The organism is Paenibacillus sp. B2(2019) (assembly GCF_008370385.1).
Taxonomy (GTDB): domain Bacteria; phylum Bacillota; class Bacilli; order Paenibacillales; family Paenibacillaceae; genus Paenibacillus_AQ.
This window is the reverse complement of record NZ_VTZR01000024.1, coordinates 692,058-807,400: the sequence shown is the minus strand read 5'-3', so window position 1 is coordinate 807,400 and position 115,343 is coordinate 692,058. Positions and strand designations below refer to the sequence as shown.

Here is a 115,343-nt window from a genome sequence, read left to right as displayed (position 1 = left end):
GGGCGATCACACCGGCATACCCGATCTTTTTCAGGCTTCCCAAGAATCCTGTGAGATCAATAGAACCTTCTCCTGGATACAATCGATCGAAATCTAACAATTCCTCTATCGGTAGAGGTTTAGCATCATTAATATGGACATATGCAATTTGATACGGTTGTAATTTCAGCAGATCCTCACTCGTTAATCCATTCGTATGCCAATGGTAAGAATCCAATAACAATCCGATGTTCCTTACTTGAATCGTCTCCATCCAGCTCAACGTATCTTGCATCGTCCAGATCAGTGGATTTGCCCATTGTGTACGTAAGTGATGAGGGCCAACGAACTCTAATGCTAATGTAATTCCATAAGCGCCTAATATTTCCGCGCATAGTCTTAAACGTCTTGTGGCTGCAATCATAAAAGCTGCGACCGGAAGATCTGTCGAAGGTAAAATATATGTACAACATGTCGTACAATTTAATGCAGCAGCGGCTTCAGCCATTTGGGTAAGCGATTTCAACCCTTCTCTAAAGCTTTCCTCTGTTGTGCGCCAATCTACCACTAAACCAAATGATCCTAGCATGATTCCATGACTTTCTAGCAATTGAACAGCCCCATCCTTACCATACTGCTGCACTAACTCCAATGGATTTGCGTCTATCGACTGAAAGCCGAATTGGCTCGCAAGTCTGATATATTCTTCATTAGAACTGAGTTCACCCAAGCCTGCTGTTGTTAATCCTCTTATCATCGTCGTTCTCCCCCTTATAACCAATCTAAACAGTTCGTCATATCTAGTCTAGCGCATCGTGCACTCGAATAAAACCATCTCTAGTCCCCTTTAACAAATTCTACGATCCAATTGCAATAATATTTTTTGTCAAAAATTAAGATGGGGTGGGAGGCTTATGGGGAGACGACATGCCCTTCCTTTCATTTTCGTTCAAAGATCCTTATACTTGCTTGGAGAAGCATTTCAAGGGAGATTGAACAGTATGGACATAAAAAAATTGCAATACTTTATCGCAGTAGCAGAGGAACTGCATTTTAACCGCGCAGCAGAGAAGCTAAATATGACGCAGCCTCCCTTAAGCCAGCAAATTCAAGCTCTGGAGAATGAGATTGGTGTAAAACTATTAGAACGGAACAAAAGACAAGTTCGTCTAACGCCAGCGGGGGCGGTATTTCTAGAGGAGGCTAAATCCATTTTATCTCAACTGGAACGCTCTATTAAAACAACACAATTAGTCGATCAAGGAATTATCGGACATTTGAATATTGGATTTATAGATTCTGCAGCTGGTGGAGTATTGGTTGATATGTTAAAAATGTTTCGGAAACGTTATCCACAAGTACAACTCACATTACATGAGATGACGTCTGCTCAGCAGTGGCAGGCTTTACATGAAGGAACGATTCGCATTGGATTTGTACGTTATACAGAGTCGGGCAAGCATATCGACCATCGTCCCTTAGTCAATGAATCGCTTGTTGCCGTTTTGCCAGAGAAGCATCACCTAGCTCATTTACCGGTGTTATCCATTCGCTCTTTAGCTTTAGAGCCGTTTATATCGTTCCCACGTCATTTAGGAGCTCCTTTTCATGACCTCATTATGAGCTTCTGCGCCCAACACGACATGTATCCGAATGTTGTACAGGAAGCCATTCAGATGTACACCATTGTAAACTTGGTAGCTGCTAATCTTGGAGTTTCCATTGTGCCCTCTTCAGTTGCTATTTTTCAGCGCGAAGGTGTCGTATTTCGTCCCTTTGAAGAAAGCACACCATCGATTCCCCTTTATGCCGCTTGGAGAACCGATTCCGATCGTGCCTCCTTATCCGCGTTACTAGAGATCATAGGACAAATGAGTTCAGAGGCTATTAATGGTGAATAATATAATATTCAGCCCGTTTTTCTAGGATCACGTTCAACGAGTCCTTCTAGCACCCTATCGATTTGCATCATAACTTCCCTATCCAGACGAACTCCCGCAGCTTTGGCATTTTCTATTACTTGCTCAGGCTTGGATGCCCCAATAATTGCAGATGAGACTTGTGGATTTTGCAACACCCATGCTATAGCCAACTGCGGAAGCGTCAACCCAACTTCGCTGGCGATGGTAGAGAGATTCGAGATCGCCTCAAGCACCTCAGTCCGAAGCCATTGACCCGCCAATTTATTCATAAAAGGTGAGCCCGCAGCTGTTGAAGCACGAGAACCCTCTGGCAATGGTTGCCCTGGCATATATTTACCTGAAAGAATCCCTTGAGCAAGCGGTGACCAGACCACCTGTCCAATCCCTTCCCGCTCACAAGCTTGAACTACCTCCGTCTCCATTACGCGCCATAACATCGAATATTGAGGTTGACTAGCCACCAATGGCACCTTCAATTCCCTCGCCAAAATAGCACCTTCTGATATCTGATCCGCCGTCCACTCACTTATCCCGACATAGAGAACCTTACCTTGACGCACCAGATCCGAAAAAGCCAAGAAGGTCTCTTCAAGGGATACTGTTGCGTCAAAGCGATGCGCATAATAGATATCAATATAATCGGTCTGTAATCTGTTCAGTGAAGCAAGGCACGCCTCCATAATATGCTTGCGAGACAGACCTCTTGCGTTACGTCCCGTCCCTGTGGGATGGCACACCTTGGTACACAATTCGATATCAGCTCTGTGCACTCCTTTTAATGCTTGGCCCAGCACCATCTCAGCTTTCGTATCGGAATATACATCTGCAGTATCAAATGTTGTGATCCCTACATCCAATGCAGCGTGAACACAAGCATGGGCAGTATCATTGTCCACTTGAGCACCATGTGTAATCCAATTACCATAAGCAATCTCACTTAGATGTAAGCCACTCGTTCCTAATTTGCGATAGTTCATTTTATACCCTCCTTTAGATAACAATCTGATTGTAACAAAGAGATATTAATACGAGAAATACTCTTTAATATGCGATTTAATTCAAAAAAGATATTACTGAGATACTTAAAGATAATAAAAAACGCCCTTTAGGCGTTTTTTTCGGTAAATATTCTGTTTCGAAACTCTAACTTCGCCAATACTCCGGTGAGTATTAACCTCCAAGCCTTGTTACCGCACCACAACTAACAGTACAATAATTCCGAGCCAAAACAGCCAGCTTACTGGGTGACCGAAATTTAATCCCCAGCCGACTCCGAGCCTTTTCTTGACGATTAGGTTTGGATCTTTGCGATTGAAATAAATCATACCTAATAGCCATTTATCATCATCATGGACAGGTCTGACATTGGAGCTATCGGCAGATCGCTCCAAGCGGCTTTCGCCCTGACCAGCCCAGAAAGTTAAGGCCAAGGCGTATAGGATGATAAGGGCTATTATGATTAGGATAATAGGGATAGCGAAACTCATGTTAAGCAGAGATATCATGTTTAGTTGCACGACGGAAAACAGGATAACTATTAAGAAGCTTGCTGTAAGCATAAAATATGACCAAGTACGGCGGTAAGTTGCGTCTTGTCTGATGGAACGGTTAGGATCATTGGGTTGAACCTGCTGCTTTACTCTGCGAATACTCCAATTCTCAAATATGAACAAAAGTGTTATGAACACTTGCATTATCGTAGGCATAAACACAGAACTATAAGATTTAGCTGCATAGCCGTCTACGTTCCAACTGCTGTTGTAATGGATCGGAATCTGATCAGGAATCAGATCGTAGTTACGTAGCACAGTTACAATAGTAACAACAATAATTAAAACATGAATGAGGAACCAATTACTAGACAAGCCAATGTTTCTTTTCCGAAATCCAGTGTCCACTGCCATGATCGATGGTTCCAGAGCAATAGGCAGCATAGGTAGTAAACTTTTCATTTTGAAATGATAGCTAATGTTTATGACTAGGGAGATTACGACCATGGCGAGTGAATAAGTGACAATGATCCAACTTTGTTGCTTGGAATGTTCATCACCGTATATTAGACAGATGATACAAACAATGAATAGGATGGTATGCAAGGTAGCACTAATCCTAGCATATGACTTCCGCATCTGGCGCAGAGGCTCACTATGGAATTGTACAGGGCTGACGGTGACCCCAAAACTAATCGTCTCTCTTGTTAAATAAGGCATGCTTACCATGAGTACAATGGCAGGTACAAATACAAAGATCATTACTATAACAGGCATTATCGTCATATCATTCGCCTCCTCTTATATATAAGTGCGTATTCAAAACTCTATAACCCTTATAGCATAGGCGATTCATCACTATGCCTTTTTGCGTATGATTATCCTATTAACTTAGGATAGGTAATCGACTTGAACATAAATTTTATTATAATCGATTTTAGTGACTATTGGGGTGAAATTAACAATTTATCCAGTTTTTTTGCTACGCAGAGCTACTCATCTGACAACTGAATTATGGCAAGTACATCTGTTTGAAATTCTATGTAGGTAAAGGACTCGCCTCGTATCTGCAATGGTGCGGATTACTGCGTCAGAGTATAAATAAGTCCGTCCATGCTTAATATAGTACTTGCTCAGGTTTGTTCCATTAAGATATTTCTCTACAATCGCTCGATATATCGGACGCTTCATTTCATCCACCAGTACCGACCTTGTGTTCTTATCATAATGGTATGGAAACAGTTGCTTTCCGTTTGTCCAAATGCCTTTCTTCGCTCCAGCCTCTTTGTCCTGCTTCATTCTTCGCTTAATCGTTTTGTATTCTATTCTGGCAAAAATGGACATGAAGTCAAAGGATACATTGAGTTAATTCTTGCCTTATCTCTTCATGAATTTGAATTTCTTCTACCTGATGCTCAATGCTTGACTGCTCATTTTCACTTTAAAGCTATTCTGGGATCGTTTGTTCACCTTCCAGTCTAACCTGATTGCTTCCACGGATATTTCTGCTTGAAATCCTATTCTTATATGCCATGAAATAAACCCCAAAAAAACCGAAGCGTATTTACACCCCGGTTCCTTTACTGACTTATTATATGCCATCTTAAATAGAATCTTTATCACCACTAAATAGAGCTTGAGTCACTCTGTAAATCGAATAGCTTTTCGACTTGATCAAAATCTTCTTCGGATAACCTCTCTTTGAGCATCTCCAAAAAATTAATGATTTTCTTATTAATCTTCTGCAATTCCGGATCACTTGGCTTAATTAACTCATTCGGATACTCCCGCTACGAGAATGGAAATTTGGATGTTCCGAGCGCCGTTTTAATTACGCTAGCTAATTTCCATAAAGTAAGCATCGACTATATTTTAGGTCAGACAGATAACCCTAAGCGCAATCCCAGCAAAAAATAATAATCCGCAACACAAACAAGCTTCTGTGATATTCACAGGAGCTTGTTCACGTCTAGGGTAAAGCATAAATAATTACTTCAATGCTACAAACAAATCAATCTCATTCTCTAGACTTTCTGGTTTATATCTTTCATCCCAAATTTCAAAATCATAATCCTTTGGTTCATTTCCAGTTTCTCTAATCCATTGTCCATATACATAGTCATATGAACGACTAAGTTCCGATTCAAGTCCCTGATGTGTGTAAGTAACATACTTACTCTCACCGACAGCATGACCTATCATATCTAACGGAACATCACCTTGTTTACTTACTTCATAACAAAGAATATGTGTAAACATATCCAGCTGAGGATTAAAATCGGGATTCATAGGATAAACCTGCATTAAAATCACATTCTCATTTTTCTTGTTTTGAATTTCGTCTTTTCTTTCAAATAACGAATGATAAATACTCTTACCAAGACCAGACTCAAATTCTTTAATATCTGCTTCAATTTTGTAGCCTACAACATGAAAAGGAGGTAATGTTATTACTTTAGCTTCCAGAAAATCTCCTCCATTCAATGAGTAGGCTTATCACAACATTAATCATACAAGACTTCAATCATTTTTCTTGTCTTCGCTAGCTGCTCCACAGTAAAATCATGCTGAGCAGAAGCATAAGCGCTAAAAACAATATCGAGCACAAACAATTGAGCAAATCTGGAGCTTGTTGCCGAACTACGAAGCTTAGCTTCCGGCGCACGGGATGTGAATAAAGATACATCAGCGAGCTGAGACAGCTTGTTACTTCAAGGCCGAGTGAGGCTAATTGTTTTTATACACTTGTCCTTAGCTCCTTTTATTAATTGAATAACCTCTCTCGTTCCACCGCTATACAAAATGCCCCAGAAGACGGCGTTTTCTGATTTCGTAGCCATCGCTGCGGCTAATAAATGACGATCTGAAATCGCATATACATTCTTGCCTAGCCGGAGCCATTTCTGTGCTGCATCCTGTGCAATAATAAAGGAGGCCCTTACCCCATAAACATAAATAACCTCTGCCTGCTCAATAGACTGCGCGTCGAGTTAACTGGCCGTATTCTGAAAGGTCAGTATGGTGTTCGACAGCAATTTATCAATGATGGAATCAACGTTTCATTCGATTCAACATCAAAGTATCTAACATGCGGCGTGTTCTCCACCTCCGCGGATAAACGGATTTTCAGCGCTGGAAAGCCCTCTATTCCAAGCGACCGACAAAAAACGAACAACCGCCGCACTGCTTGCCTCCGCTTTTGTCGCTAACTCATGTATGGTCATATGCAGCACTTCTTTAGCATTTGCAAGAATGTACTCCGCTACTTTTTTCTCTGATTCTGGCAATTCATTTAAGTCTAGCTCAATTTGCGAAATCATACTTCCCCGCAATTAAACCCGCTCCAACAAATGCAGGAATCATTGGTATGAAAATATTTCCGATTTTTCGCAAAAAGTTCTTGAACGGTTTATCATTCTTCTTTTTAAGCTGCGCCTTCATTTGTGCGCTTTGTGCTTGTAATTGCTCAGCCGAAGTCGCTATTTTCCTAATACTCATTTAGACTATATTGAGCAATCTAATTTTTTATCACTTCTATGATACCACACGTTCCATTATTGACGAATTTTTTTTTCAACATTAAACTATAAGTTAAGAAATTAAATTTCAAAAAAACCGTTTTTTTCATTTATTAAATTTATCCCAACATTACGGCGCAGGAGGAAATGAAAGATGACGACGACACCAAACATCATCGTAATGAACCATCCAACTAGAGAGCAGCTTGAAAAGATTTACGATATTTTAGATGAATGCTTTTCCGTAGGCCGAGCTTTTTTCCAAGAAAGATTAGACCTAGACACCACATATGATCCAGATACAACATGGTTTGCGATGGTTGACGATAAGATTGCATCTAATGTACAAATTTTTCCGTTTCATATTAGAGTCGGTCAAGCGATCTTGAAAACGGGTGCAATGGGGAGTGTCGGTACAGATCTAAATTACCGCGGGCTGGGGCTTGCACACAAAATTCTTCATGCGCAGACCAACTATATGAAAGAAACCGATTATGATATAAGCTTGCTTTTGGCTAGCAAGCATGCGTTTTATGAAAAGGCTGGCTGGAGACTTATTCCGGAGACTGCTTTCGCAATTGAAAAACCAGCAAGTTTGGAGCAGCAGCAAAACAGTGATGAAATCATTCCTTTTGAAGCATGTTATCTCGATGATATCCGTTTCATCTATGAACAATTCAATAAGAATCGTACCTACACCGTGATCCGAAGTAGAACGTATTGGAATGATTTATTGACCTGGCCGGAATGGAAGAAAGTTGACTGCTTGCTCCTTCGCAGAAATGAAAAAATCGTTGCTTATGGCATCATTGAAAAGAAAGATACTGAACAAGTATTTATTAATGAATTATTGTATTTGAACGAAGCCGAAAACGGCGTTGAAGCTTTGTTTCATGCCTTATGTCAGCTGCGCCAAAATGCAAAGCAAATATTAGCGATGCTCCCAGAGGACCATAAGCTATATTCCTATTACCAACAGCATCAAGCAAATTCAATTCAAATCAATATGGCGATGTGGAAAATGATCAATCTCAGTTCAACTTTCCATAAGCTTCAGCCTGAATTAGAAGATCGCCTAAACCGTAGCAACATAATTGCAGACCAGGAGCTGCATATTGCACTTCGCAGCAATGAGGATTGTATCTACTTGGATTATAAGCAAAAGCAGCTTTCTGTTTCCGATGCTAGTAATCATACCAATCCCTATACTTCAATAGAAGTAGATGAACGCGAGCTAATGACTTATATCATGTTCGGCTATAATGAAGCAGGCGCAGCAAAGGACAGTACTGAGCACGCTAACATCCTTCAAGCTCTATTTCCGAAACAACAAGCCGTGTTTTATTTGACCGATAAATTTTAAGCCATTTTTGATTCCTACCATTTTAAAATAAGGGTGTGTCGCAAGTCCAACTGCTCGGACTTATGACACACCCTTATTTTTCCATAGCGACAAAAACTAGTCGTTGTTCATTTTTGATCTTCCTAACAGGACAGCACCGTAGGCTGCATCCTTAATCGGCAAAATCAGCTTTGTTTGCGTGTAGCTCTGTGCGAGCTTTCGCTCCAAGGCTTCTTTCACAAAGCGAGACTTTTGCAGCACACTTCCTGCAATCGCAATCGGACTTTCATATAGCTTAAGCCGTTCAATAACAGGCACAACAAGCTCATATAGATTGGCTGCACATTTCTCCGCTAACGCTATTGCATGTGCATCGCCCTTCTCGCATGCGGTCGTCATAATCGGTGCGAGCTGCGCAATATCTTTTTTCGTCGTATTTTTATCATAAACAAAGCCAATAATCTCTTTCACAGTGCTTAATCCAAGCTGCTCATATACCATCGCTGGGATGACCGTATCGGTTATTCTTCCGTCCTCCACTTGAACTAATACGGATAATAGATCGCGCCCAATGCTATAACCGCTTCCCTCGTCATCAATCAGATGACCAAAGCCTCCTGTGCGATGCTGCTCTCCTTTTTCATTGACCCCGAAGCAAATCGATCCTGTACCGGCTATGAGAATGATGCCTTGCAACGCGTTTTGTGCTCCATATAAGGCGGTTTCTTGATCGCCAGTAATCGTTAATAGCCCGAGATAACCGTTATTTCTCACATGTTTCTCCAACAAATGGATGACTAGTGGATTACTTATTCCTGCCGCACCTATACATATATGAGCAACTTCTTGTAAATTACTGCAGTAGAGCTTCGTTTGACTAAAAATTTCCTCAAAGGAGGCAGCAATCGCATCAGCATCACCACCGTTATAATTAATAGGCCCTACAGTAAAGGTTAATAAAGCGTCTTCCTGGTCATGGGTAATTGTGACAGCTGTTTTCGTGCCGCCCCCATCAATTCCAATGATAAATGCCATACCTATGTCCCCTTGTTGTACTTTTTTCTCTACATCTGTATCGTAATCTTGGCAGTTGGTACAACCTCACCATTTAGGATTGGAAGGAGTGATTTGAATGCATCAAGTGTATACTCAAATGCCGCAATTCCGCAGAACTCGCCTTCGATTAACGGTAAATCATACGGGCGACCTAATGTAATGGCCGTTACTTTGCAGCCTGCTGCCAGCAGCTTCTGAACAAGCGCAAGCTGACCTTTGTTTTCACGCGCATTGAACAAGCCGATAACAATATGCTTGTAGCCTTGTACCTTTGGCAGCGCAGCGTTGATTTGCTCCTCGCTCGGGTCAATGTCGATAATCTCATAAGCTGTATTAAAATGCTCCCCCATATATTGCGGAAAGCTAAGAGCTTGATTCAAGCTGCTGGACGCAAGATCGGTGCGGTATGAATAGGAACCCATAAATAACACTTGCTCGTCACCGGTATGAATGGGCTGGAGCTCACCTTTAATGAGGCAGATCGTTTCCGTACGCATTAGCTCATTTGCTCGGCGATGTACATCGCAGCCAACTAGTTCATAATCTAGCTCCTCAATCGTCGCATATTGTGCTTTATAAGCTAAAATTTTTGTAACAGCTGCATCAATCAGCGCTTCATCCAAATCACCGGTGGCTACAGCTTCTTCGATCAAATGAATCGCTTCCTTCACTGTCTCAGGAGTATGACTAATGAATACCAAATCAATACCTGCTTTAACAGCTCCTAACGCTCCTTTTGCCGTACCATAGTATCGTTTGATCGCGTCCATTTCTAAACAATCCGATACAACTAACCCTTTATATCCTAATTTTCCTTTTAATATCTCTGTAATAATGGTATGAGACATAGTTCCGGGCACACCGGATTTTTCAATTTTCGGAAATAAAATATGTGCACTCATAATCGCTTGAGCGCCTTGCTCAATTGCGGCCTTAAACGGCAGCAGCTCAAGCTGCTCTAATTCCTCAAGTGTTTTTTCAATGGTAGGCAAGCCAATATGTGAATCGACATTTGTATCACCATGACCTGGAAAATGCTTAAGTGAGGACATGACGCCTCCATCGAGCAATCCCTTCATCATTTGAATTCCATACTGGGATACTGTTGCAACAGAATCACCATATGAACGAACATTTATGACTGGATTCAATGCATTATTGTTAACGTCCATAACTGGAGCTAGATTAAAATTAATACCTAATGCTTTCAATTCTCTGGCAGTCATTCTGCCTGCTGCATACGCATTTTCAGGTCGTCCTGAAGAAGCAATTGCCATGGCTCCAGCAACATTGGTCGCGTCTTTAGGCATACGAGTGACTCGACCGCCTTCTTGGTCGATCGTAATAAAACCCGGGATACCAGTATGTGTCGTGTACCATTGCTGCAGCTCAGTAACAAGCTCGCCTAATTGATATTTATTGTAGATATTATGTGAGAATAAAATAATATTGCCGACTTTATAATGCTCAATAACTTCCTTCAGCTCAGGAGTGATCTCGGTTGAAGGGAAGCCTGTTACGAACATTTGTCCAATCTTTTCGCGCAAGCTCATATGTTCTATTGTTCTCATCAATTATTCACCTTCCTCTAGCGATATAAATGATACTGCTGTGTTATTTCTGCAAATTGCTTGCTTTCCGCTGCAAACTGTTCAAGCAGCTGCTTGGCTTGCATATTTTCCGTACGATACATGTTGTCTCCCCCCAGCAAATCGATAAATGGACGAGAGCCCTCCTTCACAGGAGGCAGGAATGAAAATTGCTCGTACAAATCTCTTATCGTAAATAATAAGGTTACCCCAACTTCTAAAGGCCTCAGCACTTGGAGATCTGTAATGTAAATTTGTACCCCGCCGCATAGCTCGCCACAATGTTTAGATGACGTTGGCTTGAAATGAACTGGACGAAAAAGCACACCCGGGATACCTTTTGCATTCATCTCATCTGCCAATTGCTGCGCTTGAATGAACGGAGCACCAATCATTTCAAACGGGAACGTTGTGCCTCGTCCTTCCGAGCAGTTCGTGCCTTCAAATAAACATGTTCCTGTATATAATAAAGCTGTTTCATATCGTGGCATTCCAAGTGAAGGATGAACCCAAGTTAATCCTGTATCCGGGAAGGACATGCTCCGTTCCCAGCCTTCCAAACGAACGACATGCAGCGATGCATTCCAATTCATTTGATCATTTGCCATCGTTGCTACCTCACCTGCTGTTAATCCGTATCGCACGGCTAGCTCGTAATTTCCAACAAATGATTTGAAGCCGGGCTTCAAGACATTCCCTTCTACCGTTACCCCGTTAAGCGGATTAACACGATCAAGAACAACAAATTCTACACCTGCATTTGCACAATCTTCAAGTGCATACAGCATCGTATAAATAAATGTGTAATAGCGTACACCAACATCTTGAATATCGTATACAATGATGTCTACTTCATTCAGCATTTCTTTTGTTAAACGCTTGGAGTCTTTACGGTACAAGCTATAGACTGGAACATTCGTAAAAGGATCCATGTAAGTGTCTACTACTGCCCCTGCATCCAAATCTCCGCGAACGCCATGCTCAGGTGAAAACATCGCAGCAAGATTAAAATTTTCATGTAATATAGTAATCGTTGATGCAAAATCCTTCGTAAGACCTGTCGGCGCTGTAATCAATCCTACGCGCTTACCTTCGAACAAATAACGATAATTCGTTATAGAATCAATCCCATTTAACACCATATGAAGCTGCCTCCTAGCTGCTTTTTCGCATAAATGGATAGAACAAGGGAATGTTTCCTGCTATACATAGAAACACTCCCTCTTAGCTAGTTGAATAGTTACCAAAGACTAGACTGCCTAACCTTCACCGTTTCAGCAGGCACCATAAATGCTTCTGCATATGTCTTTCTTGCTTCACAGCCGCGAACAACTGCTAGTGCTTTATAGTAATCCATGTATTTGAAAGATTTGCTATTCGTCACAAACCAATGCTTGCTTAAAGCATCTATCCATAGATCAAATGCCGCTTGATCGAAATCCACATATACGTAAGGGACATAATCAACCGCATCCTCCCAGTTTTCGGAGTAATATAATCTTGCTGCAAAGTGCGCGGGGAGCGCTCGTTCAAAGGATGATAGACTTGCGAAGAAACGGGCATCATTTACGATATGATGCGTTAGCGCATGGTCCTTATGCATACTGTTTTTCCAGTGTGTAATAATAATGTTAGGCTTCACGCGACGAATTACATCACAAACCTCCATACGAATTTCTTGATTGTCAGGCAACTCTCCGTCACAATAATCATCGAATACAATGGCTTCACCGCCTAGCATATCCGCAAAAACCTGTGCCTCTTTCACTTTTTGCTGACGATATTCCTTCATATCCTGTCCTGCCGGGACCCCTCGTTCACCCGCAGTTAACGCTAGTGTCACAATGCGATCTCCCTTTAAACTATGACTAGCGAGCACACCACCAGAAGCTAGCTCCACATCACCAACATGCGCTCCAATTGCTAATACTGTGAATTTTTCGCTCATTTTTAAAGTTCCTTCCGCAATATAGAAAATTGTTTTTCAATAGTAAAGCCCGCTTTTTGATAGATTCGAAGTGCAGGATTATTACTTCCAGTGAATAAAGAGATATATTGACAGCCCACATTTTGAAAAGCTTCAACCATTCGGAAAAATAATACACTGCCAAGGCCATGCCCCTCATGCTCTGGGTGCACTCCGATACCGCAAAAAAATGCTCTTCCATCAGGCTGCGAAATAATTGGACCTGCAAAGCCCACAACCTCGTTGACGTACACAGCTACTACAAGTGGTGCGCCAACCTTCACATAAGTAACAACATCCTTCTTCCACTGCGGATTTTGCAGGGCAGCAAGTGTTGCTTCAAGCCCTGTATGTAAATCAGGGACATAGGGCCCAATGTAATAGTCCTTGCTATTTGCTTTGGTTTCCTTATCTAAAATATCTTCGGGAACAATAAAGCTTCCGAGGTTTAAATACATGCCGCATTGCGTCGCTCGATCTTCGTAGCCTTTAGCAATTAAAGCTTCATATAATGGCTGGTCCTTACTGATGCCCGGGGCATTATTATGCTCATGCTGAGGTGCACTTGGTATACTCCACTTCAGCTTAACAGGGTTGAAAAACAATACATCCGCTTGTCTTTTCCCAAGTTCTTGGAATCTTTTTTCTAAACGCAATAGAAAAGCATCGTAAAGCTCCAGAGAAGCCACATGGGTATCTATAATAACACTCGTAATATAACCGGCCACATCTCCAAGAGGGAGATCGTCACCGCAGCAGCCAGCTGCAAAACCAACAATCCCTTTTTCGTCACAGCCTACCCATATACAGTCAGCGTCAAAATAAGGATGGTTGATGAATGTATCTTGAAACTCTCGCTCTGTAAATGGCTTATAATCATATTTTGTAGCCTCACGATTCCAAAGCTCTACAACTGCAGAGTGATCTTCAATTGAAAAGGGTCTGATTTGCAACATTTAAGCCTCCTGTGAACGTCCAATATAGGGCCAGGAAATTTTGCCCATTACTACTGGCTGTGAAGCTCCAGTTACTAGCGGGATATTGTTTGGTAAGCGCTCCATCGTGTAATACGCTAGCAGAGCAAAAGCAATTGCTTCCTTAGCATCACTATTACCACCGATATCCTCCTGCGTCAGCACCTGCACGTTATGCGGTGCAAATAAGTGCTGTAAATCACGCAAAAGCGTCTTGTTATAGCTTCCACCGCCGCCAATTAACAATTGCTCAGCCTGGTGCTGCGGTGCAATATACCGTTCATAGCTATCGACGATGCTCCAGGCAGTTAAGTACGTAGCTGTTGCAACAACATCTTCTGCTTTCCAGTTATTAACCTTCATCATTTCAATAATTTGTGCCACGTATTGTTGGCCAAACCGTTCTCTGCCTGTCGATTTTGGTAACGGCATCGTATAATATTTATCCTGCTGCATCCATTTCAATAGCTCATCAATCACTTGACCGCCCGCACCAATTTCGCCATTAACATCCATTGTCATTGGTGCAAATAATTGCGATACAAGGCCATCGATAATCATATTTCCAGGACCCGTATCAAAAGCAAATACCTCATCCGGTGAGGCATTTACAGGCAAAACAGTCACATTGCCTATTCCGCCAATATTTTGCATCAGAAGTGTTTTCTTTGGATTGTTAAACAATAAGTATTCGGTAAATGGTACTAACGGAGCTCCTTGTCCACCCATTGCCATGTCAGCAACTCGAAAGTCTGATACGCAAGGAATTCCTGTGCGATTGGCGATAACTGCACCATCCCCAATCTGAACGGTACAATGCAGATTATAACCGCCCATAACATTCTCATCTGGAGCATGATAGATTGTTTGACCATGCGATCCTACTGCGAATATTTGCGCAGGCGAAAGGCCGCATTTCCCTATAACGGATAATGTGGCTTGGGCGTATAATTCGCCAAGCCACATATTCATTGCGCCAACCTTATCAATTGTAGCGCTAGCGGGATCAAAAAGCTCAAATATGGAGTTTCTAACTTGCATCTCAAAAGGTGTGTTTTCAAAAGCCAGTAATTCAATCTCTACTCCATGCTCTTTTTCGGCTGATGGGAAAAGCTTAACTACTGCTGCATCAATACCATCTACTGATGTACCGGACATCAAGCCAACTAAGTATGTTGCATCAACTTTTGATTGTTTGTCCATTAACCTTTCACCGCTCCAACTGTTACCCCTTCAAGGAAGTATTTTTGTAAACTGAAGAACAAAATAAACATTGGAACTGCTGAAATGGTTGCCCCCGCCATCATCGGTGCAAAGTAAGTTGTATTCGCAAAGCGAAAGTTTTTCAAGCCGACCTGAATGGTTTGCATATCCATCGTATTCGTTACTAGGAACGGCCAGAAAAAGTCATTCCATGCCGCCATGAACGTTAGGATTGCTAGTACTGCCATAATTGTTTTAGATAGAGGCATAATGATGTACCAGAAGATTTTAGGCTGGGAACAACCTTCGATTTTAGCAGATTCAATAATTTCACCTGGAATGGAGGACATGAACTGCTTAACCAAGAAGATATTGTATACCGTTACTATGCTCGGCATAATCAACGCTGTGTACGTATTTTGTAATTCAAAAATGTTTACGATCAAAATATATAGTGGAACCTGAGTGACTTGAACAGGAATCATCATAGATCCCAGCAAAATAGCGAACAAAATGTTTTTCCCTTTAAATTTCATTTTTGCAAAAGCATATCCAGCAAGTGTAGCAAAAAATACGTTAGATACCGTGATACACGCTGCCACTATAAAGGAGTTCAATAACCAGTCCCATGTATGTGGGCTGAAGTTAAAGAAGAATTTATAAGATTCAAATGAAATCTTCGATGGTAGGATAGAATAGCTCATTGCACCAGCTTCTACCGGATCACCGAACGAGGAGATGACCATAAAGTATATCGGGAATATGGTAGCTGCGGCAAATAGGATAAGGAACGTAATGTTTGCACCATTACGTATAAACAGATACCCTTTGCTTCTTAAGCTATTGTTGTACAAACCCATAGTATTCTGCTCCTTTTCCTAGTATTCTACATCTTTACCTATAAACTTGAATTGAAGGAATGATATAAATCCGATAATCGCTGCTAGAACTAATGATTGTGCCGCTGCCTCACCAAACTCAAAATATGTGAACGCATTGTTAAAGATTAACAAACCTACCATTGTTGTTGCATGGTCTGGTCCACCGCCTGTCATAAGATAAGCGTTTTGGAATACTTGGAAGGAACCGATAACACCAGTAACAAGTAGGAATAGCGTTGTTGGCTTAAGGAAAGGGACAACGATAAACCAAAGCTTTTGCAGGAAAGACGCGCCGTCAATTTCAGCTGCTTCATAATAGCTGTTATCAATAGCGAGTAATGCGGCTATATAAATAATAATTGCTGTACCATGACTTGATAACCATGACATTAACACAAGTGAGAACATTGCAGTTGCACTGGAACCAAGCCAGTTTTGATTTTCAATACCTAAAAAACTCACGAGCTTATTGGCAATACCTGATTTTAACGGATCGAAGATCCACAGCCACACAACAGAAAGCGCTACACCAGATGCTACGGCTGGCAAGTAATATAGTGCTTTAAAGATCGTTTGTGTTTTTTTCTTGAAAGGAATAATCAAAATTGAAATTAAAAATGATAGAAGAATATTAAACGGAACAGTTAATAGCGTATATACTAACGTGTTTTTCAGCGCTTTCCAGAAAAGTTCATCTGAAAACGAGTTAACGAAGTTATCCATGCCGACAAAAGTGGATCCTAATGGACCATATTTTTGTAAGCTGATAATAAAAGCATTGATGACTGGATATGCGGTAAATAAAGAAAACGCAATAAGTGCTACTGCGATAAACGCGTATCCCCAACCTGAGTCACTTTCGAGTTTCAATTTTTTTCTTTTTGTCAACGTTTGATTCATTGGGTCGCACCTCTCTTCTAAAAACAGTACAAGCTCTAGCTAATTTAGAAGGAAAGCTGTACGTTCTAGCTACGCACAGCTTTCACATGTCAGCCTAAGACAGACTAGTCAACTACAATACCATCTTTACCGAAAGATTTAATTGCAGCTGCTTTAACTGCATCATACATTTCTTGTGGAGCAATCTCATTTGCAAGTAAGGCTTGTAGTTTAGGAATAATAACTTCTGTTTCAATTTTTAATGCTTCAGCAGCCAGATCAGTAGGAATATCTGTACGAGCCGGAAGCGCTTTTGCCATCATAGCTTTACCTGCAGCAACGTTATCTTCGTTACGAGGGAATTTTTCAAGTACTTCTGCATTACGTGCAGATTCAGTAATTGGTGATAAGAACAGCTCATTACTGTAGTTAGCAGCAATTGAACCAGAAGACAAGAAATTCGTTGCTAGGGCAATATTTTTGATGTGCTCTTCAGATGGAGCTTTTTTACCACGAAGTGCGATATAACCATCAACGATTGAAGTAGGGACATAATCGGCACCGTTGAATGTTGGGACTGGAAGTGAAATATAATCAACTTCAATAGAATCTGCAACAGCTGAACCATCGTTCGCTTTAATCTTCTCATTGTTTAGACGAGCAGAGTTTTCAAATGCAGATAAACCTTTACCTGTGATCATCGTTTGACCCGTTAGGAACATGTTCCACCGTTTACCAGCATCGATAGAGCTTAGCTCTTTAGGCATAGAACCATCGTTGATCATTTCGCGAATAGATGTAAGTAGACCCAAGAAGTTTTTGCTTGTATACGTATATTTAAGATCTTTATCGAAGTAATCTGGTAAACCTGCAGTTTTAGCAAGAATAGCTAGATAGTCTTTAGATGCTACACCAGATGTTGCGAACACGAAACCATAACGAGTAGTTTCACCTTTATCATTTTTCACTACGCCTTTAGAAATTGCATTACGGAACTCTTCATAAGTCCAACCGTTTTGTTGAATGCTTTTCCAATCAATTCCGGCTTCTTCAAGGAATTGTTTGTTACCACCGATAGTGTGGATTTCCATATACGCTGGTAGGCCGTATTGAGCGTCACCTAGTTGGAAATATTTCAATGGAACTTCGTCATAATCTGCCTTGGCTTCATCAGAAAGGGCACCGTTAAGGTCGATTAGTACATTAAGTGCTGCATATTTCGAAATTCCTGAAGCACCGATAAAAGCAATATCTGGAGGAGAACCTGCATTTACTTGAGTATCAAGTTTTTGCGTCATATCTTCCCAGCTCGCTGGCTCGATTTTCAAAGTCAAGTTAGGATGTAGTGTATTAAATTCTTTTTCCATATCAGCAAAACGTGTTTGATAGTTCGCTGATATCGGAGGTAAAAGTGCTGTAATCGTATCCTTTTTAGGCTCAGAACCACCGTTACTAGTTCCTGTGTTACCGGAATCTGTAGAAGCTGGAGCGTTATTTCCGTTTCCTCCGCAAGCCGATAATAGTGATACCATCATGATTCCTGACAAAAACAGAGTTAATCCACGTGATCTTTTTTTCATCGAAAACAGCCTCCTCAATTATTAATAGCATCCATCCTGTTATTCCACTTTTCACACCTAAACCAATGATGCGATTGCCTGTTTCAAGCGTCCTCCGTTTGCGTTAAGTACTTGTTCTGCTTCTTTTGCATCTAACCCCGATTTAATCATCATAATTGCCAGCTTACAGTTCATAGATGCTTTTTCAAGTGTTTCTGCGGCGGTTGATGTATCTACACCAGTCGTGTTCATGATGATACGAATCGAGCGATCTACGAGCTTAAAATTACTAGCCTTCAGATCAACCATCAAGTTGTTGTACGTTTTTCCTAACTTGACCATTGTGCATGTTGTCAGCATATTAAGCACCAACTTCTGAGCAGTTCCTGCCTTTAATCGAGTCGAACCGCTAATGACCTCCGGTCCTACAACAGGTGTTATACAAACATCTACAATGGGTTCGAACTTTGAGCCTCTGTTGTTACAAACACCGATAGTGGCTGCTCCAAGTTCCTTTGCTTTCGCTAAAGCTGCAATAACGTAGTTTGCACTACCGCTTGCCGAAATCCCAATAAGTACATCTTTGTTTGTTACACCAATGCTTTCGATTAATGCGATCCCTTCATCCATATCGTCTTCACAGCCTTCAACCGCAGTACGCAAAGCAATATCACCACCAGCAATATAGCCCTGCACCAAGGAAGGATCTGTACCAAAGGTAGGAGGACATTCGGAAGCATCCAGAACACCTAATCTTCCTGATGAGCCAGCTCCTATGTAAAACATTCTTCCACCATTAGACAACCTATGATGTAGAATATCTACCGCCTTTGCAATCTGCGGAATCTCCTCAGCTATAGCTCTGGGGACCAGTGCATCTTGTTGATTCATTAACTGGATCATTTCTTCCGTAGTACATTCATCAATCATTAATGTGTCTGGATTCACAGCCTCTGTTGTCAATCCCGCAAGGTAGTCATTCATAGCCATCCTCCTTCTTCCCAGCCTTAATCTGTCATGTAATTAACAAAACGCGTTAGATTAACTTACAATTATTATGTTCTTATACTAATACAACACCATCGCTTCGTCAATAGATTTTGAAATATAATTTCATAAAGAAAATAAATTCTGATGTTTTATTTCATTCCTTACACACTATGTTATACCACATTTATAAAGCGCTTACAAGATGCAATTTAAATTTTTACCAATTGCTTTGATCGCTATGGCTCTAAGGTTAAATCGATTTAAAAAAATGTATTATTTGCTGATTGTCGCTCCAAACGAAACATAAAGTTACATCATCCGTGTTCAACCGGATGATGTTTCGTCTTCGATTCCATTCATTTCCTTCCTCATAATTGTGTGCCAAGCTATTAATTATTGAATTAAACTACTTATTATATTCATTAGATCAACGTATTCATCATGTAGATAATCTGACATGGATTGATAAATAGTATATTTAAGTATACGAAGTGAATGAAATACAAAAAAAAAAAGAAAGCATTGATCCATGATCAATGCTTTCCTCCACATTTATTCTATCAGAACCTAATTTCTAAGTTTTTTCTTTAATATATTATGCGTTTTTGTTAAGTAGGTTTTTACTTCTTCATATTCTGCACTTGCGACACCAGCAAATAATATGTCGATGATCGTAAGCATCGCAATACGCGAGCCCATAGCCCCACTGCGGATTGTTATTTCAGGTGTGGATATGCTCAGTACAATATCCGCCCGCTCCGCAAGCTCACTTTTATTGTACTTCGTAATCGCAATACATTTCGCTCTATTCTTTTGGGCAATTTCCAGTGCATCAATAATATCACTAGTTGCTCCAGAGTTAGAAATGAAAATGGCAACATCATCTTTCTCAAGTAAAGTTGCTGCCGTGAGCTGACTATGACCATCTGTATAGGCATGACACATCTTATTAATTCGCGAGAACTTCTGTTCCCCGTCCATACAAACGAGTCCCGAAGCACCTATTCCAAAGAAAACAATTCGCTTACTATGACATAGTAATTCTACAGCTCTTGTAATTTCTTTTCGATCAATAACACTAAGCGTATCCTCAATGGACTTGCAATTATTCAATGAAATATTTGATATAATTGTCGAGAGATCATCACCTGGCTGAATATCTGTATATTGAGCCTTTGAATCCTCATCACGAGAACCCAAAGATGCCGATATACTCACAATAAAATTGCGGTATCCGCTGTAACCCATCGTCTTACAGAAACGAAGGACAGATGCATCGCTTGTCTTACTCGATTGAGCCAATTCCTTAATCGACAAATGAGGGATCTCTTCCGTATTTTCTAAAATGTAATCTCCGACCAATCGTTCAACTGGTGTAAAACTCTCTCGCATCTCACGAATTTTAATTAATACGTTGTCATTTAGACTCATAATCTACCTACTCTAGATTTAATTAACACCTTTAATAATATCATAAACAATATAAACAACCTATTTCAATAACAAAATACGTTTTGGCATATCAAAAGCTAATATTAATTAATCTATTAAAATCATCCTACTCTTAGGTCATCTGGTGACTTTACGTTGATTATAGCGTAATAAAGTTGTAAGGTATAGTCGATAATTATATACTTTCTGATATGGTGAAACAAGGGACCACAAAGGTCCCCGAAGATTCTTTCTATTGTTCTCAGCATACGTATAACGCATGTATTTTTAAATTTTACTGCCGTCTAAATATGACTCGATTTGTCAACTACATTCTTTGATGTAGCACCGTTGCTTGAACCATTTAATTTGCTAGCAAGCTGCTTTAATGCAGTCAAGAACACCGGCATGGCCGCTACACTTAGTAATAATAGTGCAATGATTAATACGAATGCTACCTGTATAAGTGTCATTACGTCCGAAGGAATCAACGCGGCGCAGGTGATCCAACATCCCCTTCAAGCTCGTTATACCGCATCATCAGGAATATGCTGTAATCAACGCCCAGGGCTGCAATCATAATGAAGCTGAAAAATGGAACGATCCAGTTCAAGATTTCACTGATTCCAAGAGAAGTAAGTACACTAGCACCAAGGAAGCAATAATGAACAGAGAACTGGACACAGAGCGCGTAATGACTATTAGCACAATTATGATTCCGACCAGCATAATCACGGCTGTACGTACAAAGTCATCCTGTGAAATATTCTGCAAATCAGCATTGGTTGCAGTTGTTCCTGTTAAGGCTGCTTGCACTCCTTGCAAGTCGCTGCCATCTAATGGCATTCCAAAAGCTGTCTGCAAGTTCTTCTTCGAGCTCAAGCGAATACAGTAACTCACCTTTCCATCATTTTAGCGAACATCTTCAAAGGGCCATATACAGTGCAGATCAATGCCATGGAAGGCAGGGGGCGTAACAATTTCTCCTCCTTACCTGATTTGGCTATATCTAGAATGAATTTTAATAAATCACCGAATATTGCTTTGCTATGTTCGTCTAAGTAATACCCATCTTCATGCAAGCCTTTCTTTTGCGATTTTTTTGCGCAAGAAATAAAGAGTCCTTTATAATGTAATAATGTACATAAAGACGGATTTGGAGGTAAACAAATGGCAAGTCATAAATGGGTATTAATCATAGACGATGAAGATGATTTAGCTCGTCTGATGAAGGCAGTTTTACATAAAGAAGGTATTGCAGACGTTGTAACTGCCGGGACAGTTGCAGAGGGATGGGACAAGTTTCAGGAGTATAATCCTGAACTTATCTTGCTAGATATTATGCTGCCAGATGGAGAAGGATATGACTTATGCAGAAAAATTCGGGAAACATCAAATGCACCGATCTTATTTATGTCTGCAAAGGATGAGGAAATTAATAAGCTGTTAGGACTGGCGATAGGTGGCGATGATTATATTACTAAACCGTTCAGTCCCAAAGAAGTTGCTTATCGGGTAAAGGCACAACTGAGAAGAGCTGGCTTTACAGAGGAAAAAAAGGCTCCGAAAAGTTTGCAAGTTGGCCCCTTTGAGCTTAGTGCCAATGAGACAGAATTAAAAAAGAATGGCGAACCCCTTGTGCTTACCGCCAAAGAAGTCGGTTTAATGAGCTGTTTCATGCATCATCCGAATCAGATCATAAGCAAAGAAACCTTGTTTGAACAGGTATGGGGTGAAGATTTTTTTGGTTCCGATAATACAGTGATGGTACATATTCGGCGCTTACGCGAAAAAATTGAGGTAGACCCTTCAAAGCCAACCTTTTTATTAACGGTTAAAGGGTTAGGTTATAAATTACATACCAAGGGGTGAGACAAGTTGAAATGGAAATTGACACTCCGTTTTTTAAGATCGGTTATGACTATTGTTGTGATCGTTGGTATTGTAAATGCGATTTTATTTCTTTTTCTATTCTTTTTACAGCTAAAAAACAATAATTTTGGCACTGAAGAAGCGTCTGCAGAAACCTTTAGCCGGACCTTTTCACAATATGTTGAACTTCAATCCGGCAGACCTGTTGTCAACGAAGATGGCCTCAAAAAACTACAAGAAATGAGCGCCTGGGTACAATTCTTGAATGACCAAGGGGAGCAAGTAGCAGCCTTTTATACCCCTGAAGAATTGCAAATAGAGTATTCTCCTATTGAAATTGTACAAATGTATAAATATAAAGAATTAGATGCACGCACGACGGTTTTTGTCAGCGAAGCCCAAAATTTCAGTTACTTTTTAGGGATTAATAATCCTAAAATAGGCCGGTACGTAATGACCTATGACTACGCTAAAATTTTCAAAGATGTTAATGTTTTTCTTTCCATTTTTTTAATCGTTGATGTGCTTATTGTAATCCTCATTGGATTTCTATTTGGGAAAAAGTTAACTGCACCCCTTCATACATTAATAGAGGGTATTCAACAGCTCAGGGAACGACGTTTTAAGAAAATGCCTACTCCCAAAGGTGTTTATGAAGAAGTTTTTCGAAACATGAATGAACTATCTGAAAAGCTCGATCGACATGAAGAGGAACGTAAGCATCTCGACCAAATGCGTGAGGAATGGATTAGCAATGTTTCACATGACATGAAAACACCACTTGCTTCTATTCAAGGTTATGCAGAATTTATTAACGACAGTGCTACAGATTTAACAGCCCAAGAATTACAGGAATACACGTCAATTATCAAGAGTAAATCGATGTATATGAAAGATTTGTTAGATGACCTCAATTTAACGACGCGTTTGCGTAATCACCAGCTATCCCTGCAATTTGAAGAGGTGAATCTCGTTCAGTTTCTACGAGAAATGACGATTGAACTTTTAAATGACCCGACCTTTGGTGAAAGGCAGATAGAGTTTGAGGCAAATGTGGTTAAAGCCGTACATAAAGTAGATAAAAAATTACTAAAACGAGCGATCCTTAACTTTATCTACAACGCGCTGGTGCATAACGATGAAAATGTCGTGGTGAAGATTCGAGTGGAAACCATTAGTCCGCATACCCAAATTACAATTTCTGATAATGGCCAGGGTATTCCGGCTAAAGATCTGGAACAGGTTTTCGAACGCTACTATCGGGGTACAAACACAACGAGCAAGCATGGTACTGGGTTAGGAATGGCCATCGCAAGAGACATTATTTGGGCTCATGAGGGGAAACTCGATTTGACGAGCGTTGAAAATACCGGTACCACCATTACTATACTTTTATAATTCAAAATGACTTCCTTATTAGGCAAAGAAAAGGGCTGCTCTCCACTTACTTTATTGGAGACAGCCCTTCTTCAATTTATTAGTTTTTTAGTGCCTTTAGCGGAATATCCTCTAATTTCACTTCATCGTATGAGGAGACTTGATCACCTTTTTTTACATACATTTTCAAGTAGGCGCCTTTACGAAGATTTTTTTGTGCATTAAATTCCAGTGGAATTGTAGTACCTTTGGCATTTGTAGCCTCTAGTGTATAAGAATAAGAGGTCATGACCGAACCATCGCTCAGTTTATATTCATGGGGTTCCCCATCCTCAGTGATTTGTAAGTAGTAATTTTCGGCATTGAAGCGATTGAAATCAATCTTGGCTATAGCAAAGACCCCTACAACTCCAATAACAAACAAAATACCCATAGTAATTAGAAATTTTTTCATCTCAATCATCCTTCTGTTCTATTATTTAGTGTGATAATACGATTGTAAGAAGCTACGGTTAAGAAATAATACAACCCGTAAATTACGGTATAAGCAATCATCCAGAGCAACACAGGTTTTGCTAAATCTATCATCAGTAGACTAGAGAATCCTTTTAAAGCCACTACACTATGCAATAACCCTACTACAAGCGGTACAACAAAGATAACGAATACCTGTGACGCAATTGATTTTCGCATTTCTTTTGCACTGACACCCATTTTATGCAGCATATTGTACTGTGATTTATCCTCTTCTGCCTCTGTTAAAACCTTAAAATAAATGATACTGCCTGTAGCAGCCAGAAATACTAGACCAAGGAAACTTCCGATAAACAGTAGAGAACCCACACCTTCCAAACTTGTTTGGTAATCTTGTGGACCACTTGAAAATAGCGCTTCTTCAGGTAATTGGTTTGCAATTTTTTTAGATAAATCCACAGAAGCATCATCTACCCCAAGAACACGATAGTGCAGCACTTCCCCATCATTTTGCAACACTTTATACTGATCCTCCGAGACTACCACGGTTATACCTGCTGTACCTACATTCAATACGCTTTGCGTTTTAAAGCTTTGGAATGTGAGAGGATGGCCGTTGCCTGTTGTTATAGTTTTCCCTGTATATATTGGTGAGAACCTTTTGTCATATCCGATATCTAAAATAACCGCGTAGCTGTCCTTTACATCTAATTTTTCTTTATGTTGTAGACTTGCTAATTGGTTGTATGTTTTTTCATCGATAACTGTATATTCTCTTTTATCAGAGCTATCGAATGTTGATGGCGAGTTTAACTCTTTCGTATGAAACGTAATGGATAGTGCTTCAATATTTTTATCGTATTTTGTATCTGATACTACAGCACTCACTTGCTTGTCCATTTCTGCATCTGTGGATTGATACATAAAGGTATTCGGATTAATCGTTTTCGCCGAGTCATTCGTATTGTAATAAAGGCCATAGACCGCTCCACCGGCAGTTACTGTCGTAGCACTCAACACGGCAATCACAGTTAATGTACGTGCGTTCCCACGAATACGATAGAGCAGCTGCGAAATAGTTATGACATGAAGGCCTTTCCAAAGCCACCTTTCATTTTTCTTAATCATTGCTAACACAAAGCCAGTCACACTGTGGAACAATAAAAATGTACCCAAAATAACCGTTGTTAAAATAATTAATACAGTCATGGGGAATCCAATTTTTTCCCATACCTTAGAAGTGAAAAGGTCCTGCATTGCAAGCCAATAGCCCATGACAATGAGTAACACTCCAAGAACAGCTACTATCATAGATGGTTTAGGCGCCACTTCTCCCTTTTTGGAAGCATGAAATAAATCAATCAGCTTAAATTGATAGATCAAGCGATAGCCTTGAAACGATGTTACTAAGAATATAACTAGAAATACGATAGCCGTGTTCATCGCTGCCGCCGTTGAAAATGTAAAGGGTGCTACAACGTCATAACCCATTAAATGAATTAAAATCGTCATAAATCCTTTTGAACATAGGAACCCAAGTACAATCCCTACTATTAAAGAAAATAATCCTAACAATAAATTTTCGAAAAAGAGCATAAAGCCTATTTGACGATTACGTACCCCTAGCAACGCATACAATGCGACTTCTTTTTTACGTTTTTTCATAAAAAATGAATTGGAATAAGCAATAAATATGAACACGAAAAAGATGAGAATGACTGCCGCCCCACTCATTAGTGAACCAAGTTTTTGGGATGAAGCCGTCTGTTCTGCTATCGTATCGCTATATTTTAAGGTCACAAATGTAAAGTAAATGATGATACTAAACACCATCGATGCAATGTATAAAAAATATTGCGAAAAGTTTCGGGCTATATTTTTTCTTGCTAGACTAAATAACGTCATCTACCTCACCCCCAATGGTCGCATGAACATCTAAGATCTCTTGGAAGAAGGCTTTGCGTGTCTGATCACGACGAAATATTTCTGTTGAAAATGAACCATCCTTGATGAAAATAATCCGGCGGCAGAAGCTTGCGGCAAAGGCATCATGAGTCACCATCATAATGGTCGAGTTGTTATTTTCATTTAAAGTGCTTAAGCTTTCCAATAAATCTGTTGCTGATTTAGAGTCAAGCGCACCTGTTGGTTCATCAGCCAAAATCAGTGCAGGCTCTGTCACGAGCGCTCTAGCCGCAGCGGTTCTTTGCTTTTGACCACCAGAGATTTGGTAAGGATATTTTGCCAGTAAATCTTCAATCCCAAATACTTTAGAAATCTGAGTCACGAGGTGATTGATTTTCTTCGCTGGAATTTTAGCAATCGCCAGAGGAAGCAATATGTTCTCCTTTACAGTCAAGGAATCGAGTAAATTGTAATCTTGGAAGATGAAGCCGAGATGTTCACGTCTGAAGTCTGACAAGGCTGCTTCCTTCATATCATGAATACTCTTGTTCTTCATATAAATCTTCCCTTCAGTTGGGGAATCAATAGTTGCTAACAAATTTAGCAAGGTTGATTTTCCAGCGCCCGAAGGTCCCATAATCCCTACAAACTCACCTTCATGAATGTCAAAAGACACGTTTTCTAAGGCTGTGTAAGCAGCACTTAACTTCCCGTATACTTTTTTTATGTTTTCTACTTTTAATAATGGTTCCATTCATTTCACCTCATAATTTGCTGATACTTATACTATAGGCTGTGAACCTTACAGCAAATTCATGCCAACCTTACAATAAGCTTAAATCCAAAAAAAAGAGGTACCCAGTAGCCATTTAAGACTACGGAGTACCCCTTTACGATTGAAAAGAATTCATTTTTTTCTCGTTGTATATAAATCAGAAGCTTCATCAAAATAAAAGCGGCGTTTTTGTTTGCCAAACACGACTAATATAACATGAATGAACAACACGATCGTTAAAATGATAGAGGTCAATGCTGCACCTAACGTTAAGAATATAGATGCCTTGTAAAATGGAGAATCCATTGATAGTTCCACGTTATTCAAAGTATTCGCAATGACTGTTATGAAGTACATCGCGTAAATGGCACCAAAGCGTTTAAATAACCGCTTGTTCGTTTCCACTCGACTTATTTTACTATCATAACGATAACGCATTATTTTCGTACCGATTGTCGATCCATTCCAAATCCATGGAATAATAAACAAGGTTACAGAAAGTGTAATTGTGCTCACAATAAATTCACTAACCATATTAACGTTGGTCATACTCAGCACAACTTTAACTACTATGTTGCTGATAAATATATCAATAATAACAGCCAGCAACACAGACATCCCTCTTACTTCATCAAGAGCCAATAATCTATCTGCTTTCTCATTAATTTTCTTTTTTGATGGGAATAACGCCAACACGGCTGGAGCAATAAAGAAGCCCAGTACCCCGCCGGTAGTATTCAACAATAAATCGTCCACATCAAAAATACGATAAGGGCAATTATAAATCCCGTAAATACCTGTTACCTGTGTTATCTCATAAAATAATGTTAATAAGAACGTGATTGCTAGCGCTTTTTTCCAGTGTTTCTTGTCTTGAAAAAAATATCGCAAATAAACACCAAAAGGTAATAATAGCAAGAAATTAAAAAAAGCTTGATAGAATGAGGGTTGGCTAAATAACAGTCTATAAGTTGCAGGCTGTGATAAAACGATACCACTATTCCCAAAGGTGTTCACTATAAATTGAAATGGCATAAGTGAATAATGTTGTGTACCCGGTTTTTGTAGCGAACAAGTATTGCGTATTTCTGGCAACGGCAACAAAACTAAAAATAACGCTGCTAGAAAATAAAAGATAAATGAAAACGAAATTAACGTGGTGGAAAATGGCAGATAATTATATTTTCTATATGTATAAACGAGCCATGGGATAAATAAGGCAAACGCTACAACAACAAAAAAGATCGCTGCCACAAAGATTGGTTGAGTATATGCTGACATTGTTTCTCCCTCCTTCTATAGGAACTTTGATATTCCGCCCCTATTACACACTAAATTTATTTAGTATTTATTTTTACCATAAAGCTGATTCTAATTCAACTGTAATTGGAACATTTTATCCTATTTAAGGATCCTGTAATGTTGGCATCAATTTAATGTAAGGTTCGCAACTTATACTGACTCCTAGAAATAAAATTATTTTCAAAGGAGAACTATTAATGAATCCCTCCTAAGAATTGTCAAAACCAATTAGAGGGATTCAAATGGTGTCATTTCTGTTGTTCCTTGGTTTCTCACTATGGATATGGGACACTTCTCAAAGTGGGAACAGCAATGTAGATTCAGTTACGGCCTTAGGATCTCTCCCAACCACTTTGTTTTACTTAACAACATTATTTCTAATATTAGAAAATAAAAAAATCGTGAAATTCCTGAAACCCATATCACGGGTGGGTCAAATGGCGTTTACAAATTATGTAGCACAAAGCATCATAGGGACGATAATCATTTCAATTATAGGTCTCGAAGTCGTTACACCAAAAGATATTCTCTACATCGCAGTTCTGATTTATTTTATTCAAATCATTTTTAGCACAATTTGGTTCAAATTCTTTTCCATGGGACCCTTAGAAAAGGTTTGGCGCTTGATGACATATGGAACGAAGCCTGCAATAAAACGATAAAAGCTTCGCTTTCCTCCTCTCAATTCAAGTCGAAATTTTCTCAACTCAAAAACCCCTTATAAAAAGGGGTTCCCAAGTTTAAGCGCTTTAACTTTTAGGCGACAGATCACAACATGAACTTTAAGAATCAGAGAATCAAGTCCAAAGCATCCTGCGAAATCCACACTTTATCTTTAATCATTACCGTCAGCATTTTTAGTTTCGTTGTTTTTCCATCCTGAATGGCGATGTTTTTATCTATAGGCAGCTTGAGAACTTGGCCTGCTTTTTTCACTACAACTACCGGATTAGTCTTATCGGTCTTATCTAGGGTAATCGTAGCTCCTTTGGCCTTGAATTTATCACTTGATACGTACAGTGTATCCTGAAGCTGCGCCAGATTGAGTCCGGTTACTTCTTGAATATACTTATTCACATCCGTATTCTGGATTACACCGCTGTTCACGAAATCGGTCGGTTTAAAATTGGCCGGATGGTAGGCGAACAATCCAACTTCCTCGGATGTGTGATCATCCGTAGAGAAGGTTACACCTATCTTATTCCCCAAGATTTTACCGATGACCGGCGAAAGATTATCTTTCATTCCCAATCTGACTTGATTCGCTTCTTCTTTGGTTAGATCACTAAGTCCATAATTATCCGCCAGGACCTTTTTGAAATTGTTCTCATTAATACTGCCTTCAATGTAATAACTGGTATGCTTCGCTTTCTTCATCACGGAGACTAGGTCTTTGGTGGAATCATAGTTCGTCATATTGAGCCCGCCGGTAGCATGATCCGAAACCGATAAGACTGCTGTATTTCCATCTTTTTCTGCAAAGTCAACAGCGGCTTTAAAGGCTTTATCAAACGCTAATGTCTCACTCATAATACCCACTGGATCATTATCATGACCATACCAGTCAATCTGGCTTGCTTCGACCATCAGAATAAAACCGTTCTCGTTCTGTGACAACTTCTCTATCGCTACTTTGGTCATTTCAGCAAGGCTCGGTTGCTTTTGCGGGTTCAGGTCAAAATCAGCATCCAGTGCTTCGGGGTTGAACAGACCCCAGATTTTATTCGTTTTGGAATTCATTAAACCAGCTTTATCCGTTACGTATTCATACCCGTTTGATTTCAGGATTTTGGTTAAATCTTCTCCGTCCTTGCGGTTAATATCATCTTTGCCGGGTACCAAATATCCGGAACCGCCCCCAAGTAGAACATCTACACCACTGTAGACCATCTGTTCTGCAATAGACTGCGCATTGTCACGCGTGTATGCATGACTTAAAAATGTAGCCGGCGTCGCATCTGTTAATTCACAAGTAAATACCGTTCCTGTACTTTTCCCTGCCATTCTCGCTGCATCCATAATGGTAGGCAGAGGTTTGTTCACGTCCTCTGGCTTAACTGCACCCACGAACGGCATCGTTATTCGGTCGGGAAGTATGGATACGGTCTCACTCTTAACCTTATGTCCTGTGGCATAAGCCGTAGCTCCCGCAGCGGAATCTGTGGTCAGTGAATCCGTAGAATAAGTTCTCACCAGCCCGCTGAAATACTTATCCATCGCAAGCGCCTGCCCTCCCTGATACCATCTGGCCAAGTTCACATCGGATAAGCTCATCCCATCCGTAATAAACAGGATCACGTTCTTGACCGATTTGTTGGTAGGAGCATCAGAGTTATTGGCGCCACTGGCGTAGGTCGTTCCGTTGCCTGCTGCAAGCAGACTACAAACCATAACGGTACTGCAAATTCTCCCGATAACCTTTTTGCGCATTTGAATCCTCCTCTAGCAGATTTTGTTAAGTACGTTACTAGTTTAAAGGAGGATTGTTTGCGGGACAGCACCTATTCTCTTGTTATATATTAAATTCTATGCATATTTTGTCTTGACCTGTGCTACTGATAATTGCAAAAAAAAGGGCGCCCTAGGGCACCCTTTGCATTATTATTGTCTTATTACGAGGATATCTCGAGGCGCTCTACCAGTGCTTTGAATTTGGGAAATTTCGGAGCTTGTAAGGATACGGCCTACCAATATAAACGAAGATGTGACATTGTTAAAGTTAAAATTATTCAAGTTCGCTACGTTTTGGCTGCCACGGAACACACGGAACGATCCCTGAAAGTTAATGCGTGAAAATAGAACAAGCGTTACTTGAGAGCTCTCCACAACATTTCTGAGTCGGAAACTCGAAAGAACGTTGTTAAACCGAAACGCTCCAAGATCACGAACCGCAACTCCTCCACGTCTGAATCGAATCCGGCGATTGGTAAAATTAGTACCCGACCATAGAGCAAGACGTACATCACTGTTGGCCAACTAAATCAACTCCTTCTCTGAGATTGATATATTCTATTACCAACTTCAAAGAACGGTACAAGACAAATATAGTTGTACAAATGTTTGTTTTTCAGATTTCCCTGCGGTGATATTATCCAAAATAGCAGTCGAAGTGATTTTCCAGTTATATTCGTCTAACTACTATATACTTTCTTTTACGTTAGGAGCGAATATGAAAAGAATAATTCAAGCATTCGGGTATTTAGGTAGTACAATTTTAGCTGCAGCATTACTGTCATGGATCTGCGTATTTTTGATTAATGGCTTGCCTGGTGTCTATGCATGGATGGCACTTAAATTTATCATCCCAATTCTAGGTTTCGTAGGAGTATTATTAAATATCTTTTTAATATTAGTTTCTATTATCAAGAAGAAAAGAATTTCCGATAAATGGATGCCTCTCGTTTTATGTACTGTATTAGCTTCACATTTCCTCTTGACCATGAATATTATACAGTTGGCATATCCTGTACGTATAATCAACGTCCACCCTTCAGTCACAGTTAAATGGCCATTTTCTGAGCAAACAGTTGTTGGCTGGGGTGGTGATTCCACCGACAATAATCTGCCTCATGCCACTTGGCCTTCGGAACGTTGGGCCTATGATTTAGTCATGGAACCCTATAATACAGGAAGTACTAATCTGGAAGATTACGGAATTTGGAAGCAAAAGGTCCTATCACCGGTATCTGGAACGGTTATTGCAGCTTTTGACGATGAATCTGATATTGTGCCAGGTACCGAAAACTTCATTTCCATGGAAGGAAATCACGTTTATCTCAGAATTGATGCGACGGGAACCTACTTATTACTTAACCACCTCAAACAAGATAGTGTTACCGTTGCAGTTGGAGATCACGTCAATACCGGTGAAGTGCTTGGACATGTAGGAAATAGTGGTTCCACATCAGAACCCCACCTGCATATTCATCATCAGCGCCAAGACCCAACCCAAACCCTTTTACCTATTCTTGCAGAAGGACTGCCATTATACTTTGAAGGTACAAATGCAGAGGCTATGCCGTTAAAAGGAACAGAAGTCACGCCAACTACATTATTGTCCATATACTAATAATATGGGATGCCGCTTACGCCCTTTTTTGTATTCGGCCTTCAAATCAGCTTTAGGATAGCTAAAGAAAGAAAACACAAAAAAGAGGAATAAGCCTTTTTCAGACTATTCCTCTTCTATTTAGCACTTGCTACTTATTCAAATTATCAGATAAGTACTTAACAATGCCGTCGTCAGAGTCTTGAGAATACTCCCACACCATGACACCAGCCAGTTTTTTATCTTTGATATATTTAACTTTTGCCTGCAAGGCCTCTTTATCTTCATACGAAATAAAAGTATCACCATCATATAAATAGGCCGTCTTCGCTGTTTCGTCAAAGTAACGTTTAAATCCATTTTGGTCCAGATATTTTTCTTTTATCGACTTGTAGCTTAAATCTACTTTGTCGATATTGATAGGTTTACCCAGAGAAAATGAGGCGTCCTTATTCGCATCACTTTTAACCTTTTCCCATCCGTAGGAATAAGCTGGAATACCTAGGATAAGCTTGCTCGGATCAACATCACGATCTAAATATAAACGAATAATACGATCCACGCTGGTTTTGCTTTTTTTATGCTTATCTATAAATAAATTCGAATTATACCCTGTCGTATCTGACCAAGCTCCAGTCAAGTCATAACTCATGACATTAATGAAATCCACATATTTTTCTACTTTTTTAACTTCAACGTTTTTGAAGAACCACTCTTCATTCCCTGCAGCAAAGGTTAAATAGTAATTTTTATTTTTACGCGGGAGTCTATCCAATTTTTCATCAAGTTCCTTCATTAAACTAGTAAAGTTCTTGGTATCCTCAGGTCGGGCTTTAGTCGTATTCCAGGAATCAAAAGCTGGATATTCCCAGTCTATATCGATCCCATCTAAATCTAACTCCTTAACCATTGCGATCATACTCTCAGTAAAGTTGTACCGGTTTCCATCCAATGAAGCATCGGAGAATCCGTCCGCTTTATAGCCGCCAACACCAAGTATGAAACTCGTTTTTTTATTATTTGCTTGCAGTTTCTTTATATTTTCTTTAATGATCTCATTTTTAGCAGGGTCCAGATCAAAATACACATTCGTTTTATCGATTTTGGCAAAGGCGAGAATAGCGATATCAATGTTTTTGTCATGGAGGTTAAGATCTTTAAAGTCTTTCCATAACGGTATGTACACGGAGGTTATTTTTTTGTCTGAAGCATTGAGATTGTAGTAGTAGAATCCCATGCCTATAGCTAATATAGCCAGGAAGACTTTTGTATATAGACTTATTTTCATCATATTAACTTCTTCCCCCAAATAAGACATGTGTAATGTATCTATTTAGATTTAAGACTTTAACCGTGAAATAGCTGATTAAGAATATAATAATGACATTAAAAGTAAGGTTGCCTATAGATTGGAGTAGAGTAGCTTGTATTTCTGCTCTTCTGGATACCAATATTTCAACCAACAAGTGAATTAAGTAGATACTAAAGCTAGCTTTGGAAACGGAACTAATTATTTTTTTGACTTTGTAATTTAACTTTTCGCTAATGGCGGTTTCTTTTTCTTTAAAATAGATAAACGTTCCAATAGCCATAAAAAATGTCGTGAGTGAATAGTTTCCATAGAACATTTCATCTAGCACACCACTGTACAAGGAAGAAAAATAGGTCGCTAATGGCGTTACAAAAAAGGATATAATGCCTAAATTAAAGAAAAGATTTTTGGCTTTCATCGATATCGTATAGTTAAAGAGATAATATCCCAGGATAAAGTATCCTAGATAACCCATAAACAAAGGGATATTGGTTATAGGAATATTGATATATTCGGAGGTCAATCTGAATACAAGATCGGAGATGAATTTATAAACCACACTTATCAGGAACCAGATCAGCAGATAATATTTTAAATCCTTTTCACTGCACACTTTTACCAACTTACTAATTAATGGAACTGTTATATAGATCGCAATAATCGCGTATAGAAACCATAAATGTATATAATTTTTATCAAAGATTAAACCGTACGAAAAATGAATGAAAAAATCATAAACGCCCATGCTGCTTTTTTGAATAAAATATTGGGTGTAAACGGCATAAATGAGTGACCAGCTAACTAAAGAAATGATTAAAGGAAGTACTTTTTTTATATAAAACTGCCGATATGATTTTACTTCCACTCTAAGGATCATTGCACCACTTATCATAAAAAACACTGGCACAGCAAATCTGGATATCGAATTAAAAAAGTTGCTAATCCACCAAGAGGTTGTATTGAAATCATTTGTCCTTGTAAGTAAGTCTGCAGTGTAGTGTAGAATGATGACGGCTATGATGGACATTATTCTTAATACATCTATAAATATGATTCGTTTATCTTTCAATATATGATTCATAAATACCTCCTGATGAGTAGTATGCTGATAGTTTCAGTTGGAGACTAGCTGATACTTGATACACCTTTTCTCTCAACGAATCCCCAGCCCTCGTCATTATCAAAGTATTTAAACGTGCCTACGATATTCATATAAAGCAGCAGATTTCGATAGGTTAGTAATTCAAATTGGCTAAACAAAAACATCCTAATATAATCTTTAACTGAATAATTGCTCCCATATTTATTGCATAAATAGAGAGAAATCCCGATTTGCAGTGCATTAATGACAATAACAGACAACAAGAGAATAACTGCCTTCAATAAATTTGTACCTTGAAAGAGCGATTGTATGAGATAAAAAACGCTTGTAAATGCTGTTAGTGTACCTAGAACAAAACCATCAATAGCAAAAAAGAGACTGACGCCAACGCTAAACTTTCGCGATAATTTAGACCAATAGATTAATATGCAATCTATAAAAGCTTTTTGCCAGCGTATTCTTTGTTTATAGAAGTTACTTAAGTTTTCTGGGCATTCCGTGTAGCATACGGCTTCTGGCGCGTAGACGAGCTTCTTATTCAAGTTATTTGCTTTAATGAACTCGTGAATTTTTAAGGTAATATCAATATCTTCGCCTACGGTACTTCTAAACCCATTAACATCCACCAATATACTCTTATAAAAAGCACCAAATGCGCCTGAAATAACGACAATTGAATTAAAAACCGATTGTGTTAGTTTTCTAACATAAAATCCATGGATGTAACTGATGACTTGGCTTTTTATAATACCTTTCCCAGTAAATTTATCTTGAATAACTCCGTTCCTTTTCTCAGCGCCCTGTACGATCTTCACCGTACCACCTAAAGCGATGATCTTATCATCTTGAAAATATTGACTTACATATTTAAGCGAGTTTATTTCCAGCATGCTATCCGCATCCAGCGTAATAACAATATCAGAACTCGCACAATCGATGCCGGCGTTGAGAGAATCTGCCTTTCCGCCATTGAATTTATCAATTACAAATATGTTTTCATATTTCTCCGAATAATAAATTCCTTTAATAGCGCCATATGTAAGCTTACCCTCTGCTTCTCTGTCACTTATCGATAAGTCCAAAAGCTCATTTAATTTTTGAAACGTCTGATCCTTCGAACCATCATTAATAATGATGACTTCATAATTACAATAATTTAGGCCCTCCATTGCATCTATGCAATTCTTAATAGTGAGCTCCTCGTTATAAGCAGGAACTAAAACGGAAATCGATTTTTCATCACAATCGTTGTTCAATTCCTTAACTTTACTGAAAAATAAAGGGATGACTGTGTAAAGAGTTTGAAACCCAATAAAAATGAAGGTTGACAAATAAAAAACGTATTGCATCTCCTCACTCCTTTTTATCTATCTAAAGCTTATAAATCTATGAATTAAACTGCTCTCCAGGCAATTAATCCCACAATAATTTCAATCACTTACATTGTTTGTTAGTAATTCCAACTAATAATAGTAAATAAAACCAAAAATAGCAACCTTTGAAAGCGTTGTTATTGTAATTTTCTGAATAATATATAGTTCCCCTCTTTATTTTACATACATTAGTTTTCATTTCACATCACGAAAAAAGAAGAAAAAAGAATAAAGAGAGAGATAAATTAAGAAAATGGTATATTAATCGTTTGATCATAATTTAAAATGAATCTTTCAAATTCCAAGAATTATATGGAAAGATAGGGGAATGTAGATCAGGTTCCGAGGAAGTCATTTCATACTAAAACAGCTTGTTTTTTTCTCATTTACTTCTAATTCTGGTAGACAAATACCATTTATTTGCATATAATCACTATGGTGTTATAACAATTGTTATCATTCAATGAATTTAGCCCTGTACACCTTTTTCTCTTACCTTTCATGTCGATATATGAGCTCTTTGTGAGTTTATATAAATACGTTCAACAAAGAAAGGAGTTGTAATTGAGACAAGACGTTCGGGTCTGAATGCATCATTCGTTCGCAGTGGATATTTTTAAAAAAGGAGGAATAAAATGTCATTTATTCGTATTTCTCATTCACCTTCGGTAAAGTTTCTAGCTTATGGGAGTATCATGTTGATTATTTCATTGGTTGTAATGTTATTCCCGGAAAGGTCCTTTTCTCACGGCTATATTGAAGGACCTGCTAGCCGGGCTGCACTCTGTAAATCCGGACAAAATACAGATTGTGGCCCGATTGTTTATGAGCCCCAAAGTCTAGAGGCTCCTAAGGGGTTCCCTGCTGCAGGGCCAGCAGACGGGAAGATTGCAAGTGCTAACGGAGCTTTTCCTAATCTTGATGAACAATCGGCTACACGCTGGTCTAAAGTCAACATATCTGCTGGACAAAATACATTCACTTGGAAACTGACTGCCGCTCATTCGACGGCAAGCTGGAAATACTACATTACAAAGCCCAACTGGAATCCTAACTCCGCTCTTACTCGGGATTCATTCGACCTTACTCCTTTCTGTTCGGTGAACTATGGAGGTGTTCAGCCACCCTTCACTTACTCAGACACTTGTAACGTTCCAGAACGTAGTGGATATCACGTCATCTTGGCTGTGTGGGAAGTCGCAGATACTCCGAACGCCTTCTATAATGTCATTGATGTCAACTTTAGCGGCAGCAACCCTGTAGATACCCAAGCGCCTTCCGCGCCAGCAGCTTTGACGTCAACTACAAAAACATCCAGCAGCGTTTCCTTAGCCTGGACCGCATCCACTGACAATACCGGTGTGACAGAGTACCAAGTATTTAACGGATCTTCTTTGGTCGCTGCCGTATCCGGCACAACATTAAATTACACCGTTTCGGGATTAACCGCGAATACTGCCTATACCTTTAGTGTCAAGGCAAGAGACGCTGCTGGCAATGTCTCAAATGGAAGCAATTCCGTCAGTGTTACTACCAATGCACCCGTCGGTAATGACACGCAAGCACCGACAGCCCCCGGCGGTTTACATGTTATGGGGACCCCAACATCATCCAGCATTCAGTTAATGTGGACTCCGTCAACGGATAATGTTAGTGTTACAGGCTACCGTATTTATAGAGGAACGACATTAATCACCACTGTACCTGGCTCCACAACGGATTATACAGTAACAGGTCTTAGTGCAGGCACAACATATACGTTCAGTGTATATGCCTTCGACGCCGCAGACAATCAATCAGTGTCCAGCACCATCAATGGAACAACCGCGACAGCGTCTACAACCCCAGCTTGGGCACCTAATACCTCTTACACAGTCGGTGCGTTGGTAACCTATAATGGTTCTGTGTATGAATGTCGTCAAGCCCATACATCGCTAACCAGTTGGGAGCCTGCCAATTCCCCGGCGCTATGGTTGTTGAAGTAATGATGTAATAAAAACATCGAATACCTAAATCTTAAAAAACCACGAGATACAGTGAAACTGTACTTCGTGGTTTTTTACTGTTTCGATCATATCGTTCAATTACCTTTTCACAAATTTTGGCACTCGTACACGGCCGACAATTTTCATGATAAACTAACGTTAAATATTAACTTACCTCATTACAACTGCTGGCTGGGCTTAGTAATATTTCCATATTGAAATCGGAGGGAATACATGAAAACATTTATACTCAAATGGAACCAATTGAGCCTGGTAAAACAAATACTTATGGGGATTATAGTGGGGATTATCTTGGCTTTATCGATTCCTAATGCAACAGGGATCACCATTTTCGGTTCCTTATTTGTATTCTCATTAAAGGCGGTTGCGCCCTTACTGGTCTTGCTCCTAGTAATGACTGCCATCTCTAAACATAAAAAAGGCCATCAAACGAATATGAAATCGATTCTTGCCCTCTATGGTTTAAGTACTTTTTTGGCGGGGCTGACAGCAGTTATTGCAAGTTTTATATTTCCGGTAAGTTTGTCACTTGTAAAGGGTGCTGAAGATCTGACTCCACCTGATGGGATTGTAGAAGTACTTAAGTCCTTACTGTTTAATGTTGTCGACAACCCGGTAAACGCCCTGATGAATGCCAACTATATCGGCATCCTGACTTGGGCTATCCTTCTTGGCGTTGCTTTAAGAAATGCCCATGACAGTACAAAAAACTTGCTTGCTAATTTTTCAGATGCTCTATCACAAATCGTCAAATGGGTAATCAATTTGGCACCGTTAGGAATCATGGGACTTGTTTTTGATACCATTACAACAAACGGGCTTTCTTCCTTGCTCGATTACGGAAAATTACTTCTCGTTCTTATTGGATGTATGCTATTTATAGCGTTTATTGTCAATCCTTTGATCGTATACCTGAATATTCGCAGAAATCCATATCCACTTGTTTTTAGCTGCCTGAAGGAAAGTGGGATTACCGCATTCTTTACTCGAAGTTCAGCTGCAAACATTCCTATCAACATGAGATTATGTGAAAAAATGGAACTGGATACAGATACGTATTCGGTATCCATTCCATTAGGTGCGACGATTAATATGGCGGGTGCAGCGGTTACGATTTCTGTCTTAACTCTCGCAGCTGTTCATACGCTTGGCATTGAAGTAGATTTTGGTACGGCGCTTATTCTTAGCATTCTATCCGCTGTATCTGCTGCAGGTGCCTCAGGTGTTACCGGCGGTTCGCTTTTACTCATTCCGCTGGCGTGCAGCATATTCGGCATTCCGAATGATATTGCGATTCAGGTCGTTGGTGTAGGTTTCATCATAGGTGTTTTGCAGGATTCTTTTGAAACAGCACTTAATTCATCCTCCGACGTACTTTTTACAGCAACAGCTGAATATGCTAAAAAACGTAAGGAAGGCAAGGAATATATGATTAAAGTCTAGAGCAAATGTTAAATAAGCAGGAGGCCTTAGGCCCCTGCTTATTTGTTTCCCCTAAAAACAGATAATTAAACAAAACGGCTATTTGCAAGGTAAATAGAAATCCATTATTAGTTCCTTTTCTCCTCTTTCAAGCGGAATAGTAAATCTCTCATATGAGTAATACTCCATACACAAGGCTGCGTGGGTGATACGATCTACCTCGGGATCACTGCATCCAAGCTGCCGGGCATGTGTCGTATAGGCCGCAATGCCTTTTAATGCAAAAATCATCGTATTCAATTGTACAATTCTTTAGAAATTTTAGTCTTTAGAGATGCAGTTCCAAATAATCAAAATCAGAAGTAGATACATTGCTTGCATCAGTCTGGATCCGGATGGTGTTAGTTCCTGCTTGCAAAGCAAGCGTGCCAGCATGGGTCAGATTTACCCAAGATGTGGCTGTATCCCATGACCCGGTTGTCGGGAGATTCGCACTGAATTGGAATCCCCCGTTAGCGTAAACATTTTTGGTTGCGTTCGTGGCTGTTCCGTTTGCATATCGGAAATCTACCTTGTAGTTGCCTGCACTCGGAACGGTTACGGTGAGATTGACATAGCTTCCTACAGCATCCATAACCCCTACAGCCTTCAATCCGGAGGCATAGTACTTGTTTACAATCAGCGCGCCTCCACCAACGGTTCAACGGTTCCGGTTTCCATCTCCACATGGATAGGCTTTAAAGTTACCTCAAGATAGTCAAGGTCTGCTGTGTAGATGTCATTGGAATCCTTTTGGATTTTAATTTTGTTGGTCCCCGCTTGCAGGTTTACCGTTCCGACGCCAGATACTTTCTTCCATGAGGAGGCAGACTGGTCCCATCCAGCATTTGTCTTGGGGAATGAGGCCTGGAACTTGTAAATTCCATTTACATAGACGCTTTGGGCGGCATCCGCCCCCGATCCGTTCGCATAGGCAATATCCAGTATATAGTCTCCGGCTACAGGCACATCTATTGTAACTTCCGCGAAACTCCCTACACTGTTCATAACGGCCACAGCTTTTCCAAAGGATGCATAATTCTTATTGGCGGCAATTGGCCCATTCAATTGACCATTTTCAAATTCATAGTGCTTCCCGGATGTCCCATTCAACACTTGAACTTTCCCAGAGCCTGTAACATTAGCAGCGGAAGTATTGGCGACCAAATTGCCTTTATAATATACGTTGTCAAATCTTACATAATATTTATCACTAAGATAGCCTCCAGTGGTTTTATCAAAGTATACATTCTTCAGGTTGAAATTTTTATTGGAGGATACATTCAGGTCAAAATACAGCAAGTTGTCCCTAGTCGAACCCGGCTCGGTATAGAGATTTTCGATCGTAAAATTATCGATATTGTCCTGAATTTTACCCCATATGCTTCCCAGTACATTTGTTTGCTTTATGGCATAGAAGTTAGTAATGCGAACAGTTCCAATCGAGCTGGTATCCTCGCCCGGCTTAGTTCCCTCAATTCCCTGAGCGAAGATGGCTGAAGTTTGAGCAATGCCGGCATGTTCGGGGAAATAAGCAATGTAATTATCGATCGTTACATTATCGGTTTTGCCCCACCAGCCAATGACAAGATTATTATCACCGGATACACTGAAGAAATTCTTAACATCTACCCCATTATTTCCACCAAGCGATAAACCGTCGGAGCATCTAGCATCGCTAATAACTTTAACATTGTCTATGGACACATTGTCCGTATTGCGTACAACCAGTTGATGGATCAGATTGTCGTTAAAATTTCGTACCAGGATGAAATCCCGCAACTCGACATTGTTGGATTTATAGAATACCATGTTGTTTTCAAACTCTGATTCATTCGGATTCACACCTGTATCATAGGCAACAACGATTCCTGGGCCCAGAATTTTTAGGTTGGAATTGTTAGCGGTATCAATTCTGGCATGCAGAACAGCTCCCGGCATGAGGAAAATCGTCTGATTGTCCTGCATCGTGAGTTCATTATTAGCGGGATAATGCGCCCCTGCTTGATAGACGGTTGCACCGGCAGGAGGCGTCGCTACAGGCGGATCCCCGAACAAGAAAAGCTCTTTATTCGGATCGTTGTCGATCTGAATAATAATTTTGCTTTTTTTATAATCGTTTAACGTGAACTGAAGCTGGTCGGCCGCCGGTTTAGTATACGTTATTCCGTATTGGGAAGGCATAATATTAGCTGATGTGAAATTGGACTTGTACTGTACCTTAACAGTCACCGTACCCGTGAATGCGAAGCTGGTAACTGCTTTGGGGGTAGCAGCCATTCCCGGTGCAGTCCATACGGGTGATGAAGTGTTTTCGACCCACACCTGAAAATCGCTGTTTGAAGCGAGACTTGCCGGAAACGGATAGACTGTACTAGTTCCTGCTGCTTCGGCATGCCGGACATAACCGACTGTAAACGCTACCAAAAAAGATAAAAAAAACATCCAATAAAACCTATTCTTAGCCCGAGTCATTTTTTCTCCTCCTCTAAACTTGTGTTGTAGGGGACCACAATCTGAATATTAGCAACACTGCCCGTAAAAAAGAATGGAAAATTTCAAGAAAGCGTGCCATATTTATTGAAATCGCATTTATTGTTGTTAAAAATAAACCTACATGTGGAATATGCTTTTTTCTTTATATTCCTTAGGTGTAATTCCCACATTTTTCTTAAATACCTTGCTGAAATACTTCTCATCATTGAATCCGGTTTTGGTTGCGACCTCGTACACTTTGAACTGGGGATCTCTTAGGTATTCCATTGCCTTGTTTATTCTGACATTCACAATATAATCGGTTAGGGATATGCCCTCCTCCTTTTTGAACAATACACTGAAGTAGGAAGGATTCATGGAAACCTGATTTGCCAGCATATCGAGATTGATTACCTTGTGGAAATTCTTCTGGATGAATAGTTTGACAAGCGCAATTGATTTATTGTCTCCTGATTTTGTTCCTTCTTTATGGTCATAGGTACTTATCAATACTAAAGTATCAATAAAGCGCTTATTGGCGGCCGGTAAAGAAGTACATTCCTCCAGTTCCTCCACGAATTGATAGATGTTATTAGCCATAAAAACACCGGCCTTTTCGGAACCGTTTATACCGGACCCCACCTGTATAAGCAAGCTGCAAAGCTTGTCCTGGTATTCCTTCACCGTTACGATTCCTTTTATACTTGTCTCATTGCACCTCTGATTGATGAAGACTTCCAGCCTCCCGGTATCCATCATTCTGAGCATGGATATCATTTGGGTAATATCAAATTCGTTAAAGTGCAACGTGTTAGCGAGTTTAGGCAGTTCATCTGCAAAATAAATATTCCCTTCGCCGTATACCAATTTTTCCATGAAGGCGGCTTTGGCCTGCCTAAACAGCGTGTACAGAGGCACCGATTTACTGCTAATACCGCTGACTCCCCAGTTTACTCGAAGCCCTTTTTCCCGGAGATATTCATTTATTTCGGTTAAGGAGGCTCGAAGTTCTCTCAAACCGTCTCCTTTTTTTATGTTGATAATAGAGATCACACTGTTTTTCACATGCGAAACAGACAGTACCTGAGGAAACACTGCCACCAGCTTACTGCCGAGCATAGTTGCAGGGAGAATACTTCCCTGTCCGGCATCTAAAAAAAGTTGCAGGTGGGTAAACTGTGCATATAAAATGATGAAATGCGGGCAAGGCATTTCAATCCTTCGTTCGGATAAAAACATTTGAAAGACCTCATCGCTCCCACCAGCGCTTAGCAGCATATCTTTAAGCATATTCCCATCTGTCTCGGAGAGGCTCCCAGGAGGCAGTTCTTCCGTTCCCTTCTCCTGGTCCAGATCGTCCAAAGCCCTCTTCAGGGCAGCCTCCAGATCCTGTCTCTTGATCGGTTTGAGCAAATACTCGGTGACCTTAAAACGAATAGCTTCCCTGGCATATTCAAATTCACTGTAGCCGCTGAAAATAATAACCCGGCTATCAGCACCTATATCCCTTATTTTTTTAAGAAATTCAATACCGTCCATATGAGGCATTTGAATATCGACTATAATGATATCCGGCTTGTGTTTCTCATATATTGCCAAAGCTTGGACTCCATTTTCGGCTTCCACCACTTCCCTGAACGAGAACCCAAGATCGTCGATAATCACTCGCAACCCTTTTCTAATGATGTTCTCATCATCTACGATCAATAATGAATACACGTTCATCCCTCCTTGGTTAATCAATAACCGGAATGCTGATATAAATTCGGGTTCCTTCCCTCATTTCACTATCAATCTCTATACCATAGCAGCTTCCATACGCCAGCTTAAGCCGGTCATTGACATTGGACAGACCGATTCCGTTCTCACCTGGGGATAACCTGTTTTTATGGTTGTTATCCAACCGTTCTCTCAAGGCTCTGAGCTTCCCGGGCTCAATGCCGTTCCCATTATCGCAAATTGTGAATCGGATATTATTTTGGTATACCTCGGCCGAAATTTTGATGACACATTGACCATCAAAGTTGCGAAACCCGTGAAGGATTGCATTCTCTACGATCGGCTGAAGGATCAGCTTCAGCATCTTTAACGAATATATCTGCTCTGCAATCGAGCATACCAGCTCCAATCGGCCGTTCATCATCAAATTCTGCAAACTGCAATAGCTCCTGATTTGTTCGATTTCTTCCGTTATCAGGACCAGCCTGTTGTCTTTTGTCAAATTGTAGCGGACCATAGCGCCCAATGAGGTTAACGCATCGGAGATTTCCCTTTCCCTGTTGATCTCGGCCATCATCTTGATGGTCTCCAGCGTATTATACAGAAAGTGGGGATTCACCTGGTTCTCAAGCGCTTTCAACAGCGCATCCTTCTGAAGAATTTCCGTTTTGTATACCGTCTCGATCAGTTCATTTATCCTGTTAAGCATTCTATTAAAATCCTTGCCGAGCTCGTCAATTTCATCATTTCCTTCAATTACCACTTGGGTATTCAGGTTGCCCTTCTGGACGCTCCTCATGACCTTTACGAGCCTTTTTATTTTCTTCATCAGTTTTCTGGAAAAAACATAGGAGATGAGAATCATCAAGATAAGTGCGGCTACGAGACAAACTACGAACGTGTTTCGTGCTTTCGTGGTTTCTTGGATAACCAGATTCTGAGGAAACATTCCAATAATTCTGTAGTTAGGATTCTCTAAAGTCTGGATTTCCGTCAGAAAGGACTGGCTTCCCACCTTCATAACGAAATTGGATGTACTTTGTTCGGCCTTGTTTAATTGGGAGGATAGCTGTGAGAGAACACCTGCCGGGTGATGATTGGATTCATAGACCAGTTGACCTACGCTATCATATACGAACACGGCTCCCTGTTTGAACTCCTCCATCTTGCCGAGACCACCAAAAATAGCGTCAGGTGCAATAAAAATTTCCAGCAGCGTGTTTCTATCGTTGGTTGTATAGGATAACATAGGCACGAACAAGGAGATTTCCTGATCGCGAATCGCTGGGTTTTTGACTTTGTCATAATCCAAAATACGGGCTTTGTGGAGATTCTCCCAGTATGGAGCGCTGTAAGTCGCCTGGATCGCTTCTTCAAACCATGCTTCGTTACGGTAAGGCTTAGAATGGTAAATCCATTCATTCTGAAAGGTGTTGTCATTCGCAGTAAAGAACCGGAAGTGATACTCCGTAGTCTCCAGGCTGCGGACCCAATCCATAAAAGAATTGAGGTAATGATAGGAAAAATCAATCTTGTTGGTATCGGACATATATAAATCATCAAAATATGAAATCAGCAAAGGGTATTGCGCAATTTGGCTCCCGAGTTTTCGGTAATCGTTAAAAATTTGATTCACATTCTCTTTTTCTTTTGCCAAGGCTTCCTTGAGGGCGGTCTTAGACTGATCCTCCACATATTGGACAGACCGAATGTAGATATAAACAGCCGACAAGGTTACGGGTATGAGAAGGACAAGCACAAAGGAAATCATGATCTTCCAGGTATAGCTGGTGTTTACGGGTCCCCGAAGCATTCTTAACATAACTCGTCCCTCTCTGTCTCTCAGTATCCACTGCCGCAACCGTATTATTATATCAATACCTATTGAAATCGACAAAAAAACATTTTTTGAGCTTTACTACCCTCTTGTATGGGAGATTACCCTAATTCAATTTCAATCCATTTGTTCTCCGGTGTAATCTCGCGGCGGATTCCCTGAGTAGCCTCAATACGCCCCTGGTATACTGACAAATACTCTGTTTGAGTTATGATTGTGATTCTTTTCTCTGTAGCAAGCCTGATTCTTCCCCTTATATCACCAACAAAAAAATAACTAAACTCGGGAGCCGTGCTCATAAAAACCAGGCAATTTTCATGAAACGTAACTTCACCATTCAAAGCAATCGGCTTACCCTTCTGGCTGTGAATGCCGCTCGATTTAAACCAGGTGTCCACTGCCCGCGGCCACACATACCTGGAGAGAGAATGGTCTGGCTTCAGTGGGTATCGGTGGACCAGCACCCCAGGTTCCGTGCTATAAGGAATATAATCCGGAATATAACAGGCATATACTGTGCCATCCTGTTGAATCTTGCTGAGATTGGTTAGATAAGCATTGTAGGAAGAGAGCAGCCTGTTCATATCCCCTGTGAGGAGTGAGTAATAGAAATCGGCTTCTCCCCGCCAGATCGTCCAGGCATGTCCTGCATTGATGCACGGGCCGTCCTGATCGCCTTCCCAGATGGTCTCCCACCATCTGAAGGATGACTGGTACATCCGGGCATCCGGCGTGTACATCTTCCAGGCATCATGAAGCCGTAGAATACTTTCGACAAATCGAATGTATTCATGCTTGAATTCAATGTGAAAACAAACATACAGAACGGATAATGCCGTGCAGGAGATCGAGCCGTCCTCCATCTCCGCCTGTGAGTATTCCTGATCCCCCTCCGTAGGGAAATGAAATCCCCGTTGCAGCAGATAATCCGCAATTTTCACGGCTGCTGCTTGAAAGACAGCCTCTCTGGGATCTCTCCTCTCCCCAAGCACCTTCGCCATATCCACCACTGCAATTACCGGGGCGCATACGGTGGTATAATCGATCTCTCTTCCTTTCTCATAACACAGGATGGCCCCATTCTCGGCAATATGCTCATGGAGCAGGTTCAGCAAGGTATCAATCGCATACTCCAGATAGCTTGAATTGCCAAATGCTTGATAAGCAGATAGAAGAATGGACACCCCAAAAAACTGCTCTTGTATTCGGGTTGACTCGAAGATATGGTAAGGACCATATTCCCGACCCTCAAACCTGTGCGGATAAGGTACGATGGAGCATCCTGGCGTAGGGGAGACTCCGGACAGATTCAATATTTTATGATCAATATGTTCTAAAACCCTGTCCGCCAATTGCGGGTCCACCCCAAACCGTTTGATATGTTCACACAGAGCCCAGCACCACACCCCTCCCTCAGCAAGATTCTCATCACAGTGATAGGGTTGTTCGATAGTACTGCTCGCCTTGCGGAACAGCTCGTTCCAGCCGCTGAAGCTGAATAATACACAGTCCAGGCTGTTCAGGGAATTTCCAAATGCTTCAACCCTGTAGAATCCCTCTTCACAAAGCCTAATTGAAACCTGATATCTGCCGCTATCTTCTACTACATGCTCTGTAATATCCGTACTGTTACCTGATGGTGAATGAAGGATAATTTTGTTATATACTCCTTCAATAGTCACGGGAAGCTCTGTCCCCAATGTTCCCCCTGCAACCGGAAAATAGGGAACAGGCGATCCCAAGGCGGAGCTCGCAAGCGACATGGCCTCCCTGTACGTGTCGGGAAAGTCGATCCTAAGGGCTATCGTATGTTTTTGTTTTGTGCCTGAATCTGAAACAAAAACATCATCAAAGCTCTCAAACATCTTCAATCCGAGAATAAAATGTCCAAAATTATTGGGAGAATACTCCAGTCGCCACCCAGCCAGGGGTTGAGGTGAGGTAACCAGAACCCATCTGCCGTTAGGTCTTGTCATTAGATAATAGGAGGCTTTGCCGTCTCCTGAGGTATAGGGAGATGTCGGGATCACCTGATCCTCATATCCTGTGCCTAACTTCCCTAAAAAATTGAAATCAAGGTTCATGCCGAATTGGCTGATATTCGTGTCTGCAGCTTCAATGGAAAGGATAAAAAACTCGTCCATAAATTCGTATTTTAAGGTGGAGTTATATTCGAAATTGGTAAAACCGGCACAGGAACCTCTCAGATAAGAAAAAGAATGGGTGATGAGTTGGTCATCTATAACGATGTGTTTCTTGGCGTCTGCGACATGGCTTATTTCTGTATGGTATGATTTCTTGTCTTTAAAGGTTGCGGCCAAGCTTCCGAACCGCCTGTTGCGGTCAACAAGGTTCACCCGGTTAGCATCTTTATTGTCATACAATTCCCTGATGCAGCCAGAATCTTTCTCGATGACAATGTCATACCCTTTTTTGCAGATTTTAATGGTTTCCTTCATTGTATCCCCCGAATATAAGTATAACGCGGATTTGTAGTGGATTTAAGAGTTTTCCTTGCTAAAAGAAGAAGGATGAGCCTGATTCTCGTCACACTCATCCACTTCTTTGATTAACATTATTTTATTGCTAAGCTGACTTATTTAAACTCCGCATACTTAGTGGTCCAAGCAGCCTCCAGTTTGGCCAAACCGGTGTCTTCTGCCTTCTTCAAAAACTCATTATAGGCATCTAAAGCCGCAGCCTCATTTTTGGCCATAACCATCTTAGGATAATAAGTTTTTGAAAGCTCATTCAGTTTAACTTGGATGATCCCTTCATCGGATGAAGACAGCGGGTGAATAAGACCCAATGCGATATCCGCTACTTTATGCGGCTTGACAATGCTCTCCAAGTTCTTTCTGTAATCTGTCTTCTCGGAATCGGTAAGTGCAGCCATTCTGCCATGGATATAGTCATCCGAGAAAGCAAAGTAGGTGGATAACCCTGTTTCCTTCTGATATTTGCTTCCGTCGGTTTCGTATAAGGTCTGGAATTCCGGAGTCCGTCTTGGTACTTGCTTCCCATCGATCTCCTTCATCTCCCAATGAACGCCCTTTACCCCATAGGCATCAAGCTCTCTACCTGTTTGAGAAGTCATAAAAGAGATGAATTTAGCCAGCCGTTCAGGGTCAGCCACTTTCTTGGAGACCAGCGTAGCTGTCCAACCGGAACCATCCTTGAAATAATTGCCGTCAGGAAAATAGGGCAGAGGCACCCAACCTGCATCGGGATTATCCTGGGTTTTAACCGTTTCATTGAAATCATTAACTATCCCTGAGAATACAATGGTATCACCTTTTTGTTTCTTTGCTTCTTTAATATCTTGTGCATCCACAAAAGATTCAGAGGACATCAACCCATTGGTATACATTTTATTCATAAACTTTACAAATTCAGTGAATTTCGGATTACGCACACCCGATGTGAGCTTCCCATCCGCGTTTACATCATATACATGGATGCCGAATTGGGTAGCAGGGAACATATAACCTTGAAATTCACCTGCTTTAAAGAAGGTCAGATCTTTGTTGAAAGCCCCGAAATACCAGCCGGTAAGCTTAGGAAACTTTTCCTTTGCTGCTTTCACTGCATTAAAGAATCCGTCAGGCGTTGACATATCTGGTTTTCCGATTGCCTCATAAACATCACTTCTGATAGCGCTTACTCCATCACCTCCGCTAACCGTATTATAATCTGATTGTTGAAGGTCATATGGGGTAACGAGAAACGACGGGAAGAAATATTGCTTTCCATCCTTATAGTTGTAGTATTTAAAGACCTCTGGTTCACTCTGCTCCCTAATCTCAGGCGCATATTGATCAATAAAATCAGAAATCGGCAAAACCATGCCATTCTTGATCATTAAATCGATGGTGGGATCATCCTTGTTGGTTGTAATCAAATCTGGAATGTCACCGGAAGCAACCATCATATTTAGCTTGGTATTATCACCAGAAGTTGCTTTGCTTAATTCTATCTTTACATTGGCCTGCTTTTGAATTTCCTGACCGGAGGGCGAACTTGTCCAATCGACATTGAACCAGTCATAATTATAGAAATGCTTGATAACTAGAGGTTCCAGCGCCAATTCTTCCGAACCCGCAGTTGCTTCTGTACCCGTTGCTGGCTGACTTGAACTCTCTTTATCATTATTCGATTGACACCCGCTAAAAATAACAGTCATCATTACTGCCATAAAGATTGACACAATCCTTTTTCCCTTACTCATCTTCTTTCCCCCTATTTTTGTGTGTATATCAAGGCAAGTGACCTAGATATCGAGCATTATCCTTTTACAGAGCCCACCATCATGCCCTGGACAAAATATTTCTGCAGGAATGGATACGCGAGAGCTACCGGAACGACGGACACAACCATAGTTGCATACTTCATGGAATCAATAATGTTAATATTCTGCTTACCGGCTCCGAGATAATTTGCAGCAATCGAGGCTCCTTCCGCTTGACTGATGATCTGATATAGAACCAGTTGCAGGGTGGCCAGATCTGGTGAATTGGTGTAGTAGGCTGCATCAAACCATGAATTCCATTGCTGTACTCCATAGAATAACGACACGGTGGCAAGAATTGGCGCAGACAACGGAAGGAATATTTTCCAGAAAACACGCCAATCATTTGCACCGTCTATCTTGGCTGATTCCTCTAACGCATCGGGAATGGAGGAAAAAAAGTTAATAAACAAAATGGCATTAAAAAATGAATACAGGGAAGGTATGATATACACCATGAAGGTATCAATTAATCCAAGTGAGTTGAGCAGCAGATAGGTTGGAATGATTCCACCAAAAAAATACATGGTGATTACACCCGTACGGATATAGAAGCTTCTAAGGGCCAAGTATTTTTTAGATAAGGGGTAAGACACGCAAGCAGTAAACAATACGCTTGCAATTGTACCCAAAATCGTTCTCGCCCCTGTAATTAGGAATGAATGGGCTAACTTGCTCTCTGTAAAAACAATCTTGAAATTCTCAAGTGTGAATTTCCTTGGAAATAAATAGATGAAGCCTTTTTCGGCGATGTCATTGGCTTCATTCAAGGATATGATGAATGAGTAGTACAATGGATACAACGTTACCAGGGTGACGATCGACATAAGAATAAACAGAACTATGTTGATGACTTTGTCTTCTGTATTTCCCTTCATTTCCTTCGCTCCTGACGGTTCACTTTATACGGGAATTTGCTTGTTAATATAAACTGGTGTTTGTTAACTTACGGCTGACTGCATTTGCTCCACTGAACAGCACAAACGATAACATTGATAAGATTAACCCTGCTGCAATAGCATAAGAGAAGCGACCTTGGGAAAGCCCCATATTTACGATATAGGTTTCCAAAATCATGGAATTGTCATAATTGAGCGAATTCCCAAAGAGTAGAGATTGCTGCAGATTTGATCCGGAGAGTCCTCCGTAAATCATGCTTCCAATACTAAGGATAACTACCATCATAATTGTGGATTTAATGGACGGAATAGTGATGCTAATCATTCTTCTGATGCGACTTGCTCCATCCACCACAGCAGATTCATATTGTTCTACAGGAATCGCAGCAATGGCAGCGAGATATATAATCGCCCACCACCCGGTCTCTTTCCAGGTGTCAATAATTGCCATCCAGATCCAGAAGCCTCCGGGAGAATTCAGATGAGCTTGGGGCTCATTGGTGAAACCAAGCGACATCAGTACATGATTGACAATACCATCGGTGTTGAGCCACATAATAAACAGTCCTGCAACAACTACCCACGAGATAAAGTGCGGAAGATAACTCGCCGTCTGAACGATTTTTTTCAGGGTCATATTCTTGATTTCGTTAAGCATTAAGGCAAATAAAATCGGCATGATGATGGCAAAAACCGTCTTCGTTAAACTTAACCCGAACATGTTTCTTACCGAATTCCAGAACAACTCATCGTGAAACAGTTCTTTAAAGTGCGCGAAGCCTACAAATGGACTCTTTAGAATTCCCAGAAAAGGATTATAATCAAAAAATGCTGCAAAAAGTCCGACCATAGGGATGTAGCAAAAAACAATTAGCCATATAAGACCAGGTAGCACCATAAGTTGAAGATATTTCTGTTGCCTTAGCGAATTTCCAATTCGTGAAAGCTTTATTTTTTTCCCTGCTTCATTTGACATTGTAGCTTCCTCTTCTTTTTCGTTTTGTAAAGCTCGGCCGGCCTACCAACCCTGTTACATACCTTATTATAAAGGGGATTAAAATTCCGAAACACAGATAAAATATACATATGGTGCAATATTTATAGGACTTTGCCCTTGGAAGGAAAAAGACACTAGCGTGGGCTAGTGTCTTTTAACCAGAGTATATTTCGGGTAGTCATTTTGTTTATTGAGGATTCATTGTATTCCTACCTCTGCTGGAAGCGAATTATTTCTTGTCCCCACTGCTTTAATCACGAAATTGTAGGCTTTAGCAGAATCTATGCCATTTAATGTATAACTATAACTCGTCTGACCACTTACCGTCGGCACATACACGCTCCAATTTGTGCTGACTTTATCATTTTTCTCATAAATTCGGTAACCTCGCACCGGGTCAGGGCTATTTGTTGGTGCTTTCCACGAAAGAACTGCACGGTTCCCTGACTGTCTTACTGCGCTTGGATTTTCGACAATGCCGGGTTTGACGTCAGTCCGCTTAATACTGTAAGCATCATAGACGGCAAGGGGTTTATCTTTAACTGCTGTGTAGGATGTAAATTTCAGCACATCGTTTGTAATGGAAACATCCACGAACATTTTCTTGTTGGGCTGATCGTTTTTTGCTGCAAAAAAAGTGTCTGCGTCTGGATTAATAGCATAGAATTTCGAAGCGGCCGAGTTGCCCATTAGATACACAGTCCCTTTGGGATTCAGCACATTTCCTTGCTCATCGGTAATGACATTCTTAATCGGAACGTTGTTCAGCATTTGAAAAGACCTCATATACATATGGTCATGTCCTTCAAACACCATATCCACACCCAGCTCATCAAATACGGGAATCAGATATTTCCGGTAAAACTCTACCCGGTCGCTTTCTGCCGAAGCATTATCCCCTGAAGAATACGCTCCCTTATGCATAGAGACGAATTTCCACTTCTTGTCGGTCTTTGCCACCTGATTCCGCATCCATTCCAATTGCTTCGTGAACTGAATATCCGCTTTGTACGGCTTGACCTCCCCTTCGTACTGGGAATTGATTTGCATAAACAGGGCATCACCGTATTCGAAAGCATATACCGACCCGTCATGAGCGCCTGTCCCGACATCTTTTGGAAGATTAAAATGGTTATAGAAGTTGTTATTCGGATAATCCTCTATCTCATGGTTGCCGATAATCGGTGCAAATGGCACATTGGCAAATTCTTTTTTCGGCACACCCAAGAACCACTGCCACAGCTGCTCCAGATCACCGTCATCCGTTAGATCCCCTGTAAGAAGAACAAACTTGGGATCTACCGGTTTCTCAATAGCTCTCTTAAAAGTATCCTGCCACAGATCGAAATTCGATTTACTTGAGCCTTGGGTGTCGGTTACGTAGAGGAAATGGAAATCCTGATTATCCGCCTTGTCCGTGGTAAAAGAACCCGCCTCGCTCCAACCGTCTGCATCACCGTTACCGGCCCGGTAGATATACTTAGTTCCAGGCATAAGACCGCTTGCAATAAGCTTGTGGCTGGCGAACTTTTTATACTTCTTGGAACTTCTGTCTCCTGATGTCATTAAGGTTTCAATAACTGTTGAGCTGCCCTCATAAGAAGTTGCCAGTTGTTCCGGGAACTCGCTTCCTCCCGCATTGGAGGCCTCCACCACTTGCACTACTGTACCTCTGACGGTTTCGGCTGTATACCAGTCAAAGGCGATACTTGTCTTTGGGTCCCCATTAAAAGTCATGTTCAGCAGCGTTGGTGTTTTGTTGCCGGTATCCGGAGACTTCGTCTTAAAGCTCCAGGTAATATCGTTCTCCAGTGACCGGCCATCCGTAGTCCCCTTAACAAGCTCTTTAGGGATGGTCACCTTGTAAGTTTTGCCGGCAGTAAAATTAGGGTGGCTGACTTTGACCGAGTCTTGACCGAGAAGCGAGGCAGAGATGTTGTTAAAAGGAACATTGTTTTCTGTGATTTCAACTTGATAACCACTGTCGAGACTGATGGCTTTATTAAACTTCACAGTGATCTCGGCATTAAGGGAAACATCTGCAGCCCCTGAAGCGGGAGTTTTGCTTACCTCAAGTGTGGGAGTGTCCCCAGGTTCGCCGCTGCTACGTGTTCCTTTAATTACTACATCTTTGATTCTACTTGAGCCTGAGCTGGACACTGTTCCCCCGCTTACGCTTTTCGTAGAGTTAACCACCCAGCGGATATAGAGTACATTTTGATTGTTAGTTCCCGCAGGCAAAACGAGGTTCGTTAATTTGCAGGAATTATTGGAACAATTAAAATTGTTCTGGGCTAGAACAAGGTTGCCGCCCGCAACATCTGTCCATTCCTGCTGATCTATACTGTATTGCACCTTAAAATCCCTAGGTCCTGTACTTGAAGAAGTTTGCTGTGAAGAGAGGAAGATACCTTCGAAGCCTTGGGTAGAAAGCGTGGCAAGCCAGTATTTAGTGCCCGTTCCTTCATGCCAGCCCTGGTTGCGTACGCTGTTCTCACTGGGCTCATAGGTGTATGCATCCGTATTTGTCCCTACATCACGAATGGATGAAGCCGTTTGATATACCCCGCCTGTAGCCGGAAATACTCCGTTCTCGCCTTTGTCTTTAAAAATCCACTGGGCAATCGTTTCCTGAACTGCAGTTACTTCGCTTGCAAGATCTTCCTCATTTCCCTCCCTTCCTGCTGAAACAAAACCGGTCAACTCCATGGCAAGCAGCAAACCTATAACCATTAGACTGATTACCTTGGGAAATCTGTTTTTGAGATAAGATTGGTGGTTATCCATTCGACCCATCTCCCTCTTCATTAATCTCACTTATCATCGAACCGCCGTCACCGAGAAGAACGGCGGTTCTGTCTACCCTTACAATCCTCTTATTGAAGTTCCCAGTCGGTGACTTGAAGGATTGCCGAATCTGCATTCTTCAGGTCTGTCTCACCCATGTTCAGTAAATTGCTCCACTGCTTCACACGGTTCTTGCCGTTTGGCGGATCGTTATACTCATTAGTATCTACAATCTTGGTCCGTTCTTTATAGAACTTGGTCATGAAAGTCTTCTCATCCGTGCTGCTTCCTGATTTACCCAAAAGCCCTTGAAGAGTCTCGGAACCGCCGGTAGCTCCATGGTTCAGCGCTGCATCCACGAAGGAACCAATAGTTAATGCCGAGTTAAAGCCGCGATTGCGGGCCTGCTCCACACTGTATTTAATGTAGATATTGTAGAACGTTTTCCACATAGCCTCTCTCCACTCGGGATCATTTTGCAAATTGCCGATTTTTCTGCAGAAGCTCTCTTCGCTTTCATTGATTTCGAGGATCTTCCCTTTCATCGAACCCTTGACACCGATCCGGGCCAATGCGCCTTTAACCGAAGGATTACTCGCGCCTTTGGCAGCATCATATGCCTTGAACAGATCCGGACCGTCGGGACCGGTATCATTTGAGCCGCCTGTAGTCGCACCGAATATTCCAATCGTATACCCGCGGTCATCATCAATATCTTCACAATATCCGTAAAAATTGATCCAGTTCAGATCGTCCTGCTCCGGTTTGTTGACAAGCATCATAATATTGTTCCACTGCTCACCATCCAGACCTGTGTTGTCGCGCAAGAATTGAAGTGTTGCCGGTGAGAAATTAGAATCAGGGTTCCCTGCCGCATAACTTTTCTGTTGAGATGCATTGGACAGATAGCCATAAGAAAAAATCATTGAAAAACTGAGCAGGATCAACAATGAAAATTTCATCTTCTTGGAAACCTTACTATTCGTTGAATTAAGCACCGCAATCTCTCCTTTAATTAAATAGTTTAAGCGCTTTAACTTTTAGTGGCAGCGAACCTTATCCCCAACCTATCTGAGCATGACAGCCCTCCTTTTTCCAACACTTGGTAATTCAATTCAAGCTTATCTCAAAAAGTTTGTACAAACAGCACGTATTTTCTTGTAATTATTAAATTTTATACATATGTTGCTACAAACCCTAAATTAAGTCTACAATCCTCTTAGGAGGTGCTGAATGAAACCGGTATTTTATGAGTCTACTCTTTTTGAGATCAGCCGCAAGAAACAGGTATACACCAGCATGCCTTCAAGACACTATCATGATGCATATGAGATTCTGTATTTAATATCCGGGGATTTTTATTATTTTATAGGGGACAGAACCTATCAGGTTGCGGGCGGTACGTTGCTATTTATGGATATTCATGAAATGCACAAACTGGTCAATTCTGGATGCAATATGTATGAACGGGTTACACTGCTGTTTAAAAAAGAATTCCTGCAGCATTTCTGCACCGGCGGTCAATGTGAGGAACTGCTCGAGTTATTCAAAAGTGATTACCGCGCTTTGAAGATGAACGGGAAGGACCAGTATTTCATCGAACAGCTTTTTCAGAAGATGATCCAGGAGGGAAAGAAGCAAGCTCGCGGATATGTACAGTACCAACAAATAATATTGGTGGAGTTGCTTCTCTATCTTAATCGTAAACTATTTGACAGCCGTGTAGCCCCATTGGTGGAATCCAATCGTACACATAAGAAAGTCCTGGACATCGTTAATTATGTAAATCAACATTATATGGAACCGCTTAAGCTCTGTGAGATTTCACAGAAATTCGACATAAGCTCTTCCTACTTATGCCGAACTTTTAAAGAAGCTACCGGGTTCAGCTTCATTGAATATATCAATAACATCCGCATTAAAGAAGCGCGTGATTTGCTGGTTGGCTCTTCTTTTAATGTGACTGAAATTGCGGGAATGGTTGGGTTTGATAACACCTCCCATTTTGGACGAACCTTCAAATTAATGATGGGTATCTCGCCGCTCTGCTTCCGCAAACAATTCAAGACTTAACAGCAAAAACACTGGAATACGTCAAGACATTTCGTCAAGGCGAACAAATTGCAGGTTTCTTGCCTGTAGTTGGTTTAGCACTTCCTCTAATGTTTGCAGCATAAAATAAGGAGCATGCCGGTCCGCGCCCACAGTCTCACCGCTGTCGTGAAGTAAGACAACGGAGCCATCGGTGATTCCACCTAACAGAGTGGCCTGCATCCGGGTTTGACAGACCCGGGTGTTCCAGTCGCCTGCCTTCAGCGACCACAGAACAATTCGATACTGCTTGTAACGAAAGAAATCAAATAGATTGATTAATCCCCAGGGTGGACGGTAATGATTGGGTCGGGTTCCCACAATAGATTCTATAATATCAGCGGAGCGGTCCAGATGTTCTCGCCTAATAGTACGGGGCAGCATCAGCCAGTTAGAGGTATGACAATAATTATGGATGCCAATCTGATGGCCTTCCCGATCCATTCTTCTGATCAGGTCTGGATACTGCTCCGCTCTCGATCCTAGCACGAAAAAAGTAGCCTTCACTTGATGCAACTTCAATAAATCCAGCAATATCGGCGTATATTTCGGATGTGGCCCATCGTCAAAAGTGAATGCCACCTGTTTTTTTACCGTTCCTTTGCGAAAGACACCAAAGCCGCTCACTCGCGTAATCAAACTCGGAATAAACATGTAAAGAGTGGCGGTACATAGTATCCCTCCTATTAAATATGTAAGAATAATTACACCTCCATATAACAAGCTTAAGACTTATCCAGAGTAGTTCTGTCCGGGTGAGAACCTATTCTTCAGTGAGGCCCGTGAATGAATCAGTAACATCGGGACCAGTTGTTCGGTTCGCCGACTGATTCTTTGTCTCCCTTCCGGATGCATAGCAGACAGCAACAATCGAAGATAAATGGTGGTGATGCGTTCAAAAACACCGGACTTTATATTTTGCTGTTCAAAACCAAGACCGTGTGTTAATCCCCGATGGAGCAGTGTAATACCCAATAAAGCCTTGACCTGCCTGAACTCGGACTGCGATTCGAAGGCTTCATTGATTTGCTGCATTGATTTACGCAGCATGCGAGCCGTTTGGAGTGCAGCACGATCCGATCCTTCGGACTGGATCAACTTCAGAATGCTTCCATTATCGAGGTGGAGCTCTCCCACCCACTCACCCTGGTTGATGACCGTGGCGTCCTGGCATACAATTGGCTGTCCCCGGTGTTTTTTTAGCATCACGGTACATATACCAAAACTCGACTTATGCGATCCGCGAAAATGTGAAAGCAACGCAAAAGCTTTTTCCCACATCATCCAGACGGATTGCACTGTGGTTTTACGTATTTTGAAACCCAACTCATCCACCATCCTTAATAAGGTTATAGTCTCTCTTTTCATACATTGTACATAAAGGAACTTTCTTTTTTCTTATCCGATTCTTACAAAAAGCTTAAGAACTGTTCGACTGCAACAAGGAACATAATGAACCAAATTAAATCTTTTTAACGTCTACTTCTATTTGACGCTATTCACCGGAATTTCTCTGCGCGTATATCAAATTTTTATACAACTATTTTCATTAGGACATAAGCTTCTCCAGACCACATTACGGGCCCACATGACTTCAAAGTAAAAAGGTAACTTCAAAAGAAGTTACCTTGAATAAACAATCGTTATGATGTCATTTCATCGTCTTTTGTTTATTGATCACAAATTTACTGGCTGTTTAGCTCCCCTGCTTCCTCATGATGAATAAGACATGCTGCTATCAACCCAATGCACAAAATACATGCCAATAGAAGAAACGTAATTAAATAACTTGCATGATTCATCAATTGAAGAGAGATAATCGGACCAAAGCTTGTGCCTGTAAACAATATAAAAGTATATACAGATACAGCTATCCCGCGCATCTTGCCGCCCACTTGCCCAACAAGCGAAACAAGTGAAGGAACGGCTAGTGCGATCCCCGCCACAAAAAGGATGCTCATCACAATAAGAAGTGGCAGATTAGAAATCATCCCCATAGACCCCAAACCAATGATCGCTAGCAGCAATCCACCGCGAAGCGTTATACCTACGCCGACACGTTTGGATATTCTTCCCGCGAATGGAGAAACGAGCATAAGGCAGAGTTACCTAACATCATGTATTCGAGATATGCACAGAACTCCGAAAAACTAATTTATGAATAATCCGGATCGGATGTTTATGCAGCTTTAATTGCTTTCCATTAACGTACCTATTCTTGCCACACCACTCTTGAGCGCCGCTCGAATAACCGCTTCCCGGATACGCTCCACTACCCGTGGATCAAACGCATTCGGCATAATATAAGTTTCATGAAGATCACTGGCGTCAATTACTGAAGATATCGCCTCTGCAGCAGCCAGTTTCATATCTTCATTGATTTCAGTGGCGCCACAGTCAAGGGCTCCACGAAAAATACCGGGAAAACAGAGAACATTATTGATTTGGTTAGGAAAATCGGAGCGCCCTGTCGCCATAACCTTGACGTAAGGCGCGGCAATTTCAGGATCAATCTCCGGAGTAGGATTGGCCATGGCAAATACAATCGGATCAGCAGCCATTCTTTTTACATCACCTAGCTTTAAGGCACCGGGGGCGGATAGTCCGATAAATACATCGGCACCCTGAATAACTTCAGATAAGGAACCTATCTCCAGATGAGGATTCGTAATTAGTGCAAACTCGCTCCAATGCGATTTATCGTAATGGACAGCACGGTTAATTGCACCCTGGCGGTCCACACCGATCAAATTTACAGCACCGGCATGCAGGAGTATCTTGGATACGGCGATACCGGCGGCTCCAATACCGTTCACCACTATCTTTACATTCTTAATGTCCTTGTTGCATACTCTTAACGCATTCAAAACTCCAGCCAGTACCACAATCGCCGTTCCATGCTGATCGTCGTGGAAGACTGGAATATCGAGCTCCTGCTTAAGTCTCGCTTCAATTTCAAAGCAACGAGGCGAAGAAATATCTTCGAGATTAATGCCTCCGAAGGTAGGGGCGATCGCTTTGACAATCGCGATAATTTCTTCGGTATCTTTTGTATCCAGGCAGATTGGGAAAGCGTCCACATCTGCAAACTGTTTGAACAACGCTGCTTTGCCTTCCATGACCGGCATGGCTGCTTTGGGACCGATATCGCCAAGTCCAAGTACAGCTGTTCCGTCACTAACGACCGCCACCGAATTTTTCTTAATCGTATATTCGTATGCTTTATCTTGGTCTGCGGCGATAGCCTGACACACTTTAGCTACTCCGGGTGTATATACCTTGGATAAATCCTCCATGCTTCGAATAGGGTTCTTCAAGCCGGTCTCCAGCTTGCCGCCAACATGCATCTTCATTACTTCATCCATTATTTTCATTACTGTTCCTCCTGTTAATTGCAATATATTTTTCTCTATAAGCTTTCTGGATGTATGCTTGACATCCTAATCAGCTCCAAAACCGCAATAGAATAGTTGCCACAATAACAGTGCTGACGCCGCCGATCCTGGTGGAGATCTGGGCAAATGGCATGAGCTGCATACGATTGGAGGCAGAGAGAATAGCTACATCTCCGGTTCCACCCAAGCCGCTATGGCAGACGGTTACAATTGCCGCATCGACAGGGTACATATTGATTTTTCTTCCCACAAAATAGCCGGAAACCACCATGCTGAAGACGATAGCGAGGCAGGTCAGCACATAAGGTAGAGAGATAATGGCAGCTACATCCTTCAGAGGAACGTATAGCATGCCCAAACCTACCATGAGCGGCCATGTCAGGTTACCAGCAACGAACTTATACAACTGGTAAGCCCCATTTTCGAATCTTTCGGGAAGCGCCTTGACACATTTGATCAGTACAGCCATCAGAATCATGACAATCGGTCCGGGTATCCCTACATAATCTGCAAGCAATGCCCCAACAATGAAGAAACTGCATGCGATCAGAAGTCCCGCACCCATCATCATGAAATCTTTAGGTTTGTTATCCGGATTCTCATGCTGTAGATCGTCACCGGATTTGACTAGTGTACCGTTGCCGCTTAGATGGGGCTTTTTCTCGCCCAGACGTTTCAGGAAGCCCGCCACAATGATGGCGAATACGTTGCCGATAATTGCCGACGGGATCATCTGCGATACGTAATAACCCGCTTCGTGTCCACCCAGAATGCTTGAGTATGCAATCGAGAGAGGAAGAATCCCTTCACCGATTCCACCGCCAAGGATCGGTACGATAATAAAGAAGAAAGTATGATACATGCTATAACCTGTGAGTGTTCCTACCAGTAGTCCGCCGAGAACCGCTGCAATCGTCCCGACGATCAGCGGGATGAAGATCCGCGTAATACCCGCTACCAATGTTTTGCGGTGCATGCCGAGCATACTGCCACTCACCAGGATGGAGATGTACAAGTACAGGAAGTTGGCCTCTTTCATCAATGTGGTGACAGCGTCTGTCACAGTAGAGTTGAACAAATTCAAGTAAATCAGCAGGGATGGGATCATAAGGGCCATGATTGCGGGGCCGCCTATATTTTTCAACAAGGGAAGCTTCATACCGATATCACTCAGCAGAATACCCAGAACCATAATGACAGCGAACCCTCCAATCATGTCATTCGGTAGCTTCCCCGCCACACTTGCAAGAAGAATGACCACTGCCAGAGCTAGATACACAGGGAGCGGAAAGACACCCACCTTAAATTGCTTACATTTTTGAATGAAGGCAGCCTTTTCTGGCAGGGAACCTTCCTTTCCTTTGGAAACAGGTGATGGAATCGTATTTTGCATTTTTCATTTCCTCCTAAACTCTTTTCTAGCCTTATAGTAGCGGAAATGAAAGCGCTTTTGTTTTTACGTAATTATTGATTGAATTATAAAAATTATTAAAGTAAGCGCTATCAAAAATAGACAATCAAAAACCGCCGATTCCTTATAAAACACGGAACCGGCGGCCCACTCCAAAAAATTATATGAATTTAGAAATCACAGAACTGCCGCGGGAAGACATGCGATAGCGCTGTACAGGTCTTCCTATGGTGCCATAGGTCAATTCACTGTTCAGCGCTCCCATATCTGCGAGGACAGCAAGATATTTCCCGACCGAAACCCGCGAGATTCCGGAACTAACTGCAATCTCTTCAGTGCTAAAGGAATTTGCATTATGGGTCTCCACCGCTTTCCAGACCGTCCGCAATGTATGCCGGGTAAAACCCTTGGATAAATCCTGAACGGCCGAGGGCTCTTTCCTATACCCGGTTAGCTTATCTAGTTCAGACTGATCCAGGGAATCCTGATTGCGGAACAGAAAATGCTGCTCCTTGTAGGCGGAAAGGGCTGCGAGAAAGCGTTGAAACTCAAACGGTTTGATAAGGTAATCGACTGCACCGTTCTGAAGCGCGTCTCGGATACTGTCCTTATCGCTCGCAGCCGAAATGATAATCACATCTATTCGTTTGCTGCCTCGACGGAGAGCGGACAGCAGTTCCAATCCATTGCTCTCTTTCATGTAAATATCCAGCAGAATCAGCTCGAAAGACTCATCTGCCAATTTGAGGAGAGCTTCACCCACTGATTTTGCCCAGCCTTTACACTGAAAACCTTCCACTTGCTCCAGATAGAATTTATTCATCTCGGCTACCATCGGATCATCTTCTACAATCAATACACTAATCATTGACCATCACTCTTTGCTCGATAGGGTAAACTAACCGTAAATCGGGTCCCTTCTCCCTTTCCTGTTTCACAAACAATCTTACCTCCCATAGCTTTAAGGCTCCGCTCAACCAGATACAAGCCGATGCCTCGGTCATTTCCTTTTGTCGAATACCCCTGTTGAAAAATATACGGCAATTTCTCATCTGGGATACCGCTTCCATTATCGCTAACCGTAACTATCAGCGTCTTATCCTGATATTGAAAGCTGAAATGAATATATTTACTGCCTCTACCTTCCGGCGCTTCCATTGCATTATCCAAAAGATTACCGACTATCGTAATGAGTTGGCAGGAGCGTTCCGGATCGCTAGGCTCCGGCAGAACCCCATCCTCCAGAAGCACCAGCCGAACTCCGGCTTCTCTGGCCCGGCTCAGCTTACCCAATAGAAATCCGGCCATCACAGGGTCCTTCACTTGTCTCACCACCGTTCCCATCTCTGCCTGTGTTGTTGTGACAGTACTTGTTATATAAGCCTCCAACCGATCATACCTTTTCATATGTGTTAATCCTAATATTACATGCAGCTTGTTCATAAACTCATGCGCCTGGGCACGCAATGCCTCGGCATATAAGGAGATGCCAGATAACCTTTCCATAAGTATGCTGATCTCCGTCTTATCACGGAATGTGGCAATTGCACCTTCTACTGCTCCCTTTACATGAATAGGAACCACGTTTGCCAATAACGTAACACCGCTATGCTCCACCTCCAAGTCCTGGCTGGCTTCACCGGTTTTGAGCACTGTATTCATCCGCAGTGATGGCCAAAAGCTCTCCACCGACTGGTTCAAGGGATCATCCTGCATGCCAATGGCTGCAAGCAAACGCCTGGCTTCAGTGTTAATCAAAGTAATACGTGACTCTTTATCAACGGCAATGACTCCCTCCCTAACTGACTGTAGCATGGAGTTGCGCTCTTCCAAAAGCTTAGCAATAGCGGCCGGTTCCATGCCAAACATCATTTTTTTGATAATACGTGCCAGCAGAAATGCTCCCGCAGCCCCTATTAGACTGCCTATAAGCAATCCCCAATAAAGGATTCCCACGTTCTCTCTTATGGCAAGTCTGATGTTTCCCAGTGATATCCCTACTGCCACCGCTCCTAATTGTTTCCCGCTTGCAGAGAAGACAGGTGAAAACGCTCTTACAGATGGGCCCAAAGAACCCTCGGCTTCCGAAATGCTTTCCTGCCCCTGCAAGACTGCGGCTTCGTCGCCACCGATAAAATGCTTACCAATTTTGTCCTTGTCCGGATGGGAATATCGGATCGCATTCATATCCATGACCACAACAAATTCCACATTGTTCAACAATCGGATTTCCTCAGTGTAGCTTTGCAATTCAGACGAGCTGCGTGATTTGTTTAACGCTTCAATAATTAGAGGGTTACGCGATAACGTACGGGAAATGATCACAGCCTTTTGTTCCAACGAGGATTTTGTTTGTGAGGAAACCTTTATACTAAATAGCACATAGACCACTAGCAGCATTATGATAAGAACTGCACCAATCATCAAAGTAATTGTAGTTTGCAGCCGAAGTGTGTGTTTGCCAATTTTCATCAGCTGTCCCTCCGGGAATTTTTCTTCATTCTAACGTATACACGCAAGGATGGCTATGACCTTATACGGTACACCGTTATAATAAAACAACAAACGCATGGCTAAGATGAGCCCAAGCGTTTGTTTGCCTAGCCGAAAAGAGGCAGGGGGATAACTTAATGTGCTTTTACGAATTCAGCGGATTTTATACCCGTTTGGCGGCCGAAAATAATGATTTCCGCAACAGAGTTACCACCGATCCGGTTTTGACCATGCAAGCCTCCGGTAACTTCGCCTGCTGCAAAAAGGCCTGGAATCGGTTGTCCGTCTTTATTTAAAACTTCTGTGTTGGTGTTGATTTTCACGCCTCCCATCGTGTAGTGAATTCCCGGGCCGATTTTAATTGCATAATATGGCGCGCCGGACAAGTCATTGTCCATTCCGGTTGTTCTGCCGAAGTTGGCATCCTGTTTATTCGTCACCGCGCTATTCCAGCTGTCCAGTGTAGTTTTCAACTGATCTGCCGGTACGTCCATTTTTGTTGCCAAAGCCTCGATCGAATCTCCTTGGATAACGAAGCCCATTTTTTCATATTGTTCAATCGCTTTAGCGCGAGACTTTACGCCGGAATCAAATACAAGAAACGCAGATTTCTCAGGAAGCTTATTGATTGCAGCGGTAACATTATCTCTTGTATCCAGTTCGTTTGTGAAACGTTTGCCCACACTTGAAACCAGAATCGCTCCTTCCCCACGAACAGCCTCCCCAATGAGATAGGATTTTTCCTGCTGCACAGTCGGGTGAACTTGGATTTGATCCATATCGACTGTGGTACCGCCGAGCTTCTCAATCATCTTGATACCGTCACCGGTGCTGCCCGGCTGGTTGGTGGTAACGTACCCCTCCAAATCAGATCTGACTCCTGAAATCATGTCTAGATTAGCGCCGAAACCGCCGGTTGTCACCACGACAGCAGACGCTGTAATCGTTTTCTCCTCACTTTGGTCAAAGATGACTTTGACGCCATTGACCTTACCGTCTTTTTCGGTAATTTCTTTGACATTGGCGTTAACAAAAAGGGGAATGCCTTGTTCTTGTACGTTTTCCACCAAACCTTTGACAAGGTATTGTCCTACTGCAGAGCCATCTTCAGGACGGTGTGTACGTTTTTCGTTCATCCCGCCTGTAATCGTGATATTATTCAATCTAATCCCGATAGAATCCAGCCAATCAATCGCACTTGCGGAATGGTCTACGAAGAAACGAAGCATCTCTTTATCGTTCGTATCGTGGCCACCTTTTAAGGTCTCTTCATAAAAGAGATCATTGCTGTCTTCAATGCCTTGCTCTTTTTGGAATTTCGTTTCAGAAGCATTCATTCCCGAAGATGATTTTGTTGTATTCCCGCCGGCAACCGGCATTTTTTCAAAAATAACCGGGTTCATACCTTTTGCTCTCGCCTCAAGTGCAGCAGACATTCCGGCACCGCCTGCACCGATAATGATGATGTCATATTTATCTTTTAGTTGATCGTACGGTGTATAGCTAGCTTTGGATGCTCCCGAAACGGCTTCAGTTTCCTTTGTCTCGTTGATCTTGCTGGTGTTCTTGCTGGTGTTCTTGCTGGTGTTCTTGTTCCCGTTTCCATTGCTGCTGTTGCTGTTGCCACATCCTGTGATAACAAGCATGACTGAGAGAACGAGAATAAGAGCAGTGGTTACTTTTTTATTCATGTTATAGCTTTGCCCCCTTGTGAATATTTTTACAATCAGCTTAACGGCAAAGGCCCTGCTCTTGAAAGTTTATGTAACTAAAAAAAACGTTTTGTAACTAAATTAATCACTGCAATGTGTACGAAAGACCGCCGGTTAGGGGCATGGCTCAAAAAAAGAAGAGCCTTTAGGCTCTCCTTCGTTTACAAGATCGCTTTCATCCGATTGTTTCTTGGATTATGCTCTACTTCCGCAAGACCCAATTCTTCGAGCAACGGTGGGATATACATTCCGAATCGCCCCCGAAGTCCCTTCTTTAATCCATACCAACCGCCGACAGGGTTTTCAGGTGAACGCCCCCATGCTTCAACGGTACCTTCTTTTGCTGGTTTTTGCTCATCAGCACTTCCTAACTCCATCCAATCACCATTTTGTATAAGCATGGCGTGCAGATCTTCAATACAGCGGTAGTCATAATGCAAAACCGTTTTCCCTACAGTGCAAACTATAATTTCTTTACCGTCTTTTTCGACCTTATACATTTCATACTCGGATGTTTGCGGTGGTGTCTTTAACCTCCAAGGATTTTCCTTGGTTCCTGTAGCTGTCAACATATTTTCAACTCCCAAAGTAACTCACAAAATTAGTAAGTTCTAATCATTTTATTATATTTGCATCATTTTACTATACTTCATTACCTTTATTCGTCCTACTCAGTATAAGAAAGCTTGCACCATCATTCCAAACTACTCAACTCCACCACATCTCCACTAGTGGCCTTCACAGCATAATTACAATCTAACTTCCCGCACAGCACATACTTCTTCTGCCCAGGATCATACACATAGACGGGTTTTAATTCGAACCATCCCTTGAGCTTGTCATGAGCTTCGTCATGGCTTACAGAAATCCCCTCTTCGCTCTTGAACTCATCAAACATATCGAGCATTGGCTTGTTATCCATATAATTTATAACCTTATAATTCTGCACATCGATGAACAGGAGGATCTTACGCTGGAATATACGATTACTTGGCGCCTTCATCCTCAGTGTTGCCTGAATATGTCCTCTTTCCCGTTGTAAGGTCTTCAATATCCATTCTCCGGATTCATCCGGATAGAGCTGGCTTAAACCAGCTTCAACTGCGGCTATACATTCGGCTTGTTCTGCGTCTGTGATAGGAAATGAGTCCGGATGCGGCTCACTAGCTATTGCCTGCTCAATGGAAACTACCTCAAGTAGACGTATCTCCGTCCTTTCGAACGGCTCCAGCTCCGTATTCTGTTGCTCCCAATGTATTACTTGATCAATATTCAGTCGTGCTCTCGTACCTGATATAAACTCAAATGGGATGGTGGTTGTTCCGTCATTTGAAATGTAGATTTCTTCTATCCCATAGATCGGCAGCAGTTGCTTCGTCTCGTACACCGGATATTCTATAAGCTGTAGTTGTTTCCTCGCCTGTGGCTCTATCGTTTGAAGTGTGAGAGTATAGTTCTCTTTGTGCACAAGGGAGCTGGAAGGAAACTGGCCATATACACTGTAAAAAACAAGCCTGCCTTCCGCATCGAAGCGAAGCTCGATCCGTCCACCAGGAGTGACTGGTATGCTACCTATTTTTTCAATAAAATGATATTCACCATTCTGTTTCTTCTCTAAGTGGAAGTGTTTACCGTATACCACCCTTGCCTCAGCTTCAATCCACCGGATGACTCCGTTAAAATCTATATTTTGGAATGGTGTCTCATTCGCATAAGATTTCCCGCCAACAAAAATCACACTTTTATAGTTGCGGGATTGTAGGTCAATCGTGATGACGGCAGTTCCTTCAGGATTGTAATCGCCCTTCCATTCCTTAATATGAGCAGGAAACCATTCCATACTAAGAAAATAGTTGGTCTCTCCCAGCATCGTAACGTCGCGATAAATTTCATGAGAGTGTAAGTAGTAGTTGTCCAACCCATATTTTTGCTGTGTGGCATCAAGCAGTTCTTTGATTCGAATATCCATCATAGTGCACCCCATAAAATTGATGCCTACATCATACCATTACTTAGCGTTGATTATGAAACGCAGCAGCGAATATTGGAGTCGATTGTTACTTATTAAATAGTAAAATCTTCTGAATATTGTACAAGCTCATGCAATGGGTTTTGCTGATGTTCAGAAAATGATCAGTAGCTTGGGTTTTAATAATACAGAGTGTATTAATATTTTGCACAACCTTCACCAGAATTCTATACGTGAATAATGACCAAATATTTTAATGGAGGTAAATCATCATGAATGACATCATCGATGGAAATGAGGCATTAATACAATTTTTCCCACTTCCAGCGCATCTTTATAGTAAGGATATTGCTTGTATTGTAATTGTTGCTTATGCAGAAGAGCAGGGACCAAATTTAACAGGCCTCATAAACGCTCTATACTCCAAGGGATATACAAACCTTGATCATCTACTAAATTCCACATGGAAAAAACTATACCAAGTTCCGAGGTTGGGACACAAAAGACTGATGCTTCTACTTCATTTACTAGAACGAATTTCTGCAGATCCCAAGACCATAGAAAACCATACCATTGTCCCTCGTGTTACAATGCAGAGTAAAAAGGAAATGAAAGAATTAACTTTAAAGAGGATTATAAAGAAGTATAACGAAACATCTGTGGAGGTATTAAGTGAAGCTACCGAAAAAGAAGCTCGTTTAAAGAAAATTAAAGATAGACTACGTGAAATGGGGATGATCATATAACAATGCCCCGCCAGTAATCACTGATGGGAATCTTTTTTATGATCGATTTGGCTTGTGTGCCTGGATTACCTACCAACGAAATGCCATATGCATGCATGAAAAAACTCAAGCGGCATTACGCTTGAGTTTTTAAGATGTATTACAAATTGTTAATAATTTTTTTAAGCTCTTTTGCCGGTACTCCTGCAACGACAGTATTCGCTGGAACATCTTTAGTGACAACTGCTCCTGCCGCAACAACAGAGTTATCTCCAATCTTCACCCCGGGCAGTATGGTAGCGTTTGACCCAATCCATACATTGTCTCCAATGATAACTGGAGAGGGATAGGTTACATTTCTCGTTTCTAAAGGTAACCCATGATTAAGAGTAGCAATCGTGACATTCATACCAATCATTGTACCGTCCCCTATATTAATTCCACCTCTATCTTGGAAGGAACAGCCTGTGTTGAAAAACACATTCTTCCCTACAGTGATATTTTTCCCAAAGTCTGTATAAAACGGCGGAAAACACATAAACGACGAATCAACTTTATTGCCTGTAAGTTCACTAAAAATCTCCACTATTTCTTCTTTTGAATGATAGGATGTATTCAATTCCATGGTGATCTTTTGAGCTTGATAACTGCATTGAGTTAATAATCCATGCAATTCTTTATCCTCACCCGAAATTGAATTTCCCTTCTTACAAAAATCAATAAATTCTTTCATCTCCATTTTTAAAATCACCAGCCCATTTTAATTATACTTCTGATAATGCGATTCATATGTTAGCGGCCTTGCTCACATCCCTTTTCATTCACATCATAAGTTGATATGATTCAAATGACTAATACTTATACCAAATACACTCTTATGCTTTTTAAGCATAGATATAATAAGGAGACTGTTATGGAAATTCGTGTATTACGCTATTTCATTGCTGTAGCGAATGAAGAGAATATATCGGCTGCTTCAAAACAGCTGCATTTGTCTCAACCTACATTATCAAGACAATTAAAAGACCTTGAAATGGAATTAGGAGCAACTTTATTTGAAAGAGGTAATCGGAAAATTACTTTAACAGATGAAGGGAAGTACTTATTTAAAAAAGCGAAGGAAATCGTTGCGCTAGTAGATAAAACCGAAGCCAGTTTTAAAGAATCAAAAGAACTGATTAGCGGAGAAATTTATATTGGTGGTGGTGAAACAGAAGCTATGAATTTCATTGCCAAAGCATCAAAAGAATTACTTGAACATTATCCAAGTATTCGATTTGATTTATACAGTGGTAATGCTGACGATATTACTAGCAGGTTAGACAGTGGATTATTAGACTTCGGCATTGTCATAGAACCCACAGATAAACAAAAATATGATTATATAAAATTACCTGCTACTGATGTTTGGGGTGTTTTAATGCGCAAAGATAGTCCTCTAGCGTACAAGCAGTTCATCCAGCCAATAGATTTAATAGATAAACCACTGTTAATTTCACGTCAAACTGCTGTCAGTAACGAATTCACAGGATGGTTTGGAGCGAATATTGAGGATCTCAATATTGTCGCAACTTATAATCTACTTTACAATGCTGCACGAATGGTAGAGGAAAATATTGGATATGCATTGTGCTTGGATAAACTTATTAATACATCAGGAGATAGCAAGCTTTGCTTTAAACCTTTAAACCCCAAATTAGAGGCTAATTTAAATATTATCTGGAAAAAACATCAAGTGTTTTCTAATGCAGCAAATAAATTTTTAGCTCAGCTACGAAACAATATAAAAATATACAGTTCATAACTGTAGACAATAACCCTGGGAAAGCGATCCCCCCAGTCGTAACGTGTGTTTGTATGTTAGCTTGTCTTCAAAACGCAAGAAAAGCCCAAGCTTTTTTCTCAGCTTGAGCTTAGTCTTACAATATTAAATGTTGTGCCCTAACCAATGACACACAGCACTCCATATGTCTCAAGTGTTAAGCACCCATATTAACCTAGGACAACGCCAACATCGCGTTCATATCTTCCTCGGCAGTAGTAATCAGCTTTAATCCAAAAAGCTCTACCAACACATCCAACACCCCATCCGAGATAAACTCAGGCGGTTTCGGTCCGATACGAATATCCTGAATACCAAGACTGAACAAACCAAGCAGAATGGCTACCGCTTTTTGCTCAAACCAGGACAGCACGATGCTGACAGGCAGCTCGTTCACCGTACAATCAAATGCCTCAGCCAGAGCTAAAGCAATCTTCACCGTAGAACCAGAATTATTACATTGCCCAAGGTCAATATAACGCGGAATGCCTGTGTCTCCAACAGTTCCATAATCTACGTCATTAAAGCGGAATTTTCCGCAAGAAGTGGTTAAAATGACGGTATCGTTCGGTAAGGAGGTCGCCAACTCGCGGTAGTAATTCCCACCTTTACCTGGCGCGTCACAGCCTGCAATGACGAAAAACCGGCGGATATGCCCATCTTTGACAGCCTGAATGATCTCTGGTGCCAGCCCGATTACTGTTTCATGATGATATCCTGTCGTAAGTACCAGATCTGACTCTACATCAGCCGCAGGTAATGACAATGCACGATTAATCAGGGGGGAGAAATCGTCATTCGTGATTTTCGCTACACCTTCTAGTCCTGCTACTTCATATGAGAAAAAGCGGTCTGCATACGTACCCTTAATCGGCATCACACAGTTTGTAGTTGCAAGAATCGCACCAGGAAACTGCTCGAAAAGTCTGCGTTGATCGTACCAAGCTTTGCCGATGTTGCCTTTCAGATGTTTATACTTCTTGAGCGCAGGATAGCCATGGGCAGGTAGCATTTCCGAGTGGGTATAGATGTTGATGCCCTTTCCTTCCGTCTGCTGCAGCAATTCCTCGAGTGCATACAGGTTATGCCCTGTCACCACAATACATTGACCTTCAATTTTATTCTGGCTGACTGTGATTGGTTGTGGAATCCCGAAGCGATCCGTATGCGCACGATCTAGCAGATCCATGACGCGAACCGCCGCATCTCCAACCTTCATCGCCATTTCCAAATGCTCCTGCGTATTAAAGTTGGAATTGGTCAAGGTCATGTACAAAGCTTCGTGGGTAATACGATCCACCTCAGGATCGCTATATCCTAGCTGCCGAGCATGTGTTGCATAAGCTGCAATTCCTTTTAAGGCAAAAATCATCGTGTCCTGTAAACTCGCAATGGTTTCATTTTTGCCGCATACTCCAACAACGGTGCAACCGCCAGTCGGTGTCTGTTCACACTGGTAACAAAACATATCGTTATCCTCCATATTTAGATAATCTTTCGTTACTCTCAACGTAACAGAACACCAAACCTTGAGTTGTGATTACACACACATTTTTTTAGATCAAGCAGATTTAAATAGCCGTCTATTGATAACAACCATCATTATAATAACGCCTATACAAATGAAAATATTAATCCCAAAAACCATTTTGAACGCCTGTAGCTGATCTTCCTGCCCTATCTCTCCACTCACCATCCCAAGTCCAAGTGCTGAGCCAAACACCATCCCCGCATTTCGTGTTAAGGCAATTATTCCTCCAATTGAACCTACGTGTTCCTTAGGCGTCTGCTGCATAATATAGCTATTATTCGGAGAAGCAATGAGCCCCATCCCAAGTCCAATAAGACATAAAATCGCAGCGATTCCATAGACCGGGATATTCTCTAAAAATACTAGCAACAGGACGAACCCGCCTCCCATAGCACTCAGCCCCATAAGCATCAGCCGACGAGAACCATAACGATCGGACCAGTAGCCTGCAAGAGGACCTGCAAAAGCCAATGCAATGGGATAAGCCGCCATAATGTAACCGGTCGTGGAGGACGAAAACTGAACCGCTGCTCCCATCAAATAAAATGGAATAAGGACAAGCAAGGTATTAGAAAGAATAAAAGAGGCACAGCTAACGATCAAGCCACCCGCCACAGAAGGAATTCTCAGCGCCCGAAGAGGTAGAAAAGGTGTCTTTTGCCTCCGTTCCCATAATAGAAACGTGACCAACAGCAGGATAAACCCCATCAAACTCGCCGTCGTCTGCGTAGACACCCACCCCCACTTGCTCCCATTTGTTATCACGAGAAGAAGCAAGGTGATCCATACCATGAACAAGCTAGCCCCCACGATGCTGACAGTTCCCGATTTACGATCTTGCACACGGCTCGGAATGTACCGGTATGCCATAACTGTAGCCACAATCGCCACAGGAACATGGATCAAAAATAGCCACTGCCAGCTAAGCCACTCCGCAATCAACCCTCCCGCAATAGGGCCTGTCATCCCGCCCAGTGCGACAGCCGTACTCAGAATTCCGAGTGCATGTCCTCTTTTCTCTTTCGGCATATGGATGGTGATGAGCGCAATATTCGTTGCTTGGAACATCGCAGCACCTATACCCTGCACAACTCTAAGCGTAAGCAATATTGGCAGATTAGGTGAAAAAGCGACCAAGATCGAACCAACTGTAAAAATCACATATCCGAGATTATGAATGCGGCGAAACCCATAACGATCACCCAGTTTTCCCATCACAGGGAGAAGCGCAGTAATCACTAGTAGGTACCCTGTTGTGATCCATAAACCCTTTGCAAGCTCCGTCTGAAAATGATTTATAAAAAAAGGAAGCGATACATTCATAATTCCGGCTGTAAAATGGGAAATAAAAGCTCCCATACAAATAGCCGCCATCATACCCAACCGCCGCCTGCGGGTGCCCGCTAGCTCTGTATTTTTTGCAACATTCATACTGATCCCGTCCCCACTCATATTTGTCTAAGAATTACTAACAATTATAAGTAGATCCATTGCCAGGACCAATCCCATAAAGATGGGATATGAGATGTTTAAATAGGCTCCAGTCAGTACAGCCTTGTCTTCCCCCTCGCTTTCACAGTCATATATTATATCTGCTTCAGCTTGCCTTCTTCGCAATTCGGAAAGTAGCTAAAAAGCTTAAAATTACGAAAAGAAGCTGGATCGATAAGGCCAAGAGGATTCCTCTCATTACGCCCCATCCAAAGGATTCACTAATGGTAATTAGGGCACCGCCTAATCCGATGCTAAGTGCAGGACTAAACGCATCAATAAATTGAATATTCGCTGAAATTGAACCTGCATCGCCATCTTCGGCATGCTGGAGCGCAATGGCTCCCGTGGTTGGATGTGCCAGCCCTATTCCAAAACCGGTAAGTATTTGTGAGAACACTGCGAGCACAATTCCATTACCTGAAATGCCTATCACGGTTATGACCAGCGCAACTCCGACTATCATAAAAGCAACGCCAATCGTCACCCGTTGTCTACGGCCACTCCCATGGTCTTGTTCATCAAGCTTGGATTGCATCCACGCTGCTATTGACCAACTTATAGCCCCGGCAGCAACGATTAAGCCCGCAATATCTGCCGATAACCCTTTAACATTTGTTAGAGCTAGCACAACATAGCTTTCAACAGCATAGTAGCATGCAACAAACAGCCCTCTAGTAACAATGGTTGCCGGCAAACCTTTTCTAACTACTAAAGCACCCTCTGGCAGCAGTTTCCGTAAAGGTTGAATCATAATCAAGCCCCCTGCAATTGAAATCACAATCCCTTTCCAAGAAGGTAAAAATCCTAATCCTGCTAATAGCAGCCCTGTTCCTAATGTTAATAAAATTGCGTATATTTCTTTATACGTCCCTCTTTTCGTCGATGAAGCATTATTATTTTCAGCTTGTAACTTACGAAATAATGGGAGCGTTAAGCATACAGATAGAACAATGAACGGCAGAACAAGCCAGAACACAAACCTCCACGAAAGATTTTCGGCTAAAAGCCCTGCGATATAAGGACCAATTAATGCTGGAAGAATATAAGCACTAGAGAAAGCTGCAAGTATTTTTGTTCTTAGACTGTCAGGGTAACTTAAAGTAATGCTGGAGTATACACAAGTTAAAAGTGCACCTGCTCCGAAACCTTGAAAAGCTCTTCCGCCGATCAACATGTAAATATTGAAGGAAGTTGCTGCAATGACGATACCCGTAACAAAGATTAGAATAGAAACTACAAATGATTTATATACACCATTCTTATCAATCTGCTGTCCAATGACCATTGTGCCAATGATTTGGGATAAAAGAAATGCACTAAAAATCCAACCATAATAATGGATCGCATTCAAACTTTGCGCCACCTTTGGTGCAATCGTCGTAACCCCCAATCCTTCAAATGCTACTGTTGTGACTGCCAGAATAATACCGATAGTCAACGCTCTGTACTGGGCATCAAAAATCCCGATTTTATCATTGCTGGTTCTCATCTTTGTATCCCCCTTATAATTGTCGAAGCATTAGTTGCTATAGCAAGTATTAAGTAATAAAAAAAACAAACGATTCAAAACAAATGGTCTTGACGATAATCGTCATAGCAACTAATTGGCGTGAAGAGCTTCTCTTTTTACAAACAAAATCTACTATAAATCCTTTACATTATTATGAATGACAGAAAGTAGCCTTCTAAAGGTTTCAACCTCTTCCTCAGTTAACCCTTCAATGGTCTTTCTATACGCTTCAAGAGAGGGAGCAAGAATCTCATCTTTTATTTCACGCCCTTTAGAGGTTAGATATACACGTAAAGATCTTCTATCCGTCTCATGGGTTACACGATGAACAAAGCCTTTCTTTTCAAGCTTGAAGAGCATACGCGCAATGTTAGTTTGATCTTTATAGAGTCTTTCAGCAATATCCTTTTGAGTAATCCCTTCACTCTCCCAAAGAATAACGAGGATCTCCCATTGGTCCACCGTAATATCAAAGGGATTTACCACTTTTTGATAATAGTTATTCAGCTTTAAATCTGCCCGGTGTACAATTACGCCTATGTATTTTTCTAATTCCAATGGTATAGCCTCCAGATAATAGACATGATTATAGTTGCTATGACGAGTATAATTGTAAAGGCTAATAAATGCAACGCTAGAATATAAGCTCCTTATTTCGCAGATTTCAGCTTCTTCTTCTCTTGAAACCAGCCCATCACTAGAAGTATTAGTGGAATGATAAACAACATCGGAATCTGGACATAGAACCGGACGACACGTAATCCTGTATAGATAAATTCTACATAGTTTCCCGCCATCGCAATGGAACAAATAAACATAACCATAGTCACAGGGATCATTAATTTGCGATAGGAGGGAATACCGAACAATGTTGCCGCACCGATTAACGTCGCATATAAATAAATGCCGATCCGGAAAAAACCACCGACAATAGCCGTGACGAGAAACAATACATCCAATCGTTCTAGTAAAGCTCTTCCCTCAATCAACTCCGAGGTTGTCAGCAATGGGTATTGTGTTCTTGTAAATAGATCCGCACCGAGGACAGACACATTTAGCATCGTAACAAACGCGATAAAAGATCCGCTGATCAATAATCCTGTAATCACTGTTTTCTTCACTTGTTGCGGTTTATTCACATAGGGAAACAACATCAAGAACACTATAATCTCTCCAAAAGGAAATACAACGGTGCTTGGAATCGATTGCCTCAGTACGGTTAACCATCCCTCTTCAAGTACAGGTCTTAAATTTTGAAGATTTACATTCCCAGATGTAACAATCGAAATTAGACCGGTTACAGTAACAAGAAGTAACACAGAAAAAAAGAGCTCCGCTGTCCTCGACAACACCTCAATACCTTTTCCAATGACATACATAACCGAAAGTAGCATCAAAGCAATAATAACGAGAAAGGGAGTCTGTGTAAAAACAAAGGATACAGCCATTGAGGCGAATTCACGGACTACAAAACTCCCATTAAACAAGAAATAGACGACATATAACAAGGCGACGATACGACCCACAACGGGCCCTAATATTTTTTTCGCATATTCCGTGAGCGGAAGATCCGGATAAAATAAAGACAATCGATGATAGATTAGAAATAAACAAATTCCCCCGAGCATTCCGAGGATTGCGGTGATCCATGCATCTTGCTTGGCTTCCGCACCAAATCCGGAGATAATCGCGCTCACGATTTCAAACATCAATACAAGGATAAGCAATTGACGGGGACTGATCTTTGCTTTTTCCAATGTCACTCCTTCTCTCTATGAACAATTCATTTATCAGCTATTATCGATACTTTCCATTATGGTTCTATTACGCAACCCAGTATTACGCAAATAAGCCTCCACTTTCACTTTTACTTCAATCGTGGGAAAGGTCACATCGTTCCAATCCCGCTTTAACGTTCTCCATTGCTTAGGGTGATCACGATGCACCACTTCTCCAAATCCAAAAATGTCCGACTTTTGCTGTTGCATTAATTTAATCGTGGCTACCGCTTCATCATGAACGGCTTGCATGTACAGGCGCTCAATTTGCAAAAACAATCTCGGGTTAGTTATATCAATTGGGACATCAACCTCACCAATATTTGCATCCGCGCCAATCTTCACCTCAATAATTGGTTTACCGGATTTATCAAAGCTTGAATGAAATGATGATTTGGTTCGTATATTCTCGATCCCGATTGTATGTGGCTGATCATTCCAATCCATGGTTAACAATGTCGAATTAACTCTGCCTAACACCCATAAGAATCCACGGCTTTCATTTCCGTCTAACCACCTCATTAATTTTCCATCTTTAAAAGTAGCAATCCCATTAGCCATTAATTTGTCTTCTTTATTTGTAGAATCGAGTTGAATGCCAGTAATCGTAGGTTCTTTACCAGATGAGACGATGGCTTGAATGACTTGGTATATTTTCTCATCGATATTTTCACCAAAGGCTTTCTCGGTTTCAGCTACCATTTTCTTAATTTTAATGGCAGGTGAATTATCGAGACTCGTTCGTTGTTTAATGATTTCTTCTCCCGTCGTTCCCCTCGCGATAACCATTGTAGCGGAAGGACGAAACTCACTATCCCGCTCAATGCCGTCAAAAAGCTTCTTTATCCCTTGTGTTGTAGCTAATTCTTCACCTACCAAGAGAACTACCGCATGACCATAATGCAATTGCCTAGAAAGTTTTCTCGAAAGAACGCGGGTGGCGTCAAATACATTATTTCCTTCTGCTGAATATGTGGTTGGAGGTAACGGAGCAGGGCTACCTCCTCCTTGTGTACTTGAGACATTTATTGGATTCACGATCTGAACCGTAACCCTAATGTTCTTTGTTTCTCCTTTATCAATCGCCATCGCGACCACAAAACCGATATCCGTTAACTCTCGACTATCCCAGCAACCCGTAAGGAGAGCAATCATAACCATCGACAAACAAAGCCGTGCCATTCTACGTCCCATCTTGATCACCCACTTGCTCTGTTGTAGGCTTCTTCATCAATTTGGGAACCAAATGTCTCATCCAAATCGGTAAAGGTGCATGAACCTGACTATTCTTTACATGCATCATTGGACTATAAGGAGCCATGTAAGGTACACCAAATGAACGTAAACTACACATATGTGCAATGATCATAATCAAAGTAAGAATCATTCCAAAAAAACCGAACGTTGCTGCACTGATCATGAGGAGAAAACGTAACAATCTCGCGGATACAGCAATCGAGAAAACAGGCGTCGCTAGACTAGATATAGCTGTAAGTGAAACAACAATAACCATTGCCGTTGACACTAAACCTGCTTGTACAGCCGCCTGCCCAATGACAAGTGCTCCAACGATGGATACTGCTGATCCAATTGCTTTTGGCATACGAACACCCGCTTCACGCAGAATTTCAAAAATAACCTCCATTAATAGCGCCTCTACAAACGCGGTAAATGGCGTTGCTTCTAGCTGTGAAACAAGCGAAATCACTAACTGCGTTGGTATCATTTCTTGATGAAAGGTTGTTGCTGCAATGTAAAAAGAAGGCCCAATCATCGAAATGATGAACATTACGATTCGTAACAGCCGCAATGCAACACTGATATCATACCGATGATAAGAATCCTCTGTAATTTGAAAGAATTGATTAAAAACGGCTGGGATGATTAGCATAAAGGGGGTTCCATCCACCATAATTGCAATTTTTCCTTCTAAAAGATTAGCAGCGACGGTATCTGGGCGTTCTGTAGGTAGGATCGTTGGAAACGGAGTAAAACTCTGATCTTCTATCATTTTCTCAATGTATCCTGATTCCAGAATGCTATCCAATTTGATCTTGCGGAGACGTCGCTTCGCCTCTTCAACAATGCTATCATCCGCGATCCCATTTATGTACATGATCCCTATCCTGGTATGTGTAACTTGTCCTAACGTCATCGATTCCAGCCATAAATTAGGATTTCTTATGCGACGCCGAACCATCGAAATATTTGTCGTTAAGCTTTCAACAAACCCTTCACGAGATCCTCGAATAGAAGTATCCGTACCGGGCTCATCTATGGCGCGGACTTCACCGCCCGATGTAGCAATCGCTAGGGCTTCATTCGATCCATCAATTAATAAAATGGTCTGCCCCCACAACAGAGCATCATAGAGTTCATCCCATTGAACAAGCGTCTTCAGACCACCGATTGGAACAATTTTATCAGTGATTACTTGGACCAGATCATTTAATGTCCTTTGTTCATTACTCAGCATGACGTTCAGCAAGACTTCCATGACAAATTGATTAATGGTTGTATTGTTAACAATGCCATCCACATAAATAATTGCGGCTTGAAGCTCCTCCTCCGAGCCCCCAATCGTAAATTCTCGAATAATTATATCTCCACTATTCCCTGTCTTTTGGCGAATCTGCTCTAGATTGACTCTTAATTCTGTTGAATCAATCGGAATTGAAGGGACGGTCCATTGTGGATTGCTTCCAGCACTTTTGCTACTTGCATTGCCATCCTCTGCCATGCCCTTCACCTTTCTCTCCATTATTTGCTGCTCATTGCGTGATTATTCTACCCATTAACAGCAAATATTATTGGAAGATTAACAATGAAAGCAGGGAAGTGGTATGAAAATATTCGTCGTAACTGTACTCTTATTAATCTTAGTAATAGCACTGATCTTTCTGCTTGACTTCATTTCACTCTTTAGCATACAAGAAACATTTCGTAATCTAATGGCTTCTTTTCGCGTCATGAGTACCTCAGAACTCATTATCTTTAATTTCTTGATTGTAGGCACAATAACTTATTTAATGTGGCCACTGGTACAAAAATGGCTGCCACAGCAATCTCCATCATCGCAAGGTCAACCCTCCGAGCATATCGACAAAACGAAGACGAAATAGTGATCATCAACATGGATTTCGATCTTCCAGCCATATGTGGAATTAACTACCCTCCTCTATAAAAATAAAACCCATGTCTGATGACATGGGTTTTAAAATTAGCTTCTAATATGTGACGTTTAGATTGCTGATCACACTAACCAATAAATTCTTGAACCCACTCACTGTTGTAGTAACCTATTCCAATTTCAGTAAAGGAACTATTCAGGATGTTGGCACGGTGACCAGGGCTGTTCATCCATTGATTCATTACTTCTTCCGGGCTCGACTGGCCTTTGGCGATATTTTCCCCTGCTGTATTATAGGAGATCCCAAATGCCTTCATCATGTCGAACGGAGATCCGTAGGTTGGTGACTGATGGTCAAAATAATTGTTGTCGGACATATCCTGCGCTTTGGCCAAAGCCATTTTCGACAGCTCACTATTCAAACTAAGGGGTTTCAAGCCTGCGTTTGTTCTTTCTTTGTTTACCAGTTCCAACACTTTCTGCACAGATGCCGATGCATTGGTGGAGGTTTGCGGATTAGCAGAATATTGTGGGTTGGCCGATTGTTGCGGATTAGCAGTATACTGTGGCTTAGCGGAAGTTTGCGGATAAGCGGTTTGACCCCCTGTTGTACCACCTGTAGGTGGAGTAGTGCGGATAAACCCATCCAGCCATTTCGTTACATCGCCGGGTACTTGTTTAGCCTTAATCGTTGATTTCCCAGCATTCTCTGTGGAAATAGAAGACGCTTGAGTTAAGGTTGTTGTTGTAGCTGTTTTTCCAGCATGATGTCCAACCTTCGTTTGTTGAGTAGTCATTTGGTTGTTGGCAGATTGATTACCCGAACAAGCTGTAACGAGCAATAGCGCTACTATTACGATAAATGGTTTAATAACGACCCCTCCTGATTTGGCAAAGTAGTGACTTAATCGAATAAAGTTTTTGTAAAGCACGATTGAATTATTCATCTCTAATTCAAAAAAATAAAAAGCAAAAAAATCCACCAGCAACATTTGTTGCTGTGGACTTTCTGTAAGCTTATTATGTATCGAGATCGGTATTCTTGCTCACATAGAGCTCACTAGGCTGAACTTGATATCGACCGGTTTGCAGCAGCTCTGGTAAACGCCCCATCCGTTCCGCTAAACAAGAAAGACTTTGCTCATGAAAATTAGAAAGCCCCGTATGAATCCGATCTTGAAAAGGTTTAAGCCACCTTGATTCCAAGTGATCAGGGCCGAAATAAACCCCAAGCAGAGAGCCCGCCGTTGCTCCGAAGCTATCCGTATCGTTGCCTTGCATCACCTGCTTGCATATTCCATCACCAACATTGTCTGCAAATCGCAGGGTATTAATTAAGGTGCCTATTTCCTGATAAACATCACAGTGACAATAATTCGCATACTTATGGTTAATGCTCTGATACGCTTCCAGCCAGTCATCTGCATTCGCTACCATCTCAAGGCAATCTTTAGTAATCTCGTAGAATCGGCTTCTTTTAGGTACGAATTGCAGAGCCGTATTGATGATTTCAATGGGATCGCGCTGCACGTGAGCAACAGCAATCGCAGCAGCAATGAACATCGTGGAGTAAATGCCGGTCCGGCGATGAGTAAAACTTGCATCCCGCCAAGCTAGCTCAGCAGCCAGAGCAGGTTGACCAGGACAGGCATATCCGTAAGCATCTGCACGAATCGCTGCACCGCATAGTTCTGTTCCCTGCACCATAAAATCAGGCCAAGCCTCTATTTCAGAATGATTGAATAGTTCCTTATCATGTTCCAAATAGCTAATCCCTGATCGCATCAAAATAGCCCTTTCCGGCCCCCAAGTTGTACTTATCGGAAGGTGATTTAACCATAAATCCCTTAAATTTCTTTTCGTAAAACCATCACCGAATTGTTCTAGCACCATCATTCCCATTAATGTGTAATTGATATCATCATCAGGTGCTACATACCGAATTCGCCCTCGAGTCGTCTCAAACCAAGACCAATGACGACGATCCAGCGCATGGAGAATTTCTTCAGAAATGTAATCATTCAGTGGCCATTCGCCTACAGAAGTTAACGCTTGACGTAATTCCGACAAGCTGGGATTTACCTCTATCGGTTTGCCCAGCATAGAGCCACAGACTGAAGCAAGAAAACCTGCTTCTACACGTTTGGAGCTATCCTTCAGATTCAAAATCCCGACCTGACCTAGGGGTCGAGCCGGATCACATTCCCGCCATATCTCATCTAAATCGTTTGGCTCATAGTAAGGCCAGTTGTCCCTCATTGGAATAACAGCCAAGCTATGGGCGAATTCTAGATAGGCATCATAGCTTGCAGGGAGCTTTTCCAACTTAGCTAAATAACCGGAGGTTTGATGCCCCTGCTCGAATTTATTACGCAGAACTCCCTCTAATTGAAGTTTAAGAAATGTGAGTGATGGTAGCATATTGCATCTCCTTTGTCCTCGTATCTATTCACAATACATCAATATCATAAGCTTTAGAAGTAAAAGATAAATAGATAAAAAAGTATTGTTCGAATAATGATTTTCCCTTAATAATCCTTCATCCCAACACTATCGAAACTGCACAATACACTAACAACAGTCCCATCAATACATTAAATTGACTTCTATATTTAGATATCATTTTTTTGAAAAGAGAACCACACAAACACCAACAAAAAGTGCCCATATAACCGATGAAAGCAAGAATTAGAGAATAACTCAATAATCTAAAAGAGGAAGAAGGATAGGTAAGGATAAATGTTGATGTAACAGTGATTCCATATAATATCCCTTTTGGATTGATAAATTGTAAAAGCATTCCCGCAATAAAGCTATTGTGTTTATCTCCAGCTGCATCACTTTCTGGTTGTTTACTTGTAATCATTTTAACTGCTAAATACAGCATGTAGACTCCGCCTATTACAGCCATAATAGATTTAATTTGTGGAAGAAGATTATTCAAAAGTAGATTAAAGTAGGAGCATAACAATATGATTATAAAAAATCCTGTACCCACTCCTAAACAAAATTTCATTGATTTTTTGAGCCCAACTTGGTTTGCAAAACCCATTGCCATAATATTATTGGGTCCCGGAGTAAAACTTGCAACAAATGCATATAAAAACAAAGAAATAAACACTAAATGATATCTCCCCTTCCAACTTGTATGCTATAATGTATCAATCAGACGTTATAACGTACATTCGTGCGTTTTATTGTATATCACGATCGTTATAAAGTAAATGGAGACAGGAGTAATTACCGTGGAAGAAATAAATATTATTATTGCGGAAAATATAAAAAAGATAAGAAAAAGTAAAGAGTTAAGCCTGGAAAAGGTTGCGGAATTAACAGGAGTCAGCAAAACAATGATTGGTCAAATCGAAAGAGGCGAATCGACACCAACCATTACAACCCTTTGGAAAATCGCCAATGGCTTAAAAATTTCATTTTCTGCGCTGATAGATTACCCAAAGCCTGACACAAGAGTAATCTTAAGAAGTGACATTCAGCCACTGCTTGAAGATAACGGAAAATATCGAGTGTATCTATCTTTTCCATTTGAAGAAAGTAAACGGTTTGAAGGTTATACCGTGGAGATAGACAAGGGTGGATACCTTGATGCCAATTCTCATATGGAAGGTACCGAAGAATTAATCACCGTGTTTGACGGAGAATTGTCTTTCCGTGTCAATAACAATGAATACCTCTTGAAATCGGGTGATTCTATCACATTCCTCGCAGACAAACCCCATGTATATCATAATCCAGGACAAACAATGACCCGGTTAAGCATGATTTTATACTATCCCTCTTAGCAAAAAAGTCCCAAGCACTTGAGCCTTGGGATCACGTTCTCTATGATAGGGTTGCTAGATGAGCTAATATCCTTTCACAAAAAAAAAGCCATCCTTTAGAAGAACTAAAGGATGGCTTGTTCATAATGCTTAAAGCGCCGCAATCCGCTGCTGGATGCGTGGAAATAAGGCGAAGGCATTCTCGTAAAATACTTTTTCGTGGTGCTGCTCAGGGACAAGTCGGCGGACAAATTCCGCATACAGGTCAATAGGAGCGAGTGGCCAATCCGTGCCGAACAACATTTTCTCATAGTGGTCGGAATACACCAGCGCCCGGCGAAAATGATCCATGAACAGAGGTTCATTCATGAACCGTTCAAAATGAGGCCGATCACCGACCACAAGACCGGACAAATCGGCATAAACGTTTGGATTTTTGGCCACCACTTCAGCGGCATCCATCACCCACGGATCGCCAAGATGGCAGATCATAAAATTCACATCACGTCGTTGAAACGCTAATTCGTCCACGGTAAGTGGATGTGCATACTTTAGCAATCCATTCATCGAGTACGTATCACCGGTATGAATGACCACAGGCGTGCCATACTTTGCTGCCAGTTCATAGATCGGCGAATAGATTTTGTCATAAACGTAATGATGATAGTACCCGGCGTAGAGCTTAATACCAGCTACCTCGGGCGCTTGCAGCCGTGCCTCAATTCGATCCAGTTCCTCTTGTGCATCCTTTCCTCCGAGCATGTTCGGATTGATCCCCACGCATTCCATTAAGAAAGGCGGTACAGTATCCTCCAAGTCAAGGCTCATCGGATTAGGGGAAGTAGAGTCAGGGAAAGCTCCCTTCGTCTGTTCCGTGACCCCCATTCCAATGCCGAGAACAACGTCGTTCTTATCAAACTCCGCTTTGAGCCCGGCAGCAGTGTAATCAACTTTAGAGAGATCCAGTGCTGTTTGATGAAAGCTGTCGATGTCCGACAGATGAATGTGAATATCAATGATCGGCATTTAAGATCTCCTTTTCGTCAGTAGGTCTAGCAAAGGTCAGCTTCAAAAGACTGCGGATATCCTCTGAATTCAGAGCGAGTTCTCCCATGATCAGGAAGGACGGCTGTGTCCAAACGGTTTCTCCATTTAGAAGCGGAAGATGATGATGCACCCCGTGATTAAATACCTTATTGTTCACATACGCCGAGGCACTCTGATTCGGATGACTGCTCACCATATGCAGCATATCCTTACGCGAAGATGCACCAATTCGCAATAGTCCCTTGGCCTCAAGATAGGTCTCAACCGTTCCTAATAAGAACTTGCCCTCCTTGGAGAATTCCATCCATCCTTCGGCATAGACTGGCGAAGGTTTGATATAATTCTCCTCCGACAACGAATAATTCGGCAAGGTCATTCCGCTGTCATTAGTCACCGAATGCAACACACAGAGCACAGGGACGCCGGGGAGCATAAGGTAATGCTGATTAACAACAATCCCTCGGTTCTTTTCCTGCTTCTCGATCGAAGTAGTGATACGTAATCCTTTCCATACATTGCCCTGAACATCCATTTGCTCGGTCCAAGCTGCGCTTCTTGGCTCCTCCAAACGACTAAATCCACCTATGCCTGAAATACCTACACCGAGTCCACCATGCCAAGGATTCCACCAGGAACGTGGTGCTGCTTCCGGGTAGGAGCTATCCAGCCATTCTTCTCCATGGTGCTTCAGGGAATGCACAACACTGCCGAAATCAGGAGCAGCTGCAATAGAAAGAACTCCGTTGCTCACAGTGTAAATAGGACCCGCTGGTCCCTCTTCTGTGCCACAGACAACAGCTGCTGTTTCCGTTTGAGGGAACCAGAGGCCGGTTCGCTCTTGAATACGATCCTCTCCACGATAGACGACTCGAACCTTCTGTCCTGATTGGTTGTGTTCTGAAGAAGATTCTGCTTCCTCAGGTGAGAGCTCAAAGCCCGCAGAGTGCAGATTCTGCTCTCTTTGCAGCTCCATCTCAGCGACTTTCTGCTCCTCTCCTGTATCCGTTAGTACATACAGCTCGAGGCTTCCATTAAGCGGAGTCATCTTTCGTTCGATTAACTCCGCATGAAGCGCCCCCGCCGCAAACGGATTTCCACCGCCGAGCGTTAATTCAAGATGATCATCCAACACCGGTGTGATCGGATCAAGCTGCTTCCGTGCAAAGGTGCGGAAATCCGACCACTTCAGGAAAGTGTTTAAAGCGAACACCAGCGTCTTTGTTCGTACGATATCTCCAGCAGAGATTTGACCAAGATTATGCTCCAGTCCAAGTGGATACTCCGGACGAAGCAGCTTCAGCGAAGGGTCCCAGCAAACGCCGCATGTGACATTTTCTTCCTTGCTAAACAACCAATTTTCCGTAATTTGAGCGCTGTCCCAATAACTCGGATCACCCGAATAAGCATCGCCCATATCTACGTAATGACCCTGATAAGGCAGGATGAGCCGTTTGCCAAAAAATCCGAAATTCGTTAGCAGATACATATCCTCTTCTAACGTTTGGTTACTAGTATTGCGTACCTCGCTATAAAACTCAGCGATTCCGTTTGCAAAGAGCTTAGCCACTCTTTTTATCTCCAGACCTGGGAATTCATCCGATTCATAAAGAGTCTCTAGAATTTGGCCCTCTCCTTCGGAATAGATCTTTACTTCTTTAGCCTGTTTCTTCGAGAATTCTTCGGCGAATGGTTTACCTAACTTCGGATGGGTCAACCAGAAATTATGGCTCGAGCCGGGATATTCAATCCACATCCCATTGTCGTTATTATTAAGATGTACGGAGTAGGTGCCGTTTACAGCCACCCACTGATCCCCGTTTTCCCCACCAAAGCGGCCATGTGTTCCTTTCATTAGCACAGATAATTTGCTGATGAAGGACACTGCCTTCTCTCCAACCGGAACGGCCGTCACCTCAATATTCCGTGAATAAAGGCCATATGAATTTAGGGTAAAGGGTACTCGGATGGAAGCCTTACTTTTAGCTGGAACCGAGAAGCTTACTGTCCGATCCGCCCACGTCAAAAATTCTTCCTCTGGCAAATCAAAAGAAAATTCCGCTTCCGCTGCAAAATTATTCTCAACATTCAAATATAGCTCAGCGGGAAGACCCGGATACAGCTCACGTGTTGGCAACTCCATCATCATTTTCAGCGGGAATTTAGGAGCAACACCTATGCGGAACTCAGCGCGCTTGCCACCGATGATCCATTTGCTCATAACCACGGGGTGAGTCTTCTTGTCGTTTTGCTCTTCACGAATCGGATCAAGCTCGAACTCACCTTCTACGATAAGTGTTTCTCCTGGCGCGAGTGTTGGTGCAGCAGACAAGGCAAAACGAATATTTTTGTCATTTTGGCCTTTGATCTCAATAGCCAGATCAGACGCCGAACGATTCTTGATGTGATAGCGAATCTTGTAGGTGGAACCGAATACAAGATCGTGATCGTCAATCTCCGTGGAGATTTCATAGTCAGGTGTATCAAGAGCCGTCAGGCCGCGACCGGTCTTCTCGAATTCTGCACGTAAGGAGAGTTCTCCCTTTTGCCAAGTGTAATCGAAGAAATCAAAACCACGCTCCCGGCGACCATCCGGCTGAATGGGCAGTTCACGGGTACTATCTGCATACCAATCCAGCTGTTCAAAATAAGGAGCGAGTGCTTCCGTTTGCAGAACCGTCGGAATAAAGTTCATCAGATGAACGTAATCCTCATTTTTTTCCCAAAAGAATCCACATTTCTTATACATCGGTACGGCCTTCGTATTGCCTGCCCAAGTAAACAGATCAAGACGTGGCCAGCCCGCTTCAATTGTTGTGCGAACAGCGTTCAAAATCAGATTACGACCTACCTTGTATCCGTGATAATCAGGTCGTACATTCAACAGTGGGACATACAAAGCTCCTTCGTCTTGACGGTAATGAGCAAAACTGCAGAAGCCGACCACTTCCTCACCATCAACAGCGAGAAACACATTCAGATTGGACGAGATTTCCATCTCGCGGCGCACTGTATCCTCTGTTCTCTGATTGGTGCCTCCACCCCAGCTTTCGTTGCTACGGTTCCACATTTCTGCAACCGCCTTAGCGTAAGAAGGATCATATTCTATAATGCGGATTTGTTCCGCTGTAGTCTTAACAGTCATGCTCTCAGCTCCTTCTCCCTCAAATAGAGTATGTAATCGTACAAAGCTATTCTGGATAACATCCCTACAACTTTATTCAAATAACTCCTACGAGTTCTTATTATACTATTAATTGGAAGGCTGTTACGAGGTAAAAAACTCTTTCTCCTTATTTTCTACATAAAGCCACTGCCAGCAGAAAGCTGCAGAGTAAAAAAGCTGTCGAGACTCCCTCGACAGCTTCGAATCTACTCTATGAGCAGTTCTATTTAACAACTCTCCACACGATCCGCTGATCTGTTTTTCAAATTCGCGATACCTACAATACCAATCAACAACACGCAGAAAGAATAAGGAAGTGCCATATTAGCGCTGTATAAAGCTGTGCCTATAACTGGACCTATGAATGATCCTCCACCTTGAAGGGCCGCAATAAAGGAAGCAACGCTTCTTTGCTCATGGTCGTGAACCGCCATTGAAGCACCCGCACTGTAGCCAAGCAATGTAAAGCCGATGCCAATTCCCAAGAATGTAAAGTCCACATAAGCAAATCTGATAAACAATAATAAGCCTAGCAGACCCAAAGCCACAAATAATAGCCCTACGAGCAGCACTTTTTTAGGATGCCATTTGAGATATTTGCTGATCACAATTTGCGAGAGCACCACCATTACTCCCGAGATAGCCAGACCCGTTCCAATTAACTGAGTGGCTTGCTGAGTACTGTATCCAAGGCTGTCTTGCACAAAAAATCCGATAGTAACCTGCACGATATTCAGAGCAAATGATAGCAATAGTCCAATCCATAGATAGAGGCGTATCCGTTTGTCATTGGGTGAAAGTGAAATCGCCTGCCGTTCGATCTCGATATTCTTTTCTTTAGGAATAAACACTAGAAATAAAATAGCCAAGGTGAATAATAATATGGCTGCGGCGTACATTGGTGAGGTGAGTCCCAGCGAAGCCATTCCTCCGCTCATTGCAGGTCCTACTACGAAGCCAAGTCCATTGGCTGCACCGAATAATGCCATTCCCTGAGTACGGGTCTCTTTTGTACTCCAGCCCATAACATAAGCTTGTGCTAATGCCGGAATACCTCCAAAGAAAAAACCGGCGATTGCGCGAAGTATAAAGAAACTCCAAAATAGGCTTGTTTTACTCTCAGCATGTACTGCATAATCAGCCAGCAGTGCAAAAATGACTAGTGTTGCCATGTAGACGAACATAATCGAAGCGAGCAGCCATTTTCGGCTCATGAATGTTTGTTTTTCCCAGAAATATCCTCCGAGCAGCCAGCAAAGTCCCGCTACCGATACCAAACATCCTGATTGAAAATCACTAAGTCCCAAATTCCGAGCAAGCGGGCCAATAATCGGATTAAATGCGGCTATCGATATCATCCCTGTAAGTACGATTAGAAACATAATACTCAGTCTGTATTTCATGAAATTCCCTTCTCCTCTCAAGTAAACCTAAACAATATACGATTCATAATCGCTGTGTTCATGGTACTATGCTTGGAAGTCAGACCTCTACCCGTTGGCGGATTACTTTACTGGTTATCGGGATTATTAGTTGAACACAAAAAAACTGCTCCTAAGAGCAGTTTAAGTGATAGCCTTTTAATCTACCGTCCCAATATTCTCCAAGTGCAATGAACTTTCGGAGCTAACGCCCGCTTCCGTACTCAGAGTAGTAAGTGCTTGTTTAAGATCCTCTTTATTCACATACACGTATGGACTCTTCCAAAGAGATTCCACATGTAAGGAATTGATATGATCTGGTTTGAGTTTAGGGAAGTTCAACAACCATTGCTGGAGATCTGCTTGTGGAATATCAGTCTTCACATTTTCACCGATGATGTCCAATACATTCCCCCATTGGGACACGCCTTGGAAATTCCCTAGCTTATCCAGAATCTGCTTAATTACTTGCTGCTGTCGATCATTGCGCTGAAAATCGGAGGATTCAGCCGTTCCTTGATTCGATTTGCGGTAACGCACAAAATCAAGCACATGTTTGCCATCCAGCTTCTGCAAGCCCTTCTTTAAGTCGATGTTCGTCCCGTCTGCCGAATCGATATATTTCATATCCATATCGACATCAATGGTTAGCCCGCCAAGCAAGTCCACCGTCTCCTTCAGCACATCAAAATTCACCACAACCATGTGATCAATTGGCAGACCTAATAAATTGCTGAAAAACTCTTTTGTATTAGGGATAGCTTCAGTTTTATCTTTTATGTAATGGTAAGCATAATAATAATTAGCTTTGCGAGAGGGCAACGATTTAGGTTTTAGCAACAAATCCCTCGGTATAGATAAGAAACTCGTCGACTTCGTGTCAGGATTGAAGCTGACAAGCATTAGAACATCCGTATTCATTACCCCACCACCACCGTCCCGACTATCTACCCCGGCAAGCAGAAAAATCATAGGTTCAACCGATACCGTTTCCTTTTTTTCCTCTGGGGCAGCGGTTGGCTGGACGTTGACTGGAGCAGCCATGCGCTCTATCGCGTTATCCGTCTTTTTGTATAAATACCCTGCATATACTCCAATTCCGATAATCGTTGCGCCTAAGATAAGTCCGATGCTCGTCAGAATTTTACGAGTTGTTGTCCATTTGCGTTTGTTAGTCATAATTCCCTCCACTCAGTTCCAGTAGCTTTTTCAATCCGTGCTTTCATCCTTATGGACTTTCACACTTAGCACTATGCCAATCGCAATCATATTAGTAAGTAACGAGCTACCTCCATAACTAATAAACGGCAAGGATATCCCCGTCAGGGGCAGCAATCCAAGATGCATTCCGAGGTTAACAGAAACTTGAAAGATAATCATGGCGATAAACCCGGTGACAACATATGCCCCTGCACGATCCCTGCTTTCGAGTGCGATAAAGATCATTCGATAGACGAGCAATAAATATAGCATCAGCAAAATGGATGAACCTATAAAACCGTATTTTGCACCGATGACTACATAGATCGAATCGGAATACGCGTATGGAATATATCCTTTTCGCAAAAAAATACCTTCACTACCCGATAATCCACCGGAGCCAATGGCTATCATTGCGTTTTTGACATGCCAAGATTTATCGGGATCACTCTGCGGGTCCAAAAAAGCCTGAATTCGTGATAATTGATGGGGCTCGACAATCTTAGATAACAAATCGAAGTTGGCATAATAGAGCCATAGTATCGTGCCAATCGAAATAATCACCGCACCGAGGATCAAGATCATATATAGAGCACGGATGTTACCTATCCAAAGCATACTAAGCAATATGCCCGCAAAAACGAGCGCTGTACCCAAATCGGGTTGATCCATGATCAAAATAAAAGGAATTAAAAAAACGAAACAAACCGGCACTAAATCTTGAAAAAAGCGAAGTTGCTGTCCTTCTCGTTTACCCATTAGATGAGCAATGAGCAGCACCGTACATATTTTTGCCAGTTCGGAGGGCTGGAGCTGAAAGCTTCCAATACTTAACCAACGCACGGCGCCATTGAGGTTTTCCCCAACCAGCTTGACTAGCACAAGTAGACCAATACCTACGCTATAAAAGAGATATGCTAACCAGCCTAATAGAATCTTATAATCTACCAATGCGATGAATAACATGGGTATACAAAATAAAGCAAATAAATACAACGAACTGATGTAAAGACCATCTAACCGTGTATCCGTAGTCGCGCCATAAATAGCAACAGTACCAATACCAACTAGGCATGTTACGAGAAAAAGTACAGATCTGTCCAGCTTTGCAATTTTGGTGGTGAGAAACATGATACAACCTCTATTTAATTTCTGTATTTTTCTTGTTGTAAAATGAGCATCATAAATAATCCGCCTGAGCACTAATACATCTTGTTTCAAGATGAAGCTGAAGTGCAGTGGATCATAAAGTGGAATGATTATCTCAGATCAAATTTGTCCTGATACGCCTTCTTCGATAACAGCTTTAATTTATCTTCACTCAGCGTATAAATATCCAGTCCGTTCCCCGCCTCGCCCAATGACCAGCCCAGAGCGAGTTCGTTATGGCCATCATCATCGACATCATAGAATCCGGCATAATCCAGACCATACCCAAACCCCTCAACCTCCGAAATCTTTTGCCACGCTTCATTTTCCTGCCTAAGCAGCATTGCTTTTATAGAAGAACCTTTGTTTTTGCTGTACTCATATACAACTACTGCTTCGTCGATACCGTCTCCATCCATATCCCCAAAAGAGATAGCATTATCCTCTTGTCCATCCAACGGAGTTATCAATTGAGCTTTGTCGGGAAGCCATTTGATAAATTCCTGGCTCGTTTTGTCTCGCTGCAGGCTTGCTTCTGATGATGGAGGCTTAATGAGCTCTCCTGGTGTCGCCGGCACTCCGCATCCTCCGAGCAAAAGTATCGTTGTTAACATAGCACCTATTGTTATGAATTTGCTCGGCATTTGGATCATCGACTCCTCGCTTGTCCGCATATATAGTATTTTATCTGTGAAAGAGATGAAAGTGGTTATGAAATAGTTAAATTTGAGCTCTATTTATATCGGCAAGTCAAATTGGACAATCGTCCCCTTGCCTAAAATACTGCTTATTCGCAGCTCGCCATGATGCAATGTAATGATCTGTTCCGAGATGGACAGTCCTAAACCGCTGCCTGACGCCTGTTGATCCCCTTTGTAGAATTTTCGCCGCACATTCTCTAAATCCGCTTCTGCGATGCCTGACCCAGTATCTTCAATTGTAATTACAACTTTCCCTTGAACCGGATGGGCAGTAATAAGAATTCGACCTGAGGAACTAGTAAATTTGAGCGAATTATCAATGAGATTAATCATAACTTGCTTCACACGATTCTCGTCAGCTTGAATGACAGGCAGATTCTCTTCTATTTTCACTTCGAGCAAGATGCCTTGTCGGGTTGCTCTAGGGGTGAGTTGTCTGCCAATATGCTGCAACAGCACTGTTAGATCCACAGTCGTGAGGTGAATTGCGATTCTTCCGTTATCCAATTTGGAGAAATCCAATAATTCATCCACCATATGAGTTAACCTGTCACTTTCAGATTCAATGATATCAAGCCCATCATGAAACAGAGCCTGGTTACTCTCCCCACCCGCCTTCAAGGTGATTACCCAGCCTTTGATCGAGGTCAATGGCGTACGCAGTTCATGGGATACGGATGCGATAAAATCATTCTTAAGCTGTTCACTTTTCGAGATTCGACTGGCCATCATATTCAATGTATCTGCCAAGGAACCAAGCTCGTCTTGATAACGCTTTTGTACTCTTATGCTGAAATCTCCTTCGGACATTTGGTCTGCTGCCTGTTTCAGATCTTTAATGGATCTGGTTATGGTCCAAGATAGTAATAATCCAAGCAAGGTGACAATACCAATCACGAGCAAACCTACCCCGATCAGCAAAACCGCAATTTGATTAACTGTATGTATCGTTTCCGTTAAGGAGGTAATAAATCTTACTTCCCCAACGATGTTGCCTTTGGCTTGTAAAGGATAGGATACCGTAAAAATAGCTTCCTCGGTTACAGGGTCCTCACCCTTCCAACTGCCGGGCTGCCCTTTTATGGCTGCTTGCACATCCATATTATCTGTCATCGTAAAATCGCCTTGGATTCCATTAGAATCCTGCAACAGCCGACCTTCAGCATTAATAATCTGTACCTGTGCATCGGAATGGCTGGCAAAGCCCTTTAACAACCTATCCGATTGTGTCTCTAAATCCTCGTCGCTAAAATATTGCTGATAAAAAGAAGCCGACAGTTCTGCTTGATTCATCAGGGTTTGCTCTATATTATGAAAATAATAATAACGTACAGATAAATTAAGAATAATCTCAAGAATGAGCACAGTAAGACAGATCACTACAAAATAGCTTCCTACTAATCTTTTCTGAATACCCATTCTTCAACCATCCTTTCTAAAGCGGTATCCGAGCCCCCATACAGTCTCAATCCAATGCGGGTTAGAGGCGTCCTCTTCAATCTTCTCTCTTAGCTTACGCACGTGAACATCTACTGTCTTTGGATCACCAATAAAATCCTCACCCCAGACCAGGTTCATTAATTCATTCCTAGATAGTGCTGTATCCGGATGCTCTAAAAAGGTCTTCATCAACTGGAATTCCTTCGGGGTTAATTCAATAATGTCATCGTGCTTAAACATCTTGTTCGAGTTCAAATCCAGGCGAATCGGTCCAGCTTGAAGGATAGTTTTTTGCGGTTTTAAAGCTGTTTCTGTACGACGCAATATCGCTTTGATCCGTGCCACCAGTTCTAATGGATTAAAAGGTTTCACAATGTAATCGTCGGCACCAATTTCAAGGCCATTGATTTTATCCAGATCTTGTCCTCGTGCTGTTAAAAAAATGATAATGACCCCAGGGTCCTGCTCTCTTAGCTTCCGGCAGATCTCAAACCCATTTAAATCCGGCAACATGATGTCCAGAACAATAACATCTGGCCGGTTCGTCTCAAAGCTCTGCAATGCTGCTTCTCCACAAGCAGCCTCACTAACCACAAACCCATTATTCGTTAAATTGATAGCTATAAACCGTCTAATATTATCGTCATCTTCCACAATAAGTACTTGATTGCGTTCTACAGTGTTCATGCTCTTCACCCCTATAACCCAGTATTCAAACATGCAAAAAAAAAACAAAAAAACTCTCCCAGTAAAGAGAGAGTCTTGTCTCAGATCCCTGTAATTAAATCACAAGTGGATATTACTCTATATCGCTATGCTTGTCAAAAATCTAATCCAAATACACAGCCTTACCCGTTTGTGCAGATTCATAAATCGCTTCTAATATTTGCGAAACAACATAAGCCTGTTCAGGTGTTACAACCGGGTCTTTATCCTGTTCAATAGCCTCGATCCACTTTCTTAATTCGATGTCAGGTGCACTTTCTGCTTTTCCTTCATAGTAAGCAACGCCGCCTGCCCCAAGCTCAATTTTATTGGTGTACAGCTTGCTGAATTTCTCTCCATTAATTCTAAGTCCGTCCTTCATATCTGCGCCTGCTTCAGTCCCGCTCAAGCTGCATTTCGCTTCATGCACATCCAGAGAATTGAGTGCCCAGCTCGCTTCCAGCATAATTGTGGCGCCATTCTCCATTACGACCATCCCAAAGGCTGAGTCCTCTACGGTGAACTTTTTAGGGTCCCAAGGTCCCCAAGCGTTGGCGGCCTCTTCTTTTTGAGACAGTTCGTGATATTTAGTGCCCAGCACGACTTTTGGTTTATAGTTATCCATCATCCACAGCGTTAGATCCAGCGCATGGGTTCCGATATCGATCAGAGGTCCTCCACCTTGCTTCTCTTCATCGAGGAATACTCCCCATGTCGGTACCGCTCTCCGTCTGATGGCATGTGCTTTTGCAAAATAGATATGACCAAGCTCCCCGGACTCACATGCTTTTTTCAAATATAAGCTGTCTTCTCTGTAGCGGTTGTCATATCCAATGGTTAGTTTCTTGCCTGTACGTTTCGCTGCTTCCACCATTCGTTTGGCATCTGCTGCCGTTTTGGCCATTGGTTTTTCGCACATAACATGTTTTCCTGCTTCAAGGGCTGCAATTGAAATTTCTGCATGAGCATCATTCGGCGTAAGCACATGAATAATATCAATCGAATGATCTTTTAATAGTTCTGTGTAATCCGTATATACAGCAGCTTCGCTAGTACCGTATTTCTCCGCTGCTTCTTCAGCACGTTCTTTAATAATGTCACAAAAAGCTACGATCTCCACTTTACTTTGCTTGCTCAAACTTGGAAGATGCTTGCCATTCGCAATTCCACCACATCCAATAATTCCTACGCGAAACACTTTACTCATATCTTTCACCCTCACTTCTAATTAGTTTGTTTTGTATTTCGATAAGTTGCTGGAGTCATGCCTAACCGCTTGCGGAAGACAATATGCAAATATGTAGCATTCGTAAACCCTTCCGTTTGAGCGATTTGTTCGATCGGACAATTGCTTTCTTCAAGCTTACGGCAGACCGCTTTCAACCTTATATCCTCAAGCGCCCTACTGAAAGATTGATCGGCGTTAACTTGTTTAAACACTCGCTGCAGCTGCCTTGAACTAATATTCAGCTTCTCAGCAACATTCTCCAAGGTAACAGCTCCTGAATAATTAGCTTCCATATATTGAATGGCGTATTGGTACCGATAAGTTGACATATCTCTAACAGGTGCTTCTGTTCGAATTCCACCTGCATCATACGCTCTTACTGCCTTTAATAAAATGCTGATTACGAGATGTTTAATGGAAGTGTAATATCCCGTTAGTTTACCTTCACAAGCTTCATAGGCTTCAAGAAAACATTTCATAACGCTGTGATAATCTTGCGCTGGAACTAGTGGTAGCTGCTTTAGCTTCTGAACACAGGTCTCAGCCTCCGCAACCTCCCAAGGATCAACCTCCTCTCTGATCTTCTCTTTGATGTCCACATGTAGACACAGTTCTTCCATAGAATCATCTGGATCCGCCTCTTGGCGGTGCATGACACCCGGTCCGGTTAAATAAAACATTCCCTCAGACAAGGGGTATTTTAAATCGCCAAGAGTCACTTCTCCCTTTCCTCTTGGAATAAAATGAAATTCGAATTCAGAATGATTATGGAAATCTATGACTCTTCCCGGCGGAAAAGAGGTCAAATGAAATCTAAGAACTGTTATCTCGTAATGTCCCCATTGGATTGAAATATCCAATCTTTCGAGCATATCATGCTTCTCAAACATCATCTCATATGGAAAGTTACTCAATGTTAAATCCTCCTAACAGGTGGAGACCGGTTAAGCGTCTAGATCTGCTAACCGAATCATACGAGCTTCTTTAGCAGAACGATTCGCCGCTTCCATTAATCTCGTAAGCTCCACAGCAATTTGAACATTCTCGGTGGCGAAAGTATCCTTTTGGATATGATTAACCCACTGATGGAATGCGCTTTCACGATTAGCATGTAGTGCTACTTCTTTCCATCCTTCCTCTTTGTCAGCGGATTTGTTACTTCTAAGAAGAAGCTTATCCTCTGGTGTTCCGTAAAGAAGAGTTCCCTCGGTTCCATGTACCTCGATGGTAAACGGCGAATGACTATTCACGAAACCAGCCTCGACCACACCAATTGCTCCTGAATCCGTAAATAATGTTACCACTGCATTATCTTCTACTTCCTTGCCCGTTACATAACCAAAATTAGCACTTACACCGGTCACATCTTGACCTAAGAAAAGCTTCGTCAAATACATAGGATGACAGCCCAGATCAATCAAAGCTCCGCCACCACATTGTTCCAAGCTATAGAAATGATCGGGAAGCCAGTTTTCTGTAGCCCCATTATGAGATAAGCGAACTCTAACGTAAGTAATCTCTCCGAGCAGTTCTTGACTTAGAACTTCTTGAATCGTTAATGCGTATCCATCATTTAGACGTGGCAAGGATACGGTCAGCTTCACCTCGTTCTCTTCCACTGTGCTTATGATCTCTTCAACTTCTTTATGTGTGGGGGCAATTACTTTTTCCGTAAAAATATGTTTGCCCGCTTTAGCCGCAGCAACAATTACATCTCTGTGCACATTGGTCGGCGCATCCACTATGACGGCATCTATATCCTCTTGCGCAAGCAGGTCATCCAGTGATTCGAAAAAAGGAACATTTAAGCTTTCGGCAGCTTTTTTCCCACGCTCTGCATCTTCATCCCAAACTGCAGCCAATACAGTATCCTCATGTTCTTGAGCTTGCTTCGTATAGTCCCAAGCATGTACATGCCAATAGCTAATCTTACCAATTCTAATCGTCATTTGCTTGTGCCTCCCGTATATATGTTATTCTGACATCTACTAATAAAATATCACAGAACAAAACCCTTTATTAGTAGGAAAATGCGACATCTAATATATAATATTACGACACGTTCGTTTCATATGATGTACAATTTCCATTTAATCACTTCTTACATTACACAACCAAACCATATGATCGGAATCGGGTCCCCAATAATCTTTTACTACCTTATAAGGCTCCCCAAATTTACGCTGCCACTTGATTTGTGCGCGTTTATAGCCACTGTCCAAACAAAATTGCTCGATCCCTTGTTCGTTTAGAAATTTCATCATTTTCTTAATTAATGCCGAACCAATCCCTTGCCCCTGATAGCTTGGCAACACGTATAAACTCCCCAATTCCCCCAAATGATCCAACTGATGTTCTGCACAGATTTGAATAGTCTCACCACAGGGACCATAGGAAATCGTACCCACAACCTTCCCATTGATTTTAGCGATAAAGAAATAAATATCCGAGTTTGCCTGTTCCAGTGAAGATAGCGCCTTTTGCTTTTTATGATCGGTTTCACTTTGTATATCCTCTAGTAAGTGACCTAATCCTTCTTTGTTAAAGGCATCCGATATTGATTCTTCAAATACCCGGCATGTAGATACATAATCGCCCTCAGTGAGTGTACTAATAGTTAAATGTTTTGTCTCATTCATTATGTTGATCTCCTCTGCAATAATGTACTATAAACAATCAAGTTATGAGGTTTATATTCATAAGACAACTTTTACTGGAGGTCATCATGAATATAATTTCCTTTTTTCTCTATTGCATTGTAGTTACATGTTCACCCGGTCCTGCCAATATTGTTATTCTTTCTTCCGTGCAACATTCAGGGGCTAAGAAAACCATGCGGTATGTATACGGGGCTACGATGGCTTTTGGTCTATTGCTTATCCTTTCTACCTTGATGAATCGTGTTCTGGTGGAGGTCATCCCAAATATCCTGATCATTATGCAAGTCGTCGGAAGTATATATATGCTCTATCTTGCTTATAAAATCTTTAAAATGGGTGCTATGGAAGATCAGCCTAATCCAAATGCCAATTTTCGGTCGGGTTTACTTATGCAACTTGTGAATCCTAAAGTGCTCTTATTTACTTTAACAGTCATTCCCAGCTATGTAATGCCATTCTATACTTCTTCTCTCACCTTATTTATGTTTGTTATAATTATAACTGTGATCGGATTTTTTGCTTTTACGACATGGGTTGTATTTGGGGCAATCTTCAGAGCATTTCTGCAAAATCACCAAAAAGTTCTAAATACTCTGATGGCACTATTTTTAGTATACTCTGCCATTATGATATCGGGAATCCTATAAGTCGTGGAGGTTAAGAGCGTGGAGAAATTCAACTATAAAAAGTCAGCAGATATCCTAACATTGTCAGCTAGCATGAGTGATTTCACTTATAAAAAACATTGCCATGAGGAATACGCAATCGGTGTCACCTTACGTGGCATTCAGCAATATAACCTTGATGGTAGCTTGCAATCCTCTCATAAAAATGGCGTAATGCTATTTAATCCCGAGCAAACGCATGACGGCAATTCATATGATAAAGCAGGTATTGATTATGTCATGCTATATATCAAGCCAACCTTGATACAAGAGATCCTTGGAAAAAAAGAACTCCGCTTCGCCTCTCCCATCCTATACGATGACAAATTGGCACAGTGCATATTAGCGCTAAGTCATGCCATCCAGAATGGCAAAGAGGAGTCCTTGTGCAATGAGCTGTTGTTAAACCTGGTTCATCTAGTATCTAATACTGAACTAGTTACAGAGCACAGGATAAATAATAAATTTGTCAAAAAAGCAAAGGAAATGATGTACTGCAGTTTAGAACATGTCCTGAAACTAGATGATCTCTGTAAAGAGTTTGGACTTTCCAAATATCAATTTATCCGAGAGTTTAAGACACATACAGGAATATCACCTTATCAATTTTTCTTAAATTGCAAGGTAGAGCATGCCAAGCAATCCATTGAGAAAACTAAGGATATCTATGCCGCTGTAGTAGATTGTGGATTTGTGGATTTAACTCATTTGAACCGGCATTTTAAAAGCGTGTTTGGCATAACCGCACATGAATACAGGTTACAACTGCATTGAGCAGAAGTAACCTGTATTCATCATGATTTATGAAATTTGACCATTCACCATTGTCCAGCACACTTTAAATTCATCATCCAAGAGGACCAGATCAGCATCAAAGCCGGATGTTATTGTCCCCTTTTGTTGAAGTCCAAGAATATTGGCCGGCGTAGTTGAAGCCATCTTTACGGCGTCTATCAATGGAATTCCAGTTTCGACAGTATAACGTAAAGCTTCATTCATAGTCACTGTGCTTGAAGCTAGCGTTCCATCCTTCAGTCTCGCTACCCCCTCGGATACCGTAACATGATGGCCTCCAAACATATAATCCCCATCACCTAATCCCATAGCTTGCAGTGCATCTGTAATCAAGACCATTCCTTCTGGTCCTTTCAAGGTATGCATTAATCGAATAATTGCAGGGTGCAGATGGACGTTGTCCACAATCGCTTGAAGACTTACATGCTTCTCTTCAAAAGCAGCCACAATTACCCCTGGATCTCGATGATGGATAGGACGCATGCCATTAAAACAATGCGTAACATGACTTGCCCCCGACGCAAAGGCTCTTTTAGCTTCTTCATATGTGGCATCCGAATGAGCGATGGCTATAACTACACCCTTTTCTTTCAAAAAGGAAATGAGCTCCATCCCTCCCGGCAACTCCGGAGCGATTGTAACCATCTTAATGAGTGAACCCGCTTCTTCAAAAATCAGGTTCATTTCCTCTAAGTTGGGATGGCGTAGATACTTTTCGTTTTGCATTCCTTTTCGCTTCGGGTTCAAGTAAGGTCCTTCTAAATGAATACCTGCGATCTTTGCGCCCACTTCATGTCCGATCACACGCTTGACACTACGAATCATTTCTAAAAGATCTTCTAGCGTGGAACTCACAGAGGTAGCCAAAAATGAGGTACAGCCAGATGAAGCACAAGCACTTGAGACCTCTTGAATACTCTTTTCCGTACCGTCCATCATATCGAAGCCATTGGCGCCATGAATATGAACATCTATCATCCCGGGTACTAATAAATGGCCACCACCATCGATCCGTTCATATTGTCCCTCTGGAATCGAAAGATCCTCTGTATCTATCTTTATGATTTTCCCTTCAGAAATCCATACATTAGCCGCTGGGACAATACGATTCTGAAGCGCCACTTGTACATTTTGCAGAATATAAGACATAAATATCCTCCTCTGTTTCGTTATCAGTCTTGCTCTCGAGCCTCTTCAGTTTCTTCTGGACATTCAATTACTGTGATGTTCTTCTGATCTAGAATTTCTCTGATCTCACTTGGGAGTTCCCGATCGGTAATTAGAATGTCAACGAACTCAAAGTCTAGACGGAAAAATGATTTTCCAATAAATTTGGTGTGATCAGCCACTAAGATGACTTGATCTGATCTTCGGGCCATTTCTCTCTTCACCCGCACATCTTCTTCATATGGATAGTAGAGTCCATCAGCACGGATCGCGGATGCTCCAATAAAGGCTTTATCAGCACGGATTTCACTAAGTTTATCGATAATAGAAGGGCCATATAACAGGCGGTTTTTCACATTCAAGTAACCACCAAGAACATAAATTTGCAGATCCTCCCGCTGTGACAAGATCCCTACGTTATCAATCGAGTGCGTAACAACCGTAATATCCTTCGCACTGATCTGTTCTGCTACAAATTGCACGGTGGTAGATACATCTAAAATCACAGTCTCATGATCTTGGATAAGCTGCGCTGCAGCCTTCCCTATCCTCTGCTTACTCTCAGATTCATCGATCAATCGATCCTGATAAGATAACAATTCTTTTTGTAACTCAGGTAACGATACCCCTCCATGCGTTCGGATCACAACACCTTCTTGTACTAATCTAACAATATCCCTACGTGCGGTATCTCTGGATACATCAAATTGCGTACAGATCTCTTGAACACTCATCGATTGGTGTTGTTTCAAATATTCGAGTATTTTTAACAATCTCTCCTCTTGAAACATCATGTATGCACCTCCTAAAGTCATCATAAGTTATTAAGTAAGTATTTGCAAGTATTAAATAAGTAATTATAAGTATATGTAAGTATTTTTCGCAACTTATCTTCATTGATATTCGCAAAAAAGACGTTAGCCAGATGAATGTACATCCGTTAACGTCCTTCAATTCACTTCATAGTGCGATTCCAACTCTTTTGGATCTTTCGAATAAAAACGATTTGCCCTACGTGATACGCGTTATGTGTTGTCACATTGCCTATTACTTCCCACCACTGACTGCCTTGGAATTCTTGAACATTGGCATCCAATTGTTCCTTTGTAATCAGTTCCTGCCAACATAAAAGAACTTCTAAGAGTTGTTGTTGAAGCTCTTGGAACGTTACTCCTTCTGCAACGACAAAGGTATTATTGTTATCCACTGAAGGAACCGCATGGACACTCTTTTCTTTATACCTTGTTTGCCAAGTTTCATTCCAGTAGAGCAGATGCTGCACTATCTCAGCAATACTATTGCTTTCTTCCGTTACTTTCCAAAATGCTTCTTCTTCGCTTAAGTCTTTTACGGCTACCTCAAAGGGCACATACCAACTTGGATCATTCGCATTAGCTAGCAACTGGTTAGCCAGAACATCATATGCATGAAACATTCTTACTTCACCTCATTATTTAGATCATTATCAGCAAATCAAGTGCCGCAGAAGGTTCGATATGGACGTGCTGATTCCTCAGGTAGTGCCGAGTATTCATCCTGTTCAGGGGAATAAGCGTAAGGATTGGAAAGAGCTTTAAGCAATCGCTCCATCACACTGTAATCTTCCTGTTGTACTGCCGCTTGGAGTGCTTCTTCTACCCTGTGGTTCCGCGGAATGATCGCAGGATTACTATTGCGCATTAGCTGCAGCGAAACCTCTTTCGATTGCAGCTGTCTGCTAAGTCTAGCCTGCCATAACTCATGCCACTTCGTAAATTCCGCTGCACCAAACAGAGCAATTTCTTCCAGCTTCTCTAAAGTTAGGGCACGGAAGGTATTGGTATAGTCTGCCCGATATTTCTGCATCAAATCTAGCAGATCCTCAATTAGCGCTACATCCTCTACCTCTTCGTTGAAGATTCCGAGCTTCGCCCTCATACCTGAGAGCCAGTGATGGTAAGACCGCTCTTTAAAATCTGCAATTTCCTCTTCAGCGAGCTGAATCGCCTGTTCTTGATCATCAGCCAGCAATGGCAGGAGAGTCTCCGCGAATCTCGCGAGATTCCAAGAGGCAATACCCGGTTGATTGCCATAGGCATAACGACCCTGCTGGTCAATGGAACTGAATACCGTTTCTGGATGATACACATCCATGAAGGCGCAAGGACCATAATCAATCGTTTCTCCGCTAAGCGCCATGTTGTCGGTGTTCATTACTCCGTGAATAAATCCTACCAGCTGCCACTTGGCAATTAATTCAGCCTGACGTCCAATCACTTCCCGAAGCAGGAAAAGATAACGATTCTCCTGAGAAATAGCTTCCGGATAATGTCTTTGTAATGTGTAATCTGCCAGAGTACGGACATCCTCAACAGTACCCCACGCTGCAACATATTGAAAGGTGCCCACCCGTAGATGACTTGCAGCAACTCGGGTCAGAATAGCACCAGGCTGCTCTGTTTCTCGAATGATCGTTTCTCCAGTAGTTACCACTGCCAAGCTGCGAGTGGTAGGAATACCCAAACCATGCATGGCTTCGCTGATGATATATTCACGAAGCATCGGTCCAAGTCCGGCTCGGCCATCGCCACCACGAGAATATGGTGTTCTTCCCGCGCCCTTAAGCTGAATGTCTACGCGTTCACCTTGGGGTGTGATCTGCTCACCAATCAGCGCAGCTCGGCCGTCACCTAACATGGTAAAATGTCCGAATTGATGTCCAGCATACGCTTGAGCAAGCGTTACAGTACCTTCAGGGACTTCATTGCCTGTAAGATTCTGAACACCCTCCTTACTATGTAGTGCTGTGCTATTCAGCCCTAAGGTAGTAGCCAATGGTTCATTTAAAATAACTAACTCCGGCTTATGCACAGGAGTTGGTTTGATCCTTGTAAACATGGATTCCGGCAGATGAGCATAACTGTTCTCAAAGTTCCATCCTATATCTATCTTCTCCGTCATAATATCTCCTTTTTATACCATCAGTCTATGCCTTTATGATCTCAGAATAAGTTATGTTAAAATTTAATGCAAATCTTCGCAATGACAAATACCCTTACTGAATAGATAAAAAGACCGCCCAGTCTCCTGCCATTCATGTAGGGAACCGGACGGTCTTAAATTATGATGTTCTAACCTGTTATTACCTTAAAGGAAGCTAATTCGCTCCGCCTTTGGAGAGCATGATATTTAAGATGGTCTTGTCAGTATCCGCCAGACCTTCCTGAACCAGCCGCTCCATGTTGCGGATAGTGTCTTCCACCTCTTCGAAAATAACTCCATCCTTGGTCGTAGGAGCAATATTGTTCATAGCCAGTGTGGCTGCCTGAATCGCCGTATTGGTGGAGGTAGATATCTTCAGCGCACAGGTTGAATTTGCACCGTCGCAAATCATACCTGATAAAGAGGCTATCGTATTCTGTATCCCATGCTTGATCTGCTCAAGAGTGCCATCCATGAGATAAATGATCCCGCTATTCGCTCCAACTCCACCTGCAATTCCTGAACCACATAAAGGCGACAACCGACCGATATAATGCTTGATATGCACAGTGACCAGATTACTTAGTGCAAGCGCCCGAGCTAGCGTCTCTTCATCCTTGCCGAGTAATTCCGCCAATGATATAACTGGAAGCGTACAGGCGATGCCTTGATTACCGCTGCCCGCTGTTGTCATCACAGGCATTGCACTGCCATCCATACGAGCATCTGAAGCCGCAGCAGTAGCCGCTATTATTTTGTTCGCTACATCATTGCCGAACAAATTCACAGCAGATTGCTGATTCATCTTCTTCCCTACTTGCAACCCATAATCGCCTCGGAGTCCCTCTTCGGAAATCGCTTTATTCATCCGAGCGCCTTCCAAGAGGAAGCTAAGGTCTGAAAATGGAGCCGTAGTTATAAACTCGAATATCCGATCTACAGAGCCTTCATAAGCTTCAGTATCAGAAAGTCCAGGCTTGCCACAATCTGCTTTAGACTTCTTAGGTGTCACTTTTTTCCCGTCCAGAGCCAGATATTCTATATTAGTGTGTTCTTTAGCAAGGATGGCAGTCGCTGTATGATTCTCTGTCTTCACCTGTGCTTCAATATATAATTTCTCAGGAGTGTCCATTATCTCCACTTTTAGCAGCTTTCGATCAAGCAGGTCATTTGCCAGCTTTAGCTCATCCTGAGTCAGGCCTGATAGGATTTCCAGCTCCTTGTGCGAACGTCCGACCACCGCACCAAGGGCTGCTGCGATAGGCAGACCTGTCTGGCCTGTTCCAGGGATACCCACTCCCATTGCATTTTTAATAATATTACCACTGAGATGCAGCTGAATCCCCGTTATTTCTTCCTCGAGAAGCTCTGCCGCCAAGGAGACGGCATACGCAACTGCGATCGGCTCTGTGCAGCCTTCTGCCGGTACGACTTCCTTGTGCAAAATTTCCAATAAGTTGCCCATGTATGCTTTTCCCCCTTCTCTCTCCCACTTGGAGTCATTTCTATATAGTAACGCAGAGTGAAGTTTCAGGGAATCCTTTTTCCTTTTTCTTCTCTAGAAGCTTCTGCTAGATCAACATCTTACATGCTTGCGTTTAAAACCAAGCCGAGCTTTGTCGACTGCTTTTTGAATATTTGCGTACGCGTGAATCAATTTACTCTTTGCCTTATTCTTGTCAACTTCAATTGGCCCTACAGTTCTTGCGGTTTCACTGGCCTTATCATGAAGTGGCAAATAAGATACGGCCACTGTGTACATGAAGTTGTTCATTGCGTATTGGGTACGTTCTGGAGAATCATGAATCGTATTTTCCACCATCTCAAGCATACCAGCAAGCTTGCTTTCGGAAAACTCAACATCCGGCCGACTGCCAAGCAGCCAGCAGTAACAGCTCCAGCCCGCTGACATTCTCAGCTCTTCACCACTCGCGATCCATTTATCGGCAACTTGTTGTGCAATATCCGCTTCTGCCAAGGTTACTGCCACTACAAAGTCGGACAGCATATAAAAATAAGCCGCATCCATCCATCGGTCATAATCCGCTTCCGTCATTGCATTGGGATCAGCAATGATGCCGGCAAAATACATGGCATCATAGTTCCCTGTCGCGTAAAGTTCCTCAGCCAATGGCTGATTTATTTTGGTTTTCTTGAAGATTGGTTTCATTGCTCCGGTAGCCACGCCAAATAACGGTTCCTTTGCTCCATTAGACATATATATTTTCTTGGTTCGTTCCTTGCCAAGCGCTTCCAGCTCCTGCATGACCATCTCTAAATCCACTATTTAACACTTCCCTTTTCAAAGTTCTTTCCCAAGCTATCTTAGGTTTGTACTAGTTAAAGAAAGTGTACTGTATGGGTTTCCTTGTCGCAAGTTAAGTTTCCGAAGGAATCCTTATGGGTGCGCAAATAACCACCTATATTATTAGGTGGTTATTACCTCAACCTTTTACAGAACCGATTGTAATTCCAGCAACGATCTTTCTGGACACAAGAAGATAAAGTATAAACGTGGGCAGAAACACCAGAAGTGATGCAGCAAAAATACCCGAGTAATTACCAGTATTCGTATATCCTACTACGATGGATTGATGAGCTAATGCTATTGGATGTCGATTCAATGAATAAAATAACGAAAACAATGGAATCGAGATTAGTAGCCCCGGAACAGATAATGCCGAGATAAACATTAAATCAACTAACCGTTTCCCACTAAACTGAATTCGTCCCAAGTCGCAGGTGCTTTTGTTATACCTGCTTTCTCATGTTAAAACGGTCCTTCGAACAAGCGCTTGGGCAACGGCTCGCACTGTGCCTGCCTGCAGCAAACCTCGGCCAGCACCGTACAGCGCATGCATAACGAGGCACTTCCGAAGCGAAAGAAACCAACAAAACACAACTGTCTTGAATATTGAACTTCATTAGCCATTACAAAGGCAAGAACCTATACAAGTAATTCCGCATATGCTGGATCATCTAAAAAATTATCGTTTACTTAGGTAATAGCCGTATTCAAGTGGACGAGAGTATATGGCTCTTCGGGATATAGGAAGCCCATCATAAAGGCTCTTTTGTGGCATACCGTTAACTTCAATGATCCAAATATGTCCTTCCAAGTCAATGACCAAATCTACACTAACCTCACATAGATGGATGCCGGAATCCAACTCAAGGATCTCTGCTGTTCGTAAACTTAAGTTATAGAAGGTATTCATCATATCCCTAACGGATTTTGCCGGGTATAGCTTCTTCAACACATCCATCGTTAGGCAGGCTCTTTCGTATATGCTTGTATTGAAACAGCCTGCGTATGATACTCGACTGATAACATTAGTAGTGGACCAAAGACCATTTTTATTTTTTTGTACAAGCACCCTGATATCAAAAGTGCGGTTGTTAAGATTATTGGTAAATATCCCCTTTTGAATTAAATGGGGGACTTGACCTACAAACCGTTCGGATTCGGTAAGTAACTGACTTATAGATCCTACGATAATGCTGGGCATAACATAGTGGTTAGAAATATGCAGTTCTCCAGTATCACGCTGTTCGATTCGATAAACGCCTTTTCCCATATGGCCGTGGCAGGGCTTCAAAAAAACCAATTTATGAAGGTGAATCATTTGTTCCAAGTTATCGTTACTGTAAGGCAATGTATCGGGGACATGAGGACTTAGCCAACGATTTATAGCCTGATGAATCTCCAACTTGTCAAATTGGTTAATTTGATTGAAACACTTGTTCCTTCCAATAATCTGCTCCAACCGATCAATAGTCTCCATCTCTGAATTGTAACAACGGTTATAAATCACCTTCGGAAATGAAAAGCTACCCGTTTCCCACTTCATATTACGAAGATGAAGGCCTCTAATACATCTATGCTCCCAATCAATATCAGTTGGGGAAAAACTGAACATCCTTAATTTTGAAAAATGATGATTCTTCATGTAATTTTTTAAAGTCACCTTCCGTTGCCTGGCGTTAGTAACCATAATACCTAGTGTTTCAACATTCTTCATCTTGATCCCCTTTCTGCATGAAATGGTTTCCTTGATGTAGGATATGTGAATTCAGCTAATATGCATGGGACATCAACATAGTAGGCAATATTATCAAGTCATTTGACTACTGACACACATCTATTTTTACGGAATACATTGTAGGCAGGGTGAGATATACCCACTATTCAAAGGAGTGTGTGTTATGGGAAGATTACCAGGACCACCAGGACCACCAGGGCCACAAGGACCACAAGGTCCTGCAGGAGTGCAAGGACCCATTGGGCCTACAGGAAAGCAGGGACCTCCAGGACCGCAAGGTGCCGCAGGACAGCAAGGTGCCGCAGGACCGCAAGGACCCGCAGGACCGCAAGGACCCGCAGGACCGCAAGGACCCGCAGGACCGCAAGGACCTCCAGGACCGCAAGGACCTACAGGACCGCAAGGTGCCGCAGGACCGCAAGGACCCGCAGGACAGCAAGGTGCCATTGGGGCCACAGGACCGCAAGGACCAGCAGGGGTGCAAGGCCCTATTGGACCTACAGGACCACAAGGCCCGGCTGGAACGCCAGGACTCTTTATTGAATTTGCTTGTGCTGAGTTCGCTGGAATCGTTCTTACCACTGCTGCCCCAGTAGCCGATTTGGCCACAGTTAATATAACTGTAGATAAACCCGGCAACATTGTCTGGCTTACCGCCTATGCCACGTGGACTCCGTCTGCTGCTAGTCCTACCATTTCATTTACTATCCTTCGGGATGGCGTGACTCTATTGTGTACAGCAAGTGACACTCCCGTATCTGCCAACAGCCCGATTACAACGGCACTGACATGCTGTGATATGGGACCTCCTGTTGGGCAACATAGTTACACCTTAAGAGCAACAGGAACGATTCCTGGAGAAGGTAATATTACCATTACAATTAACGAAGGAACATTAACAGCGACTGAGATTAATACCTGATTTTTAGTTCGATAAAGAGAGCAGGTGGTCGGAACCGTCAGCTCTCTTTATAATATATTTATAGACTTTGAGCAAATAATATCTCCTGAGTTCGCCCAAGCTTACAAAAGGGCGCCGCATTCGGCTGTTTAATCTGCCCGAACCCAAAAAAAAGATACCGTTCACAGTTACTATGGAATGGTATCTTTTTTTTCAATAGAAATAGCCATGACATTACTTACTACGCTTTCCGATTCATAAACTTCTCCAAGCTCTCACGGGTTGGCAGGCCAGGCCATCCATGTCGCCGGGAGTCATCACCGTCAATGCCCTGATCGCATTGCCGCGCTTGACGGTCTCAGCTACAGTAAGCTTTTCCAGCAGTCCGCTTATGCCGCCAACGGCAAAACCATCCCCGGCGCCTACCGTATCAATCACCCCATCGACCTTATAACCTACTGAATACCTCCTAATTGGTTATCAATATCTCTTTGGAGGAAAAAATTTAATGCCTATACTTAATGAAGTTATTTCCACGTTCAACAAATATCTCGATGGAAATGTAGATACTCCTGTATTTCAGCATTTTACTCACTCCGTTTTGGCGAGTAGCGAATCACAGGTTGAGGTTTTATTCAAAACCCGCATTCAAGGCAAATGATTTTAAAACCATGGCATTTCACTTCATTAATACACTTAAATTAATCATTTACGTACACTAAAGTTAGATTCACATCGTTAAACCTCCTAATAACAGATAATCTGAAGTAAGTATTCAACGGTGTAGAATTTAGCCCTTTCACATTAGTACAGGGTCTCGCATGATATAGGAATCTCTCCCTCGTCCCCCTAATATAGTTTAGGAAGAAGGGCGGGATGCACATGGGTACCAAAAATGATCAAGAGCAAAGGGCTATCTTTCTAGCTGCTATCTGCGGACAGACCTATGCGCAGTTCTCAAATAAAGATGGTTCGTTCGTCGTTCCATTAGATTATCAGATCGTGGATACGATTGAAGCAAGATCCATCAGCGAGGTGTGGGAACGCTTTGGATTTATTTTGGAATCTCCACAAGAGATTATCATTGCCTTCCGAGGAACCAGCTCCACAACCGATTGGATGTCAAACATTATGGCCTCACAAGAGAGATTCAATTACATTAAAGAAGATACCCTTACCCACCGCGGTTTCACGAATATCTACTCATCAGCGCGCGATGGGATTATCTCTACACTCGCTAAGTTATCTCCCGATAAGACCTTATACATTACTGGTCACAGTCTTGGCGGAGCACTCGCCACTTTATGTGCTATTGATCTTGCGGCCAACACCTCGCACATCTCACCTATTCTGTTCACCTATGGTTCACCACGTGTAGGCGATCCGAACTTCGTTAATGCTTTTAAACAATATGTCCGCAAGAGTTACCGTTATGCCAATCTCTTTGATGTTGTTACCTACGCGCCTCCACATGTATACAGGCTACCTAAACGGGAAACGAAGTACTATTACAGTCATGTCCACACTTTTTTATCACTGTCATTTCAGAATGGATCGGCAAGTGGTAATCATATGATCAGCTACTATTTCACAGAGCTCTCCAAGCTTCAACCGCAATACTCCGAGGAACTTTGTCTAACGAACCCTGGATTCTGTCCAGTTGTAAATAACCCCATCATAAGCGCATCAATTCCACCAACTGCACCTCATGTGGAGACAACTTACTAATTAACGAATAGGTGCTCGTTATTTCGACTTGTTCAAAGGTCAGTTGCGGGCAGCTCGCTTGCTTCAAATAATTAAGGGTGTCAGCATCTATAGGATGAGGCGCCCCCATTCGTACCCACAGGTCGAAAACGCTTCCATTTCGTCTGTTAATTGTATGTCTTTTGATCGTATACGAGCCTGGATGAATATCTGTAAGCTCCAACGTCAACTCTATGTCTCCAACTTCTTCGAACACATCGTATCTATTCGTGCGATTAATGAGCGAGGCATCACCTTTTTGGTACAATGAATCGATATGCGCGTAAGCATACATCAACACCTGCAGCCCCATATCACTACTAGTAATGTAATATCCTTTCCCTTGATGAATGAATTGGCGGCCTAATTTTGCAAGCAGTTTAAACGCGTAGAAGGATGGCTTTGGTATCCCGTTATATGTCATCAGCCCCAAACCTCCATGAAACGTTTCCGACGACATTTTGAACTCCTCTAGCAAATCCGTAGCCGTCCAATAACCAAAACTATGGAGACCATCCATATTTTTCAGTACATTTTTCACGATATAGGCTGCCTTAAAGCATGTATCATTCACTAAATCACGGTGAGAGCCTGTGGCATTCCATTCTGTCATATGCAGTTCAGGAACATCACTTCCCATAGCTTCCGATACGGTTTTCTTCAATTTAATAATGACTCGCGATAAATATTCTGTATCCGCTGAAAGCTCTATTGTCTGAAACCACACATCCGGATTCTCTTCATAATCCACCTGAATCACTTGAGTTGATCTTAACGATTCATCATACGGATAACTGTGAAAGGATATAAAATCAGGCTTTACGCCTCGTCTGCACACATCATTCATAAACCTTGTCAGCCAATCTGACTGCATTAACGTAAGAGATAAAACACCTGGCCCCCCTACACGTAGCTCAGAATCTATGGATTTGATGGTTTGAAATGTTGATATGAACAGCTCACAGTAAGCTTCATAAGTATCTGGCCAAAAAATATGGATTTCCGGTTCGTTCCACACCTCGAAATACCACTGCCTCACTTCATGAATGCCATATCTATGGATGTAATGCGTAATAAACTGATGAATCATCTGATTCCACTTACCGAGGTCCTTAGGACTACCCACCAAGCTCTTTTTATAAAAAACAGAAGTAGCTCCCTCTCCCGCAAGCTGGCGTGGTAAAAAAGAAAGCTCTAAAAACGGTTTCAATCCAGAGCACAGTAAAAAATCAAATAATGAATCGCTATAAGCAAAGTTTAAGCTCACTTCTCCCCGCTCATTCTCGCCATAAATCATCATCTCATCATCAAAAATACCGTGAAACCGTATATACTGAAACCCAATCTCCTGTTGCATTTGCTTGATATGTCTTTGTACCTCTGCAAACAATACCTCTTTGGCCTTTCCCACCGTCATGAGCTTCTTCCAAGTATGCGCAAGCTCCTTGCTTTGGTTAGACTTTACCGAAATCTCATGGGTCTGCTTATGTATATGAAGGGCAACTGGTAGATTGGAAGTAGCTGATAAATTCTTGTTAGGCAGATATTTGAATAGCGACTCAAACGCCTGTGTGGGATTCATGTCAAAGTAGTTAAACTGGGCCACACTGCTTTTCTGAAATGAACTGCGTCCGTCCAAGACGGTCTTCCGGTATTCTCCAGGCGTCTGTCGATAGAACTCTTTAAACACCGCATTAAAGGATTTCAGGTTGGGAAACCCATGATCATGAGCGATCTGTGTGATAGATAGATTGGTAAGCGTCAAATCTTTTACAGCTTTATCCAAACGCACCGCATTCACATATTTGGTAAAGGAAGTACCCATATACTCTTTGAAAAAACGCGACAAATACGGAACGGTCAAATACTCCTGAAGGGCCAACTGCTGGATGTTAATTGCCCGATTGTAGTTCTCTTTGACATAAGAGGTAATTCGCAATAGCCGTTCACGATGCTTATCATCATGTTTCTCAGGACTTTGGTCTTGTTCACGAAATCCTTGCATAAGTAAATAAGTTAAATTAAGAAGACAGGACTGTATGCGTAGATGATACCCTTGTGGGCGCTTATTGTGGAGCAGCATCATCTCAGCCAGCAATGTACGAAGTTCATCAAACTTAGATTGTTCTTCATAGCTAGCAGCCGCAGAATTACAATCGAATAACATTCTTTCGATCTGAGGTTCAATCAGAAGTAAATAAGAAACTGGAATTTGCAGCGCTAGCACCAAATTATTCTCTTCAGCTTTAATCGCATGAATTTCATTAGCATTAATCAAGAACAAATCTTCTTCATTTAACTCTCTAAATCTGTCTTTTGTGAAAAGTTCAAGTTTCCCCTTGAGTACGAATAATATTTCAATGCTATCATGCCAATGATTCGGGACCTGATGGGTACTGTGCAAAAACATGTGGACCGGAAGATGATCATCCATCTCAATATTTTCGTAGGTGTAGCTTTGCAACTAGCACCCTCCTCTCACTCTCTCAATATATGTCTTATGTCCTATTATATTATAAAAAAAGCGATTGAATAGAACTATCCTATTCAATCGCTTGATACTATTACAGATCTCTATGAATTCTAATTATAGTTGTGTATCCCAATAGCCACAAAACGGATCCACAGGATTAACTCCTTTAAAGGAGGAACGCCCCACAAGCTTCTCAATCAGTGCATCTACCACATAATTACTTGGTGAATAGGCATTAATGAACGTTGGTATACGCGGGACGTCGATCAAATGATAAGGATTTGCTACAGAAATGAACATCGTTGGCATTTCTTGAATAAACCATGGCATGTCTGCCCCAAATGGAGGTGCCCAATTAATCCGTACAACGGTTTGATTACTGTGTGTCTCCAGATTTGAGATATAGACCGCAGCATCATAGTGATCCGTTAACGCTTTTACACCTCCGAACATGGCACTGAAATCAACTTCACTCTTATTAAAGAGCGTTACCTCGAATCCTTCCTCTTTTAGCTTGGAAATGAAGTACGGTGCAATATCTGCCCCTCCGAATAATCCTTCCTCGCCTCCTAGTGTGAATACCAGTAGACGTTTGTGACTCTCAGGACTAATGGGGAGCATCTCCTGTGTATCCTTCACTAATGTAACTGACTCATCTGCACATTCCTGAGCCCAACGCACATGCTCTTCGCAAGCAAGGACGGAAAGGGCTTCTTTTTCTGGAACGAGCGTGCCTTGTTGTTTCTTCTTATGAAGTCCCAGCGCAGCTTTCACTGCAAGAATACGAGTCACTGCTTCGTTCACGCGCTCCTCCGTCAGAATGCCGGTCTCAATTCCTTTCATCATATAGGCAAAGTCTTCTTCTAAACTCTTGTTAAAGAGGAACATATCACAACCCGCAGCGATGGATGTCGGAACCGCTAGCTCCCGCTTCATTGCCATCGTGAATCCCGCCATTGGCGTAGCATCTGTAGTAATTAATCCATTAAAGCCGAGCTTGTTACGCAATAAATCATTTAAAAGCTCAGGAGCTAACGTTGCAGGCATAATCTCCAAATCTGTAATCCCCGGACGTAATTCTCTAGAATAGGCGGGATGAGCGATATGCCCTACCATAACCGTATGTGCGCCAGCTTCTATACAATCCGCATATACCTTCCCAAAGGTTGCATCCCACTCTTCCACTGAAAGTGAGTTAATAGAGGTCAACAAATGCTGGTCCCTTTCGTCAACGCCATCTCCAGGGAAGTGTTTAATAGATACCGCCATGCCATGATCTTGAATCGTTTCGGTATAAGCCTTGCTCATGCGAGCTACTCTCTGCGGATCAGAACCGAATGTTCTAACATTGGTTATCGGATTACGGAAATTATAGTCGATATCGAGAATGGGTGCGAAAGCCCAGTTACAGCCTACAGCACCACCCTCCCGCGCGGCAATGATACCAAGTTTACGAGCCATTTCGGTATTATCCGTCGCCGCCACTTGCAGCTGCTTGCCGAAGAAAGTACCCTCTGCCGCAGAACCATTACCTCCTGCTTCAAGATTAGCTGCAATTAGCAGCGGAATATCCGATGTATCCTGCAAGTAGCGATGTGTTTCTTGCACCATCTCTCCTGGACCGGGACGGAACATAATCCCGCCAATCTTAATCCCTTGTGTCAAAAGTGCCAGCTGCGTCTTATCATCGGTGAACCCGATCGGGCAAAATAACTGCCCGACCTTGCCCGCCAAATCCAGAGAGGCTAAGGTTTGTTCTACCCATTTAATTCCCTTATCATCTAGATGAAACGGTTTAGCTTTCAAATCTATCATGTCTTTTATCTCACTCTCCCAGATTTATTTATTGGAATTCAATAGTTTAATCAGCTCATCTAACCCTTGTTCCGTCATAGCACCTTGACTGAACATAACCATTGCACGAATCGGCATGTTGCGCATCATCTCGATCATCATATCCGAGCCATCTTGAAGCATGGGCATCATCTCACCAGCTTGTGACAGCATGGCTTGAATAATAGCAGCAGCCTGTGGATCTCTCATAAGATCACCTATAGTTGAATTACGGGTATAGGATTTAGCGAGGGATACAGTTGATTCAACAACCACAGACTCAACAAGCAGGATCTCTTGGGAGGAGGCTCCCACCAAAATTTCAAATTCACCGGTTTCCACATGCCAATCTTTCAGCTTCACGTTATAATAAGCAAACGCTCTGCTATCAAGCGTAAAGCTTACCTGCTTCGTTTC

General features: G+C 41.9%; 99 protein-coding genes and 5 pseudogenes (2 of these 104 cut by a window edge). 19 read left to right on the top strand and 85 right to left on the bottom strand.

The features are described 5' to 3' along the window. A protein-coding gene (locus PAENI_RS24930) for a sugar phosphate isomerase/epimerase family protein (protein ID WP_149647029.1) crosses the window boundary here: on the bottom strand, positions 1 to 736 show its 5' portion. Its footprint begins 107 nt before the window's first position; 736 of the gene's 843 nt are visible here — the first part of the coding sequence; the start codon lies at positions 734 to 736; its stop codon lies beyond the left edge, outside the window. 244 nt (positions 737 to 980) lie between these two features. Here PAENI_RS24930 and PAENI_RS24925 point away from each other — a divergent pair, with 244 nt between their 5' ends. Next, the gene (locus PAENI_RS24925; protein ID WP_149647028.1) at positions 981 to 1,880 is read left to right on the top strand and encodes a LysR family transcriptional regulator; all 900 of its coding nucleotides are present in this window, start codon (positions 981 to 983) and stop codon (positions 1,878 to 1,880) included. Positions 1,881 to 1,888: 8 nt separating this feature from the next. Here the strand turns inward: PAENI_RS24925 and PAENI_RS24920 are convergent, their stop codons facing one another. The 3 genes from PAENI_RS24920 to PAENI_RS32735 form a co-directional block, all read right to left on the bottom strand. Beyond that, positions 1,889 to 2,878: an aldo/keto reductase family protein gene (locus PAENI_RS24920; protein ID WP_149647027.1), complete on the bottom strand. Its 990-nt coding sequence runs from the start codon at positions 2,876 to 2,878 to the stop codon at positions 1,889 to 1,891. 210 nt (positions 2,879 to 3,088) lie between these two features. Then, complete coding sequence (locus PAENI_RS24915; protein ID WP_149647026.1) at positions 3,089 to 4,177, bottom strand: DUF1648 domain-containing protein; 1,089 nt, start codon at positions 4,175 to 4,177, stop codon at positions 3,089 to 3,091. A gap of 839 nt (positions 4,178 to 5,016) precedes the next feature. Continuing rightward, positions 5,017 to 5,139 (bottom strand): DUF6809 family protein, encoded by a 123-nt coding sequence (locus PAENI_RS32735; protein WP_262495728.1) that lies wholly within the window; start codon positions 5,137 to 5,139, stop codon positions 5,017 to 5,019. Positions 5,140 to 5,158: 19 nt separating this feature from the next. On the opposite strand from PAENI_RS32735, the pseudogene PAENI_RS32730 reads away from it, so the two are divergent. Further along, positions 5,159 to 5,308: pseudogene (locus PAENI_RS32730) on the top strand (helix-turn-helix domain-containing protein); the annotation flags it as partial. Between the two features lie 72 nt (positions 5,309 to 5,380). On the opposite strand, the gene PAENI_RS24905 reads toward PAENI_RS32730, so the two are convergent. The 4 genes and pseudogenes from PAENI_RS24905 to PAENI_RS32300 form a co-directional block, all read right to left on the bottom strand. After that, positions 5,381 to 5,875, bottom strand: coding sequence for a GyrI-like domain-containing protein (locus PAENI_RS24905; protein WP_262495719.1), 495 nt, complete (start codon positions 5,873 to 5,875; stop codon positions 5,381 to 5,383). Between the two features lie 227 nt (positions 5,876 to 6,102). Next, a complete protein-coding gene (locus PAENI_RS32725; protein WP_262495726.1) occupies positions 6,103 to 6,366 on the bottom strand; it encodes an SIS domain-containing protein in 264 nt (87 codons plus the stop codon). A gap of 108 nt (positions 6,367 to 6,474) precedes the next feature. Beyond that, on the bottom strand, positions 6,475 to 6,711 hold the full coding sequence (locus PAENI_RS32720) for a MurR/RpiR family transcriptional regulator (RefSeq protein WP_262495718.1): 237 nt from the start codon (positions 6,709 to 6,711) through the stop codon (positions 6,475 to 6,477). A gap of 4 nt (positions 6,712 to 6,715) precedes the next feature. Continuing rightward, positions 6,716 to 6,868: pseudogene (locus PAENI_RS32300) on the bottom strand (PTS transporter subunit EIIC); the annotation flags it as partial. Between the two features lie 195 nt (positions 6,869 to 7,063). Between PAENI_RS32300 and PAENI_RS24890 the strand changes: the two are divergent. After that, positions 7,064 to 8,272 (top strand): GNAT family N-acetyltransferase, encoded by a 1,209-nt coding sequence (locus tag PAENI_RS24890; RefSeq protein ID WP_149647025.1) that lies wholly within the window; start codon positions 7,064 to 7,066, stop codon positions 8,270 to 8,272. A gap of 96 nt (positions 8,273 to 8,368) precedes the next feature. On the opposite strand, the gene PAENI_RS24885 is transcribed toward PAENI_RS24890, so the two are convergent. The 13 genes and pseudogenes from PAENI_RS24885 to PAENI_RS33100 form a co-directional block, all read right to left on the bottom strand. After that, positions 8,369 to 9,286: an N-acetylglucosamine kinase gene (locus PAENI_RS24885; protein ID WP_149647024.1), complete on the bottom strand. Its 918-nt coding sequence runs from the start codon at positions 9,284 to 9,286 to the stop codon at positions 8,369 to 8,371. A gap of 29 nt (positions 9,287 to 9,315) precedes the next feature. Beyond that, positions 9,316 to 10,878 carry a glycoside hydrolase family 3 protein gene (locus PAENI_RS24880; protein WP_262495717.1) on the bottom strand — a complete coding sequence of 521 codons (1,563 nt, stop codon included), beginning with the start codon at positions 10,876 to 10,878 and terminating at the stop codon, positions 9,316 to 9,318. Between the two features lie 17 nt (positions 10,879 to 10,895). Continuing rightward, positions 10,896 to 12,038 carry an exo-beta-N-acetylmuramidase NamZ family protein gene (locus tag PAENI_RS24875; RefSeq protein WP_076141025.1) on the bottom strand — a complete coding sequence of 381 codons (1,143 nt, stop codon included), beginning with the start codon at positions 12,036 to 12,038 and terminating at the stop codon, positions 10,896 to 10,898. A 98-nt stretch (positions 12,039 to 12,136) separates the two neighbouring features. Then, positions 12,137 to 12,844 carry a PIG-L deacetylase family protein gene (locus PAENI_RS24870; protein WP_076106428.1) on the bottom strand — a complete coding sequence of 236 codons (708 nt, stop codon included), beginning with the start codon at positions 12,842 to 12,844 and terminating at the stop codon, positions 12,137 to 12,139. Positions 12,845 to 12,846: 2 nt separating this feature from the next. Further along, positions 12,847 to 13,818 carry a GNAT family N-acetyltransferase gene (locus tag PAENI_RS24865; RefSeq protein WP_149647022.1) on the bottom strand — a complete coding sequence of 324 codons (972 nt, stop codon included), beginning with the start codon at positions 13,816 to 13,818 and terminating at the stop codon, positions 12,847 to 12,849. Continuing rightward, positions 13,819 to 15,039 carry an anhydro-N-acetylmuramic acid kinase gene (locus PAENI_RS24860; RefSeq protein WP_149647021.1) on the bottom strand — a complete coding sequence of 407 codons (1,221 nt, stop codon included), beginning with the start codon at positions 15,037 to 15,039 and terminating at the stop codon, positions 13,819 to 13,821. It abuts the gene before it with no gap. Further along, a complete protein-coding gene (locus PAENI_RS24855) occupies positions 15,039 to 15,899 on the bottom strand; it encodes a carbohydrate ABC transporter permease (RefSeq protein ID WP_036688719.1) in 861 nt (286 codons plus the stop codon). Before PAENI_RS24855 ends, PAENI_RS24860 begins: the two co-directional genes overlap by 1 nt. An 18-nt stretch (positions 15,900 to 15,917) precedes the next feature. Then, positions 15,918 to 16,820, bottom strand: a complete 903-nt coding sequence (locus tag PAENI_RS24850) for a carbohydrate ABC transporter permease (RefSeq protein ID WP_060622964.1) — start codon at positions 16,818 to 16,820, stop codon at positions 15,918 to 15,920. 104 nt (positions 16,821 to 16,924) lie between these two features. Then, positions 16,925 to 18,379, bottom strand: coding sequence for an ABC transporter substrate-binding protein (locus PAENI_RS24845; RefSeq protein ID WP_036688723.1), 1,455 nt, complete (start codon positions 18,377 to 18,379; stop codon positions 16,925 to 16,927). A 57-nt stretch (positions 18,380 to 18,436) separates the two neighbouring features. After that, positions 18,437 to 19,342: an N-acetylmuramic acid 6-phosphate etherase gene (gene murQ / locus PAENI_RS24840; RefSeq protein WP_036688725.1), complete on the bottom strand. Its 906-nt coding sequence runs from the start codon at positions 19,340 to 19,342 to the stop codon at positions 18,437 to 18,439. Positions 19,343 to 19,915: 573 nt separating this feature from the next. Continuing rightward, a complete protein-coding gene (locus PAENI_RS24835; RefSeq protein WP_060622962.1) occupies positions 19,916 to 20,779 on the bottom strand; it encodes a MurR/RpiR family transcriptional regulator in 864 nt (287 codons plus the stop codon). A gap of 305 nt (positions 20,780 to 21,084) precedes the next feature. Next, a pseudogene (locus tag PAENI_RS24830) lies at positions 21,085 to 21,619 on the bottom strand (MMPL family transporter); the annotation flags it as partial. 56 nt (positions 21,620 to 21,675) lie between these two features. After that, a complete protein-coding gene (locus tag PAENI_RS33100; RefSeq protein WP_188114670.1) occupies positions 21,676 to 21,861 on the bottom strand; it encodes a TetR family transcriptional regulator C-terminal domain-containing protein in 186 nt (61 codons plus the stop codon). Between the two features lie 88 nt (positions 21,862 to 21,949). Here PAENI_RS33100 and PAENI_RS24820 point away from each other — a divergent pair, with 88 nt between their 5' ends. Both PAENI_RS24820 and PAENI_RS24815 read left to right on the top strand, forming a co-directional pair. Continuing rightward, entirely contained in the window at positions 21,950 to 22,651 is a 702-nt protein-coding gene (locus PAENI_RS24820; protein ID WP_149647020.1) for a response regulator transcription factor, read from the top strand. Between the two features lie 45 nt (positions 22,652 to 22,696). After that, entirely contained in the window at positions 22,697 to 24,049 is a 1,353-nt protein-coding gene (locus PAENI_RS24815) for a sensor histidine kinase (protein WP_223178995.1), read from the top strand. Positions 24,050 to 24,128: 79 nt separating this feature from the next. On the opposite strand, the gene PAENI_RS24810 is transcribed toward PAENI_RS24815, so the two are convergent. From PAENI_RS24810 to PAENI_RS24795, 4 genes are all read right to left on the bottom strand, one after another. Then, a complete protein-coding gene (locus PAENI_RS24810) occupies positions 24,129 to 24,482 on the bottom strand; it encodes a YxeA family protein (protein ID WP_076285453.1) in 354 nt (117 codons plus the stop codon). 5 nt (positions 24,483 to 24,487) lie between these two features. Beyond that, entirely contained in the window at positions 24,488 to 26,407 is a 1,920-nt protein-coding gene (locus tag PAENI_RS24805) for an ABC transporter permease (RefSeq protein ID WP_149647018.1), read from the bottom strand. After that, positions 26,394 to 27,161 (bottom strand): ABC transporter ATP-binding protein, encoded by a 768-nt coding sequence (locus PAENI_RS24800; RefSeq protein WP_149647017.1) that lies wholly within the window; start codon positions 27,159 to 27,161, stop codon positions 26,394 to 26,396. Before PAENI_RS24800 ends, PAENI_RS24805 begins: the two co-directional genes overlap by 14 nt. A gap of 153 nt (positions 27,162 to 27,314) precedes the next feature. Then, positions 27,315 to 28,463, bottom strand: coding sequence for a VanZ family protein (locus PAENI_RS24795; RefSeq protein ID WP_149647016.1), 1,149 nt, complete (start codon positions 28,461 to 28,463; stop codon positions 27,315 to 27,317). A 263-nt stretch (positions 28,464 to 28,726) separates the two neighbouring features. On the opposite strand from PAENI_RS24795, the gene PAENI_RS24790 reads away from it, so the two are divergent. Continuing rightward, the gene (locus PAENI_RS24790; protein WP_149647015.1) at positions 28,727 to 29,146 is read left to right on the top strand and encodes a DUF418 domain-containing protein; all 420 of its coding nucleotides are present in this window, start codon (positions 28,727 to 28,729) and stop codon (positions 29,144 to 29,146) included. Between the two features lie 127 nt (positions 29,147 to 29,273). On the opposite strand, the gene PAENI_RS24785 is transcribed toward PAENI_RS24790, so the two are convergent. Together PAENI_RS24785 and PAENI_RS24780 are read right to left on the bottom strand one after the other, a co-directional pair. After that, a complete protein-coding gene (locus PAENI_RS24785; RefSeq protein ID WP_149647014.1) occupies positions 29,274 to 30,914 on the bottom strand; it encodes an alkaline phosphatase in 1,641 nt (546 codons plus the stop codon). Positions 30,915 to 31,085: 171 nt separating this feature from the next. Then, the gene (locus PAENI_RS24780) at positions 31,086 to 31,460 is read right to left on the bottom strand and encodes a hypothetical protein (protein ID WP_060622951.1); all 375 of its coding nucleotides are present in this window, start codon (positions 31,458 to 31,460) and stop codon (positions 31,086 to 31,088) included. A 193-nt stretch (positions 31,461 to 31,653) separates the two neighbouring features. On the opposite strand from PAENI_RS24780, the gene PAENI_RS24775 reads away from it, so the two are divergent. Next, positions 31,654 to 32,553 carry a M23 family metallopeptidase gene (locus tag PAENI_RS24775; protein WP_262495716.1) on the top strand — a complete coding sequence of 300 codons (900 nt, stop codon included), beginning with the start codon at positions 31,654 to 31,656 and terminating at the stop codon, positions 32,551 to 32,553. Positions 32,554 to 32,683: 130 nt separating this feature from the next. Here PAENI_RS24775 and PAENI_RS24770 read toward each other — a convergent pair whose 3' ends face one another. The 3 genes from PAENI_RS24770 to PAENI_RS24760 are packed head-to-tail and all read right to left on the bottom strand — an operon-like array spanning position 32,684 to position 36,295. Then, positions 32,684 to 33,820 carry a glycoside hydrolase family 18 protein gene (locus PAENI_RS24770; RefSeq protein ID WP_149647087.1) on the bottom strand — a complete coding sequence of 379 codons (1,137 nt, stop codon included), beginning with the start codon at positions 33,818 to 33,820 and terminating at the stop codon, positions 32,684 to 32,686. 4 nt (positions 33,821 to 33,824) lie between these two features. Beyond that, positions 33,825 to 34,925, bottom strand: a complete 1,101-nt coding sequence (locus PAENI_RS24765; RefSeq protein ID WP_149647013.1) for an acyltransferase — start codon at positions 34,923 to 34,925, stop codon at positions 33,825 to 33,827. A 44-nt stretch (positions 34,926 to 34,969) separates the two neighbouring features. Continuing rightward, positions 34,970 to 36,295 carry a glycosyltransferase family 2 protein gene (locus PAENI_RS24760; RefSeq protein WP_149647012.1) on the bottom strand — a complete coding sequence of 442 codons (1,326 nt, stop codon included), beginning with the start codon at positions 36,293 to 36,295 and terminating at the stop codon, positions 34,970 to 34,972. A 719-nt stretch (positions 36,296 to 37,014) separates the two neighbouring features. Here PAENI_RS24760 and PAENI_RS24755 point away from each other — a divergent pair. Next, positions 37,015 to 38,304, top strand: a complete 1,290-nt coding sequence (locus PAENI_RS24755; protein WP_410477491.1) for a lytic polysaccharide monooxygenase — start codon at positions 37,015 to 37,017, stop codon at positions 38,302 to 38,304. A gap of 234 nt (positions 38,305 to 38,538) precedes the next feature. Beyond that, positions 38,539 to 39,768 (top strand): serine/threonine transporter SstT, encoded by a 1,230-nt coding sequence (sstT, locus tag PAENI_RS24750; RefSeq protein ID WP_149647010.1) that lies wholly within the window; start codon positions 38,539 to 38,541, stop codon positions 39,766 to 39,768. A 307-nt stretch (positions 39,769 to 40,075) separates the two neighbouring features. On the opposite strand, the gene PAENI_RS24740 is transcribed toward sstT, so the two are convergent. From PAENI_RS24740 to PAENI_RS24695, 10 genes are all read right to left on the bottom strand, one after another. After that, complete coding sequence (locus PAENI_RS24740; RefSeq protein WP_188114669.1) at positions 40,076 to 40,399, bottom strand: carbohydrate-binding protein; 324 nt, start codon at positions 40,397 to 40,399, stop codon at positions 40,076 to 40,078. Positions 40,400 to 40,425: 26 nt separating this feature from the next. Then, positions 40,426 to 42,261 (bottom strand): carbohydrate-binding protein, encoded by a 1,836-nt coding sequence (locus PAENI_RS24735; protein ID WP_149647007.1) that lies wholly within the window; start codon positions 42,259 to 42,261, stop codon positions 40,426 to 40,428. Between the two features lie 138 nt (positions 42,262 to 42,399). Continuing rightward, complete coding sequence (locus tag PAENI_RS24730; RefSeq protein WP_188114668.1) at positions 42,400 to 43,980, bottom strand: response regulator; 1,581 nt, start codon at positions 43,978 to 43,980, stop codon at positions 42,400 to 42,402. Between the two features lie 16 nt (positions 43,981 to 43,996). After that, positions 43,997 to 45,802 carry a sensor histidine kinase gene (locus tag PAENI_RS24725; RefSeq protein ID WP_149647005.1) on the bottom strand — a complete coding sequence of 602 codons (1,806 nt, stop codon included), beginning with the start codon at positions 45,800 to 45,802 and terminating at the stop codon, positions 43,997 to 43,999. A gap of 116 nt (positions 45,803 to 45,918) precedes the next feature. Further along, positions 45,919 to 48,276: a hypothetical protein gene (locus tag PAENI_RS24720; RefSeq protein WP_149647004.1), complete on the bottom strand. Its 2,358-nt coding sequence runs from the start codon at positions 48,274 to 48,276 to the stop codon at positions 45,919 to 45,921. Positions 48,277 to 48,413: 137 nt separating this feature from the next. Continuing rightward, the gene (locus tag PAENI_RS24715) at positions 48,414 to 50,045 is read right to left on the bottom strand and encodes an extracellular solute-binding protein (RefSeq protein WP_149647003.1); all 1,632 of its coding nucleotides are present in this window, start codon (positions 50,043 to 50,045) and stop codon (positions 48,414 to 48,416) included. A 56-nt stretch (positions 50,046 to 50,101) separates the two neighbouring features. Then, positions 50,102 to 50,983, bottom strand: coding sequence for a carbohydrate ABC transporter permease (locus tag PAENI_RS24710; protein WP_149647002.1), 882 nt, complete (start codon positions 50,981 to 50,983; stop codon positions 50,102 to 50,104). A 43-nt stretch (positions 50,984 to 51,026) separates the two neighbouring features. After that, entirely contained in the window at positions 51,027 to 51,980 is a 954-nt protein-coding gene (locus tag PAENI_RS24705; protein ID WP_149647001.1) for an ABC transporter permease, read from the bottom strand. Positions 51,981 to 52,199: 219 nt separating this feature from the next. Beyond that, positions 52,200 to 54,788, bottom strand: a complete 2,589-nt coding sequence (locus PAENI_RS24700) for a metallophosphoesterase (RefSeq protein WP_149647000.1) — start codon at positions 54,786 to 54,788, stop codon at positions 52,200 to 52,202. Positions 54,789 to 54,877: 89 nt separating this feature from the next. Beyond that, on the bottom strand, positions 54,878 to 55,750 hold the full coding sequence (locus tag PAENI_RS24695; RefSeq protein ID WP_149647086.1) for a chitosanase: 873 nt from the start codon (positions 55,748 to 55,750) through the stop codon (positions 54,878 to 54,880). Positions 55,751 to 56,021: 271 nt separating this feature from the next. Here PAENI_RS24695 and PAENI_RS24690 point away from each other — a divergent pair, with 271 nt between their 5' ends. Next, complete coding sequence (locus PAENI_RS24690; protein ID WP_149646999.1) at positions 56,022 to 56,861, top strand: AraC family transcriptional regulator; 840 nt, start codon at positions 56,022 to 56,024, stop codon at positions 56,859 to 56,861. Between the two features lie 21 nt (positions 56,862 to 56,882). On the opposite strand, the gene PAENI_RS24685 is transcribed toward PAENI_RS24690, so the two are convergent. The 10 genes and pseudogenes from PAENI_RS24685 to PAENI_RS24640 all read right to left on the bottom strand — a co-directional run bounded on the left by PAENI_RS24685 (position 56,883) and on the right by PAENI_RS24640 (position 67,862). After that, positions 56,883 to 57,533: a polysaccharide deacetylase family protein gene (locus tag PAENI_RS24685; protein ID WP_188114678.1), complete on the bottom strand. Its 651-nt coding sequence runs from the start codon at positions 57,531 to 57,533 to the stop codon at positions 56,883 to 56,885. A gap of 78 nt (positions 57,534 to 57,611) precedes the next feature. Continuing rightward, a complete protein-coding gene (locus PAENI_RS24680; protein WP_179086687.1) occupies positions 57,612 to 58,217 on the bottom strand; it encodes a YkoP family protein in 606 nt (201 codons plus the stop codon). A gap of 347 nt (positions 58,218 to 58,564) precedes the next feature. After that, positions 58,565 to 58,975 (bottom strand): annotated as a pseudogene (locus PAENI_RS24675) (MFS transporter); the annotation flags it as partial. A gap of 93 nt (positions 58,976 to 59,068) precedes the next feature. Beyond that, on the bottom strand, positions 59,069 to 60,253 hold the full coding sequence (locus PAENI_RS24670; protein ID WP_149646998.1) for an NAD(P)-dependent malic enzyme: 1,185 nt from the start codon (positions 60,251 to 60,253) through the stop codon (positions 59,069 to 59,071). Positions 60,254 to 60,323: 70 nt separating this feature from the next. After that, positions 60,324 to 61,667, bottom strand: a complete 1,344-nt coding sequence (locus PAENI_RS24665; RefSeq protein WP_149646997.1) for a 2-hydroxycarboxylate transporter family protein — start codon at positions 61,665 to 61,667, stop codon at positions 60,324 to 60,326. 178 nt (positions 61,668 to 61,845) lie between these two features. Beyond that, entirely contained in the window at positions 61,846 to 62,553 is a 708-nt protein-coding gene (locus tag PAENI_RS24660; RefSeq protein ID WP_149646996.1) for a response regulator, read from the bottom strand. Then, on the bottom strand, positions 62,550 to 64,157 hold the full coding sequence (gene dcuS, locus PAENI_RS24655) for a DcuS/MalK family sensor histidine kinase (RefSeq protein WP_149646995.1): 1,608 nt from the start codon (positions 64,155 to 64,157) through the stop codon (positions 62,550 to 62,552). Before dcuS ends, PAENI_RS24660 begins: the two co-directional genes overlap by 4 nt. Positions 64,158 to 64,312: 155 nt before the next feature. Then, positions 64,313 to 65,869: a flavocytochrome c gene (locus PAENI_RS24650; protein WP_149646994.1), complete on the bottom strand. Its 1,557-nt coding sequence runs from the start codon at positions 65,867 to 65,869 to the stop codon at positions 64,313 to 64,315. A gap of 182 nt (positions 65,870 to 66,051) precedes the next feature. Then, positions 66,052 to 66,462 carry a DUF6855 family protein gene (locus PAENI_RS24645; RefSeq protein WP_149646993.1) on the bottom strand — a complete coding sequence of 137 codons (411 nt, stop codon included), beginning with the start codon at positions 66,460 to 66,462 and terminating at the stop codon, positions 66,052 to 66,054. A 122-nt stretch (positions 66,463 to 66,584) separates the two neighbouring features. Next, positions 66,585 to 67,862 (bottom strand): hypothetical protein, encoded by a 1,278-nt coding sequence (locus PAENI_RS24640; protein WP_262495714.1) that lies wholly within the window; start codon positions 67,860 to 67,862, stop codon positions 66,585 to 66,587. Between the two features lie 269 nt (positions 67,863 to 68,131). On the opposite strand from PAENI_RS24640, the gene PAENI_RS24635 reads away from it, so the two are divergent. Further along, positions 68,132 to 68,605, top strand: a complete 474-nt coding sequence (locus PAENI_RS24635; protein WP_149646992.1) for a hypothetical protein — start codon at positions 68,132 to 68,134, stop codon at positions 68,603 to 68,605. Positions 68,606 to 68,744: 139 nt separating this feature from the next. On the opposite strand, the gene PAENI_RS24630 is transcribed toward PAENI_RS24635, so the two are convergent. Continuing rightward, complete coding sequence (locus PAENI_RS24630) at positions 68,745 to 69,323, bottom strand: sugar O-acetyltransferase (protein ID WP_149646991.1); 579 nt, start codon at positions 69,321 to 69,323, stop codon at positions 68,745 to 68,747. Between the two features lie 174 nt (positions 69,324 to 69,497). Between PAENI_RS24630 and PAENI_RS24625 the strand changes: the two genes are divergently transcribed. After that, positions 69,498 to 70,388: a LysR family transcriptional regulator gene (locus tag PAENI_RS24625; RefSeq protein WP_149646990.1), complete on the top strand. Its 891-nt coding sequence runs from the start codon at positions 69,498 to 69,500 to the stop codon at positions 70,386 to 70,388. A gap of 193 nt (positions 70,389 to 70,581) precedes the next feature. Here the strand turns inward: PAENI_RS24625 and hcp are convergent, their stop codons facing one another. From hcp to PAENI_RS24590, 7 genes are all read right to left on the bottom strand, one after another. Beyond that, the gene (hcp, locus tag PAENI_RS24620) at positions 70,582 to 71,874 is read right to left on the bottom strand and encodes a hydroxylamine reductase (RefSeq protein ID WP_042189677.1); all 1,293 of its coding nucleotides are present in this window, start codon (positions 71,872 to 71,874) and stop codon (positions 70,582 to 70,584) included. 93 nt (positions 71,875 to 71,967) lie between these two features. Beyond that, positions 71,968 to 73,368 (bottom strand): MFS transporter, encoded by a 1,401-nt coding sequence (locus PAENI_RS24615; RefSeq protein ID WP_149646989.1) that lies wholly within the window; start codon positions 73,366 to 73,368, stop codon positions 71,968 to 71,970. A gap of 166 nt (positions 73,369 to 73,534) precedes the next feature. Next, positions 73,535 to 74,920 carry an MFS transporter gene (locus tag PAENI_RS24610; RefSeq protein ID WP_149646988.1) on the bottom strand — a complete coding sequence of 462 codons (1,386 nt, stop codon included), beginning with the start codon at positions 74,918 to 74,920 and terminating at the stop codon, positions 73,535 to 73,537. A 153-nt stretch (positions 74,921 to 75,073) separates the two neighbouring features. Beyond that, on the bottom strand, positions 75,074 to 75,499 hold the full coding sequence (locus tag PAENI_RS24605; protein ID WP_042189684.1) for a MarR family winged helix-turn-helix transcriptional regulator: 426 nt from the start codon (positions 75,497 to 75,499) through the stop codon (positions 75,074 to 75,076). Between the two features lie 92 nt (positions 75,500 to 75,591). Continuing rightward, positions 75,592 to 76,698 carry a GerAB/ArcD/ProY family transporter gene (locus tag PAENI_RS24600; protein ID WP_076286525.1) on the bottom strand — a complete coding sequence of 369 codons (1,107 nt, stop codon included), beginning with the start codon at positions 76,696 to 76,698 and terminating at the stop codon, positions 75,592 to 75,594. A gap of 33 nt (positions 76,699 to 76,731) precedes the next feature. Further along, positions 76,732 to 77,913, bottom strand: a complete 1,182-nt coding sequence (locus PAENI_RS24595) for a Ger(x)C family spore germination protein (protein ID WP_149646987.1) — start codon at positions 77,911 to 77,913, stop codon at positions 76,732 to 76,734. Further along, positions 77,903 to 79,480, bottom strand: a complete 1,578-nt coding sequence (locus PAENI_RS24590) for a spore germination protein (RefSeq protein WP_262495713.1) — start codon at positions 79,478 to 79,480, stop codon at positions 77,903 to 77,905. The genes PAENI_RS24595 and PAENI_RS24590 overlap by 11 nt, the downstream gene beginning before the upstream one ends. Before the next feature lie 82 nt (positions 79,481 to 79,562). Here PAENI_RS24590 and PAENI_RS24585 point away from each other — a divergent pair, with 82 nt between their 5' ends. Then, the gene (locus tag PAENI_RS24585; RefSeq protein WP_149646986.1) at positions 79,563 to 79,841 is read left to right on the top strand and encodes a YczF family membrane protein; all 279 of its coding nucleotides are present in this window, start codon (positions 79,563 to 79,565) and stop codon (positions 79,839 to 79,841) included. A gap of 136 nt (positions 79,842 to 79,977) precedes the next feature. On the opposite strand, the gene PAENI_RS24580 is transcribed toward PAENI_RS24585, so the two are convergent. The 3 genes from PAENI_RS24580 to PAENI_RS24570 all read right to left on the bottom strand — a co-directional run bounded on the left by PAENI_RS24580 (position 79,978) and on the right by PAENI_RS24570 (position 82,970). Then, complete coding sequence (locus PAENI_RS24580) at positions 79,978 to 80,796, bottom strand: CAP domain-containing protein (protein ID WP_262495712.1); 819 nt, start codon at positions 80,794 to 80,796, stop codon at positions 79,978 to 79,980. Between the two features lie 73 nt (positions 80,797 to 80,869). Then, positions 80,870 to 82,270, bottom strand: a complete 1,401-nt coding sequence (locus PAENI_RS24575; RefSeq protein ID WP_149646985.1) for an ADP-ribosylglycohydrolase family protein — start codon at positions 82,268 to 82,270, stop codon at positions 80,870 to 80,872. A 118-nt stretch (positions 82,271 to 82,388) separates the two neighbouring features. Beyond that, positions 82,389 to 82,970: a LysE family transporter gene (locus PAENI_RS24570; protein ID WP_262495711.1), complete on the bottom strand. Its 582-nt coding sequence runs from the start codon at positions 82,968 to 82,970 to the stop codon at positions 82,389 to 82,391. Positions 82,971 to 83,094: 124 nt separating this feature from the next. Here PAENI_RS24570 and PAENI_RS24565 point away from each other — a divergent pair, with 124 nt between their 5' ends. After that, complete coding sequence (locus tag PAENI_RS24565) at positions 83,095 to 83,649, top strand: helix-turn-helix domain-containing protein (RefSeq protein WP_149646984.1); 555 nt, start codon at positions 83,095 to 83,097, stop codon at positions 83,647 to 83,649. 129 nt (positions 83,650 to 83,778) lie between these two features. On the opposite strand, the gene PAENI_RS24560 is transcribed toward PAENI_RS24565, so the two are convergent. From PAENI_RS24560 to PAENI_RS24505, 12 genes are all read right to left on the bottom strand, one after another. Then, on the bottom strand, positions 83,779 to 84,654 hold the full coding sequence (locus PAENI_RS24560) for an amidohydrolase family protein (RefSeq protein WP_076286532.1): 876 nt from the start codon (positions 84,652 to 84,654) through the stop codon (positions 83,779 to 83,781). Beyond that, on the bottom strand, positions 84,641 to 87,817 hold the full coding sequence (locus PAENI_RS24555) for a GNAT family N-acetyltransferase (protein WP_149646983.1): 3,177 nt from the start codon (positions 87,815 to 87,817) through the stop codon (positions 84,641 to 84,643). Before PAENI_RS24555 ends, PAENI_RS24560 begins: the two co-directional genes overlap by 14 nt. A gap of 248 nt (positions 87,818 to 88,065) precedes the next feature. Continuing rightward, entirely contained in the window at positions 88,066 to 89,241 is a 1,176-nt protein-coding gene (locus PAENI_RS24550) for an MFS transporter (RefSeq protein WP_149646982.1), read from the bottom strand. Positions 89,242 to 89,418: 177 nt separating this feature from the next. Further along, positions 89,419 to 90,438 (bottom strand): LCP family protein, encoded by a 1,020-nt coding sequence (locus PAENI_RS24545; protein ID WP_149646981.1) that lies wholly within the window; start codon positions 90,436 to 90,438, stop codon positions 89,419 to 89,421. Between the two features lie 30 nt (positions 90,439 to 90,468). Next, on the bottom strand, positions 90,469 to 91,590 hold the full coding sequence (locus tag PAENI_RS24540) for an FtsW/RodA/SpoVE family cell cycle protein (protein WP_149646980.1): 1,122 nt from the start codon (positions 91,588 to 91,590) through the stop codon (positions 90,469 to 90,471). A gap of 128 nt (positions 91,591 to 91,718) precedes the next feature. Continuing rightward, positions 91,719 to 92,252, bottom strand: coding sequence for a hypothetical protein (locus tag PAENI_RS24535; protein WP_149646979.1), 534 nt, complete (start codon positions 92,250 to 92,252; stop codon positions 91,719 to 91,721). 93 nt (positions 92,253 to 92,345) lie between these two features. Then, the gene (locus PAENI_RS24530; protein WP_149646978.1) at positions 92,346 to 93,728 is read right to left on the bottom strand and encodes a sensor histidine kinase; all 1,383 of its coding nucleotides are present in this window, start codon (positions 93,726 to 93,728) and stop codon (positions 92,346 to 92,348) included. A gap of 3 nt (positions 93,729 to 93,731) precedes the next feature. Next, positions 93,732 to 94,436, bottom strand: coding sequence for a response regulator transcription factor (locus PAENI_RS24525; RefSeq protein WP_149646977.1), 705 nt, complete (start codon positions 94,434 to 94,436; stop codon positions 93,732 to 93,734). Between the two features lie 142 nt (positions 94,437 to 94,578). Then, a complete protein-coding gene (locus PAENI_RS24520; protein ID WP_149646976.1) occupies positions 94,579 to 95,661 on the bottom strand; it encodes a Gfo/Idh/MocA family protein in 1,083 nt (360 codons plus the stop codon). Between the two features lie 17 nt (positions 95,662 to 95,678). Further along, the gene (locus tag PAENI_RS24515; protein ID WP_262495710.1) at positions 95,679 to 96,596 is read right to left on the bottom strand and encodes a helix-turn-helix domain-containing protein; all 918 of its coding nucleotides are present in this window, start codon (positions 96,594 to 96,596) and stop codon (positions 95,679 to 95,681) included. 30 nt (positions 96,597 to 96,626) lie between these two features. Further along, entirely contained in the window at positions 96,627 to 97,631 is a 1,005-nt protein-coding gene (locus PAENI_RS24510) for a Gfo/Idh/MocA family protein (RefSeq protein ID WP_149646975.1), read from the bottom strand. A gap of 141 nt (positions 97,632 to 97,772) precedes the next feature. Then, positions 97,773 to 98,321 carry a GNAT family N-acetyltransferase gene (locus PAENI_RS24505; RefSeq protein ID WP_149646974.1) on the bottom strand — a complete coding sequence of 183 codons (549 nt, stop codon included), beginning with the start codon at positions 98,319 to 98,321 and terminating at the stop codon, positions 97,773 to 97,775. An 86-nt stretch (positions 98,322 to 98,407) separates the two neighbouring features. On the opposite strand from PAENI_RS24505, the gene PAENI_RS24500 reads away from it, so the two are divergent. After that, positions 98,408 to 98,989, top strand: a complete 582-nt coding sequence (locus PAENI_RS24500; RefSeq protein ID WP_042189721.1) for a LysE family translocator — start codon at positions 98,408 to 98,410, stop codon at positions 98,987 to 98,989. 18 nt (positions 98,990 to 99,007) lie between these two features. Continuing rightward, positions 99,008 to 99,781, top strand: coding sequence for an AraC family transcriptional regulator (locus PAENI_RS24495; protein ID WP_149646973.1), 774 nt, complete (start codon positions 99,008 to 99,010; stop codon positions 99,779 to 99,781). A 27-nt stretch (positions 99,782 to 99,808) separates the two neighbouring features. Here PAENI_RS24495 and nagA read toward each other — a convergent pair whose 3' ends face one another. The 8 genes from nagA to PAENI_RS24455 form a co-directional block, all read right to left on the bottom strand. Beyond that, positions 99,809 to 100,951, bottom strand: coding sequence for an N-acetylglucosamine-6-phosphate deacetylase (gene nagA / locus PAENI_RS24490; RefSeq protein ID WP_149646972.1), 1,143 nt, complete (start codon positions 100,949 to 100,951; stop codon positions 99,809 to 99,811). A gap of 23 nt (positions 100,952 to 100,974) precedes the next feature. Then, positions 100,975 to 101,760, bottom strand: coding sequence for a DeoR/GlpR family DNA-binding transcription regulator (locus PAENI_RS24485; protein ID WP_081382852.1), 786 nt, complete (start codon positions 101,758 to 101,760; stop codon positions 100,975 to 100,977). 164 nt (positions 101,761 to 101,924) lie between these two features. Continuing rightward, complete coding sequence (locus tag PAENI_RS24480) at positions 101,925 to 102,404, bottom strand: DinB family protein (RefSeq protein WP_149646971.1); 480 nt, start codon at positions 102,402 to 102,404, stop codon at positions 101,925 to 101,927. A 38-nt stretch (positions 102,405 to 102,442) separates the two neighbouring features. After that, positions 102,443 to 103,909: a protein adenylyltransferase SelO gene (locus PAENI_RS24475; protein WP_149646970.1), complete on the bottom strand. Its 1,467-nt coding sequence runs from the start codon at positions 103,907 to 103,909 to the stop codon at positions 102,443 to 102,445. Positions 103,910 to 104,105: 196 nt separating this feature from the next. Beyond that, positions 104,106 to 105,395 carry an L-cysteine desulfidase family protein gene (locus tag PAENI_RS24470; protein WP_076299336.1) on the bottom strand — a complete coding sequence of 430 codons (1,290 nt, stop codon included), beginning with the start codon at positions 105,393 to 105,395 and terminating at the stop codon, positions 104,106 to 104,108. A 111-nt stretch (positions 105,396 to 105,506) separates the two neighbouring features. Then, a complete protein-coding gene (locus PAENI_RS24465; RefSeq protein ID WP_149646969.1) occupies positions 105,507 to 106,214 on the bottom strand; it encodes a DNA alkylation repair protein in 708 nt (235 codons plus the stop codon). 160 nt (positions 106,215 to 106,374) lie between these two features. Beyond that, on the bottom strand, positions 106,375 to 106,665 hold the full coding sequence (locus PAENI_RS24460; protein ID WP_149646968.1) for a hypothetical protein: 291 nt from the start codon (positions 106,663 to 106,665) through the stop codon (positions 106,375 to 106,377). A 252-nt stretch (positions 106,666 to 106,917) separates the two neighbouring features. Continuing rightward, positions 106,918 to 107,952 carry a YheC/YheD family protein gene (locus tag PAENI_RS24455; protein WP_149646967.1) on the bottom strand — a complete coding sequence of 345 codons (1,035 nt, stop codon included), beginning with the start codon at positions 107,950 to 107,952 and terminating at the stop codon, positions 106,918 to 106,920. Between the two features lie 184 nt (positions 107,953 to 108,136). Here PAENI_RS24455 and PAENI_RS24450 point away from each other — a divergent pair, with 184 nt between their 5' ends. Then, on the top strand, positions 108,137 to 108,895 hold the full coding sequence (locus tag PAENI_RS24450) for a collagen-like domain-containing protein (RefSeq protein ID WP_149646966.1): 759 nt from the start codon (positions 108,137 to 108,139) through the stop codon (positions 108,893 to 108,895). A gap of 234 nt (positions 108,896 to 109,129) precedes the next feature. On the opposite strand, the pseudogene PAENI_RS24445 reads toward PAENI_RS24450, so the two are convergent. After that, positions 109,130 to 109,339: pseudogene (locus tag PAENI_RS24445) on the bottom strand (PfkB family carbohydrate kinase); the annotation flags it as partial. A 43-nt stretch (positions 109,340 to 109,382) separates the two neighbouring features. On the opposite strand from PAENI_RS24445, the gene PAENI_RS31985 reads away from it, so the two are divergent. Next, a complete protein-coding gene (locus tag PAENI_RS31985; protein WP_188114667.1) occupies positions 109,383 to 109,535 on the top strand; it encodes a hypothetical protein in 153 nt (50 codons plus the stop codon). A gap of 221 nt (positions 109,536 to 109,756) precedes the next feature. Beyond that, a complete protein-coding gene (locus tag PAENI_RS24440; RefSeq protein ID WP_188114666.1) occupies positions 109,757 to 110,602 on the top strand; it encodes a lipase family protein in 846 nt (281 codons plus the stop codon). Here PAENI_RS24440 and PAENI_RS24435 read toward each other — a convergent pair. The 3 genes from PAENI_RS24435 to PAENI_RS24425 form a co-directional block, all read right to left on the bottom strand. Then, positions 110,550 to 113,084 (bottom strand): GH39 family glycosyl hydrolase, encoded by a 2,535-nt coding sequence (locus PAENI_RS24435; protein ID WP_149646964.1) that lies wholly within the window; start codon positions 113,082 to 113,084, stop codon positions 110,550 to 110,552. The two genes, PAENI_RS24440 and PAENI_RS24435, sit on opposite strands and share 53 nt — an antisense overlap. A 123-nt stretch (positions 113,085 to 113,207) precedes the next feature. After that, a complete protein-coding gene (locus PAENI_RS24430) occupies positions 113,208 to 114,908 on the bottom strand; it encodes a glycoside hydrolase family 3 protein (protein ID WP_149646963.1) in 1,701 nt (566 codons plus the stop codon). Between the two features lie 24 nt (positions 114,909 to 114,932). Beyond that, positions 114,933 to 115,343, bottom strand: the end of a protein-coding gene (locus PAENI_RS24425; protein ID WP_149646962.1) for a beta-glucosidase family protein. 1,854 nt of this gene lie beyond the right edge of the window; the window shows 411 of its 2,265 coding nt (coding positions 1,855-2,265); the start codon falls outside the window, past its right edge; it ends in the stop codon at positions 114,933 to 114,935.

What these genes read in the sequence shown, in the direction of transcription:
- PAENI_RS24925 (WP_149647028.1), top strand. Translation starts at nt 981, where the DNA reads ATGGACATAAAAAAATTGCAATACTTTATCGCAGTAGCAGAGGAACTG.
- PAENI_RS24920 (WP_149647027.1), bottom strand. Translation starts at nt 2,878, where the DNA reads ATGAACTATCGCAAATTAGGAACGAGTGGCTTACATCTAAGTGAGATT.
- PAENI_RS24915 (WP_149647026.1), bottom strand. Translation starts at nt 4,177, where the DNA reads ATGACGATAATGCCTGTTATAGTAATGATCTTTGTATTTGTACCTGCC.
- PAENI_RS32720 (WP_262495718.1), bottom strand. Translation starts at nt 6,711, where the DNA reads ATGATTTCGCAAATTGAGCTAGACTTAAATGAATTGCCAGAATCAGAG.
- PAENI_RS24890 (WP_149647025.1), top strand. Translation starts at nt 7,064, where the DNA reads ATGACGACGACACCAAACATCATCGTAATGAACCATCCAACTAGAGAG.
- PAENI_RS24885 (WP_149647024.1), bottom strand. Translation starts at nt 9,286, where the DNA reads ATGGCATTTATCATTGGAATTGATGGGGGCGGCACGAAAACAGCTGTC.
- PAENI_RS24880 (WP_262495717.1), bottom strand. Translation starts at nt 10,878, where the DNA reads ATGAGAACAATAGAACATATGAGCTTGCGCGAAAAGATTGGACAAATG.
- PAENI_RS24875 (WP_076141025.1), bottom strand. Translation starts at nt 12,038, where the DNA reads ATGGTGTTAAATGGGATTGATTCTATAACGAATTATCGTTATTTGTTC.
- PAENI_RS24870 (WP_076106428.1), bottom strand. Translation starts at nt 12,844, where the DNA reads ATGAGCGAAAAATTCACAGTATTAGCAATTGGAGCGCATGTTGGTGAT.
- PAENI_RS24865 (WP_149647022.1), bottom strand. Translation starts at nt 13,818, where the DNA reads ATGTTGCAAATCAGACCCTTTTCAATTGAAGATCACTCTGCAGTTGTA.
- PAENI_RS24860 (WP_149647021.1), bottom strand. Translation starts at nt 15,039, where the DNA reads ATGGACAAACAATCAAAAGTTGATGCAACATACTTAGTTGGCTTGATG.
- PAENI_RS24855 (WP_036688719.1), bottom strand. Translation starts at nt 15,899, where the DNA reads ATGGGTTTGTACAACAATAGCTTAAGAAGCAAAGGGTATCTGTTTATA.
- PAENI_RS24850 (WP_060622964.1), bottom strand. Translation starts at nt 16,820, where the DNA reads ATGAATCAAACGTTGACAAAAAGAAAAAAATTGAAACTCGAAAGTGAC.
- PAENI_RS24845 (WP_036688723.1), bottom strand. Translation starts at nt 18,379, where the DNA reads ATGAAAAAAAGATCACGTGGATTAACTCTGTTTTTGTCAGGAATCATG.
- murQ (WP_036688725.1), bottom strand. Translation starts at nt 19,342, where the DNA reads ATGAATGACTACCTTGCGGGATTGACAACAGAGGCTGTGAATCCAGAC.
- PAENI_RS24835 (WP_060622962.1), bottom strand. Translation starts at nt 20,779, where the DNA reads ATGAGTCTAAATGACAACGTATTAATTAAAATTCGTGAGATGCGAGAG.
- PAENI_RS24820 (WP_149647020.1), top strand. Translation starts at nt 21,950, where the DNA reads ATGGCAAGTCATAAATGGGTATTAATCATAGACGATGAAGATGATTTA.
- PAENI_RS24815 (WP_223178995.1), top strand. Translation starts at nt 22,697, where the DNA reads ATGACTATTGTTGTGATCGTTGGTATTGTAAATGCGATTTTATTTCTT.
- PAENI_RS24810 (WP_076285453.1), bottom strand. Translation starts at nt 24,482, where the DNA reads ATGAAAAAATTTCTAATTACTATGGGTATTTTGTTTGTTATTGGAGTT.
- PAENI_RS24805 (WP_149647018.1), bottom strand. Translation starts at nt 26,407, where the DNA reads ATGACGTTATTTAGTCTAGCAAGAAAAAATATAGCCCGAAACTTTTCG.
- PAENI_RS24800 (WP_149647017.1), bottom strand. Translation starts at nt 27,161, where the DNA reads ATGGAACCATTATTAAAAGTAGAAAACATAAAAAAAGTATACGGGAAG.
- PAENI_RS24795 (WP_149647016.1), bottom strand. Translation starts at nt 28,463, where the DNA reads ATGTCAGCATATACTCAACCAATCTTTGTGGCAGCGATCTTTTTTGTT.
- PAENI_RS24790 (WP_149647015.1), top strand. Translation starts at nt 28,727, where the DNA reads ATGGTGTCATTTCTGTTGTTCCTTGGTTTCTCACTATGGATATGGGAC.
- PAENI_RS24785 (WP_149647014.1), bottom strand. Translation starts at nt 30,914, where the DNA reads ATGCGCAAAAAGGTTATCGGGAGAATTTGCAGTACCGTTATGGTTTGT.
- PAENI_RS24775 (WP_262495716.1), top strand. Translation starts at nt 31,654, where the DNA reads ATGAAAAGAATAATTCAAGCATTCGGGTATTTAGGTAGTACAATTTTA.
- PAENI_RS24770 (WP_149647087.1), bottom strand. Translation starts at nt 33,820, where the DNA reads ATGAAAATAAGTCTATATACAAAAGTCTTCCTGGCTATATTAGCTATA.
- PAENI_RS24765 (WP_149647013.1), bottom strand. Translation starts at nt 34,925, where the DNA reads ATGAATCATATATTGAAAGATAAACGAATCATATTTATAGATGTATTA.
- PAENI_RS24760 (WP_149647012.1), bottom strand. Translation starts at nt 36,295, where the DNA reads ATGCAATACGTTTTTTATTTGTCAACCTTCATTTTTATTGGGTTTCAA.
- PAENI_RS24755 (WP_410477491.1), top strand. Translation starts at nt 37,015, where the DNA reads ATGTTGATTATTTCATTGGTTGTAATGTTATTCCCGGAAAGGTCCTTT.
- sstT (WP_149647010.1), top strand. Translation starts at nt 38,539, where the DNA reads ATGAAAACATTTATACTCAAATGGAACCAATTGAGCCTGGTAAAACAA.
- PAENI_RS24735 (WP_149647007.1), bottom strand. Translation starts at nt 42,261, where the DNA reads ATGACTCGGGCTAAGAATAGGTTTTATTGGATGTTTTTTTTATCTTTT.
- PAENI_RS24725 (WP_149647005.1), bottom strand. Translation starts at nt 45,802, where the DNA reads ATGTTAAGAATGCTTCGGGGACCCGTAAACACCAGCTATACCTGGAAG.
- PAENI_RS24720 (WP_149647004.1), bottom strand. Translation starts at nt 48,276, where the DNA reads ATGAAGGAAACCATTAAAATCTGCAAAAAAGGGTATGACATTGTCATC.
- PAENI_RS24715 (WP_149647003.1), bottom strand. Translation starts at nt 50,045, where the DNA reads ATGAGTAAGGGAAAAAGGATTGTGTCAATCTTTATGGCAGTAATGATG.
- PAENI_RS24710 (WP_149647002.1), bottom strand. Translation starts at nt 50,983, where the DNA reads ATGAAGGGAAATACAGAAGACAAAGTCATCAACATAGTTCTGTTTATT.
- PAENI_RS24705 (WP_149647001.1), bottom strand. Translation starts at nt 51,980, where the DNA reads ATGTCAAATGAAGCAGGGAAAAAAATAAAGCTTTCACGAATTGGAAAT.
- PAENI_RS24700 (WP_149647000.1), bottom strand. Translation starts at nt 54,788, where the DNA reads ATGGATAACCACCAATCTTATCTCAAAAACAGATTTCCCAAGGTAATC.
- PAENI_RS24695 (WP_149647086.1), bottom strand. Translation starts at nt 55,750, where the DNA reads ATGAAATTTTCATTGTTGATCCTGCTCAGTTTTTCAATGATTTTTTCT.
- PAENI_RS24690 (WP_149646999.1), top strand. Translation starts at nt 56,022, where the DNA reads ATGAAACCGGTATTTTATGAGTCTACTCTTTTTGAGATCAGCCGCAAG.
- PAENI_RS24685 (WP_188114678.1), bottom strand. Translation starts at nt 57,533, where the DNA reads ATGTTTATTCCGAGTTTGATTACGCGAGTGAGCGGCTTTGGTGTCTTT.
- PAENI_RS24680 (WP_179086687.1), bottom strand. Translation starts at nt 58,217, where the DNA reads ATGGTGGATGAGTTGGGTTTCAAAATACGTAAAACCACAGTGCAATCC.
- PAENI_RS24670 (WP_149646998.1), bottom strand. Translation starts at nt 60,253, where the DNA reads ATGAAAATAATGGATGAAGTAATGAAGATGCATGTTGGCGGCAAGCTG.
- PAENI_RS24665 (WP_149646997.1), bottom strand. Translation starts at nt 61,667, where the DNA reads ATGCAAAATACGATTCCATCACCTGTTTCCAAAGGAAAGGAAGGTTCC.
- PAENI_RS24660 (WP_149646996.1), bottom strand. Translation starts at nt 62,553, where the DNA reads ATGATTAGTGTATTGATTGTAGAAGATGATCCGATGGTAGCCGAGATG.
- dcuS (WP_149646995.1), bottom strand. Translation starts at nt 64,157, where the DNA reads ATGAAAATTGGCAAACACACACTTCGGCTGCAAACTACAATTACTTTG.
- PAENI_RS24650 (WP_149646994.1), bottom strand. Translation starts at nt 65,869, where the DNA reads ATGAATAAAAAAGTAACCACTGCTCTTATTCTCGTTCTCTCAGTCATG.
- PAENI_RS24645 (WP_149646993.1), bottom strand. Translation starts at nt 66,462, where the DNA reads ATGTTGACAGCTACAGGAACCAAGGAAAATCCTTGGAGGTTAAAGACA.
- PAENI_RS24640 (WP_262495714.1), bottom strand. Translation starts at nt 67,862, where the DNA reads ATGATGGATATTCGAATCAAAGAACTGCTTGATGCCACACAGCAAAAA.
- PAENI_RS24635 (WP_149646992.1), top strand. Translation starts at nt 68,132, where the DNA reads ATGAATGACATCATCGATGGAAATGAGGCATTAATACAATTTTTCCCA.
- PAENI_RS24630 (WP_149646991.1), bottom strand. Translation starts at nt 69,323, where the DNA reads ATGGAGATGAAAGAATTTATTGATTTTTGTAAGAAGGGAAATTCAATT.
- PAENI_RS24625 (WP_149646990.1), top strand. Translation starts at nt 69,498, where the DNA reads ATGGAAATTCGTGTATTACGCTATTTCATTGCTGTAGCGAATGAAGAG.
- hcp (WP_042189677.1), bottom strand. Translation starts at nt 71,874, where the DNA reads ATGTTTTGTTACCAGTGTGAACAGACACCGACTGGCGGTTGCACCGTT.
- PAENI_RS24615 (WP_149646989.1), bottom strand. Translation starts at nt 73,368, where the DNA reads ATGAATGTTGCAAAAAATACAGAGCTAGCGGGCACCCGCAGGCGGCGG.
- PAENI_RS24610 (WP_149646988.1), bottom strand. Translation starts at nt 74,920, where the DNA reads ATGAGAACCAGCAATGATAAAATCGGGATTTTTGATGCCCAGTACAGA.
- PAENI_RS24595 (WP_149646987.1), bottom strand. Translation starts at nt 77,913, where the DNA reads ATGGGACGTAGAATGGCACGGCTTTGTTTGTCGATGGTTATGATTGCT.
- PAENI_RS24590 (WP_262495713.1), bottom strand. Translation starts at nt 79,480, where the DNA reads ATGGAGAGAAAGGTGAAGGGCATGGCAGAGGATGGCAATGCAAGTAGC.
- PAENI_RS24585 (WP_149646986.1), top strand. Translation starts at nt 79,563, where the DNA reads ATGAAAATATTCGTCGTAACTGTACTCTTATTAATCTTAGTAATAGCA.
- PAENI_RS24580 (WP_262495712.1), bottom strand. Translation starts at nt 80,796, where the DNA reads ATGAATAATTCAATCGTGCTTTACAAAAACTTTATTCGATTAAGTCAC.
- PAENI_RS24575 (WP_149646985.1), bottom strand. Translation starts at nt 82,270, where the DNA reads ATGCTACCATCACTCACATTTCTTAAACTTCAATTAGAGGGAGTTCTG.
- PAENI_RS24560 (WP_076286532.1), bottom strand. Translation starts at nt 84,654, where the DNA reads ATGCCGATCATTGATATTCACATTCATCTGTCGGACATCGACAGCTTT.
- PAENI_RS24555 (WP_149646983.1), bottom strand. Translation starts at nt 87,817, where the DNA reads ATGACTGTTAAGACTACAGCGGAACAAATCCGCATTATAGAATATGAT.
- PAENI_RS24550 (WP_149646982.1), bottom strand. Translation starts at nt 89,241, where the DNA reads ATGAAATACAGACTGAGTATTATGTTTCTAATCGTACTTACAGGGATG.
- PAENI_RS24545 (WP_149646981.1), bottom strand. Translation starts at nt 90,438, where the DNA reads ATGACTAACAAACGCAAATGGACAACAACTCGTAAAATTCTGACGAGC.
- PAENI_RS24540 (WP_149646980.1), bottom strand. Translation starts at nt 91,590, where the DNA reads ATGTTTCTCACCACCAAAATTGCAAAGCTGGACAGATCTGTACTTTTT.
- PAENI_RS24535 (WP_149646979.1), bottom strand. Translation starts at nt 92,252, where the DNA reads ATGCCGAGCAAATTCATAACAATAGGTGCTATGTTAACAACGATACTT.
- PAENI_RS24530 (WP_149646978.1), bottom strand. Translation starts at nt 93,728, where the DNA reads ATGGGTATTCAGAAAAGATTAGTAGGAAGCTATTTTGTAGTGATCTGT.
- PAENI_RS24525 (WP_149646977.1), bottom strand. Translation starts at nt 94,436, where the DNA reads ATGAACACTGTAGAACGCAATCAAGTACTTATTGTGGAAGATGACGAT.
- PAENI_RS24520 (WP_149646976.1), bottom strand. Translation starts at nt 95,661, where the DNA reads ATGAGTAAAGTGTTTCGCGTAGGAATTATTGGATGTGGTGGAATTGCG.
- PAENI_RS24510 (WP_149646975.1), bottom strand. Translation starts at nt 97,631, where the DNA reads ATGACGATTAGAATTGGTAAGATTAGCTATTGGCATGTACATGCTTGG.
- PAENI_RS24505 (WP_149646974.1), bottom strand. Translation starts at nt 98,321, where the DNA reads ATGAATGAGACAAAACATTTAACTATTAGTACACTCACTGAGGGCGAT.
- PAENI_RS24500 (WP_042189721.1), top strand. Translation starts at nt 98,408, where the DNA reads ATGAATATAATTTCCTTTTTTCTCTATTGCATTGTAGTTACATGTTCA.
- nagA (WP_149646972.1), bottom strand. Translation starts at nt 100,951, where the DNA reads ATGTCTTATATTCTGCAAAATGTACAAGTGGCGCTTCAGAATCGTATT.
- PAENI_RS24485 (WP_081382852.1), bottom strand. Translation starts at nt 101,760, where the DNA reads ATGTTTCAAGAGGAGAGATTGTTAAAAATACTCGAATATTTGAAACAA.
- PAENI_RS24480 (WP_149646971.1), bottom strand. Translation starts at nt 102,404, where the DNA reads ATGTTTCATGCATATGATGTTCTGGCTAACCAGTTGCTAGCTAATGCG.
- PAENI_RS24475 (WP_149646970.1), bottom strand. Translation starts at nt 103,909, where the DNA reads ATGACGGAGAAGATAGATATAGGATGGAACTTTGAGAACAGTTATGCT.
- PAENI_RS24470 (WP_076299336.1), bottom strand. Translation starts at nt 105,395, where the DNA reads ATGGGCAACTTATTGGAAATTTTGCACAAGGAAGTCGTACCGGCAGAA.
- PAENI_RS24455 (WP_149646967.1), bottom strand. Translation starts at nt 107,952, where the DNA reads ATGAAGAATGTTGAAACACTAGGTATTATGGTTACTAACGCCAGGCAA.
- PAENI_RS24450 (WP_149646966.1), top strand. Translation starts at nt 108,137, where the DNA reads ATGGGAAGATTACCAGGACCACCAGGACCACCAGGGCCACAAGGACCA.
- PAENI_RS31985 (WP_188114667.1), top strand. Translation starts at nt 109,383, where the DNA reads ATGCCTATACTTAATGAAGTTATTTCCACGTTCAACAAATATCTCGAT.
- PAENI_RS24440 (WP_188114666.1), top strand. Translation starts at nt 109,757, where the DNA reads ATGGGTACCAAAAATGATCAAGAGCAAAGGGCTATCTTTCTAGCTGCT.
- PAENI_RS24430 (WP_149646963.1), bottom strand. Translation starts at nt 114,908, where the DNA reads ATGATAGATTTGAAAGCTAAACCGTTTCATCTAGATGATAAGGGAATT.